Source organism: Pseudonocardia halophobica (genome assembly GCF_050948485.1).
Classification (GTDB): Bacteria; Actinomycetota; Actinomycetes; order Mycobacteriales; family Pseudonocardiaceae; genus Pseudonocardia; species Pseudonocardia halophobica.
Genome location: NZ_CP192046.1, coordinates 1,135,311 through 1,246,670, shown reverse-complemented (window position 1 = coordinate 1,246,670; position 111,360 = coordinate 1,135,311). Strand labels below are relative to the sequence as shown.

Annotated in this window: 112 protein-coding genes and 1 pseudogene (2 of these 113 running past the window's edge); 65 read left to right on the top strand and 48 right to left on the bottom strand. The window is 72.7% G+C overall.

The genetic code is table 11. From position 1 onward, the window contains the following. The 4 genes from ACQP04_RS06100 to typA form a co-directional block, all read right to left on the bottom strand. Positions 1-457, bottom strand: partial view of an ABC transporter permease gene (locus tag ACQP04_RS06100; protein WP_433506083.1) — the beginning only. Its footprint begins 524 nt before the window's first position; the window shows 457 of its 981 coding nt (coding positions 1-457); the start codon lies at positions 455-457; its stop codon lies off the left edge, out of view. A 156-nt stretch (positions 458-613) separates the two neighbouring features. Further along, entirely contained in the window at positions 614-2,350 is a 1,737-nt protein-coding gene (locus ACQP04_RS06095; RefSeq protein ID WP_037042934.1) for an ABC transporter family substrate-binding protein, read from the bottom strand. Positions 2,351-2,586: 236 nt separating this feature from the next. Next, positions 2,587-4,449, bottom strand: coding sequence for an ABC transporter family substrate-binding protein (locus ACQP04_RS06090; RefSeq protein ID WP_433506082.1), 1,863 nt, complete (start codon positions 4,447-4,449; stop codon positions 2,587-2,589). A 103-nt stretch (positions 4,450-4,552) separates the two neighbouring features. Further along, positions 4,553-6,445, bottom strand: a complete 1,893-nt coding sequence (gene typA, locus ACQP04_RS06085) for a translational GTPase TypA (RefSeq protein ID WP_433508309.1) — start codon at positions 6,443-6,445, stop codon at positions 4,553-4,555. A 126-nt stretch (positions 6,446-6,571) separates the two neighbouring features. Between typA and ACQP04_RS06080 the strand changes: the two genes are divergently transcribed. Further along, positions 6,572-6,712, top strand: a complete 141-nt coding sequence (locus ACQP04_RS06080; protein WP_232871851.1) for a hypothetical protein — start codon at positions 6,572-6,574, stop codon at positions 6,710-6,712. 195 nt (positions 6,713-6,907) lie between these two features. Here the strand turns inward: ACQP04_RS06080 and ACQP04_RS06075 are convergent, their stop codons facing one another. Beyond that, entirely contained in the window at positions 6,908-7,822 is a 915-nt protein-coding gene (locus ACQP04_RS06075) for a hypothetical protein (RefSeq protein ID WP_433506081.1), read from the bottom strand. Between the two features lie 90 nt (positions 7,823-7,912). Between ACQP04_RS06075 and ACQP04_RS06070 the strand changes: the two genes are divergently transcribed. The 3 genes and pseudogenes from ACQP04_RS06070 to ACQP04_RS06060 form a co-directional block, all read left to right on the top strand. Then, a complete protein-coding gene (locus ACQP04_RS06070; protein WP_433506080.1) occupies positions 7,913-8,515 on the top strand; it encodes a TetR/AcrR family transcriptional regulator in 603 nt (200 codons plus the stop codon). Further along, positions 8,512-9,399, top strand: a complete 888-nt coding sequence (locus ACQP04_RS06065) for a phosphotransferase family protein (protein ID WP_433506079.1) — start codon at positions 8,512-8,514, stop codon at positions 9,397-9,399. Before ACQP04_RS06070 ends, ACQP04_RS06065 begins: the two co-directional genes overlap by 4 nt. 34 nt (positions 9,400-9,433) lie before the next feature. Beyond that, positions 9,434-9,733: pseudogene (locus ACQP04_RS06060) on the top strand (nitroreductase/quinone reductase family protein); the annotation flags it as partial. 38 nt (positions 9,734-9,771) lie between these two features. On the opposite strand, the gene ACQP04_RS06055 reads toward ACQP04_RS06060, so the two are convergent. The 3 genes from ACQP04_RS06055 to ACQP04_RS06045 are packed head-to-tail and all read right to left on the bottom strand — an operon-like array spanning position 9,772 to position 12,824. After that, positions 9,772-10,752 (bottom strand): NUDIX domain-containing protein, encoded by a 981-nt coding sequence (locus ACQP04_RS06055; protein ID WP_433506078.1) that lies wholly within the window; start codon positions 10,750-10,752, stop codon positions 9,772-9,774. Positions 10,753-10,778: 26 nt separating this feature from the next. After that, entirely contained in the window at positions 10,779-12,137 is a 1,359-nt protein-coding gene (locus tag ACQP04_RS06050; RefSeq protein ID WP_433506077.1) for a sensor histidine kinase, read from the bottom strand. A gap of 3 nt (positions 12,138-12,140) precedes the next feature. Continuing rightward, positions 12,141-12,824 carry a response regulator transcription factor gene (locus ACQP04_RS06045; protein WP_037042940.1) on the bottom strand — a complete coding sequence of 228 codons (684 nt, stop codon included), beginning with the start codon at positions 12,822-12,824 and terminating at the stop codon, positions 12,141-12,143. A 136-nt stretch (positions 12,825-12,960) separates the two neighbouring features. Here ACQP04_RS06045 and ACQP04_RS06040 point away from each other — a divergent pair, with 136 nt between their 5' ends. Genes ACQP04_RS06040 through ACQP04_RS06025 form a run of 4 tightly spaced genes read left to right on the top strand, consistent with a single transcriptional unit; the run spans position 12,961 to position 16,109 of the window. Next, positions 12,961-13,989 (top strand): LolA family protein, encoded by a 1,029-nt coding sequence (locus tag ACQP04_RS06040; protein WP_433506076.1) that lies wholly within the window; start codon positions 12,961-12,963, stop codon positions 13,987-13,989. Positions 13,990-14,018: 29 nt separating this feature from the next. Then, the gene (locus ACQP04_RS06035) at positions 14,019-14,939 is read left to right on the top strand and encodes an ABC transporter ATP-binding protein (protein ID WP_433506075.1); all 921 of its coding nucleotides are present in this window, start codon (positions 14,019-14,021) and stop codon (positions 14,937-14,939) included. Beyond that, complete coding sequence (locus ACQP04_RS06030) at positions 14,936-15,784, top strand: ABC transporter permease (protein WP_433506074.1); 849 nt, start codon at positions 14,936-14,938, stop codon at positions 15,782-15,784. Before ACQP04_RS06035 ends, ACQP04_RS06030 begins: the two co-directional genes overlap by 4 nt. A 28-nt stretch (positions 15,785-15,812) precedes the next feature. Further along, entirely contained in the window at positions 15,813-16,109 is a 297-nt protein-coding gene (locus ACQP04_RS06025) for a 4a-hydroxytetrahydrobiopterin dehydratase (RefSeq protein WP_433506073.1), read from the top strand. A 3-nt stretch (positions 16,110-16,112) separates the two neighbouring features. Here ACQP04_RS06025 and ACQP04_RS06020 read toward each other — a convergent pair whose 3' ends face one another. Next, the gene (locus tag ACQP04_RS06020; RefSeq protein WP_433506072.1) at positions 16,113-16,709 is read right to left on the bottom strand and encodes a hypothetical protein; all 597 of its coding nucleotides are present in this window, start codon (positions 16,707-16,709) and stop codon (positions 16,113-16,115) included. A gap of 150 nt (positions 16,710-16,859) precedes the next feature. Here ACQP04_RS06020 and ACQP04_RS06015 point away from each other — a divergent pair, with 150 nt between their 5' ends. The 3 genes from ACQP04_RS06015 (at position 16,860) to ACQP04_RS06005 (ending at position 19,052) form a co-directional block, all read left to right on the top strand. After that, positions 16,860-17,345: a TspO/MBR family protein gene (locus ACQP04_RS06015; protein ID WP_037042950.1), complete on the top strand. Its 486-nt coding sequence runs from the start codon at positions 16,860-16,862 to the stop codon at positions 17,343-17,345. A 172-nt stretch (positions 17,346-17,517) separates the two neighbouring features. Beyond that, positions 17,518-18,585: a 3-deoxy-7-phosphoheptulonate synthase gene (locus ACQP04_RS06010; RefSeq protein WP_433506071.1), complete on the top strand. Its 1,068-nt coding sequence runs from the start codon at positions 17,518-17,520 to the stop codon at positions 18,583-18,585. Between the two features lie 38 nt (positions 18,586-18,623). Then, the gene (locus ACQP04_RS06005; RefSeq protein WP_433506070.1) at positions 18,624-19,052 is read left to right on the top strand and encodes an SRPBCC family protein; all 429 of its coding nucleotides are present in this window, start codon (positions 18,624-18,626) and stop codon (positions 19,050-19,052) included. A 5-nt stretch (positions 19,053-19,057) separates the two neighbouring features. Here the strand turns inward: ACQP04_RS06005 and ACQP04_RS06000 are convergent, their stop codons facing one another. Continuing rightward, the gene (locus ACQP04_RS06000; RefSeq protein ID WP_433506069.1) at positions 19,058-19,510 is read right to left on the bottom strand and encodes a pyridoxamine 5'-phosphate oxidase family protein; all 453 of its coding nucleotides are present in this window, start codon (positions 19,508-19,510) and stop codon (positions 19,058-19,060) included. A 343-nt stretch (positions 19,511-19,853) separates the two neighbouring features. Here ACQP04_RS06000 and ACQP04_RS05995 point away from each other — a divergent pair, with 343 nt between their 5' ends. From ACQP04_RS05995 to ACQP04_RS05985, 3 genes are all read left to right on the top strand, one after another. Then, the gene (locus ACQP04_RS05995) at positions 19,854-20,303 is read left to right on the top strand and encodes a DUF6325 family protein (RefSeq protein ID WP_433506068.1); all 450 of its coding nucleotides are present in this window, start codon (positions 19,854-19,856) and stop codon (positions 20,301-20,303) included. Positions 20,304-20,314: 11 nt separating this feature from the next. Then, on the top strand, positions 20,315-20,632 hold the full coding sequence (locus tag ACQP04_RS05990; protein ID WP_433506067.1) for an SHOCT domain-containing protein: 318 nt from the start codon (positions 20,315-20,317) through the stop codon (positions 20,630-20,632). A gap of 190 nt (positions 20,633-20,822) precedes the next feature. Further along, positions 20,823-23,048, top strand: a complete 2,226-nt coding sequence (locus ACQP04_RS05985; protein WP_433506066.1) for a UvrD-helicase domain-containing protein — start codon at positions 20,823-20,825, stop codon at positions 23,046-23,048. Positions 23,049-23,128: 80 nt separating this feature from the next. Here ACQP04_RS05985 and ACQP04_RS05980 read toward each other — a convergent pair whose 3' ends face one another. After that, positions 23,129-23,503 (bottom strand): STAS/SEC14 domain-containing protein, encoded by a 375-nt coding sequence (locus ACQP04_RS05980; protein WP_433506065.1) that lies wholly within the window; start codon positions 23,501-23,503, stop codon positions 23,129-23,131. After that, positions 23,497-25,749 (bottom strand): alkaline phosphatase family protein, encoded by a 2,253-nt coding sequence (locus tag ACQP04_RS05975; RefSeq protein ID WP_433506064.1) that lies wholly within the window; start codon positions 25,747-25,749, stop codon positions 23,497-23,499. The genes ACQP04_RS05980 and ACQP04_RS05975 overlap by 7 nt, the downstream gene beginning before the upstream one ends. Before the next feature lie 197 nt (positions 25,750-25,946). On the opposite strand from ACQP04_RS05975, the gene yhjD reads away from it, so the two are divergent. Beyond that, the gene (gene yhjD, locus ACQP04_RS05970; protein WP_433506063.1) at positions 25,947-26,984 is read left to right on the top strand and encodes an inner membrane protein YhjD; all 1,038 of its coding nucleotides are present in this window, start codon (positions 25,947-25,949) and stop codon (positions 26,982-26,984) included. 43 nt (positions 26,985-27,027) lie between these two features. Here the strand turns inward: yhjD and ACQP04_RS05965 are convergent, their stop codons facing one another. Next, positions 27,028-28,074, bottom strand: coding sequence for an LLM class flavin-dependent oxidoreductase (locus tag ACQP04_RS05965; protein ID WP_433506062.1), 1,047 nt, complete (start codon positions 28,072-28,074; stop codon positions 27,028-27,030). A gap of 163 nt (positions 28,075-28,237) precedes the next feature. Here ACQP04_RS05965 and ACQP04_RS05960 point away from each other — a divergent pair, with 163 nt between their 5' ends. The 5 genes from ACQP04_RS05960 (at position 28,238) to ACQP04_RS05940 (ending at position 31,447) form a co-directional block, all read left to right on the top strand. Further along, a complete protein-coding gene (locus ACQP04_RS05960; RefSeq protein WP_433506061.1) occupies positions 28,238-28,831 on the top strand; it encodes a dihydrofolate reductase family protein in 594 nt (197 codons plus the stop codon). 192 nt (positions 28,832-29,023) lie between these two features. Beyond that, positions 29,024-29,542, top strand: a complete 519-nt coding sequence (locus tag ACQP04_RS05955; protein WP_433506060.1) for a hypothetical protein — start codon at positions 29,024-29,026, stop codon at positions 29,540-29,542. A 74-nt stretch (positions 29,543-29,616) separates the two neighbouring features. After that, a complete protein-coding gene (locus ACQP04_RS05950) occupies positions 29,617-30,195 on the top strand; it encodes a hypothetical protein (RefSeq protein ID WP_433506059.1) in 579 nt (192 codons plus the stop codon). Between the two features lie 116 nt (positions 30,196-30,311). Next, complete coding sequence (locus ACQP04_RS05945) at positions 30,312-30,866, top strand: dihydrofolate reductase family protein (RefSeq protein WP_433506058.1); 555 nt, start codon at positions 30,312-30,314, stop codon at positions 30,864-30,866. A 296-nt stretch (positions 30,867-31,162) separates the two neighbouring features. Beyond that, a complete protein-coding gene (locus ACQP04_RS05940) occupies positions 31,163-31,447 on the top strand; it encodes a hypothetical protein (RefSeq protein ID WP_433506057.1) in 285 nt (94 codons plus the stop codon). Positions 31,448-31,587: 140 nt separating this feature from the next. On the opposite strand, the gene ACQP04_RS05935 is transcribed toward ACQP04_RS05940, so the two are convergent. Then, positions 31,588-31,872 carry a LapA family protein gene (locus ACQP04_RS05935; RefSeq protein ID WP_433506056.1) on the bottom strand — a complete coding sequence of 95 codons (285 nt, stop codon included), beginning with the start codon at positions 31,870-31,872 and terminating at the stop codon, positions 31,588-31,590. A gap of 481 nt (positions 31,873-32,353) precedes the next feature. Here ACQP04_RS05935 and ACQP04_RS05930 point away from each other — a divergent pair, with 481 nt between their 5' ends. Further along, positions 32,354-32,713: a DUF6616 family protein gene (locus ACQP04_RS05930; RefSeq protein WP_433506055.1), complete on the top strand. Its 360-nt coding sequence runs from the start codon at positions 32,354-32,356 to the stop codon at positions 32,711-32,713. A 362-nt stretch (positions 32,714-33,075) separates the two neighbouring features. Beyond that, entirely contained in the window at positions 33,076-33,618 is a 543-nt protein-coding gene (locus ACQP04_RS05925; RefSeq protein ID WP_433506054.1) for a GIY-YIG nuclease family protein, read from the top strand. 382 nt (positions 33,619-34,000) lie between these two features. Here ACQP04_RS05925 and ACQP04_RS05920 read toward each other — a convergent pair whose 3' ends face one another. Next, positions 34,001-35,659 carry a P-loop ATPase, Sll1717 family gene (locus tag ACQP04_RS05920; RefSeq protein WP_433506053.1) on the bottom strand — a complete coding sequence of 553 codons (1,659 nt, stop codon included), beginning with the start codon at positions 35,657-35,659 and terminating at the stop codon, positions 34,001-34,003. 417 nt (positions 35,660-36,076) lie between these two features. Next, a complete protein-coding gene (locus ACQP04_RS05915; protein ID WP_433506052.1) occupies positions 36,077-36,967 on the bottom strand; it encodes a hypothetical protein in 891 nt (296 codons plus the stop codon). 838 nt (positions 36,968-37,805) lie between these two features. On the opposite strand from ACQP04_RS05915, the gene ACQP04_RS05910 reads away from it, so the two are divergent. Further along, positions 37,806-39,029, top strand: a complete 1,224-nt coding sequence (locus tag ACQP04_RS05910) for a hypothetical protein (protein WP_433506051.1) — start codon at positions 37,806-37,808, stop codon at positions 39,027-39,029. A gap of 61 nt (positions 39,030-39,090) precedes the next feature. Here the strand turns inward: ACQP04_RS05910 and ACQP04_RS05905 are convergent, their stop codons facing one another. From ACQP04_RS05905 to ACQP04_RS05890, 4 genes are all read right to left on the bottom strand, one after another. Next, a complete protein-coding gene (locus ACQP04_RS05905; protein WP_433506050.1) occupies positions 39,091-41,130 on the bottom strand; it encodes a hypothetical protein in 2,040 nt (679 codons plus the stop codon). Between the two features lie 333 nt (positions 41,131-41,463). Continuing rightward, positions 41,464-42,111: a DUF732 domain-containing protein gene (locus ACQP04_RS05900; RefSeq protein ID WP_433506049.1), complete on the bottom strand. Its 648-nt coding sequence runs from the start codon at positions 42,109-42,111 to the stop codon at positions 41,464-41,466. Positions 42,112-42,561: 450 nt separating this feature from the next. After that, positions 42,562-43,236, bottom strand: a complete 675-nt coding sequence (locus tag ACQP04_RS05895) for a YdcF family protein (protein ID WP_433506048.1) — start codon at positions 43,234-43,236, stop codon at positions 42,562-42,564. Between the two features lie 3 nt (positions 43,237-43,239). After that, positions 43,240-44,004: a GntR family transcriptional regulator gene (locus ACQP04_RS05890; RefSeq protein WP_433506047.1), complete on the bottom strand. Its 765-nt coding sequence runs from the start codon at positions 44,002-44,004 to the stop codon at positions 43,240-43,242. A 192-nt stretch (positions 44,005-44,196) separates the two neighbouring features. Here ACQP04_RS05890 and ACQP04_RS05885 point away from each other — a divergent pair, with 192 nt between their 5' ends. From ACQP04_RS05885 to ACQP04_RS05845, 9 genes are all read left to right on the top strand, one after another. Continuing rightward, complete coding sequence (locus ACQP04_RS05885) at positions 44,197-44,577, top strand: hypothetical protein (protein ID WP_433506046.1); 381 nt, start codon at positions 44,197-44,199, stop codon at positions 44,575-44,577. Between the two features lie 151 nt (positions 44,578-44,728). Then, on the top strand, positions 44,729-44,926 hold the full coding sequence (locus tag ACQP04_RS05880) for a hypothetical protein (RefSeq protein WP_433506045.1): 198 nt from the start codon (positions 44,729-44,731) through the stop codon (positions 44,924-44,926). Next, a complete protein-coding gene (locus tag ACQP04_RS05875) occupies positions 44,917-45,120 on the top strand; it encodes a hypothetical protein (RefSeq protein ID WP_433506044.1) in 204 nt (67 codons plus the stop codon). Before ACQP04_RS05880 ends, ACQP04_RS05875 begins: the two co-directional genes overlap by 10 nt. Before the next feature lie 2 nt (positions 45,121-45,122). Beyond that, positions 45,123-46,550, top strand: a complete 1,428-nt coding sequence (locus ACQP04_RS05870) for an FtsK/SpoIIIE domain-containing protein (RefSeq protein ID WP_433506043.1) — start codon at positions 45,123-45,125, stop codon at positions 46,548-46,550. Beyond that, positions 46,550-46,765, top strand: a complete 216-nt coding sequence (locus ACQP04_RS05865) for a hypothetical protein (RefSeq protein ID WP_433508308.1) — start codon at positions 46,550-46,552, stop codon at positions 46,763-46,765. Before ACQP04_RS05870 ends, ACQP04_RS05865 begins: the two co-directional genes overlap by 1 nt. Beyond that, complete coding sequence (locus ACQP04_RS05860; RefSeq protein WP_433506042.1) at positions 46,762-47,340, top strand: hypothetical protein; 579 nt, start codon at positions 46,762-46,764, stop codon at positions 47,338-47,340. Before ACQP04_RS05865 ends, ACQP04_RS05860 begins: the two co-directional genes overlap by 4 nt. Continuing rightward, the gene (locus ACQP04_RS05855; protein WP_433506041.1) at positions 47,337-48,662 is read left to right on the top strand and encodes a replication initiator; all 1,326 of its coding nucleotides are present in this window, start codon (positions 47,337-47,339) and stop codon (positions 48,660-48,662) included. The genes ACQP04_RS05860 and ACQP04_RS05855 overlap by 4 nt, the downstream gene beginning before the upstream one ends. Then, on the top strand, positions 48,659-48,841 hold the full coding sequence (locus tag ACQP04_RS05850; RefSeq protein ID WP_345383418.1) for a helix-turn-helix transcriptional regulator: 183 nt from the start codon (positions 48,659-48,661) through the stop codon (positions 48,839-48,841). The genes ACQP04_RS05855 and ACQP04_RS05850 overlap by 4 nt, the downstream gene beginning before the upstream one ends. After that, positions 48,841-49,977 (top strand): tyrosine-type recombinase/integrase, encoded by a 1,137-nt coding sequence (locus ACQP04_RS05845; RefSeq protein WP_433506040.1) that lies wholly within the window; start codon positions 48,841-48,843, stop codon positions 49,975-49,977. Before ACQP04_RS05850 ends, ACQP04_RS05845 begins: the two co-directional genes overlap by 1 nt. Before the next feature lie 28 nt (positions 49,978-50,005). Here the strand turns inward: ACQP04_RS05845 and ychF are convergent, their stop codons facing one another. Beyond that, entirely contained in the window at positions 50,006-51,079 is a 1,074-nt protein-coding gene (gene ychF / locus ACQP04_RS05840; RefSeq protein WP_433506039.1) for a redox-regulated ATPase YchF, read from the bottom strand. Positions 51,080-51,146: 67 nt separating this feature from the next. Beyond that, on the bottom strand, positions 51,147-51,785 hold the full coding sequence (locus ACQP04_RS05835) for a sigma-70 family RNA polymerase sigma factor (RefSeq protein ID WP_433506038.1): 639 nt from the start codon (positions 51,783-51,785) through the stop codon (positions 51,147-51,149). Between the two features lie 222 nt (positions 51,786-52,007). Between ACQP04_RS05835 and ACQP04_RS05830 the strand changes: the two genes are divergently transcribed. From ACQP04_RS05830 to ACQP04_RS05810, 5 genes are all read left to right on the top strand, one after another. After that, positions 52,008-52,475: a hypothetical protein gene (locus ACQP04_RS05830; RefSeq protein ID WP_433506037.1), complete on the top strand. Its 468-nt coding sequence runs from the start codon at positions 52,008-52,010 to the stop codon at positions 52,473-52,475. Positions 52,476-52,636: 161 nt separating this feature from the next. Continuing rightward, positions 52,637-54,130 (top strand): AlkA N-terminal domain-containing protein, encoded by a 1,494-nt coding sequence (locus ACQP04_RS05825; RefSeq protein ID WP_433506036.1) that lies wholly within the window; start codon positions 52,637-52,639, stop codon positions 54,128-54,130. Further along, positions 54,127-54,618, top strand: coding sequence for a methylated-DNA--[protein]-cysteine S-methyltransferase (locus ACQP04_RS05820; protein ID WP_433506035.1), 492 nt, complete (start codon positions 54,127-54,129; stop codon positions 54,616-54,618). Before ACQP04_RS05825 ends, ACQP04_RS05820 begins: the two co-directional genes overlap by 4 nt. Before the next feature lie 150 nt (positions 54,619-54,768). Beyond that, entirely contained in the window at positions 54,769-56,349 is a 1,581-nt protein-coding gene (gene rmuC, locus ACQP04_RS05815) for a DNA recombination protein RmuC (RefSeq protein WP_433506034.1), read from the top strand. Beyond that, positions 56,346-56,948, top strand: a complete 603-nt coding sequence (locus ACQP04_RS05810) for a DUF6542 domain-containing protein (protein ID WP_433506033.1) — start codon at positions 56,346-56,348, stop codon at positions 56,946-56,948. Before rmuC ends, ACQP04_RS05810 begins: the two co-directional genes overlap by 4 nt. Here ACQP04_RS05810 and ACQP04_RS05805 read toward each other — a convergent pair. Next, positions 56,878-57,846 carry a 4-hydroxy-3-methylbut-2-enyl diphosphate reductase gene (locus ACQP04_RS05805; protein ID WP_433506032.1) on the bottom strand — a complete coding sequence of 323 codons (969 nt, stop codon included), beginning with the start codon at positions 57,844-57,846 and terminating at the stop codon, positions 56,878-56,880. The two genes, ACQP04_RS05810 and ACQP04_RS05805, sit on opposite strands and share 71 nt — an antisense overlap. A 102-nt stretch (positions 57,847-57,948) precedes the next feature. Here ACQP04_RS05805 and ACQP04_RS05800 point away from each other — a divergent pair, with 102 nt between their 5' ends. From ACQP04_RS05800 to ACQP04_RS05790, 3 genes are read left to right on the top strand one after another with little or no spacing between them, the layout of a single operon-like run. Continuing rightward, positions 57,949-58,608, top strand: coding sequence for a lipid droplet-associated protein (locus tag ACQP04_RS05800; protein ID WP_433506031.1), 660 nt, complete (start codon positions 57,949-57,951; stop codon positions 58,606-58,608). After that, complete coding sequence (xseA, locus tag ACQP04_RS05795; RefSeq protein ID WP_433506030.1) at positions 58,605-59,840, top strand: exodeoxyribonuclease VII large subunit; 1,236 nt, start codon at positions 58,605-58,607, stop codon at positions 59,838-59,840. Before ACQP04_RS05800 ends, xseA begins: the two co-directional genes overlap by 4 nt. Then, positions 59,833-60,051, top strand: coding sequence for an exodeoxyribonuclease VII small subunit (locus tag ACQP04_RS05790; protein WP_433506029.1), 219 nt, complete (start codon positions 59,833-59,835; stop codon positions 60,049-60,051). Before xseA ends, ACQP04_RS05790 begins: the two co-directional genes overlap by 8 nt. Before the next feature lie 11 nt (positions 60,052-60,062). Here the strand turns inward: ACQP04_RS05790 and ACQP04_RS05785 are convergent, their stop codons facing one another. After that, positions 60,063-60,692, bottom strand: a complete 630-nt coding sequence (locus ACQP04_RS05785; RefSeq protein ID WP_433506028.1) for a DUF4245 domain-containing protein — start codon at positions 60,690-60,692, stop codon at positions 60,063-60,065. Between the two features lie 195 nt (positions 60,693-60,887). Here ACQP04_RS05785 and glpX point away from each other — a divergent pair, with 195 nt between their 5' ends. Further along, complete coding sequence (gene glpX / locus ACQP04_RS05780) at positions 60,888-61,937, top strand: class II fructose-bisphosphatase (RefSeq protein WP_433506027.1); 1,050 nt, start codon at positions 60,888-60,890, stop codon at positions 61,935-61,937. A 234-nt stretch (positions 61,938-62,171) separates the two neighbouring features. On the opposite strand, the gene ACQP04_RS05775 is transcribed toward glpX, so the two are convergent. Further along, positions 62,172-62,942: a response regulator transcription factor gene (locus tag ACQP04_RS05775; protein WP_433506026.1), complete on the bottom strand. Its 771-nt coding sequence runs from the start codon at positions 62,940-62,942 to the stop codon at positions 62,172-62,174. A gap of 207 nt (positions 62,943-63,149) precedes the next feature. Here ACQP04_RS05775 and ACQP04_RS05770 point away from each other — a divergent pair, with 207 nt between their 5' ends. After that, complete coding sequence (locus ACQP04_RS05770) at positions 63,150-64,568, top strand: class II fumarate hydratase (RefSeq protein ID WP_433506025.1); 1,419 nt, start codon at positions 63,150-63,152, stop codon at positions 64,566-64,568. A 36-nt stretch (positions 64,569-64,604) separates the two neighbouring features. Here ACQP04_RS05770 and ACQP04_RS05765 read toward each other — a convergent pair whose 3' ends face one another. Then, a complete protein-coding gene (locus ACQP04_RS05765) occupies positions 64,605-65,357 on the bottom strand; it encodes a response regulator transcription factor (RefSeq protein ID WP_433506024.1) in 753 nt (250 codons plus the stop codon). Between the two features lie 311 nt (positions 65,358-65,668). On the opposite strand from ACQP04_RS05765, the gene ACQP04_RS05760 reads away from it, so the two are divergent. Genes ACQP04_RS05760 through ACQP04_RS05740 form a run of 5 tightly spaced genes read left to right on the top strand, consistent with a single transcriptional unit; the run spans position 65,669 to position 70,431 of the window. Continuing rightward, a complete protein-coding gene (locus tag ACQP04_RS05760; RefSeq protein ID WP_433506023.1) occupies positions 65,669-66,820 on the top strand; it encodes an ABC transporter substrate-binding protein in 1,152 nt (383 codons plus the stop codon). Positions 66,821-66,823: 3 nt separating this feature from the next. Next, positions 66,824-67,732, top strand: coding sequence for an ABC transporter permease (locus tag ACQP04_RS05755; protein ID WP_433506022.1), 909 nt, complete (start codon positions 66,824-66,826; stop codon positions 67,730-67,732). After that, the gene (locus ACQP04_RS05750; RefSeq protein WP_433506021.1) at positions 67,729-68,511 is read left to right on the top strand and encodes an ABC transporter permease; all 783 of its coding nucleotides are present in this window, start codon (positions 67,729-67,731) and stop codon (positions 68,509-68,511) included. The genes ACQP04_RS05755 and ACQP04_RS05750 overlap by 4 nt, the downstream gene beginning before the upstream one ends. Further along, positions 68,508-69,533 carry an ABC transporter ATP-binding protein gene (locus ACQP04_RS05745; RefSeq protein WP_433506020.1) on the top strand — a complete coding sequence of 342 codons (1,026 nt, stop codon included), beginning with the start codon at positions 68,508-68,510 and terminating at the stop codon, positions 69,531-69,533. Before ACQP04_RS05750 ends, ACQP04_RS05745 begins: the two co-directional genes overlap by 4 nt. 40 nt (positions 69,534-69,573) lie before the next feature. Then, positions 69,574-70,431 (top strand): alpha/beta fold hydrolase, encoded by an 858-nt coding sequence (locus tag ACQP04_RS05740; protein ID WP_433506019.1) that lies wholly within the window; start codon positions 69,574-69,576, stop codon positions 70,429-70,431. 21 nt (positions 70,432-70,452) lie between these two features. On the opposite strand, the gene ACQP04_RS05735 is transcribed toward ACQP04_RS05740, so the two are convergent. The 4 genes from ACQP04_RS05735 to ACQP04_RS05720 form a co-directional block, all read right to left on the bottom strand. Continuing rightward, positions 70,453-71,424, bottom strand: coding sequence for a helix-turn-helix transcriptional regulator (locus ACQP04_RS05735; protein ID WP_433506018.1), 972 nt, complete (start codon positions 71,422-71,424; stop codon positions 70,453-70,455). Between the two features lie 66 nt (positions 71,425-71,490). Then, a complete protein-coding gene (locus ACQP04_RS05730; protein ID WP_433506017.1) occupies positions 71,491-72,456 on the bottom strand; it encodes an NADPH:quinone oxidoreductase family protein in 966 nt (321 codons plus the stop codon). A 38-nt stretch (positions 72,457-72,494) separates the two neighbouring features. After that, positions 72,495-73,847 carry a phosphotransferase family protein gene (locus ACQP04_RS05725; protein ID WP_433506016.1) on the bottom strand — a complete coding sequence of 451 codons (1,353 nt, stop codon included), beginning with the start codon at positions 73,845-73,847 and terminating at the stop codon, positions 72,495-72,497. Then, entirely contained in the window at positions 73,844-74,512 is a 669-nt protein-coding gene (locus ACQP04_RS05720) for a TetR family transcriptional regulator (protein WP_433506015.1), read from the bottom strand. Before ACQP04_RS05720 ends, ACQP04_RS05725 begins: the two co-directional genes overlap by 4 nt. A gap of 129 nt (positions 74,513-74,641) precedes the next feature. Here ACQP04_RS05720 and ACQP04_RS05715 point away from each other — a divergent pair, with 129 nt between their 5' ends. From ACQP04_RS05715 to ACQP04_RS05670, 10 genes are all read left to right on the top strand, one after another. Continuing rightward, positions 74,642-75,877: a CaiB/BaiF CoA transferase family protein gene (locus tag ACQP04_RS05715; RefSeq protein WP_433506014.1), complete on the top strand. Its 1,236-nt coding sequence runs from the start codon at positions 74,642-74,644 to the stop codon at positions 75,875-75,877. Next, positions 75,874-76,683, top strand: coding sequence for an enoyl-CoA hydratase/isomerase family protein (locus ACQP04_RS05710; protein WP_433506013.1), 810 nt, complete (start codon positions 75,874-75,876; stop codon positions 76,681-76,683). The genes ACQP04_RS05715 and ACQP04_RS05710 overlap by 4 nt, the downstream gene beginning before the upstream one ends. Then, positions 76,684-77,604 (top strand): amidohydrolase family protein, encoded by a 921-nt coding sequence (locus ACQP04_RS05705; protein WP_433506012.1) that lies wholly within the window; start codon positions 76,684-76,686, stop codon positions 77,602-77,604. It begins immediately after the preceding gene. A gap of 2 nt (positions 77,605-77,606) precedes the next feature. Then, a complete protein-coding gene (locus ACQP04_RS05700) occupies positions 77,607-79,124 on the top strand; it encodes a class I adenylate-forming enzyme family protein (RefSeq protein ID WP_433506011.1) in 1,518 nt (505 codons plus the stop codon). A gap of 278 nt (positions 79,125-79,402) precedes the next feature. Beyond that, positions 79,403-79,789 (top strand): DUF485 domain-containing protein, encoded by a 387-nt coding sequence (locus tag ACQP04_RS05695; RefSeq protein WP_433506010.1) that lies wholly within the window; start codon positions 79,403-79,405, stop codon positions 79,787-79,789. 2 nt (positions 79,790-79,791) lie between these two features. Then, a complete protein-coding gene (locus tag ACQP04_RS05690; RefSeq protein WP_433506009.1) occupies positions 79,792-81,303 on the top strand; it encodes a solute symporter family protein in 1,512 nt (503 codons plus the stop codon). Positions 81,304-81,420: 117 nt separating this feature from the next. Further along, complete coding sequence (locus ACQP04_RS05685; RefSeq protein ID WP_433506008.1) at positions 81,421-81,939, top strand: DinB family protein; 519 nt, start codon at positions 81,421-81,423, stop codon at positions 81,937-81,939. 35 nt (positions 81,940-81,974) lie between these two features. Further along, complete coding sequence (locus ACQP04_RS05680) at positions 81,975-83,516, top strand: ATP-dependent DNA ligase (RefSeq protein WP_433506007.1); 1,542 nt, start codon at positions 81,975-81,977, stop codon at positions 83,514-83,516. A gap of 184 nt (positions 83,517-83,700) precedes the next feature. After that, the gene (locus ACQP04_RS05675; protein ID WP_433506006.1) at positions 83,701-85,137 is read left to right on the top strand and encodes an FAD-binding oxidoreductase; all 1,437 of its coding nucleotides are present in this window, start codon (positions 83,701-83,703) and stop codon (positions 85,135-85,137) included. 190 nt (positions 85,138-85,327) lie between these two features. Then, on the top strand, positions 85,328-86,767 hold the full coding sequence (locus tag ACQP04_RS05670; protein ID WP_433506005.1) for a GuaB1 family IMP dehydrogenase-related protein: 1,440 nt from the start codon (positions 85,328-85,330) through the stop codon (positions 86,765-86,767). Positions 86,768-86,944: 177 nt separating this feature from the next. On the opposite strand, the gene ACQP04_RS05665 is transcribed toward ACQP04_RS05670, so the two are convergent. From ACQP04_RS05665 to ACQP04_RS05655, 3 genes are all read right to left on the bottom strand, one after another. Next, positions 86,945-87,604: a hypothetical protein gene (locus ACQP04_RS05665; protein ID WP_433506004.1), complete on the bottom strand. Its 660-nt coding sequence runs from the start codon at positions 87,602-87,604 to the stop codon at positions 86,945-86,947. Positions 87,605-88,061: 457 nt separating this feature from the next. After that, complete coding sequence (locus tag ACQP04_RS05660) at positions 88,062-89,345, bottom strand: PhoH family protein (protein ID WP_433508307.1); 1,284 nt, start codon at positions 89,343-89,345, stop codon at positions 88,062-88,064. A 338-nt stretch (positions 89,346-89,683) separates the two neighbouring features. Beyond that, a complete protein-coding gene (locus ACQP04_RS05655) occupies positions 89,684-90,943 on the bottom strand; it encodes a DUF885 domain-containing protein (protein ID WP_433506003.1) in 1,260 nt (419 codons plus the stop codon). 327 nt (positions 90,944-91,270) lie between these two features. On the opposite strand from ACQP04_RS05655, the gene ACQP04_RS05650 reads away from it, so the two are divergent. The 3 genes from ACQP04_RS05650 to ACQP04_RS05640 all read left to right on the top strand — a co-directional run bounded on the left by ACQP04_RS05650 (position 91,271) and on the right by ACQP04_RS05640 (position 92,888). Continuing rightward, positions 91,271-91,660 (top strand): hypothetical protein, encoded by a 390-nt coding sequence (locus tag ACQP04_RS05650; protein ID WP_037043008.1) that lies wholly within the window; start codon positions 91,271-91,273, stop codon positions 91,658-91,660. 271 nt (positions 91,661-91,931) lie between these two features. After that, entirely contained in the window at positions 91,932-92,279 is a 348-nt protein-coding gene (locus ACQP04_RS05645) for a hypothetical protein (protein ID WP_433506002.1), read from the top strand. A 261-nt stretch (positions 92,280-92,540) separates the two neighbouring features. Next, positions 92,541-92,888 carry a hypothetical protein gene (locus ACQP04_RS05640; protein ID WP_433506001.1) on the top strand — a complete coding sequence of 116 codons (348 nt, stop codon included), beginning with the start codon at positions 92,541-92,543 and terminating at the stop codon, positions 92,886-92,888. A gap of 102 nt (positions 92,889-92,990) precedes the next feature. Here the strand turns inward: ACQP04_RS05640 and ACQP04_RS05635 are convergent, their stop codons facing one another. Then, a complete protein-coding gene (locus ACQP04_RS05635; protein ID WP_037043014.1) occupies positions 92,991-93,758 on the bottom strand; it encodes an isoprenyl transferase in 768 nt (255 codons plus the stop codon). 178 nt (positions 93,759-93,936) lie between these two features. Here ACQP04_RS05635 and trhA point away from each other — a divergent pair, with 178 nt between their 5' ends. Continuing rightward, entirely contained in the window at positions 93,937-94,566 is a 630-nt protein-coding gene (trhA, locus tag ACQP04_RS05630) for a PAQR family membrane homeostasis protein TrhA (protein WP_433508306.1), read from the top strand. A 62-nt stretch (positions 94,567-94,628) separates the two neighbouring features. Here the strand turns inward: trhA and ACQP04_RS05625 are convergent, their stop codons facing one another. The 4 genes from ACQP04_RS05625 to mca all read right to left on the bottom strand — a co-directional run bounded on the left by ACQP04_RS05625 (position 94,629) and on the right by mca (position 98,745). Next, the gene (locus tag ACQP04_RS05625) at positions 94,629-95,231 is read right to left on the bottom strand and encodes a hypothetical protein (RefSeq protein ID WP_433506000.1); all 603 of its coding nucleotides are present in this window, start codon (positions 95,229-95,231) and stop codon (positions 94,629-94,631) included. 97 nt (positions 95,232-95,328) lie between these two features. Next, positions 95,329-97,338, bottom strand: coding sequence for a thioredoxin domain-containing protein (locus ACQP04_RS05620; RefSeq protein WP_433505999.1), 2,010 nt, complete (start codon positions 97,336-97,338; stop codon positions 95,329-95,331). A gap of 88 nt (positions 97,339-97,426) precedes the next feature. Further along, entirely contained in the window at positions 97,427-97,750 is a 324-nt protein-coding gene (locus ACQP04_RS05615; protein WP_433505998.1) for a hypothetical protein, read from the bottom strand. A gap of 101 nt (positions 97,751-97,851) precedes the next feature. Next, complete coding sequence (mca, locus tag ACQP04_RS05610) at positions 97,852-98,745, bottom strand: mycothiol conjugate amidase Mca (protein ID WP_433505997.1); 894 nt, start codon at positions 98,743-98,745, stop codon at positions 97,852-97,854. A gap of 396 nt (positions 98,746-99,141) precedes the next feature. Between mca and greA the strand changes: the two genes are divergently transcribed. Then, complete coding sequence (gene greA, locus ACQP04_RS05605; protein WP_197040535.1) at positions 99,142-99,630, top strand: transcription elongation factor GreA; 489 nt, start codon at positions 99,142-99,144, stop codon at positions 99,628-99,630. 3 nt (positions 99,631-99,633) lie between these two features. On the opposite strand, the gene ilvA is transcribed toward greA, so the two are convergent. Then, entirely contained in the window at positions 99,634-100,860 is a 1,227-nt protein-coding gene (ilvA, locus tag ACQP04_RS05600; protein ID WP_433508305.1) for a threonine ammonia-lyase, read from the bottom strand. Between the two features lie 135 nt (positions 100,861-100,995). Between ilvA and ACQP04_RS05595 the strand changes: the two genes are divergently transcribed. Further along, entirely contained in the window at positions 100,996-101,256 is a 261-nt protein-coding gene (locus ACQP04_RS05595) for a hypothetical protein (RefSeq protein WP_433505996.1), read from the top strand. A 44-nt stretch (positions 101,257-101,300) separates the two neighbouring features. Here the strand turns inward: ACQP04_RS05595 and ACQP04_RS05590 are convergent, their stop codons facing one another. The 5 genes from ACQP04_RS05590 to ACQP04_RS05570 all read right to left on the bottom strand — a co-directional run bounded on the left by ACQP04_RS05590 (position 101,301) and on the right by ACQP04_RS05570 (position 107,650). Then, on the bottom strand, positions 101,301-102,179 hold the full coding sequence (locus ACQP04_RS05590; RefSeq protein ID WP_433505995.1) for an alpha/beta fold hydrolase: 879 nt from the start codon (positions 102,177-102,179) through the stop codon (positions 101,301-101,303). Positions 102,180-102,438: 259 nt separating this feature from the next. After that, positions 102,439-103,587 carry a cystathionine gamma-synthase gene (locus tag ACQP04_RS05585; protein WP_433505994.1) on the bottom strand — a complete coding sequence of 383 codons (1,149 nt, stop codon included), beginning with the start codon at positions 103,585-103,587 and terminating at the stop codon, positions 102,439-102,441. A 10-nt stretch (positions 103,588-103,597) separates the two neighbouring features. Continuing rightward, positions 103,598-104,545, bottom strand: coding sequence for an endonuclease/exonuclease/phosphatase family protein (locus tag ACQP04_RS05580; protein WP_433505993.1), 948 nt, complete (start codon positions 104,543-104,545; stop codon positions 103,598-103,600). Between the two features lie 69 nt (positions 104,546-104,614). Then, positions 104,615-105,976: a cystathionine beta-synthase gene (locus ACQP04_RS05575; protein WP_433505992.1), complete on the bottom strand. Its 1,362-nt coding sequence runs from the start codon at positions 105,974-105,976 to the stop codon at positions 104,615-104,617. A gap of 21 nt (positions 105,977-105,997) precedes the next feature. After that, entirely contained in the window at positions 105,998-107,650 is a 1,653-nt protein-coding gene (locus ACQP04_RS05570; RefSeq protein WP_433505991.1) for a hypothetical protein, read from the bottom strand. A 456-nt stretch (positions 107,651-108,106) separates the two neighbouring features. Here ACQP04_RS05570 and shbA point away from each other — a divergent pair, with 456 nt between their 5' ends. Continuing rightward, positions 108,107-108,682 (top strand): RNA polymerase sigma factor ShbA, encoded by a 576-nt coding sequence (shbA, locus tag ACQP04_RS05565; RefSeq protein WP_433508304.1) that lies wholly within the window; start codon positions 108,107-108,109, stop codon positions 108,680-108,682. A gap of 59 nt (positions 108,683-108,741) precedes the next feature. On the opposite strand, the gene ACQP04_RS05560 is transcribed toward shbA, so the two are convergent. The 3 genes from ACQP04_RS05560 to ACQP04_RS05550 all read right to left on the bottom strand — a co-directional run bounded on the left by ACQP04_RS05560 (position 108,742) and on the right by ACQP04_RS05550 (position 110,728). Beyond that, the gene (locus ACQP04_RS05560; protein ID WP_433505990.1) at positions 108,742-109,197 is read right to left on the bottom strand and encodes a pyridoxamine 5'-phosphate oxidase family protein; all 456 of its coding nucleotides are present in this window, start codon (positions 109,195-109,197) and stop codon (positions 108,742-108,744) included. Between the two features lie 152 nt (positions 109,198-109,349). Beyond that, the gene (locus ACQP04_RS05555) at positions 109,350-110,168 is read right to left on the bottom strand and encodes a Bax inhibitor-1/YccA family protein (protein WP_433505989.1); all 819 of its coding nucleotides are present in this window, start codon (positions 110,166-110,168) and stop codon (positions 109,350-109,352) included. A gap of 122 nt (positions 110,169-110,290) precedes the next feature. Next, the gene (locus tag ACQP04_RS05550) at positions 110,291-110,728 is read right to left on the bottom strand and encodes a hypothetical protein (protein ID WP_433505988.1); all 438 of its coding nucleotides are present in this window, start codon (positions 110,726-110,728) and stop codon (positions 110,291-110,293) included. An 88-nt stretch (positions 110,729-110,816) separates the two neighbouring features. On the opposite strand from ACQP04_RS05550, the gene ACQP04_RS05545 reads away from it, so the two are divergent. Beyond that, positions 110,817-111,293, top strand: a complete 477-nt coding sequence (locus tag ACQP04_RS05545) for an NUDIX hydrolase (protein WP_433505987.1) — start codon at positions 110,817-110,819, stop codon at positions 111,291-111,293. 4 nt (positions 111,294-111,297) lie between these two features. On the opposite strand, the gene tatA is transcribed toward ACQP04_RS05545, so the two are convergent. Beyond that, positions 111,298-111,360, bottom strand: the 3' end of a protein-coding gene (gene tatA, locus ACQP04_RS05540; RefSeq protein ID WP_433505986.1) for a Sec-independent protein translocase subunit TatA. The gene runs 189 nt beyond the window's last position; 63 of the gene's 252 nt are visible here — the last part of the coding sequence; its start codon lies beyond the right edge, outside the window — the gene reads right to left on this strand; it ends in the stop codon at positions 111,298-111,300.

Genomic DNA, 111,360 nt, shown 5'->3' with positions numbered 1-111,360 from the left:
TGAGCAGGATCGCGAACCAGAACGCCGGCATGGCGAGGAACAGGAAGCCGACGAACGTCGCCGCGTAGTCGAACTTCGAGTACTGCTTGACCGCCGTCAGGACGCCGATCACCACCGCCAGGATCAGCGCCAGCACCATCGCCAGCGCGATCAGCCGGATGGTGACCAGGAAGCGGTCCCCCAGGTCGTGGCCGATGTTCGCCGTGGACACGACCGACGGGCCGAAGTCCCCGGTGAAGATGCCGCCGAGCCACGAGAAGTACCGCTGCAGCAGCGGCTGGTCGAGGTGCAGGCGGACGTACTCCGCGTCGATCACGTTCTGCGGAGCGGGCGGGTTCTTCTCCCGCAGCGGCGCGAGCGGGTCCGCCGACGCGGAGCCCAGCGCGAAGATGATGAACGACGAGACGATCAGGACCGGTATCGAGTACAGGATCCTGCGCACGGCGAAGGCGAGCATGCGGATGTGCTTCTTCCGACTCGTGGTGGGAGCACGGTCCGCTCCGCTCGTGGCGGGGCGGGCCGCCGTCTGAGCAGGGTAACGCCGGGGACGGGCCCGGGCCGGGCGGCCGACACACGGTCGGCGCGCTGCCCGGGCCCGCCCCCGGTCCTCACGTCACGAGCCGGAGCGGATGCCCCACTCGGAGGTGTTGTACGTGATCCCGTCGAGCGACGCGTTGTTGCGCACGTTGCCCAGCGTGTTCTGCACCGCGGCCAGGGTCGGCTTCTGGTACAGCGGCAGCACGTAGGCGTCCTCGGCCATGATCTTGTCGGCCTCGTTCAGCTTGGCCCGGGCGTCGTTGATGTCCGTCGAGGCCGCGGCCTCGTTGATCAGCGCGTCCGTGGTCGGGTTGACGTACTTGCCGTAGTTCGACCCGGAGTTCGACAGCCACAGCTGCTGCGCGCCGCCGAACGGCGCCGGCGACATGATCCAGCCGAACACGATGACGTCGTAGTCGCCCGAGCTGGTGGTCGTGCCCAGGCTGTCCGTCGTCGAGATCTCGACGTTCACGCCGAGCTGCTTCGCGTACTGCTGGAAAAGCTCGCACTCGGTCTGCCGGACCGCGTTGCCCACGGTGTAGCGCATCCGCAGGGCCGGCACGGCCTGCCCGTTGGGCGCGACCAGCGCGGAGCCCACGCCGGTGTAGCCGGCGTCGGTGAGGACCTTCTTGGCCCGCTCGATGTCGCCGGAGCCCTGCCCGGTGGCCGTCAGGTTGTCCTGGTAGCCGTCCTGCTGCGGCACGAACATCTTGTTCTGCAGCGGCTTGATGTCCGGGTTGAACTGCCCGACCGTCTTCGCGATGACGTCCTGCGTGTTCACGGCGATGTAGAGCGCCTGGCGCAGGGCCTTGTCGGCGAGGAACGGGTTCTGCAGGTTGAAGTCGAAGTGCTCCCACGACAGCCCGGCCGCCTGCGCGTTCGAGACGTTCGGGATGTTGTTGAGCTGGTTGACGATGTCGACCTGCGGCTGCGGGAACAGCGCCTGGACCTCGTTGTTCTGCAGGGCCAGCGGCTCCTGGGTGGCATCGGTGATCACGCGGATCACCAGCCGGTCGAGCTTGGGCTTGGTCGCGCCGTACCACTGCGGGTTCGGGACCAGCGTCAGCGCGACGTTGTCCTGCCAGTTCTCGACCTGGAACGGGCCGGCCGAGTAGGTCGGCGGGGTCTTGCCGAACCAGTCGAACGCCGCGGCGAGGCCGTCGGGCGAGTTCAGGTCACCCTGCTGGGCGCCGATGTGGGCCGGGTACAGCGGCGCGGCCGAGTTGAAGAGGCTCTGCCAGTCCGTGTACGGCTTCGACAGCGTGACCGTGACCGTCTTGCCGTTGTCCGAGCCGGTGACCGCGGTGACCTGGTCGTAGCCGCCGTTGCCGGCGGTCTCGCACGCCGGGCAGTCCCGGGTGTTCTGCCACTTCCAGCTCATGACGAAGTCGTCCGCGGTGACGGGCGTGCCGTCGTTCCAGACGGCGGCCGGCTTGATCTTGTAGACGATCGTCGTCGGGTTCGTGAGGTCCGCGGAGTCCAGCAGGTCCGTGTTCAGCGTCGGCTTGAGATCGGGCGACGTGTAGAACGCGTACGTCAGCAGCGGCTTGGTCGACATGCCGGTCCAGTCGACGTTGCCCTCGGACGAGATGACGTTCCAGTTGTCGATGTTCTTCTCGGAGGCCAGCGTGACCGTCCCGCCCTGCTGCAGCTGGTCCGCCGGGACGCTGTTGCAGGTGTTGGGGTTGGTGCTGCAGTCCCCGTAGACCCCGCCCGAGCTGCCTCCGGCGCCACCACCGCCGCCGCAGGCCGCCAGGACAAGGGTCGCCGCCGTGGCGACCGCTGCGGCCGCGGCCGCCCTCGTTCTCTTCATCGACTTCCTCGATCTCTCGCCTGTCCCGGCCCGGTCGGGCCACCCGGATCGGGGCACTTCGACCCTTGCCGCGTGGCCGTCCATGTGCCGGGCGGCCCGCCCGATCCCCCGGGCAACTTAGGAACCTCACAGCTCCGCCCGCCAACGAAGTCGCCGATCGTGACCAAAGGGTGACGTGAGGTGGACAGGGCGACACTTCGTGATTACTCTGGAGTAACTTTCGCTCTGCTGAGGGCTCAGCTGACCGGGGCGCTCCATCGCTGCGCCCCCGTGAGCGGTCCCGACCCGAGCGGGCCGGCGCCGAACCCGGTCGCGGCGGAGCCGGGCGCCGTGCTCACGAGGAGCGACACCTGCTGGAAGAGCGGCAGGGCCGGGAGCTGCGCCCAGAGCACCCGCTCGGCCGTGGCGAGCTGGCCCGGGTCCGGCACTGCGGCGGCCGCGAGGGACTCCAGGACCGGCTGAAGCGCGGCCGAGCAGAAGCCGTTGGGCAGGGCGGGGGGCGCGGGCAGCGACGGCGTCGGGTCCGGGCAGCCGTGGTCCGAGGCCAGCTGCGGCCCGATCGGCCCGCCGACCGCCCGCGGCTCCACCAGGATGTCCGCGCGCACGGTGGCGTTGGGGGCGACGGTGCCGCTCGGCGGAGCCGAGGTCGTCGCCGGGGTCGTCGCCGGGGTCGTCGCCGGGGTCGTGGCGGACGCGCTCGGGCCCGCGGTCGGCGCCGCGCCCGGCGTCGGGGTGGCCGTTCCGCTCGCCGAGGACGGCGAGGTCGGCGGCGTGGTCGTGGTGGGTGGGGTGGCGACCACCGCCCGCTGGGTGAACAGGTCGGCCGCGGGCGGCGCGACGACCTGGACCTCGATCCCGGCCGCACGCAGCTGGTCGGCCACGGCCTCGGCCACGTCGACGTCCGTGCCGCGCTCGGCGCCGGCGGCCACGACGAGGCTCAGCGGGGTGTTGCCGAGGGTCCAGGCCCCGTCGGCGCCCCGGGTGTAGCCCGCCTCGGTGAGCAGCCGCTCGGCGGTGGCGGGGTCCGGGCGGGCCGGGGCGCCCGCAGGGGCGGTGGCGGCGTAGCCGGGCTGCGACGGCGCGAGCCCGAACGCGTCGGCGGGCAGCGCGTCCGGTGCCACGGCGGCCCGGATCCGCTCGCGGTCCAGCAGGGCCCCGACGGCCTGGCGCACCCGGACGTCGGACAACGGCCCGTAGTCCGACCGCAGCGCGAGATCGGTGACGGTCGCGCGCGGCGCGGGCGCGGTGGTGATCGCGTTGCCGAGCGAGGCGAGGGCCTCGGTGACCTCCGGGCCCGAGGTGGGCATCGCGACGTCGACGTCGCCGACCCGCAGGCCCTCGGCGAGGGTCTGCGGACCCAGCCGACGGAGCACGACCTGGTCGAGCGTCGCCGGGGTGGCCCAGTACAGGTCGTTGCGGACGAGCGTGACCTCGCCGCGCGCCCGGTCCACCGCTGCGACCCGGAACGGCCCGCCCGACGCCGGCAGCCCGCCCTGCAGCGCGCCGGTCCACGAGCCGGGGGCGTCCTTGAGGATCTGCGCGGGCAGCAGCCCGCTGAACAGGTACTGCCACTGCGGGTACGGCTCGTCGAACACGACGTCGACGGCCTTGCCGCCGGCCCGCGACCGGACGTCCGTGACGTGCCGGTACCCCTCGGCGTCGATCGTGCCGGGCTGGGTGCGCATCTGCTGCCAGAGGTACACGAAGTCCTCGGCGGCGATCGGCGAGTTCGACGACCACGAGGCCTGCACGTTGAGCTCGTAGCTCACCGTGAACGGGCTGGTCGAGGTGACCTCGGCGCTGGTCGCCACCGTGCGGTCGAGCTGCAGGGCGCCCTCGGCGTCGGGCCGGAACACCGACGGCAGCACCAGGGTGGCCAGCGCCTGCGTGACCGGCGAGCGGTCGGCGAGCAGGTGCGGGTTGAAGCCGGCGCCGAGGTCGTCCACGCCGACGACGACCTCGGTCGCCCGGGCGGTCACGGGCGGCGGCGCGGGCTGCGGCGGGGCGGGCTGCTCCACCGGGGCGTCCGTGCACGCCGCCAGCAGCGTGAGCAGGCAGGCGCCGACGACGAGCAGCGTCCTGCGCGCCCAGCCGGTCACGTGCCCTCCCCCGCCCGGCGGGCCGGGCGGCCCGCCTGGCCGCCATCGTCGCACCGGCGACGTGGCGGCCGGGTGTGGGGCCCGGCCCGGCCGGGGCGCGGGGTCAGCGCGAGACGCCGGCCGCGGCGGCCTTCGCCCGGGCGCGCTGGCGGCCGCGCAGGTGCGAGTCCAGCTCGACCTTGCGGATCCGGACGTTCTCCGGCGTGACCTCGACGCACTCGTCGTTGGCGCAGAACTCCAGGCTCTGCTCCAGCGTGAGGATCGTCGGCGGGGTGAGCTTCACCAGCTCGTCGCCGGTCGACTTGCGCATGTTGGTGAGCTTCTTCTCCCGCACGATGTTGACCTCGAGGTCCTCGTTGCGGGTGTACTCGCCGATGACCATGCCCTCGTAGACCTGGGTGCCCGGGCCGACGAACAGCACGCCGCGGTCGGACAGGGCGTCGACCGCGTACCCGGTGACGGGGCCCGAGCGGTCGGCGATCAGCGAGCCGCGCAGCCGGCTGGAGATCTCGCCGACCCAGGGGCCGTAGCCGTCGAACACGTGGCTGGCGATGCCCGCGCCGCGGGTGATCGTGAGGAACTCGGTGCGGAAGCCGATCAGGCCGCGCGACGGTACCCGGAAGTCCAGCCGGACCCGGTTCTCGCCGTGCACCATCTGCTCCATCTCGCCCTTGCGGGCGGCGAGCAGCTGGGTGACGGCGCCGAGCGAGTCGCTCGGGACGTCGATGGAGAGGCGCTCGAACGGCTCGTGCAGCGTGCCGTCGATCGTCTTCGTGACGACCTCGGGCTTGCCGACCGTCAGCTCGAAGCCCTCGCGGCGCATCGTCTCCACGAGGATCGCCAGCGCGAGCTCGCCGCGGCCCTGGACCTCCCAGGTGTCCGGGCGCTCGGTGGGCAGCACGCGCAGCGACACGTTGCCGACCAGCTCGGCGTCCAGCCGGCCCTTGACCTGGCGGGCCGTGAGCTTCTGGCCCGGCTTCGGGTCGCGGCCGACCAACGGGGACGTGTTGATGCCGATCGTCATCGAGATCGCCGGCTCGTCGACGTGGATGCGCTCGAGCGGCACCGGGTTCTCCGGGTCCGCGAGCGTGTCGCCGATCATGACGTTCGGGATGCCGGCGACCGCGGCGATGTCGCCGGCGACCGCCTCGTCCGCCTGCACGCGGGTCAGTCCCTCGGTGCGCAGCAGCTCGGTGATCTTCACGCGGGTGACGGTGCCGTCCGCCTGGCACCAGCCGACCTGCTGGCCGCGGCGGATCACGCCCGCGCGGACGCGGCAGAGCGCGATGCGGCCGAGGAAGGAGGTCGCGTCGAGGTTGGTGACGTGGGCCTGCAGCGGGGCGTTCGGGTCGTCCTTGGGCGCGGGGACCACGTCGAACAACACGTCGAACAGCGGCTGGAGGTCCTCGGAGTCCGGCAGCTCGCCGTCCGCGGGGCGGTTGCGGCTCGCCCGCCCGGCGCGGCCGGAGGCGTAGACGACCGGGAGGTCCAGCAGGTGGGCGGTCTGGTCCTCGTCGAGGCCCAGCTCGTCCGCCAGCTCGAGCAGCAGCTCCAGCGACTCGTCGACGACCTCCTCGATGCGGGCGTCCGCACGGTCGGTCTTGTTGACGACGAGCATGACCGGCAGGCCGGCCGAGAGGGTCTTGCGCAGCACGAAGCGGGTCTGCGGGAGCGGGCCCTCGGACGCGTCGACCAGCAGCACCACGCCGTCGACCATCGACAGGCCGCGCTCGACCTCGCCGCCGAAGTCCGCGTGGCCCGGGGTGTCGATCACGTTGATCGTGACGCCCTGCCAGGTCACGGTGGTGTTCTTGGCGAGAATGGTGATGCCCTTCTCGCGCTCCAGGTCCCCGGAGTCCATGACCCGGTCCACCGGCTCGGCCCGCTCGCCGAAGGCGCCCGAGGCGCGCAGCATCGCGTCGACCAGGGTGGTCTTGCCGTGGTCGACGTGCGCGACGATCGCCACGTTGCGCAGCGCGCGCACGCCGTCGGGCAGGCCGCGGTCGGCGGTCTGCGGGGCGTCGGCGAGAGCGGTTCCGGCTGAGGTCACGATTCACGGTATCCCGGGCGGACTCTGGACCTTGCCGAGAGGTGAGCCTAGGCTTTCCTCACGATGGCCAAGGTGAAGAAGAAGTGCTGCCGGTCGAAGCCGAAGCGGTGCAAGAGCTGCCCGGTGGTCCACCTGCGGCTGAAGAAGATCGACGCCCAGGGACTCAGTGGCAAGGAGTACACGCGCGCGGTCAAGGCGGCGCGCATCTACTGAGGTCGCGGGCCCGAACGGGCCCGTGTCCGTCCTTCGTGGACGGTGTGTGCCCCCCGCGTGGAGGCTCGGCGGGAGCTTCTGAATCGATTCCTGCTCGGCCGTCATCGCGGTGTCCGGCACCGCTTCCGCCGCCCCCGGAACCGATGACCAAGGTCACACAGTGATGCGGACCGCCGCAGGCCGCCGCGCGGCCGATCATCCGGCCCTCCGACCGGGCGCCACGGCGCGGCCGATCTCGCCCAGCACGGTCTCCGGACTCGTCGCGAGCTCGTGCCACGGGCAGATCAGCACGGTCCAACCCGCCCGGGCCAGCACCCCGCGCCGCCAGAGCGTGCGCCGCCGGGCCTCCGCCCCGAGCGGCCGCGCCCAGCCCTCGGCCTCCACCGCCACTCGTGCCTGCGGGAAGGCCACGGGGAGCACCACCCCGGCCGCCGGGTGCTCCGTGCGCCAGCCGATCACCCGGGCCTCGCGCAGCCGGGACACCAGCAGCCGGACGGCCGCGGGTCCCGCCCGCTCCGCGGTCGCGGCCAGCGCGGCGCGGGCGGCGGTCGCACCGGCCGCGCCGGGGTTCCGCGTGTAGGCCCGTGCGACCTCGGCGAACCCGACGTGCGACTGCAGCGCCCGGTCCAGGAACGGGCCGCCCGCCGCGCCCAGTTCGACCGCCGCCTCGAGCACGGTGAGCGGCAGGGCCGTGACCGGGACGCCGTACCGGCTGGTCCGGTCGTCGGCGGCGAGGTCGCGGCGGCGCACGGTGACGCCCGGCCGGTTCCGGGGCGAGCGGCGCCGCGGCACGGTCACGGCGATGTCGCCGGCGAGCGCCGGGGAGACGCCGTGCCACCAGGCGGCGGCCAGCCCGCTGAGCACCGCGTCGTCGCCGGCCCAGAGGACGGCGGCCCGGACCCGGGCCTCGTCGGTCGGCCGGTGGGTGCGGTCGAGGTAGACGCGCGGGTGCAGCGGTACCCAATGCCGGCCGGCGAGCTTCCGGTCGATCGCGTCGGGGGACAGGCCGGCGGCCCGCGCCTGCGCCCGCCCGATCACCCCCGCCTGACGGCGGAGGAGGGCGGCGAGGGCGGGAGGGGCGGCGGGGCTGGGGTGCGTGATCGGCTCCATGTCCGGTTTCGACGGACCCGCCGGCGCCCCGGTTCCCCCGCGGCAGAAAGACGTTGACGGTGATGGAGTGGTACTCTAGAGTGTCACTCCATGAAGCGGGACGGCCGGTCCGTGATCGTGGAGGCGGCGCTGGCCAGCGTGGAGGAGCGCGGCTGGGAGGCGACGTCGATGCAGGCGGTGCGCGAGCGCGCGGGGGTCAGCAACGGGTCGTTGTTCCACCACTTCCCGACCCGGGCCGATCTCGCAGCGGCGGTCGTGGCGGCCGGGCTCGCCGACCACCAGGCGGTCCTGCTGCGGGCGCTGCGCGCGGCGGGCGGCGCGGAGGACGCGGTGAGCCGGGTCGTGGTGCGGCACCTGCGGTGGATCGAGGACAACCCGCAGCTGGCCCGGCTGTTCCTCCACTCGCCGCCGGACGTGCTGCAGACGATGCTCGACGAGCCCGCGTTGGACGCCAAGCGTGGCTTCGCCGAGCAGATCGACGACTGGTTGCGCGGCCACGGGTGGTCCGGGGCACCGGAGCTGACCGTCGTCGTCGCACTGTGGATCGGGCCGGTGCACGAGTACGCCCGCGGGTGGCTCGCCTCCCCCGGGTCCTCGCCGGCGCTCGTCTCGGACGCCCTGGCCGAGGGGGCATGGCGAGCAGTGGAGCCGCTCCTGCGGTCCCCGGGACGGTCCGACGGGGACCCGTCGTGAGCGCGGCCCACGACATTCCCCGCGGGCCGGCCGAGGTCGCCGCACGGCTCGCCCGGCACATGCCGGGGCTACGGGCGAGTGCCGTGACCCCGCTCGGCTCGGGCCTCGACCACGATGCCTACGACGTCGACGGCACCCTGGTCGTCCGCTACCGCCGCGAGCCCGATCAGGCGGCGACGGCGGGCGCCGTGCGACGGGAGGCCGCGCTGTTGCGGCGGGTCGCGGAGGCCTGCCCCGTGCCCGTCCCGCCGGTGCGGCTCGTCCTACCGGAGGAGGGGTGCCTGGTCCTCGGCAGGCTGGCCGGTACCCCGTTGCTCGACCGCTCCGAGGCGGAACGCGCCGCGGTGGCGCCCGGGGTCGGGGCGACGCTGGGCGCCGTGCTCACCGCCCTGCACGCCCTCCCGCGCGACCGGCTGGGCGCGGAGGTGGCCGTCGACGACGTCGCGCCCGAGGAGTGGCACGACGAGGCCGCCGAGACCTACCCGACCGTGCGGAGCGAGATTCCCCCCGACTTCCGGCCCGGCGTGGAGCGGTTCCTGTCCGGACCCCCGGCGCCCGTCGCCCCTCGCCTCGCCTTCACCCACAACGACCTGGGCGTGGAGCACGTGCTCGTCGACGGCGGCCGGGTCACGGGGATCATCGACTGGAGCGACGCCGCGATCGCCGACCCGGCGGTCGACCTCGGCCGGATCCTGCGCGACCTCGGGCCCGCCGCGCTCGACAGCGCGCTCACCGCGTACGGCGCAGACGGTGGGGATGCGTTGCGCGCCCGGGCGCTCTTCTACGCCCGCTGCACCCTGCTCGAGGACCTCGCCCACGGCCTGCACCCGGGCCACGAGCGCTACGCGACCAAGAGCCTGGAGGCGCTGCGGTGGCTCTTCTGACCCGCACCGACCCGCGCCCGGAGGGAGCCGAGCCGTGGACGTGAGGCGGTGGCTCTACCGGGGCGGACGACCGAACCGCCTGGCGCGCGGCGCCGACCGGCTCACGGCCGCGCTGTTCGCGCGGGGCGCGGGGCCCGACCACCTCGTCGCCCTGGAGGTGCGCGGCCGCAGGTCCGGCCGCACGGTCGGCCTGCCGCTGGTCGTGGCCGAGGTGCACGGCGAGCGCTACCTGGTGTCGATGCTCGGCGAGCACGTGAACTGGGTGCGCAACGTGCGGGCGGCGGAAGGCGATGCCGTCCTCCGCCACGGCCGACGCGAGGAGGTGCACCTCGACGAGGTCGCTCCGGAGCAGCGCGCGCCCGTCCTGAAGGCCTATGTCGGACGCGCGCCGAACGCGCGGACGCACATCCCGGTCGACAAGGACGCGCCGCTGCGTGAGTTCGCGCGGGTGGCTCCGCGGTTCCCGGTTTTCCGCGTCGTCCCGAGGCACAGCGCATCGGACCGTTGGGCCTGGAGGAGGGCCTCCAGGTCCCCGACGACCGCGCGGTCCGCGTCGACCCAGGCGACGGTCGGCAGCTCCCGTTCCGTCAGCCAGCGCACGGCGAGGTGTTCGAGCGCCTTGGGCTCCGGGGAGTCCGGGCGGAGCACCGCGGCGTACATCCGCAGTGCCAGGGCCCCACCCGGGGTCGTGACGGGCAGGTCCGTGCCCACGCGCTCCCCCACCTCGACCTGGGCGGCGAGCTCCTCGGCGCACTCGCGGGCCAGAGCGTCCGGTTCCGACTCGCCCGGCTCGGCGCGGCCGCCGGGCAGCTCCCACCGGCCCCGCAGGTCGGCGGGTCGCGACCGCTGCGCGGCGAGCACCGCCCCGTCGCGCACGATCGCCGCCCCGACGACGGCGGGTGCCGCGGCCAGCTCCTCGGCGCGCCGCCGGTACACCGCCGACCGGGAGGCGAGCATGTCCCGCATCAGCCGCCGGACCAGGATCGCGTCGGCCATCCGGCCGATCGCGCCGAAGGGCGAGCGCCAGCGGATCTCGTCCCGCATGACCGTCCCGCCCGGCGCGGCGGCCAGGGTCGTGGTGTGCACCAGGCCCTTCGCCAGGCCGCCGGCCAGCTCGGACACCATCCCGCCGACACCCACGGACCGGACCCGCGAGCGGTAGGGCAGCCGGACGCCGGGGGCGAGCCGGGCCTCGAGGAGCACCTCGTCGCCGGGGACCAGCAGCCGGACGGCGGCGGAGTACCGGTGCCCGGCCTCCCGCAACGACTCGTCGGCGGCCTCGCCGTCCCGCACCACGCCGGCGACCAGCCGGCGGGGTGCCGCGATCAGGGTCGAGCAGCTCTCCACGGGCACGACCCGGGATCGTTCCAGATGCACGGTCAGGGCGCGGGCCAGCGCACCTCCAGCCGCGCCCCGCCCCACGCGGACCCGCCGGCCGACACCTCTCCGCCCCGTCCGCGCACCAGGGCCGCGACCAGCGCCAATCCGAGTCCGGCGTGCCCGCCGCCGGCCTCCTGGGACAGCCGGGTGAACCGGTCGAACACGCGCACCCGATCCGCCTCGGGGATGCCCGGGCCGTCGTCGGAGACCACGAGCCGGGTCACCCGCCCGGCCGGCAGCACCTCGATCCGGACGCGGGTCGCGGCGTAGCGGGCGGCGTTGCCGAGCAGGTTGTCGAGCACCAGCGCGACCTCGGCCTGCCCGGCCGCGGCCAGCGCGACCCCCGGTGCGAGCAGCTCCGGCGCCGGGCCCTCGGTGACCCGGTCGATCGCCCCGCGGGCCGCCTCGACGAGGTCGACGGGTTCGGGGTCGGGCCGCTGGCCGGCGTCGGCGCGGGCGAGGGCCATCAGGTCGGCGAGCAGGCCGGAGAGCCGCTGGGCCTCGACGGCGACGTCGCGCAGCGTCTCCTCGGCCAGGGCCGGGTCCGGGTGCGCCACCGCCACCTCGGCCTGCGCGCGGATCGCGGCGACCGGGGAGCGCAGCTCGTGGGCGGCGTCGCCGGTGAACCGCTCGAGCCGGGTGACGGCGTCGTCGCGGCGGGCGAGCAGGGAGTTCAGCTCCTCGGCGAGGGCACGCAGCTCGTCGTGCGCCGCGGGGACCGGCAGCCGTCGCCCGGGCGGGAGCGCGGCGGCCGCCGCCCGCATCCGGTCGACGGGCCGCAGCGCCGCCCGCGTCGCCACCCAGGCCGCCAGCGCCACGACCGCCGCGGCCAGCAACCCCGCCACCACGAACCCGACGGCGGCCCGCGCGAGCAGCGTCGCCCCGCCGACGAGGTCGCCCGAGGCGAACACCAGCCGGGTCGACCCGTCGGGCAGGATCGCCGGGTCCGCGACCCAGCGGACGGCGGTGCCGTCGAGGAACACGTTCTCGGCCCGCCCGGCGGCGAGGTCCCGGACGTCGCGCGCGGTCATCGGCAACGACCCGCGCCCGTCGACGGGCGTGCCCGCGGTGTCGGTGATCCGGATCGACGGCGGGGTGGCCCGGTCCGCGACGGCCCCGCCCTGCTCCAGGCGTGTCACGACGACCCCGGCCTGCGTGTGCAGCTCGTTGTCCGCCGCCGCGATCAGCGTGGTGTACAGCAGGTTCACCCCGAGCCTGCTCAGGGCGAGCAGTGCGACCAGCGCGACCACGCCCACCGCGGTGGTGATCCGGAAGCGCAACGTGCGGCGCCGCCACCATCCGCGGATGCGCAGGACGCGGGAGCGCGCCAGGCCGCGGGCGAACCGGCGCCGCAACACGCCTCAGCCCGATCCGACGAGGTACCCGTGCCCGCGGACGGTGCGCAGCACGTGCCCGGCGCCGACGGCGTCGAGCTTGCGGCGCAGGTACCCCACGTAGACCTCGACCACGTTGCGGCTCGCGGCCTGCTCGTCGCCCCACACCAGGCGGAGCAGCTCGTCCTTGGCCACGGCGGTGTCCGGCCGGCGGGCCAGCGCGTGCAGCAGCTCGAACTCCCGCGGCGACAGCTCGACCGGCGCGTCCTCCCAGGTCACCGACCGCGATGCGGGGTCGACGACGAGCCCGCCCAGCCGGACCCGCTGACCGGACCGGCCGAGTGCGGCGTCGCGCCGGCGCAGCATCGCCTTGAGCTGCGCCACGAGCACGACGAAGGAGAAGGGCTTGACGAGGTAGCCGTCCGCCCCGAGGTCCAGCCCGTCCGCCTGGTCGACCTCGCCGTCCTTGGCGGACACCATCAGGACGGGCGTGTCGACGCCGGCCGCGCGCATCCGCTCCAGCACCCGGTACCCGGAGAGCCCCGGCAGGATGATGTCGAGCACGACGGCGTCGAACCCCCCGGTCAGTGCGGCGCGCAGCGCGGAGTTGCCGTCGCCGACCGCGACGACCTCCATCCCCTCGGCGGTGAGCCCGCGGGCGAGCGCCGTCCGCACCCCGGGCTCGTCGTCCACCACCAGCACCCTGGCCATCGTCGACAACGTACCGCCGAACGGGCGCCCGACCTCAGCATTACCGTTCGCTTCGCACCGCTCCGCTCAGTCGTTTCTCAGCGGCGGGGTGTCCGGTTGAGGGCCCTCTCAGCCCCGATGCGTCAGGCTTACCGGCATGGCAGTGGGAACGGCAGGACGGCTCTGGGCCCGGATCGGGACGGGCGTGGCGATCGCAGGCGCGGTCGGGCTGGGACTGGTGGCGATGCCCGCCGGTGCGGGCGCGGCGCCCGAGCTGCCGCCGGTCTCGCCGGAGGATCTGGTGACCTCGGTCGCGCAGGCGAACCCCGGCCCGCTCAACGGCACGGTCGAGTTGGACAACGCCCTCGGACTGCCCGCGATCCCCGGCGCACCGGAGCTCGCGAACGGCACCAAGGAGGCCCGCGTCTGGTCGGACGGGGCGGGCAGGGGCCGCGTCGCGCTGCCGTCGGACCAGGGTGAGAAGACGCTGGTCTCCGACGGGACCACCGCCTGGTCGTACGACTCCACGGACCGCACCGCCACGAAGAAGGCCGTGACGCCGGGCGAGCACCGGCCCGACGCCGGCGCCGCGGACCCCACCCGCTCGGCGGCCGACGCGATCGAGCGGCTGCGCACGACCAGCACCGTGAGCGTCGACGGCACCGCGGAGGTGGCGGGCCGCCCGGCGTACGAGCTGGTCCTGGCACCCAGGCCCACCGAGCGGACGCTGCTGCGCGAGGTCCGGATCGCCGTCGACTCGGAGAAGCGGATCCCGTTGCGGCTCACCGTGCTGGCCACCGGCTCGGCCGACCCGGCCTTCGAGGTCGGGTTCACCGACATCACGTTCGGCCCGCAGGACCCGGCCCTGTTCACCTTCACCCCGCCGCCCGGCACCACGGTGAAGGACGCCCCGCAGGGCGGCGACCACGGCGGGAAACCGGCCGGCGCCGAACCGACCGTCGTCGGCGACGGGTGGGACACGGTCGTGATCGGGAAACGCCCCGCCCAGGACCAGGCCCCCCAGGGCGCCCCGGACCTCTCGCAGCTCGGCGCGCCGGTCAGCGGATCGTGGGGCAGCGGGCGACTGGTCACCACCGCCGTGGCGAGCGCGATCCTGACCGACGACGGCCGGGTCGCTGCGGGCGCCGTGCCCGAGCAGGTGCTCACCGAGGCCCTCTCGAAGTGACGACCTCCCCCGTGCGGGAGGCTGCGCGGGTGACCGCCGCTCCCGCCGCCCGGGCCGCCGGCCTGCGGAAGGTGTACGGCCGGACGGTCGCGGTGGCGGGCCTCGACCTCGAGGTCCCCACCGGCGCCGTGCTCGGCATGCTCGGGCCCAACGGCTCCGGCAAGACCACCCTGATCCGGATGCTGCTCGGGCTGACCCGCCCCACCGCGGGCACCGCCGAGCTGCTCGGCCGGCCGCTGTCGCACGTCGCCGCCGCACTCCCGCACGTCGGGGCGCTGGTCGAGGGGCCGGGCTTCCACCCGTTCCTGTCGGGGCGGGAGAACCTGCGCCGCATGGCCGCCGCCGAACCGCTGCTCGACGCGGCGGCGATCCCGCGGGCCGTCGGCGACGCCCTGGAACGGGTCGGGCTCACCCACGCGGCCGACCGCCGGTTCCGCGGCTACTCGCTCGGAATGAAGCAGCGGCTCGGGCTGGCCGGGGCGCTGCTCGTCCCCCGCCGGCTGGTGGTGCTCGACGAGCCGACCAACGGCCTCGACCCGGCCGGCACCCGGGACGTCCGGGCGATCATCGCCGAGCTGCACGCCGCGGGCTCCACGGTGATCGTCTCCTCGCACCTGCTGGCCGAGGTGGAGGCGACCTGCACGCACGTCGCCGTCCTGCAGTCCGGGTCGCTGGTCGCGGCCGGGGAGCTGCGGGGGCTGCTCGACTCCCGGACCGGCGGCCTCGTGATCGTGACGCCGGACGTCGAGCCCGCCCTGCGCACGCTGGCCGAGGCCGGTGCGGTCGCGGCCCGCGACACCGGCGGCGAGCCCGGCGTGGTCGTGACGGACGGGCCGGAGCCGCCCGAGATCGTCGCGCTGCTGGTGCGCGCGGGCGTCGCGGTGCACGAGGCACGCCGGCGCCGCCCGCGGCTGGAGGAGCTGTTCGCGCAGCTCACGGAGGGGTCATGACGATCACCGCGGAGACCGGGCCGGACGCCCGCGCCGCCGCTCCCCTGGGCCGGCTGCTCGCGGCCGAGGTCCGCTGGGTGTTCCGCCGACCCCGCACGCTGGTCACGCTGGGGCTGTTCGCGCTGATCCCGGTCCTCATCGCGGTCGGGGTGGTGGTCGCCGACCGCGACGGCGGGGGCGGGCTGATCGGGGCGGTCGCCGGCAACGGGCTGGTGCTCCCGATCGCGGCCCTCACCGTCGCCCTGGCGCTGCTGCTGCCGCTCGCCGTGGCGATGGCGGCGGCCGACGCGATCGCGGGCGAGGCCGCCAACGGCACCCTGCGCGGGCTGCTGCTCGCGCCCGTCAGCAGGCTGCGGCTGGTCGGGGTGAAGGCCTTCGGCGTGCTGGTCGTGGCCGCCGCCGCGGCGCTCGCGATCGCCGTCGTCGGGGTGCTGGCGGGCATGATCGTGGTGGGCAGCGCGGACGGCGGGATGGTCACCCTGTCGGGCACCACGCTCGGCCTCGGCGCCGGCCTGGCCCGGGTCGCGCTGGTCACCGTGTGGGTCGTCGGGCAGCTCGCGGCGGTGGGGGCCGTGGCGCTGGCGGTGTCGTCGCTGACCGAGCACCCGCTCGTCGTGCTGGCGAGCGTGCTGGGCGGGCTGATCGCGTTCGGTGTGCTGTCCGCGATCCCGGCGCTCGACTGGCTGCAGCCGTGGCTGCTCACCTCGGGCTGGTCGGCGGGGGCGGACGCGCTGCGGTACCCGATCACACTCGACGCCATGGGCTCGTCGACGCTGCGGGCGCTCTGCTACGCCGCGATCGGCGTCGGCTTCACCCTCTGGCGCATGCAGCGCAGGGATGCCTGAGCGGGCCGGCTGCTCCATGATGGCCGGCATGGCCGAACTGCTGGACGACGACGCCGTCACCACCGCGCTGGCCGGCCTGCCCGGCTGGGAGCGCGACGGCAACGCGATCGTGCGCACCGCCGAGCTGCCGAGCTTCCCCGACGCGATCACCGTCGTCGACCGGGTGGCCGAGGACGCCGAGGAGCGCAACCACCACCCGGACATCGACATCCGCTGGCGGAAGGTCACCTTCCGGCTGTCGACGCACACCGCCGGCGGGCTCACCGCGAAGGACACCGAGCTCGCGGCGCAGATCTCCGCCCGGATCGACGCCGCCGGCCGGTAGTCCTCAGCCCCCGGGCCGCGTGACGCGCAGGTCCGCGAGGAACGACTCGGCGAGGCTCGCCGCCGGACCCAGCGCGTACCGCTTGTGCGCCGCCTCGGGTCCCTCGAGCAGGTAGCCCGTCGACGGGGCCGCCGCGGGCCGGTCCGGCAGCGACCGCGCGATCTCCGCGCCGTACACCGCCGCCGCGACCTCGGCGGCGTGCGCGACGGCGGCCCGGTCCGGCCGGTCCGCGAGCTCGCCCGGCGCGAGGATCCCCAGGCCCGGACCGGGATCGAAGCCGACGACCTCGCTGAGCGCGGCGAGCAGGTCGTCCTCCGCGTCGGTGTGCAACGGGCGCCGCAGGCCGAGCCGGTGCACCGGGACCGACCGCAGCCCGCACCGGGCGAGCAGGCGTGTGTCCGCGTCCACCGCCACGAGGATCTCGACCTCCGCGCCACCCGTGACGAGGTGCTGGAGGAGGCCGCCGGCCTCGGCCAGCAGTTCGGTGCCGTCGACCGCCGCCGCCACCACGCGCGACGCCCGCTCCAGCGGCGTCTCGGGGAGGCGGTGGCGTCCGGTCCGCAGCGTCGCGGTCCCGGGCTCGCGCAGTTCGCTGATCATCACCTGTCCAGATGGGGAGGACTCCATCTGGAAAATCGGGGGAGGTCGTCACGGCGTTATGCGCACTCGCGGCCGCATGCGGCGAGCGGTAGATCCGTCGGCGAGCGGTTCGCCGCGCGGAAAGTCTCTCGATGGTCGAGACTGTCCGCTATGACCGTTCACGCGTCCCGGGTCCGCCCGCCCGCCCTGCTCGCGCTGCTCGGGTTCGTCGCCGCGGTGGTGGTCGTCGCCGTGGTCGGCGGGCTCGCCTCGGCGTCGGCCGCCGAGCAGTACGCCTCGTTCGCCCGGCCCTCCTGGGCACCGCCGTCGTGGCTGTTCGGGCCGGTCTGGACGGTGCTCTACGCGACGATCGCGGTGTCCGGCTGGCTCGTCTGGCGCCGGGCCGGGCTGACCGCGCCCGCCCACGTCGTCTACGCCGTGCAGCTCCTGCTGAACATGGCCTGGACCCCGCTGTTCTTCGCCGCCGGGCTCCCGGGCGTCGCGTTCGCCGAGATCGTGCTGCTGTGGCTGTCGATCGTCGCGACGATCGCGCTGTTCGCCCGGCACAGCCGCGCGGCGGCCTGGCTGCTCGTGCCCTACCTGGGCTGGGTCACCTTCGCGGCGGCCCTCAACTACGCCATCTGGACGCTCGGCTGAGCGTGGCTGCTACGGTGGTGGGCATGGCGCGCCGATACTGGTTTAGCGGGCCGGCCCGGGATGGGTCGGCACGCAGCCTGCTGCGCTGACCCATCCCCACGAGAGCCGGTAACCACCTGGGCCGGCTCGGCGGATGTGTGACCGGGGCCGGTCCGTGAAAGGACCCACCCCGATGTCCCCCCTCGATACCGCCGCCCCGGCCGCGCTCGACCAGCACCGCACTGCCCGGATCAGCCCGCTGCTCTCCCCCGCGCTGCTGCGCGACGAGCTGCCGGCCGACGACCGGGTCGCCGACGTGGTCACCCGTGGCCGGGCGGACGTCGTCGACGTCCTCGACGGCCGCGACGACCGGCTGCTGGTCGTCGTCGGCCCCTGCTCGATCCACGACCCCGACGCGGCGCTCGACTACGCGCACCGGCTCGCGGCGCAGGCGGAGCGGCTCTCCGGGGACCTGCTCGTCGTGATGCGGGCGTACTTCGAGAAGCCCCGCTCGACCGTCGGCTGGAAGGGCCTGATCAACGACCCGGGCCTCGACGGCAGCTTCGACGTCAACCGCGGCCTGCGCACCGCCCGCCGGCTGCTGCTCGACATCACCGCCCTGGGCCTGCCCGTCGGGTGCGAGTTCCTCGACCCGATCACCCCGCAGTTCATCGCCGACACCGTGACGTGGGGCTCCATCGGTGCCCGGACCGCGGCGTCCCAGGTGCACCGGCAGCTGGTCAGCGGGCTGTCGATGCCGGTCGGCATCAAGAACGGGACGGACGGCGACGTCCAGGTCGCCGTCGACGGCATCGGCGCGGCGGCGGCCCCGCACGTGTTCATGGGCATCAACCCGGACGGCCTCGCGGCGCTGGTGCGCACCACCGGCAACCCCGACGCGCACGTCATCCTGCGCGGCGGCGCGGCCGGCCCGAACTACTCCGCCGAGGACGTCGCCGACGCTCGCGCCCGGCTCGCGAAGGCCGGCCTGCCCGAGCGCGTGGTCGTCGACGCCAGCCACGGCAACTCGCGCAAGGACCACGTCCGGCAGGCCGAGGTGGTGCGGGAGATCGCGGGCCGGATCGCCGGCGGCGACACCGGCGTGACCGGGCTGATGATGGAGAGCTTCCTGGTCGAGGGGAGCCAGTCCCTGGGCGGCGCGCTCGTCTACGGGCGGTCGATCACGGACAAGTGCATGTCCTGGGACACCACCTCCACCCTGCTCGACGAGCTCGCGGCGGCGGTGCGCGCCCGGCGCTGACCGGGGTGGGCCGGCCGCCCGGTGGGTATCCGTTCGGCATGGGTGACTACGAACACTCCACCACTGTGGCGGCCGAGCCCGACACGCTGTTCCGCTACCTGTCCGACGTGCACAACCTCCCGGACTACTTCGACTCCATGCGCGAGGCCGAGCCGACCGGCAGCGCCGCCACCGGCGACGTGCCCGGCGGGGCCGAGGAGGTGCACGTCGTCGCGGACGTCGACGGCGAGCGCAAGGAGGGCGAGGCCTGGTTCGACAGCGACCCGGCCCTGCGCTCCCTGCGCTGGGGGTCCGAGGGGCTGAACGGCTACCACGGCGAGCTGTCCGTGAACGCCGCGGCCGAGGGCTCCGAGGTCACCGTCACCCTGCACACCGAGCACGTCGACGGCGAGCGCATCCGCGCCGGCCTCGAACACACCCTCGCCGAGATCAAGCAGAAGGTCGAGAGCCCGACCAATCCCTCCTAGCGGGGTCAGACGATCCTGCGGTGGTCCAGCCCGCCCGGGCCGGGCCGCCAGGAGACGATCTTCGTCACCGTGACGACGACCGGCTGGGAGAAGGTGCGGAGCCACTCGGCGAAGCTCTGCGCGCCCAGCAGGACGTGGTACTTCTCCTCGAAGGGCGCCAGGTCGTCGACGACGTCGTCGGCGCCGGCGAGGGTGGCGTCGCCCTCGCCGAGCACGATGTCCGTGCCGCCCGCGGCGCTGTCGAGCGAGAAGCCCACCGCGGGGTTCCTCCGCATCCGCCCGACCTTCGCCGTGTCCGGGCGGCTGAACACCACGATCCGCGGGTCCGCGAACAGGAACCAGACCGGCGCCGTGTGCGGCCGCGCGGTGCGGTCCACCGTGCTCAGCCACAGGATCGGCTCGTGCGCGAGCCGGGCCGCGGTGGCGGCGTCCTGCGGGCCGAGCAGCGGGTCGGTCACGCGAGTACTCCAGCAGCAGCGGCCCCCGCGGGGCAAGCGACGCGGCCACACCCTGCACCGACCCGGCGTGGTGGACCGCCGGGCGCGAGCAGCACGGCGACCTGGTGGAGCGGACTCAGAGCGCCGCGCCGGTCCGCGCGATCACGGCGGGTTCACCGAGCCCGCGGTCTCGACCACCGTGTCGTCGCCCGACGACCCACGCGCGACGACCGACGACGTGCAGTGATCGCTGCGGCCTACCGGCGCCGAAGTCGTCCGTCAGGGGTGAGCCGTCCCGTGCCGACGCTGCCTAGCGTCCGGTGCGGCCGGACCTTTCCGGGTGGGACGGGAGAGTGGTGCAGCGATGCCGGATCAGATCAGCGCGGGGCCGATCGACTTCGTGCTCCTGGAGTTCCCCGACGACGCCGACACGAAGGCCTGCGGCGATGCGCTCATGGACCTCGTCCGGCGCGACATCGTCCGTCTCTACGACCTCACGGTGATCCGCAAGGCCGCCGACGGGTCGTACTCGGGCATCGACCTCACCGACGTGACGTCCGCCGGGATCGGCGGCTTCACCGCGTTCGAGGGCGCGCAGTCGGGGCTCATCCACGACGACGACGTGCGAGCGGTCGCCGAGCTCATGCGGCCGGGCACGATGGCCGCGCTCATCCTCTACGAGAACTACTGGGCCGCACCGCTCGTGGGGGCGGTGCTCGACGCCGGCGGGGAGCTCGTCGCGAGCCAGCGGATCCCGGCGCCGGACGTGCTCGAGGCCGTGGAGCGGCTCGAGGCCGTCGTCCGGCCGAGTTGAGGGAGGACACCATGCCAGGTCTGCTCCGCGGGATCGCCCGCACCGCGATCATCGCCGGCACCGCCAGCTCGGTGGCCGGCCGGGTGCAGCGCCGCCAGGCCCGCAGATTCGCCGACCGGGACGCCGAGACCGCCGCCGAACGCGAGCGGGCCTACGAGGCGCAGATGGAGCCGCAGGGCGGCTACGCGCCCCCCGCTCCCCCGGCCGCCCCGGCGGCCGCGGCAGGGCCCGACATGATCACGCAGCTCAAGCAGCTCGCCGAGCTCCGGGACCAGGGCGTGCTCACCGACGAGGAGTTCGCCGCCCAGAAGGCACGGATCCTGGGCTGACGCAGGAGCACCGCGACGAGAGCCCCCGGGTACCGACCCGGGGGCTCCCGTCGCCTCCGCATGCTCGGAACCCGGAAACCACCCGGGAAACACAATTGCGCAGGAATGTGCGGGGAAGTTATTCTGACGGGTGCGATCAGAGGCGGAATTCGCAGCTCTGCAAGTTCAGGATAGCACGGACGGAGAGTGCGTGGAAAGAGTTTCTGTCGAGCAGGAGGTCGACGCGGAGACCGAGCGGATCCGGCGGCTGCACGCCCTGCTCGCCACCGAGCTCGCGGCGGCCGCAGCGAAGGCGCGGGGGGTGCTGGCCGCGCCGACGGGTGAGGAGCTCAGCGCCCGCTACGAGCGCGACGTGTCGGTCCACCGCTGGTCGGAGCGGGTGAGCGCGTTGTCGGCGGCCCGGTCGGGCCTGTGCTTCGGGCGGCTCGACCACACCGACGGGTCGACGAGCTACATCGGCCGCATCGGGCTCACCGATCCCGCGGACGGCGAGAACGCGCTCACCGACTGGCGGGCGCCGGCGGCACGGCCGTTCTACTGCGCGACCCTGGCCACGCCACTCGGCGTGACCCGGCGGCGGCATTTCCAGCTCGCCGGAACGGCGCCGGACGAGCGGGTCACCACATTCCACGACGACGTGCTGGACGGCGAGGCGGATTCCGGGTCCGCGTCCGATCCCGCATTGCTCGCCGCACTGAAGGCGCCGCGCGGTTCGACGATGCGCGACATCGTCACGACGATCCAGGCCGAGCAGGACGCGATCATCCGGCTGCCCCTCTCCGGCGCCGTCGTGATCGAGGGCGGCCCGGGGACCGGGAAGACCGCGGTCGCGCTGCACCGCGCCGCCTACCTGCTCTACGCCCACCGCGAGCGGCTGGCCCGCAGCGGCGTGCTGGTCGTCGGGCCCAGTGCGGGATTCGTCCGGTACGTCGGGGGCGTGCTCCCCGCGCTGGGCGAGTCTGCGGTGGTGTTCACGACGCCGGGCCGGCTGGCACAGGGTGTCGTCGCGACCGCCGTCGACGAGGACGACGTGGCCCGCACGAAGGGCGACCTGGCGATGCTGGCGGTCCTGCGCCGGGCCGTCGCCGACCGGCAGGCGCTGCCCGCCGCGCCGATCGCCCTCGACCTCGAGGACGTGACCGTCGTGATCGACCGGTCGACGGCGGCGGAGGCGCGGCGGCGCGCCCGGGCCACCGGCCTGCCGCACAACACCGCCCGGGCGACGTTCCGCGACTCGCTCGGCAGCCTGCTCGTCCAGCAGGGTCTGGAGAAGCTGGACCAGGGCCTGGCGGACCCGCCCGAGCTCGCCGAGCTCCTCCGCGGCCTCGACATCCCCGAGATCGAGCCCGCGGGCGCGGCGGAGGTCTCGGCGCAGCTGCGCGCCGAGCTGCGGGACGACCTGCGGTCCCACCTCGACTTCCACGCGGCCGTCGAGGAGCTCTGGCCGGTGCTGACGCCCGAGCAGGCCCTGGCCGAGCTGTTCGCGTCCCCGCACCGGCTGGCGTCGGCCGGCGACGGGCTCGCGGGGCTGCACCGCCCCGAGGGGTCGGCGTGGACGGTGGCGGACGCGCCGCTGCTCGACGAGCTGGCCGAGCTGCTCGGTCCCCCGCCCGCCGGGCGCGCCGCGCCGGCCGAACCCGACGGCGTGTACGCCGCGGAGGTGCTGAGCATCCTGGAGTCGGCCGACCGCCAGATCGCCGGGGAGGACCCGGACGAGCTGCGCCCGACCGACTTCGTGACCGCGGACGTGCTCGCCGCGCGGCAGGTGCCCGGGCACCTCGCGAGTGTCGCCGAGCGGGCGGCGGGCGACCGGGACTGGCGGTACGGGCACCTCGTCGTCGACGAGGCGCAGGAACTGTCCGCGATGGACTGGCACGTCCTGCTGCGGCGGTGCCCGTCCCACTCGATCACCGCGGTGGGCGACCTCGCGCAGCGCAGCGCCCCGGCGGGCGCGCAGGCGTGGGCGGACGTGCTGGGTCCCCACCTCGGCGACCGGTGGACCTACCGGACGCTCACGGTGAACTACCGGACGCCCACCGAGATCATGGCCCTCGCCGCGGAGGTGCTGGCCGAGTTCGCGCCCGACCGCCGGCCGCCGGAGTCGGTGCGGGACGCGGGCGAGGACCCGTGGCAGCGCACCGTGCCCGCGTCGGGGCTGGTCGCCGAGGCCCGCAAGGCCGTCGAGGCCGAGGCGGCGCAGCTGGAACGCGGCACGCTGGCGGTCGTCGCCGCGGACGTCGAGGGCCTCGCCGACCTCCCGGCCGAGGTGCACACGCCGGTGTCGGCGAAGGGCCTGGAGTTCGACGCCGTCGTGATCGTCGACCCCGAGCGGATCCGGGCGCACAACCCGGCCGACCTCTACGTCTCGATCACCCGTGCGACCCGGCGGCTCGGGCTGCTGCACGTGGAGCGGTGAGGCCGCGCGGGGTCCTCGCGCACCGCGAGGACCCCGCCGCGTTCACCGGGGCCCGGGCGGGGAGCTCGACGTGCGCGTGGTTACGGCCGGTCGCCGACGGCCAGCCAGTCCTTGGCCGCGGGCAGCTCCGCGACCGGGAAGGCGCGCAGCTGCCCCGGGACCAGCACGGAGAGCACGCGGAGCGCGGGCCTGAGCCACTCCTCGTCGCTCACGACGGCGACCCGCTCGTAGGACGTGGGGTGGCGCGCCGCGAACCTGACCTCCTCGGCGAGCGTGTCCCCCTCGTACTCCCGCAGGTCGGGGCCGAGCAGGTAGAGCAGCCGGATCGATCGGCCGGCCGCGATCTCCCGCCGGAGCACCGGCTCGACGGTGTCGGAGAAGTCGTCGTCGTCGACCTTCCCGACCGCCTCGAAGCCGACCGTCCCCGCGGGCATGTCCCGAATCCGCGTCAGCATCCCGCCTCCTCCGCAGCCGTCCGGTCGCGAGCCTCCCCGGTGATCCCCATCGTCCTGGCGATCCGCGCCGCCACCTCACCCGCGCCGGGTGGGCCCGGCACGGCGCAGGGCCGCCCGCCGCCGGCCGGGGCTTCCGTGGTCGGGAGGCGTCGTGCACCGCACCGTTCGAGCCACCGCACGAGCTGCCGGTGGACGGCGTCGGCCCCGTACAGCAACTCCTCGCCCTCGACCGTGCGGTCGAGGAGGTCGGCCGCCAGCGGCCAGTCCGCCGGGTGGACGAGCACGGCGTCGTTCTGCCAGCCGCCGAGGCCGCCGTGGCAGCCGACGAGCTCCTCGAAGGCGTGCACCTCGCCGGTGCGCGGGTCGACCGTGGAGTGGACGTAGAGGTCGGGGCAGGAGTCCATGACGGCGACGCGCGCCAGGTCGGCCGCGGCCCGGGGCCCGAACGCGGCAAGCGGGTCCCGGCCCTCGACGACGTCGTCGAGCAGCACCCGCACCCCGTCCGGGCCGACGGCCAGCGGGCCGCGCGCGCTGTCCACCACGACGAACGCGACCCCGGGTTCGGCGAGCAGGCCGGGGATCAGCGCCGGAAACCGACGCCCCAGCTCCTCGATCGGCACGCGGCCCGGCAGCCGGGGGAACCAGGCCAGCCCGAGATTGCCCGAGCCCACGACGACCAGCTCCGGCCGCTCGCCGTCGGACGGCCCGGCCGTCGTCGCGCCCCGCCTCCCCCGCTCCGGTCCGACGACGACTCCGGTGCCGCCGGGGCCCCGCCTCCCGTCGGACCGCGCCGGCCGGACGGCCGGCAGGACCTCGGCGAGCATCGCGTTGAGCGGGCCCCAGACCTCGACGTCGCCGGTGTCGGCCAGCGTCGCCGTCCTCGACGCGTCGGTGTGCTCGCGGACCGCCGCCTCGAGGCCGCGGCCGGTCAGCTGGCGGAACGTCGGCCCCTGGCTCTGCCCGTGGTCGGACAGCACCACGAAGCGGTACTCCCGCGGCGCGGCCGCCGCCACCCTCTCGAGGGTGCCGAGGACCTCGTCCACACCCGCCAGCGCGGCGAGCGACTCCGGCCGGGCGACCCCGGCGTGGTGGGCGATCTCGTCGTAGTCGACGAGGTCGACGAAGACCACCGGCGCCCCGGCGATCATGTGCTCGGCGACCAGCGCGACGTTGAGGTCGCGCAGCAGGACGTTCGTCAGCCCCCGCAGGGCCACGTAGGCGCCGCGCCGGCGGACCCGCGGCTCGATCCCCCGCAGGCGCTGCCGCCTGCTCTGGTGGAGCTCCTTGACCATCTCGCCGAGCGTGCGCACCAGGGCCCGGGGGAACACGAACGGGCTGGCGAAGAACCGCACGTAGCCGCGACCCGGGCCGAGGCCGCCGCGGCCGGTGATGCGGCTCATCGTCATGAAGGCGGTCGGCGCGTCCCCGCTGAAGATGTTCGAGACGCTCACGCCGCCGTCGGCCAGCAGCCCGCGCCCGTCCGACAGCCGCACCTCGAGGTCGGCCGCGTCCGCGGGGCGGTTGGCGACCAGCAACCGCCCGGTGTCCTTCTCGTACCAGCGGAAGGCCGGGATGCCGTCGTTGGTGCCGTGCAGCAGGGCCGCCTGGCTCGCCGGCGTGGTCGACGGGACCCGCGCCCACCAGCGGACGGCGTCGTGGCTGCCGCTGCGCACCCAGCGGGACAGGATCGGCAGGACCCCGGAGACGACGCCGTGCTGCAGCAGCGGGAACGGCAGGCCGTCCACCTGCACCACGACGACACCGACCGGGGAGGACCCGGGGGCCGGGCCGGCCGCCGGTGTGCGGCGACGTCGCCGCTCGCCCCGGCGGATCAGGTCCGCGACGATGTAGGAGCTGTCCGTGATCCCGAGCAGCCAGCGGGTCACGGCCGAGACGACGGCGACGATCAGCAACGTGGCCACCGCGTCGCCGGGGGAGGCGACCGAGGCCGACGGCACCGCGAGGAGCGCGAGCTCGACCACGGCGACCTGGACGAGCACGCCGAGCACGAGCGCGGTCACGGCGCCCGCACGTCCGGCGAGGGCCCGCAGCACCGGGCGCACCAGCGCGTCCACCACGCCCATCGCGGCGGCGACCACGAACGCCGTCCACCAGTGCGCGAAGGACAGCCCGTCCAGAACCCACGCCGCGATGAGCAGGGCCACCCCCGTGGCGACGAGCCCGATCAGGCCGTCCCGGACGTCGCGGCCGCTCGCCCGCAGGCTGGGGCCCGCCTGCGTGTCCACTCCGGCATCGTGCCCGGTCCCGCCCCTCGCGTCGACGAGCAGCGGGGTGCCACCCTCGGACCGGGGACCGGCGACGGGTCGCGCGGAGGGGTCGGCACGACGCCGGGCCCGTGCACGTCACCCCGCCGGGGTGAGCGGAGCCGGCGGCGCGTTCGCGACCGTGGTCGCCGCACCGGAGACCGTCGTGGGAGGCCGCGGTGACCGACCAGCCGAACGTCCTGGCCGGCTTCGACCGGCTCCGCCGGCGCCGTCCGTGGCTCGACCACGTGGTGCGCGCGGGTGTGCGGTACACCGAGCGGCACGGGAACCACTACGCGGCCGGGATCACCTACTTCAGCCTGCTGGCGCTGGTGCCCCTCACCATGGTCGCGTTCGCCGTGGTGACGCTGGTGCTGGTCTCCGAGCCGGACCCCCTCGCGCGGCTGCGGGCGCACATCGACGAGGCCCTCCCGGCCACGCTGGACGCGACGGTGAACTCGATCATCGACCAGGCCGTCGCGTCCGCCTCGACCGTCGGGGTGATCGGCATCCTCATCGCGACCTACACGGGGCTGCGGTGGATGAGCAACCTGCGCGCCGCCCTGTCCGAGCAGTGGGGGCAGCCGCCGCAGGCGCCGCCGTTCCTGCGCCGGCTGTCCGTCGACCTGCTCGCGCTGCTCGGGCTGGGGCTGGCGGCGGCGGTGTCCTTCGGCATCACCACCGCGGCCGGCTTCTTCGCCGAGCGGATCCTGGAGCTCCTCGGACTGGCCGACTTCGGATGGGCCCGCGTGTCCCTCACCGCGCTCGGCGTCGTCCTCAGCCTGCTCGCCGACTGGCTGCTGTTCCTCTGGATCTACGCGCGTCTGCCTCGCGAGCGGATGACCTGGCACAGCGCGAGACGCGCGGCGGCGTTCGCCGCGGTCGGCATGGAACTCATCAAGCAGGGGATGGTGGTGTACCTCGCGTTCGTCACTCGCAGCCCGACCGGCGCCGCGTTCGGACCGATCCTCGGCCTCATGGTCTTCATGTACACGGTGTCCCGCTTCCTGATCTTCATCGCCGCGTGGGCGGCCACCGCGCGCGAGAACCAGGTCGAGCGGCCGCCGCCGCCGCCGCAACCCGCGGTGATCCGGCCGGAGGTCCGGGTCCGCCAGGGTCTCGGGACGGCCGCGGGGGCCGGCCTGGTCGGCGCCGCGGCGGTGGCCGGCCTGATCGGTGGCCGCCTGCTGACCCGGCGCGGGCAGGAGGGGCGATGACCGGCAGGCCGAGGGGGCCGGCCGCCCCGCGGCGCTCGCGACCTCAGGACATCAGGGCCGCCAGCTCGGTCATCTCGGTCTCGGGGTCCACGACGGGCTGGATCACGATCTCGGTGATGCCGGCCTTCTCCATCGCGGCGATGCGGTCGAGCAGCTCGGCGCGGGTACCGACAAGACCCAGCTTGTCCACCAGCGAGGGCACGACCAGGTCGCGGTCCTCGGGCTCGATGCGGCCGAGGTAGTTGCGGTACAGCGTCGCGTGCCGGTTCGGGTCGGTCGCCGTGGTGCCGCGGCGCTCCAGCAGCCGCCGGACGGCGTCGGCCTCCTCGGGCTCCAGCGTCTCCGCGAACCCCGGGTTGTCCGCGGCGAACGTCAGCAGAGCCATCGCGACGTGGCCCATGCTGTCCCGGGCCAGGTCGCCGTGGCGGTCCTCGCCGTCGGCGAGCACGTGCAGCGAGGTCATGACGTAGGAGTCGGCCTCCTCCGGCCGGCCGGCCCCGCGCGCCGCCTCCCGCCGCGCCGCGTCGAACGCCGTCCACGCCTCGGGCGCGAGCAGCCCGAAGGAGATGACCCCGGCCCCGAGCCGGCCCGCGATCGCGGCGGCCTTCAGCCCGAACGCCGCCACGACGAACTCCACCGGATCCGTGGTGTTCACATAGGGCCCGACGTGCAGGAACCGGATGGTGCGCTCCCGGTCGCCCTCGCGGTACCCGGTCTCCCGGCCCGCGGTGAGGTCCTGCAGCGCGGCGGTGAACGACTCGAGCTCGGCCATCCTCGTCGGCAGCATCCCGAGCGTGCGGCGGGCGGTGTTGCCCGTGCCGACCCCGCAGATCACCCGGCCCGGAGCGATGGCGTTGAGGCTCGACACCGCGGCCGCGGCGGCCGGCGTCGAGCGCAGCGCCGGCGAGGTGACGCCGATCCCCAGCTTGATCCTGCTCGTCGCCTTCGCGCACAACGCCAGGGAGACGAACGGGTCGCCGTTGACCATCGGGGTGTCGTAGACCCAGAAGCTGCTGAACCCCAGCTCCTCGGCCCGGACGGCCAGATCCTCGACCCCTGGCCGGGCGGTCATCACGATGCCGGTACGCATGAGCTCTCCTCGCCGTTGAAGAAAGGAACCGTCGCCAACGTAGCCGGGTCACGCCGACGCGAGGGCCGAGCAGACAGGCTCCGGGTGTCCGACGGCGATGAGTCCCGCCGTGATCGCCGGTCTGTCACCCCGAACCCGAGCACCCGGAATCCGAGGAGCGACCATGACCGCGACCTACACCTTCGACGTCTTCTCCAGTCTCGACGGCTTCGGCGCCGCCACCGGCGACTGGACCGGCTACTGGGGCAAGCAGGGCCCCGAGCTGCTCGATCACCGCCTCGCCCTGTACGACGACGAGCAGCGCATGGTCTTCGGGGCCACCACGTACCGCGCGTTCGCGGAGATGCTGGCCACCAGCACCGAGGACTCCGAGGTGCGGGACCCCTGGGTCACCCGTATGAGGAGCCTGCCGGCGACGGTCGTGTCGACCACCCTGGAAGGACCTCTCGACTGGCCGGACGCCACCGTCGCGAGCGGCGACGCCGTCGACGTCGTCGCCCGGCTCAAGGAGGAGTCCGAGGTGCCGTTGCGCTCGCACGGCAGCCTGTCGATGAACCGGGCGCTGATGGCCGCCGGGCTCGTGGACCGCGTCCAGGTGACCCTCTTCCCGGTGATCACCGGGCAGACCGGGCTGGACCCGATCTTCCGGGGTGCGGCCGACTTCGACCTCGAGCTGATCGAGAGCCGGACGCTCGACGGCCACATCCAGGAGCTGATCTACCGGCCGACCCTGCACGTGCCCGGACGGTCGACGTAACACCGGAATGACGCGACGCGCTGTCCCCATGACCGTGAGTGTGACCCGGAGGGCTCCCCGTTGGCAGTGAGAATCGGCGACACAGGTGGCGGACGCGGCAAGGGCAGTGGCGGCGGACGCACGTCACTCGCCATCGCCCTCGGCATAGCCCTCCTGGCCGGGACCGGCGCGGCGACAGCGATCGGGAACGCGATGTCCTCCGGTGACGCGTCCGTCGCGGCCGACGACGGTGCGCAGGCACGGAACGGGTCGCACGTCGGCAGCAGCGACTCGAGCGCGGCACAGACGCGCCTCGTCGGGCAGGGCGTCCGCGTGATCGCCACGGTCACCGACGACTCCGCGGACTGCGCGGCCAACTCCTACGGGCAGATCCAGGACTTCTTCCGCGGCACCCCCTGCGCCGCTCTCCACCGCGCCCACTTCGAGCTGCGCGACCAGGACGGCGACGCCGCGGTCGTCGCGGTGTCCTGGGTCGAGATGCCCGACGAGTCGAGCGCCCGTGCGCTCGAGCAGCTCCTGGACACTAGCGGCACGGGCAACGTGACCGAGCTGTCCCGGGAGCGCGGCCGGTACGGCACGGTCCGCTACACCGGCGACGCCTACGCCTCCCGTCGCGACGGCCACGTCGTCGTCAACGCCCAGGCGGAGCCCGTCGCCCGCGGCTGGTCGGGGCCGAGCCTGACCAGCATCGCCACCAGCGCCGCGCAGTAGCTCCCGCGCGGGACTCCTCCTGCACTGCACCTCGACGACGAGGTGAATCGCGTGGTGATCGGTACCCTCGTCGGGTGGCGGACCCGACCTGGCTAGGGACGATCTCGGCCCTCTCGGGCACCGTGCTCGGCGGTGTGATCGCGGCCGCGGCGCAGTCGGTGCGTGACCGGCGCACGAGGCGCTACCAGTCCGAGGCCCGGTGGGAGAAGGCGTTCGTCGACGGCGTCGCCGAGTTCCTGTCCGCCTCCGACGCGGAGTTCCGCGCCCTGCGTCGCCTCCACCAGGCATCGCCCGGAGACGAGCGCTGGCACGGTCTGCGGAACGACGCCGACGACGCCGTCGAAGAGGCGGAACGGAAGTCGAACGTGGTCTCGCTCCTGTCCGGCGGGCGCACGCACCCGGTCCGCGTCGCCTCGCGGATGATGCGGGAGGCCCTGCGCGAGCTGCAGGCCGCAGCCCACGACGGCACGGTGCTGAGCGAGAACGAGGTCGACGACGTGCGTCGGCGCTGGACCGCCGCGCGCGAGGACCTCCTTCGGCTCGTGCAGGGCATCTACGCGAGCCACGGCCGCCACCCCCGGGGGCGAGCGCTCCACGAGCGCCTGAGCAGCGCCCGGGCGGCACGATCACCCGGGCCCGACCGCCGGGAGTGAAGGAAGCGGACGACCCGCTCGAGCAGCGGTCGTCGAGCAAGCGACCGGTCACGGCTGTGGCGCTGATCCGACCGCGCTGACGATGAGTTCGGATCAGCCGGGCGGTCTACGTCCGCATGGGCACTCTCAGCTACACGATGAGCATCTCCCTCGACGGCTACATCGAGGACCCGACCGGCGCCATCGCCTTCTCCGAGCCGGACGAGGAGGTGCACCGCTTCGCCAACCAGCAGACCCGCGAGACGACGGCGTTCCTGTTCGGCCGCGGCCTCTACGAGGTCATGGAGGAGTTCTGGACGGCGCCGGAGCGGGCCGACGGGTCCGAGGTGGAGGCGGAGTTCGCCCGCGAGTACACCGCGACGCCGCGGATCGTGTTCTCCGACTCGCTGGCGTCGGTCGCGCCCGGGTGCCGGCTGGTACGCCGCGTCGACGCGGTCGACGAAGTGGTCCGGCTCAAGAAGGAGACCGACGGTGACCTGGCCGTCGGCGGCGCCGGTCTGGCTGCATCGCTGCTGGACCTGATCGACGAGTTCCGCCCGAGGGTGGTGCCGGCCTTCACCGGCGGCGGGAAGCCGTACTTCCCGCTCGGCGCCGACCTGCGGCTGCGGCTGGTCGAGCAGCGCGCCTTCCGCAGCGGCACCGTGTACCTGCGCTACGAGAGGATCGGCTGAGGGCGCGACCCTGATCGAAAACGGCACCGAGATCGCGAGGAGGGGCGGCATCGGCCCTCCGACCTGGAAGATCACGGCGCGCCCCGCTCTGCAGTACGCAGTTCTACGTATTGACGAAATCGGAGTTCGGCGGGGCGCAGTAGGCTCACTGCCCCAAGTGCCACCCGGAGACCGGCACGGTCGCGGTGACTTGGGACCCATTGGTCACGCCATGGCGGTGCGACTCGCGTCGCATCCTCCGACACCAGGTAACGGTGCGAGTCGCCCCACCACCAGGACGGAGGTCCGTCATGCGCATGTTGCTCGTCGCCCAGCCCAACGTCGACAAGGGGAGTGAGGCCATCGCCAGCGGCAACATGGCCAAGACCATCCAGGCGACCATCGAGATGATCAAGCCCGAGGCGACCTACTTCGCGCCCGTGCGGGGTCAGCGGACCATGATCGCGGTGTTCGACCTCGACGACCCGGGGCAGCTTCCGAAGATCACCGAGCCGCTGTTCCAGATGGGTGCAGTGGTCGAGATCGTGCCCGCGATGAACCTGGAAGATCTCCAGCGCGGACTCGCCGCGATCGGCGGCTGACCTGATCGTTCCACCCGCGAACCCGAAAGCCTGCCGTCCGACACGACGGCAGGCTTTCTGCTGACTGCCGAAGCGGCGCCGCTCAGCGACCTACCGCGGCGTTGACCGAGGCAGTGCCGTCACATCCGACCGGCCGTACCTCACCGAGCCGCACGGCGCGCCACTCGGCGCCGATGGCGGCGCAGGACGCCCAGTCCGAACCACACCACCGCGCCCAGCAGCGCGGTGACCAGGGTGAACAACCACAGCGGCCAGGACCAGCTCCAGAAGAGGAAATGCAAGGTGATCGGCGCCGTGTTCTGGATCATGAAAACGAGGAGTAGCCCTACACCGACGAGAGTCGCGATCACCCCGCCACTCAACCGCGCCCCTCCGTGCCCGTCAGCGGCACCGGTCGTGCTGCCGGGACTCGTCTGCTCGACCATCACTCTCTCCACCTCGGGTTGTAGCCGCGCGTCCTCGCAGCAGGATCGAGCCCGGCGCCCTTGGATGTAAGGGCCATAGGTCTCCCGTGCGGCAGGGCGTGGTGTGGCGGGGTGGGGGTGGCTGACCGCTCGGCACAGGCGCGTACAGGGCGCTCTGTGGTGGCCTCTACGCCGTCGGCGCCGTCGGCGCCGTCGGCGCCGCAGCGTCGAGGTATACGGGTGTGGTGCGCCCGCCCGTCGTGGCCGTGCACTGCGAGGGCGTCGTCGAGGGTTGGCCCACACGACGGTGCTGCGGTGTGGGCCGAGTCAGCGCGCAGGACGGTGGCGCCGTCGGGGAACACCCTGACAGCCGCTCGCCGTCCGCGGCACGACGTACGCACCACTGCGTATGTCCGGCTGCCGTAGCCGGCCGCGAGACTGGACGGTCCCTCAGCCTTGGGGGCTACAGATGTCGGTCAGGCCGGGCGCCAGGAGGACACCCATGGGCAGCGAGAGCGGCTACATCCTCACCGAGATCTGGAAGGCGAGGCCGTCCTGGCTCATGCTTTCCTCAGAGGAGCGACAGCAGTTCTTCCACGAGAAGATCGGTCCGCTCATCATGAGTCAAGTCGAACAGGGTGCCCAGTTCCTCGGCTGCGCCATCAACGACAACACGGGGCCGGAGCGCATGGATTATCGGTACATGGCCGTCTGGAAGCTGACCGACAAGGCTTTCAGCGACAGGCTCGAAGCCGGCGCGAAGGAAGCAGGATTCCTTGACTATTTCGAGCAGGTCAATTTCAGTGGCAGGCTCATCACACCGGACGTGATGAACGCCGACATGATCCAGCTCGATGCGTAACGGTCGCGGGTCCCACGGAGCTCATCACCTCGGCGAACCGCCGGCGTGAGCGGAGTGTCCGGCACCGGCAAGGTCGCCCACGGCTGCCGCCGCTGATCTCATGTCCGCACTCTCCGCTCGTGGGGACAAAATGGGGACAACGGGCGCCCTGTAACGCACTGACTGGGAAACAGCCCGCTCTACACGTTGAAGCGGAACGAATCCGCAGGTCACGGCTACCTGCGGCGATTCGGCTCGGCCCCGCGCTGACCTGCGTCAATAGGTTCGGCTGACGCTCGCCGCCTGTCGCTGCTGATGGGCGTCCTGACGAACGATTGACGAACGGCTCCTCGGGTCCCGGGACCGCCGGGCAGACTGCTGATATGGCATCCGCTCCCCCGGCCCGCGACGCCGTCGTCGACGAGCTGCTGGCCCGCCCGGTCCGCACTGACGAGGTCCGCACCCAGGCGCCCGTCGCTCCGGGTCTGTACGCCTGGTGGGCGCCGTCTGCCATCCTGCCCGAGCTCGCCGGCCCCGCCCACCCCACGGAGCCGGACCTCCGCCTGCTCTACATCGGTTTAGCGACGAAGCTCCGTTCTCGGCTCGCCTCGAACCACCTCCGCCGGAGCGGGAGCTCGACACTCCGCCGTACCCTGGCCGGCCTCCTGCTCGATGAACAGGGCTACCGCACCCGCTGGACCGACCGCGTCGTCCTGGTCGACGAGGACGAGGCCCGACTCACCGAATGGATGACCACCAACCTTCGCGTCTCCTGGTGCGAGCACCCGACACCGCGGAACGTCGAAGGCGACATCATCCGAACCCTGCACCCGCCCCTCAACGTCGACCACGCCTCGGGGCCTGCCCTCCAGGTCATTAAGGCCGCCCGCCGCCGCTACTACGACAGCGCTGGGCCTCGCCCTTGAGCTGCCTCCTCCGGGCGCCATGAACCCGCGGAGTCAAGATCCACTACTTCAGCCAGGTCCCGATAGCTGCCGTTGCCCTTCGTACACTGCGGGGGCACGCGAGCGCACCTGTCGCGACTGTCTGTTTGTCGTGAGCTTCTGCCGTTGATCTCCGGGGGTACTCCGGGGGCGCTCCCGCTCCCCCTGGCCTACTGAGTGCCGTCACGTCAACCTGTCGCCAAACCGGCCGCGCGGACGCCCGTAGGCGGCCCCAACCCAACCGCACCCGACCTTGCACGCTCCGCCCACGGGTGGCCATGGGGTACGCCCTCCGACAGGTCGTCGAGATGGGACGGCGCCGCAAGAAGGCGCAAGAAGGCGCAAGAAGGCGCAAGAAGATACCTCATCTGATATCTAGCGCTCGATGGAATGCGCGGTGCACAAAATATGACCGAGTAGTCTGAATATTGCTCCTCTGGTCAATGAAGAGCGGATCGTCTGAGTAGAAGGTTGCCCGCCGAATGTCACTTCGAGAGCAACCTATCAAGCCAACAGTGAAAAGCACCTTAAGAAGCGGCTGATAGAGATCGAACCAGGATGCCTCGGTGCTTGAATTCCACATCGTGTCGGTGACATCAGTCATCCACCGAACGCCCGAGAACTTTGGCTCGGAAAGAAGAAGCATCGCCGAGTCGAGACGCTCCTGAAGATCCTGCCGAGACATCGCGACCGGACTTCCTCGAAACTTCTCGAAAACTTGATCGATATCCGGGTATGTTTGCTTCCACTCATCCCTTAAGGCCAAAAGCCTCTTCGATGAATACGCTTGCTCCGCAGATGCCAAATCCGACCAGGAAACTCGGTCGCTCCCCGCCCCTAAGGCCAAGCACTCGTTAACGAAGGAAATGGCGTCGCGCGGGCGGAGTAGCGTCCTATCTAGCATGTAGTCCAGAGGGTTTCCGCGCGCCTTGTTTGCGTTCGGGAACAAATCTGCAACCGACTCTACCTGCAGCCCCACCTTTGGAGCGGCCACTCTAACCCGCTCATCCAGCATTTCCGTCAGGTCCGCTTTGGTCCACTTCATCAGCAGCACTAGCGCACGAAACTTCTCCTCTTGCCCCCCGCCTCGACGACCGAATTGCAGCTCTTGGAAGATGTTCGTGCGCAGGGCGACAAGGACCTTTAGGTGCCGCACTCGTTTCAGATCAATCACGGTCCGAAACAAGCATCGGATTAGATCATTCGCAATCCTCTCGTCAACCCAGTCGCGGTCCAGATCATCAATGACAACGTAGGTGAAGTGCTGCGGCCTGTTAAGCACCTCGTCGTCTAAGACGTTGATCATCTTGTTGAGTCTGGCTAATTGAGTATCATTGACGATCCGCTGGAATCGATCAACGCGCTCCTCAGTGAATTCGCTGGATGTCTCGAAGCCTTCCTTGCCACCAATCTTGACGCTCGCCACGCTGCCCACCTTCGCCTCAGCAGCTGCTTCCGCGTCGATCTTCTCTGTGAACTTCTGCGTAATCTCCCTAACACGCTGGTCCGCCTCTTCCCAGAAGCGGCCCTCGTACTCGTCGAGGTACTCGAGTGCTGCCCGCTTTGCTTGATCGCGCTTGACTCGGTCACGAAGCTCACTCAGGAAGTTCTGCTTCGCAGCTGGCGAATTAACCTTATACCTGTGGCGAATTATTTCGACCAAAAGTACATGCTTCCAGAGCGTTGTCCAAAAATTGTCGAGATTGATTTCGAGTGAGTCTAAGTACCTGATTGCCTGCAAATTGGTGATATAGGGGAGCGACAGGTCTTCTGGACTGATCCGAATCACATGGTCTGGATTGAGCTCCTCAAGTCGTTGCAGTGCAGCAGACTTACCCGATCCCGTGCGGCCGACGACAAAGCAGCGCTTGTCTTCGCGCGACGCGATCACAGCGAAATCGTCCGAATCATAGAAGGCGCCGTCGAGAAGAGCGTCCGCTTCCGCCTGTTCGCCTCCCACCGTAAACGTGCTACGGAGACGTGGACGCTTTGCTCCCACCTTGTTGCTCACCTCACCGGTCACGCGCAGCTCACGACAACTTCTAACGTGACGTCGTGGTCGTGGCCTGAACTGTTACCTCTGGTGACGGATCACGTGCAACCCGTGTTCGCCACCACTGCCTATGGGAGCCATGTCCAACGACGGTCATGCACGCTGGGCTGGGGGTGGCTGATCTTGAGCCTGCTTGCAGGCGACCTCTTTGGTACGGGCGTGGACGCACGCGTCCGCGCCCGTCGGTTCGGTGCCTCAGGCATGCCGTGTGAACTTGGAGTTCGTATCGCCTCAGCCATCCGGTGTGGGCCCGCCCTACACGACACCCCGCCCGTCGCCGGGCCAGTCGCACACCACCTTCGTGGACGCCACTGGGCCGGGTTTGGTCACGGCGCGCGGGAGGTGGCCGGGTGCGCCTGGTGGCAGCGGAGGCGTTCAGCTCCTAGCCTAGGGCTCGGTCCGGATCCATCTGGCGCCGTCGGGGTAGATGGCCGTGACACCAGCCGCGGCAAGGAACGCCAGAAGATCGTCCCGAGGGCGCATCGGCACTAGCACGGCGTAGCGCTTGCTGTTGACGAACCGGCCGTAGTCGAGGAGCTGACCAACGGCCATACGAAGGGCTTCTCGAGTCACGGTGCCCTTCGCCTCGATGAGCTCGCCTGTCGTCTCGTTCCACAAGTCGCTGTAGATCGGAGCGGACTCCCCCGCGGGCACGACCCGAAGTCGGCTCACAGTCTGGCCGTCGAGATCGAGTGCGCGGCGGTAACGCTGAACGAGCTCCGCCTCACGGCGCTCAGCCTCGTACGGATCACGGGTCGGAGTCACGTGTGCACGCTCCGTGTGCCTCTCCTCGGTGGGCACTTTCGTCACGGTGTTTGTCGATGGCGGCGGAACAGGGAGGGATGGCAGATCTACAGGAACCTGCCCGCCTGGCTTGAGCCGGAACACGACGACCTGGCGTAAGACGTTGACGTCGCCAGTCTCATGAGCATCGGTGAAGTAGTAGTCGGCCAGCGAGAACTCACCCAGGTACGTAACCGAGGTGCCCTCAGCGCGAAAGCCTTCGAGCGTCCGCCCGTCCTCGACGTGGTTGAGAATCGCCCTATTGCCCTGGGTGAGCTGCTGGTCACCTCGCTGTCCCTCGCCGACATAGTGGAACGTGCCATCAGGACCCCACCCGTCGTAGTAGCCGTGCTGGCGCCCGCTCGCAGGGTCGGTGAAGAAGAGTACGACCGGCGCCTCTCGCGAGGGTCCGATCCCACCCTGGCGGCGGCCGCCATAACGCTCGTGCACCTCACGCCGCAGTAGCTGCGTGCCCGGCTCGAGGCCAGCCAGCATGTGGTCCTCCTTTTAGGACAGAATCATACCCAAGAAATCACGCCAGCATGGACAGAACTCGCACAGTTGCCCGCGCGGCAGCCAGCAGATTGGCAGGATCTTCTGGGAGACCAAGCAGGCTGCCTGATCCAGACGAGCTGAAAGCGGCGCTGACCAGCGGGGATCGCTCCTCGTGGGTCAGCATCGCTTTCGTTGTCGGGGGTGTTTCACGGCCCAGCGACGGCCCAGACGGCGCACAGACGGCGATACGATCTTGAAGGCCCTCCCCCGCGCCGCTGAGTGCCATCCCGTCGACCTGGCGCAGCCCGACCGCCCGGACGCCCGTGGGCGGCCCTCGACGCCACCGCCGGCCGACCTACGCATGCTCCGCCCACGAGTGGCCGGGTGGTAGCCCTCGGGGAGGTCGTCGGGGTGGCACGGGCCGCCATCCTGTTGATCTGCCCGCCCGGCGAGGGCTCGTCGCCAACCCTTCAAAACCTGCCCACCTGCCCTGACGGGCGCTTGAACTCTCTCAGGTCCGGACGTCGACGGACCGAACGTCGACGAGTCGTGAGCGCGCTAGGCACGCTCGAGTCGGCGACGGATCGCGTCGGACAAGCCGCCCTTGGACGCGCCGACCCTGCGTCTCAAGGAGGCTACCTCTGGCCGCTCGAGCATCGGCAAGTCGTGCTCGAGCCATGTCATGAGATACTCGAGCGTCAGCTGCAAATACTCGAGTACTTGCAGGTCCTCCTCGAGTACGACAGTCTAAGCACTCCGACGACGAGGGCAGGACGAGTTGCTGATCCCAAGAACGATCACCGGTATCCGGCGGAACGCTTACCACTTCACTACCGTGGTGCCCTTCCAGTGGGTGCTCGACAACCACATCTCGGGCCTCGTCCTCGAGGACGCCGTTCGCGATCTCGAAGAGGGAAAGACCGTAGATCCCCGTACCGCACAACTTGCCCCTATTCGCGCGAAGATGCAGCGACCATTCCAAAAAGTAGATTTCGAGCGCCGTAGCATTGGCGGAGAGTCCGTTCCCGTGCAGCGTCTCAATCCGACACCGAAGATGAAGAACACAATGGGTGATTTGCGCGACTATCTGCTAAAGCAGTTCGCGGTCAGCCCCGAAGAGGCTTTCGGCGTCCTTCCTGGCTTCGTCGCAGTGTGGCCCGAGACGATGACTGAGAGCGAGAATCCCGTCACGGTTAGCGGAATTCAGAGCCCGTGGACGACCTACGATTACAGCGAGCTCGGCCGAGGCGCGTTGGCAGATGGGGAATGCCGACACCTTGCAGGCGTCGATATCAACGCGGATCCCTCGGTATCACCCGCACTCAAAGACAAGCTGTTGAATCAGCTCGTGACAGTCGAGATCTTTCACGGCATAAGCACGGAAAATGCCGCGAAGATGTTCGTCGACCTGAACTTCGAGGGGACGCCGGTCGACAACATCACCAAGGCAAATATTGACCCTCGCAATAAGTGGATTAGCGCCACGAAGGAGATATTCTCTACCCTGCAGATCGGAGTCGCAACCACAGGGCGACAGCTGACCTCGAGCCACCAGCGCCAGGGGCAGTGGATCCTTCTCACTCATGCTGAGCAAATGGTCAAAGCGATCGTGCTAGGCCCCAACAATGCGCTGAACAAGTCGAAGAAAACCGACTCTTGGGACGGCGTGGACTTCGAAAAGCTCAACAAAGCTGCAATTCAGTGGTTTGGCGAAATTTTCGATCATTTCGGCGGCCCCGAGGTCCTTGGCGACAAGTCTCGAGTCATTCGCACCATTGCTGTTCGCGTAGCTCTCGCAAGCCTCGGCGCTGCGTTCTACCGAGAAGACTCAAAGGGAATCGCCGAGGCACGGGCGACGCTGAAGGATGTCGACTGGATCGTGTCTGAGACGTGGAACGGAATCGGCGGCAAGGTCGTAGTGAACGACGAGGGTGTAGCTACCATGTCAGCAGGTTCCGGCAAGGAGTCCATCACAAAAGCAGTTCAGGCCGTCACCAAGCCGACCACGAAGGCTGGCGAGGCTGTACGCGGCGGACACGACAAAGTAGGTGCGAGCAAGTAGGCACTTTGGCCCAGGGCGTCTCGCGGACGGCGTGCAGCAACCTCGAGACGCCCGGGCCAGCTTAGTTGATAGGCAGACCAAGCTTGTCGAAGAATGCGCGATTCCGCTGCTTGGCTGCGTTCAGCAAGCCGTCAAACCCAATTACCTCGATATACGCCTTGTAGCGCTCGTTGTACCCAAAGTAACCTGACCCATCCTGAGTAGGGCGCAAGTTGGCAACATCACAACGCTCTTTCATCGACGGAGTCAAGTCGGCAAGAATGTACACAAATCCGGGGATCTGATCGCCGCCTGGTATGAGACGCCCCTCGGCGGTCGTGACGCTTCCCTCTCGCACTCTGCGTAGATACCCAAGAGCCTGAGTGATGGGATCCTTGCCTTCACCCTCGCCTGCGTCGTTGCGCATGGGGCGCTTAATCTCGACAACGGTAATGCTTGCCAGCGGTAGCCGATCGCCGTTGGCGACAAGCGTCGGAATGTCCACCAATTTCAAGCCCAGAAGATCTGGCTCCTTCGCCGAGTCAGAAGAGGTTATAGGCATCGACTTTATCGTTTTGTCCGAGGCCAGGAAGTTATGGAAAGCGAGACGCTCGTCGATGACCCAGAGGTTGGCCGCGTCGGCGCTGGCGTCGTCTGATGTGGACCGCATCGGCATTATTAGACGGTGGATCTCGTCCTCGCGAGAGTAGCGGCCGTCCGGATTGATTTTAAGGGCCCGTTCGAGAAGTTCTAGAATTACCCATCTCCGAGAGACGTAGGCCGCGAGGTCAGACTTCTTGATATCCTCGACCTTCGCCAGGTATTGGTCAACTCGCTCCTCGTAGTCAGACGACTGGAGGGCGTCGCTCCTTAGCACCTCCTGCCCTTCCACCATGAGTTCTGTCTCGAAATCTGTCAACTGCTTGTGCAACAGGAGCTCGAGATCGCGATCGTTGATCTGAGGATCAACACTGATAGTTGCCTCGTCGAGGTGACGCAGAAGCGGGCGATACCTCGGGCCCTTCTGCTCAACAAATGTTCGAACGCGTTCCCGTCCGGCCGCCCGAGCGTCTGTCAGACTATCCCCCAGGTACTTCTCAATAGAGTCGATTACGGCCTCGCGGATATCCACCATCGCTGGCTCTGTTTCGTCAAGCGTGCCATCAGAGCTTTCCGGAATGTCGAATCCTGTGCGCTCCGATCGGACACGTTCGTCTAGGTATGGCGAAGAAACGAAGCTTGCATATGTGAACGACTTACCATCAGAGGTGAGCTTGCCATACAGCCCAGGAACTTTGCCGATCAAGTTCTCGTCGTGTACCACCCGACTCGCAGCACACCAGCTCAACGTCGGATTGCTCCGGGCAACGACACGAAGCCTCAGATGGACGACCTCGAAGTCTTGTCCTTTGACTTCTAGCTGGCTTGACTCCGAGTCAGAGAGAGCGTAGTCGTCGAACAGTTCATTGAGATCATACTTTTCAGTGTCGTCGGCGACGCTAATATTAGGCGCTCCACCGGGCCTGACAAAATACCATAGGCAATGCTCCAGGATTCCTCTGGCGATCGACTTGGTCGCCTTCGGCGCAGCCTTTCGATAGCTCTCCGCGAAGTTGAGTAGCTGAACGTTGGTCCCAGGATCCCCGTGGGCGTCTACGACGAGATCTGCCGAGACACCGTCAGGTTCAGCAAATATGAAAGACCGATTCTTCAGAGCCCCATCAGCGTCGATGAAGTTACTGGAGATCTCGACCTTGTCGAACGCTTTCAACCACAAAAGTCGCCCCACACCGCGGCAACCGTAGCGAACCTTGTAGTCCGAGTCGAGAGTTTGGAACGAGGAAAAGTTGGCGTCGTGGAATCCTTCACCGTTGTCTTGGATCTCGAAGCCGATGATGGGCGAGGGAACCTGTGGCGACGCGTCTTCGGCTGCTTCCGAAAAGAGCGCAGCCTGCGGCGATCTGTGAATCCTGACAGAGATTCTACTTTGTTCAAGATCCTTTCCTGATGCGTCGATCGACTGAATCGAGTTAACGACCGCCTCGTGAAGAGGAAAAAGAGCATGCGTCTTGGGGAGCGAAGTGTTCCGCAGACGACCGCTAAGCGACGTACTAATAGCCATACGACTCTCTCCCCAATGTCCCTTTAGATCGTATCAGGCTGCCATCGGCACGCTTGCGCGCAACGCCCCGGCGCGGCTCTTGAGTAGGCTGCCATCTTAAGGAACAACACCGTCCGACCGGTCTCCTCGAGCCACTTCCTCGAGGCGCGCCCGGCTGAGCCCTGGTCACTCTGGCCTGCCATGCCTCCGCGCCGGACGAGGACCGGCCGGAGGCCGCACGCCTCGTCCGGCGCGGCCGCGGAGCCGCCGCCTTGATCAGGTAGAGAAAGTCTGAACCCCAAGGCCGACGGGCACGCTATGTGCGAGCTGGCAGCTGGGCACGAGTGCCGCCGCTCATCCCTGCTTCATCCAGCTGCAGCCGCCGGAGAGCTGGACATACTCGCCCTTCTTGGCGGTGAAGCGGGCAGGGCCGGATCCATAGTTGTTGGCGATGATGTTGGAGCCCGCGTCGTCCTTCAGGCGAGCCCAGTAGCAGGCACTCCCACCGCTGCCGCCAGACGTCTTCCAGGTTCCCGCCGTCAGGTCCTCGCCGACGAGGTAGGTGCCGTCCGACACCGTGTTGACAGTGGAACTGCTCGCGGGTGGGACAGCTGCCGTGGCTACCGCTCCACCGGTAGTGACGGATGGGAAGGCGTACTGCGGGCAGAGGTTGCGGTGCGCGGCGTCGACGAAGACCTCCATCACCTGCGGGCCGTACTTCGACTGGCCGAGCTGGGCGATCAGGTCGGCCCGCGAGAACTGCTGATAGGCCATGACCTCACACGCACCGCGACCGATACCGATCATGTCGGACTCGGACATGGTCGACGTAAGGCCTGGTGTGTCCAAGACGTCGCCGACGAAGGCCTGCTCTGGGGTGCGCTGCAGAGCGGGTGGTGGGTTCGTCGGGGTCGGCACAGCGGCGGTGGTAGTCGGTGCTGGACTGCCCGTCACGAGGCCGACGATGACAACCAACAGAATGAGCGCGCCGATGCCGCCCACGACGAACGGCCATCTCCTGCGCTTAGACGCCATGGGAGCAGGCGCAGGGGACGGAACAGACCCTCGCTGCTGAGGCACCCGGGGGAACTGGAGCGTGGGCGGTTCAGCGCCGTCCCAGGCCGAAGGTTGGTCGGTCTCCCAAGGAGACCTTGGCGGGTTCGTCACAGGAGGCCCCCCGGGGCACTTAGGGCGGAAGCTGCCCGTTCGTCGGGGCTGTTCGGGCCACCGTTACGACCGCAACCCGCGCCTCCGCAGGAAGTCCCTGATCTTGCGGTCGCCCCGTTGAGGAAATACCCACTTTTGATGATCGTGGGCGCGCGTCGGCGGCGGACGAAGCGAGTCAGTACCGACCCGCGGCTTCCCACCTCTGTTTGTCGCATGCCTCGGCCATACATCCGCGCGGCGCCACTGGATCACGATGCCTAGGTGTGACCAGCTTCGCGATCTTGGCTAGCCGGCGAGGAGGCGGTCTGTGTAGCCGCGAGCGATGAGCAGGGACATCGCGTCTCGGGCCTCGGCGGGGATCTGCTCGGGCGCCGAAAATCCGCGCTCCGCGTAGACCTCGATGCGCTGGGTGTCGCCGACGAGCATGGAGATCACGCGGTGCTCGTCGCCGATGCTGGCGATGTAGTCGCGCAGCCCCATCGACGCGCCAGCGGTGACGACCTCGACCTCAGGCCACAGCTGGCGGCAGGTGGCACGGGCTCGACGCTGTTGGTACGGCCGGCTGATGAGGGTCGCTGTGTGCACCTGGTGCCCGGCAGCCGCGAGCAGCTCGTGGGTGCGGGTGATGTTCTCGCCCGTGTTGGTGGCCTGGTCCTCGACGAGGATCGCGTCGGCAGGGACGCCCAGTTCGATGGCGTGCTCGCGATAGTGCACGGCCTCGCCGCGCGGGAACCGGTCGAGAGTGGTGGGGGCGTTGGCGCCGGTGAAGACGATCAACGGGAAGAGGCCGCGGTGGTAGAGCTCGGCAGTGGTGCTGGCAACGGAGAGGTCATGGCTGCCGAGTCCGATGCCGACGTCGCTGCGGGTGTCGGTGCCGGTGTCGAGGCGGTGGTAGTTCCACAGGGTCTCGACGGCGTGGGCGATCTCGGGGTCGTCGAGGGCTGAGCTGGTGCGCGACATGGCTCAGTCGGGGATCTGGAAGCTGTAGGTCCAGGAGAAGCGGCTGGCGGCGTGGACTCCGCGGGCGAACTCCACACAGCGGCCGTCGGCGGTAAAGGTCTGGCGCTCCAGGATCATCACCGGCTCTCCCGCGGGCAGCTCGAGGGTCTCAATCTCGTCCTGGGTGGGCATGCGCGAGTGGATAGTCTCTGTCATCCTCTCGGGCTCCATGCCCTTCGAGGTGAGCACGCCGAAGCCACCTCCGCCGGGGACAGGCCCGGGCGTGGGGTCGACGATCGGGGTGCCCTCGACGTCCTCGGGACGGTAGTAGCTGGCGAGGGTGTGGGTCGGCTGGCCGTCGTCCTTGACCAGGCGGGCGCGCTCATAGACCTCCGCGCCAGGCTCGACGTCGAGCGCCTTCGCGATGGTGTCGTCAGCGGGAACCTTGCTGATGGTCTGAGTCTGATCGCCCGGCTTCCACGGCACACCCGAGGCCTCACGGTCGGCGGAGAAGCCGATGATCCCGGCCTTCCAGCGGCTCTTGGCGTAGCGCTCGGTCCCAAGCCGGCGCATCGGCGGCCGCGCCCGCACCACCGTGCCTCGGCGGCGGATGGGCGTCACCAGGCCTTCGGCTTCGAGCTGGGCGACGGCCTTACGCACGGTGTGGATGTTGACCTCGTGGCGCGCGGCGATCTCGTCCTGCTTAGGCAGGGTCGAGCCCGGCGGGTACTCCCCCGCCTCGATCGCCGACCGCAGAGCGTCAGCGACGTCCCGGTAGCCGCTCGCCACGTCACCTCCGTCATCAGTACCCGCTGACCAGCGGAAACCCGTAGCAAGGTCAGATCGCTCCGTACCTACCGTCAAGGCTAGCCCTATGCCATCCGAGCGATAGAGCTATCTCTGTTTGACAGCTGGCTTGCACCCGTGCTCCACTAGGCGAGCCCGATAGAGATAGCTCAATCCGAGTCGGAGGCCCACCCGATGCGAGACATCCCCGTCAACCTTGGCGGCTACAAGCTGACCGTCGTCGAGCCGCCCGCCCCGAAGATGCGCGAGGACGCCAACGGCGCTCAGGTGCCGGTGACAGACAAGGACGGCGCCACCCAGTTCACGGTGTCGTTGTTCGCGAAGCTGCGGGTCAAGCCGGGCGAGCGTGCGCCGAAGGGCGAGGAGATCAAGGTGACCCTCGGGACCGACCCCGGCCCCGACTTCGGCGAGGACGCCCGCGTCGAGCTGATCGACGCCCGTGTCACCCCGTACCAGATGGAGACCGCCGGGCGGGTCAACGCCGGGCTCGCCTGGCGGGCGATGGGCATCAAGCACGCCGCCGCCCCGACTCCGCGTCCCTCCGGGGACAAGTAGCCCCCGGCCTGACGGCCCATCCTTCAGCGGCCTGATCCGGCCGCTCCCGGGCACGGGGCAGCCGACCCCCTTCTGATCGGCGAAATCGCAGCACTTCCGCACTGGCTGCCCCCTGCCCGAAAACAGGCCACCCACCAAGGAAGGCCAGCCGATGAGCACCTGTCTCGACTGCACGGGCTCCGGCTCGTGCGACACCTGCGACGGCTACGGCACCACCGCCGAGACCCACCCCGGCGCCGGCGACGCCCGCCCCTGCCCGGCCTGCCCCGGGGACGGCGTCTGCCCCGGCTGCCACGGCACCGGGATCCCCTGCACCGCCACCGCTCCTGAGGAGTCGCTATGCCACTGACCACCGCACGCACCAGCCACGGCCGGGTCCGCCAGCCCACTCACGGCGTCGGCCGCCTGGTGCGCCGACTCGACCGCGAACGCCGTCGGTTCCTCCACGCCACTGCCCCGGAGATCCCGACTGAGCAGGCCTGGCGCGCCGGGGTCGCCGAGGGCCTGCGTCTGGCCCAGCTCGCCATCCGCAAGGGAGTCTGACCATGGCTCGCCCCGCTAACCGCCCGTCCCTGCGCCACCACCGCGCACGCCACGACGTCCGCCATTCCTCCCGCCGGGTCGGTGGCGAGTTCCGCGGCCTGGCCTGGCTGGTCCGGCATCCGCTGTTCGCCCTCGTCCCGGCCGCCCTGATCGCTGCCGCGGTTCTGGTCGGCGCCCTCCCGACCCTGATCGCGGTCGCCGCGATGGCGCTCATGGTCGTGGTCTGGGGCCGGCTGCACCCGCCCTCGTTCGACCGCCTCGCCGCCCCGACGCTGCGCGCGACCTGGCGGCGCTGGACCACCTACCGCGGCCGGCGCTGGGCCACCCTGCTCGCCGACTGCGGACTCGCCCAGACCAACCACCACACCGGACACATCGACGCCCCCCGCGTGCTGCGCGTCCGCTCCGCGACACCCTCGATCGACACCCTGCGCATCCGGCTGACCCGGGGCCAGGACCTCACGCTTTGGACCGGCCGCACCGAACCGCTCGCCGACGCCCTCGGCGCCCACCGAGTCGCTGTCGCGCGCCAGCGGCCCGGGGTGCTGAACGTCGTCGTCGAGCGGGACATGCCGTTCCGGTTCGCCATCCCGGCGCCGACCATCCCGGCCTCGGCGGAATCGGTGGATCTGACGGCGCTGCCGGTCGGCGAGGACGAATACGGCCACCCGTTCACGCTCGGGGTCCCGGGTCGACACGTGGTGGTGGCCGGCGCATCGGGGTCCGGGAAGGGCTCGCTGATCTGGTCCCCGCTGCGCGCCATGGGACCGGCCATCCGCGACGGCCTGGTCCGCGTGCACGTGATCGACCTCAAGGGCGGGGCCGAGACCCGCCGCGGCGTCCCGCTGTTCCACCGCCACGCCACCACCGCCGCCGAGGCGATCGCGCTGCTCACCGACGCCCGCGACGAGATGAAGGCCCGCCAGCAGCACATGGCCGACCACGGCCTGCGCCGCCTCGAGGTCAGCACCGAGACCCCGCTCGACCTGGTCGTGATCGACGAGATGGCGATGCTCACCGCCTACGGCGAACGCGCCGACGTCCGCGAGGCCCTGCGGCTGCTCGCCGAGATCCTCACCCAAGGCCGGGCCTGCCTCACCGCGGTGATGGGCTACGTGCAGGAACCGACCAAGGACGTCGTCGACGTCCGGGAGCTGTTCACCACCCGGATCTGCCTCGGCGTCACCGCCGCCTCGCACGTCGACATGGTCCTCGGCGACGGAGCCCGGGACCGCGGCGCGCTGGCCGACGAGATCCCCGGCGACGAGGCCCACGCCGGGATCGGCTACATGATCGACCAACGATCGCGACTCCCGATCCGCTTCCGCGCCTGCCAGGTCACCGACGACGAGATCGACGAGCTCGTCGCCCGCTGCGCCCCGCCCGCGCCGCCGGAGCTGCGCGCAATCGACAGCACGGAGGCGGCGTGATGTGGACCGTCACCGGATGGGCCGCCGCGACCTGGCTCAAGACCACCGTCACGCTCGCCGCCGTCCTCGGGGTGCTCTGGCTCGTGCTCGGCACCGGCTCCGGCTGGTTCTGGGCCGCGGTCGTCGGCGCCGTCCTGGTCGAGTGGCAGACCACCCGCGCGCTGGCCGTTGAGTGGGGCAGCGAAGCCCGCTACGCCTGGTGGTGGACCCGATGAGCCCGTTCCCCCGCTCGCGCCGGGAGATCGCCGGTCAAGACCTGCTCTTCGACGACGACCTGACCGATCGGGTCCTGCGCGACGCTGCCGACCCCGGGTTCGTCCTGGTCGGCATCAGCGACAGCGTGCACACCCGTCACGTCGGCACCCGGGCCACCGAGCACGCCATCCCCACCCGCCCGGACGTGGCGGCCACCGTGCACCAGTTGCTTGCCGCCGGTCGCCTCGTCCCCGGCTCCCGGGTCAGCGTGACCGTCGACGGGCGCCCGGAGCCCGAGGCCGCGACCGCGGTCGACGTCCCGGCCACCGCCGCGAGCGGGCCGGCGCCCGGGGATCGGGTGCTCGTCCACGTCGACGTCGTCCGGCCGGGCCTGAGGCTGGTCACCTGCGGACCGGCGGGCTTCTCCGGCTCGATCGTCCGCGAGGACGGCGCCTACCTCGTCGAGACCGAGGCCGGCGACGTCGTCGGGCGCGCCCGCTCCTACCGCGCCGGGGCCGAACGCCTGGCCCGTCACCACGGCTTCGTCGCGGACCCGGTCGAGATCGAACACGAGCACGAGGTGTACGCCCGATGACAGACCTGGATCTGAGCAACCGTCTGCGCTCCTTCGACTACCCGGCCTGGCGCGCCCGCATGGAAGCCACCGGCGGCTGCGCCCACCCGGTCCGCCTGCGCGGCTCGTCCACCATCACCACCACCGACGGCCGCGTCCTGGCCCAGCGCACCGGCGAGGTCTGGGCGCCCTGCGGGAACCGACGCGACACCGTCTGCCCGTCCTGCTCGGACCGCTACGCCGCCGACGCCTTCCACCTCATCCGCGCCGGACTCGCCGGAGCCGAGCGCGGCGTCCCGGCCTCGGTCACCGACCGGCCGCGGGTGTTCCTGACGCTGACCGCGCCCTCGTTCGGGCCGGTCCACACCCGACGGCTCACCGCCCGCGGCCGCGTTATCTCGTGCTCCTGCGGGACCCACCACCAGGCCAACGACCCGAACGTCGGCGGGCCCGTCGACCACGACAGCTACGACTACGAAGCCGCGGTGCTCTGGCAGGCCCACGCCGGGAAGCTCTGGCACCGCTTCACCATCGCGCTGCGCCGGGCCCTCGCCGCCCGGCTCGGCGTTTCCGGGCGCCGCTTCGGACAGCTCGCCCGCCTCTCCTACGCCAAGGTCGCCGAGTACCAACGCCGCGGCCTTGTCCACTTCCACGCGGCCATCCGCCTCGACGGCCCCGACGGGCCCTCTGATCCCCCACCGGCCGGCATCGACGGCGAGAGCCTCCGCGACGCAATCCAAGAAGCCGCCACCGCGACCGCCCTCGACTTCGAACGGCCCGACGGGACAACGTTGCGCCTGAGGTGGGGCGCCCAGCTCGACCTGCGTGAGATCACCCCCACCGCGCACGAGGCCGTCACCGACGACGACGGCGAGATCACCGACACCCGCCTCGCCGGCTACATCGCCAAGTACGCCACCAAGGGCACCGGCAAGACCGACGGCCACCCGGACCGGCCCATCCGTTCGCTGGCCCACCTCGAGCGCATGGCCCTCGCCACGCACCACCGGCGCCTCATCGAGACCGCCTGGCACCTCGGCGGACTCACCCAGTACGCGGAACTCAACCTCCGCAAATGGGCCCACATGCTTGGCTTCCGCGGCCACTTCCTCACCAAGAGCCGCGCCTACTCCACCACCTTCCGCACCATCCGCCACGAGCGCCGCGCCTGGCGCCTGACCGAACAGCTCGATCAGCTCGGCCACCCCGCCGACGAACCCGTGATCGTCGTCAACGACTGGCACCTCGTCGGCATCGGCCACCACACCGACGCCGACCGCGAACTCGCCCTCGCCCACGCCGAACGCATCCGAGAACTGCGCACGACCAGGAGGACGTCATGACCGAGCAGCTTTGGGGCATCAAGGACGTCGCCGAGTTCCTCCGTGTACCCGTCCAGACGCTCTACCAGTGGCGTAGCCGCAACTACGGACCTCGTGGCATCAGGGTCGGCCGCCACGTTCGCTACCGCCCCCAGGACGTCCGTGCGTGGGTCGATTCACTTGTCCATGAGGCCGTGTAGTGGCCAGCATCCGGAAGCTGCCCGACGGACGATGGCAGGCGCAGTACCGGCCGGTCCCGGGCGGCAAGCAGATCACCCGCACGACCAAGCGGAAGACCGACGCGCAACGGTGGCTCGACGAACAAACCACCGCGCTCGTCAGCGGCAACTATGTGGACCCGAACGCCGGCCGGGTCACCTTCGGCGAGTACTTCGAGCGCTGGGCCGCACGGCAGCTCTGGGCGCCTGGCACCGAACGCGCGATGAGTCTCGCCGCGCGCTCGGTGACCTTCTGGGACGTCCCGATGCGGTCCCTGCTGCGCTCCCATGTCGAGGCCTGGGTCAAGCACATGCAGACGATGGACCGAGGCCCTGGACAGCCGCCGGGCCTGGCTCCCGGCACGATCCGGACCCGCTTCAACAACGTGCGGGCCACACTGCGCGGAGCAGTCAAGGACCGGGTGATCGCTGCCGATCCCGGCGAGGGCGTCCGGCTGCCGCGAGCACGACGCGCGGACGCCGCCATGCAGCTCCCCACCGCCGCCCAGGTCCGCACGCTGCTCGACTCGGCCGGCAGGGATTTCCGTACGTTCGTGGCTCTGGCCGCCTTCGCGGGGCTCCGGCTCGGCGAGGCTGCCGCGCTCAAGGTCGGAGACTTCGACCTCGACGACCGCCGGCTCGTCGTGCACCGCCAGGTCCAGCGCGAGCGCGGCGGCGGGGTCGAGATCCGCGCTCCCAAGTACGGCAGCGAACGGACGATCTACCTCGCCGATGGCCTGGTCACGATCGTCCGGGGGCACGTTGCCCGGCTACGCGGCCTGGGCACCGACCGGTGGCTGTTCCACGGGGAGAACGGCAACCCGCCGCACCAGAACACCGTGGGCTACTGGTGGCGGAAGACGCGCACCATTGCGGGCTGCCCGACGACCAAGCTGCACGACCTCCGGCATTTCTACGCGTCCGGTCTGATCGCCGCGGGCTGCGACGTCGTGACGGTCCAGCGCTCCCTCGGGCACTCCAGCGCGACCGTCACCCTGAACACCTACGCGCACCTGTGGCCGACCGCCGAGGACCGCACGCGCGCCGCCGCAGCGGCCATACTCGGCGAGGTCTTCGCGCCTATTGACGAACAGCTGACGAACGACGGAGCCGCATAGCGAACTGACCAGGCGAAACAGCCCGAGGTCAGACGTTGAAGCGGAACTCCACCACGTCCCCGTCCTGCATGACGTAGTCCTTGCCCTCCATCCGCACCTTGCCCGCGGACTTGGCGGCGTGCATCGAGCCGGCGTCGACGAGGTCGGAGTAGGAGACGATCTCGGCCTTGATGAAGCCCTTCTCGAAGTCCGAGTGGATCACGCCGGCGGCCTGGGGGGCGGTGTCGCCCTGGTGGATCGTCCAGGCGCGCGCCTCCTTGGGCCCGGCGGTGAGGTAGGTCTGGAGGCCCAGGGTGCGGAAGCCGGCGCGGGCGAGCGAGTACAGGCCGGGCTCGGGCTGGCCGATCGACTCGAGCAGCTCGCGGGCCGACTCCTCGTCGAGCTCCAGCAGCTCGGACTCGACCTTGGCGTCGAGGAACACGGCCTCGGCGGGCGCGACGAGGTCGGTGAGCTCCTTCTTGCGGGTCTCGTCCGTGAGGACGCCCTCGTCGGCGTTGAACACGTAGAGGAACGGCTTGGTGGTCAGCAGGGTCAGCTCGCGCAGCGGGGCGGGGTCCACGCCGGCCTGGAACAGCGTGCGGCCCGAGTTGAGGACCTCCGCGGCGGCCTCGGCCGCGGCCAGGACCTCCCGGCGGTCCTTCTGCATCCGGGCCTCCTTGGTCAGCCGCGGGATCGCCTTCTCCAGCGTCTGCAGGTCGGCCAGGATCAGCTCGGTCGAGATCGTCTCGATGTCCGCGGCGGGGTCGACCTTGCCGTCGACGTGGACCACGTCGTCGTCGGCGAACACCCGCACGACCTGGCAGATCGCGTCGGACTCGCGGATGTTGGCGAGGAACTTGTTGCCCAGCCCGGCGCCCTCGGAGGCGCCCTTCACGATCCCGGCGATGTCGACGAACGAGACCGTGGCCGGCACGACCTTGGCCGAGGCGAACATCTCGGCCAGCTTGTCCAGCCGGGAGTCCGGCAGCGGCACCACCCCGACGTTGGGCTCGATCGTGGCGAACGGGTAGTTCGCCGCGAGCACGTCGTTGCGCGTCAGGGCGTTGAACAGGGTCGACTTGCCGACGTTGGGCAGCCCGACGATGCCGAGGGTGAGGGACACGAGCGTCCAGGGTAGTCGTCCCGCCCCGCCGGCTCCGGACCCCTCGTACCGGACCCGGCGGGGCGAGTCACACGGCGGCGAGCTCCGGGGCCTGCCGCGGGACCGCGGGCGTGCTCTGCCGCTCCGCCAGGTAGCGGCGCAGGCTGGTCAGGGCGCGGTGCTGGGTGACGCGGACGGAGCCGGGTGTCGAGCCGAGCACGGCCGCGGTCTCGGCCGCCGACAGGCCCTCGATCAGCCGCAGCCTCAGCACGTCGCGGTGCCGCTCGGGCAGCCGGCCGAGCAGCCGCTGCACCATCCGCGCCTGCTCGGCGCGCAGGCTCAGCTCGTCCGGGGCGTCGGCGGTCGAGACGCTGTCCGGCACCTGGTCGGTGAGGTCGATGCGGGAGATGCCGCGCCGCCGCACGGTGTCGACGATCTTGTTGCGGGCGATCGTGAACGCCAGCGCCAGGAAGGGGCCCGAGTCCAGGTCCGCCTTCGGCAGCGCCTTGAACAGGGCGATCATCGTGTCCTGCGCCATGTCCTCGGCCGAGGTCGCGTCGCCGGCGCCCTGGGCGAGCCGCACGCGGCAGTAGCGCAGCACCGGCGGGTGCACCGCGGCCATCAGGTCCTCGCAGGCGCGGCGGTCGCCGGTCGCGGCGGCACGGGCGAGCCGGTCGATCCGGGCGGAGGGCTCCTCGGTCGCGGGTGCCTGGTCGGCGGGGCGCATGACGTCCTTCCCGACGACCGGGGCGTCCGGCCGTCACTGGAGAGACTTCTCCGACCCGCCGCCCGGATACATCCGGCGAGCCTGCCGAGCGGGAGCGGTGCTGCCCGCGGGTCGAGGGTGGTGCTGGCACCACCACCCGATCGGGTTTCGCTGCTCCGTCCGGGCTAACGCCCGCCGGCGGCAGTCGATAGCCCGGGTACCGGACGACGGAAGGGGCGGGACGTGGCGGCGGGTGCGGTAGGACGGACGGCGATCGCGGGGACGGTGCTGGCGGCGCTGTCCGGCAGCACGATGACGGCGGTCTCGCTGTCCACGACGAGCGCGCCCGTGCCGCTCCCGACCTTCGCCGCGGCCACGGTCCCCGAGGTCCCCGAGGTCCCGGCCGCGCCCGTCGCGGCCCCCGAACCCGCGGGGGCCGGTGTCGTCGACGGCGGCACGCTCGCCGCGATCGCGCTCACTCCCGCGATCGCGGCGGCGACGCAGCCCGTCGCGGCGCCGGTCCCCGCCGTCACCGAGCCCGTCGCCGTGGCCCGGCGGCAGAGCGCCGTGGCGGACCGCCGCCCGGGCGAGGGCCGGCGCGAGCGGGTGCGGCAGGCCGTCGCCGAACGCCTGTCCCCCGACACCCGCGCGAACATCCGCCGCGCCTGCGCGATGGGCATGCTCGACGGGGACCTCTGCCGTCTGGGCTAAGCCCCGCGCAACGGCTTCGGCGACCAGCAGCGGGAGACGGTGCACGCCGACGACCCTGGTGGCGCCGGGTGACCGGGCGATGAGAGCCAGATGACAACCCTCCCACGCATGTGTCCGATTCCCGCGAGAACGGGGTGGCGCGGGGTGGCAGAGTCGTCCCCGTGCTGGACATCGAACGCTGCTACCGGGCCGTCGCCGCGCGCGACCCGCGGTTCGACGGCGTCTTCATCACGGCGGTGCGCACGACCGGCATCTACTGCCGGCCCTCGTGCCCCGCGACCACACCCAAGCGCCGCAACGTCGAGTTCTTCCCGACCGCGGCCGCCGCGCAGCAGCAGGGCTACCGGGCCTGCCGACGCTGCCTGCCCGACGCCGTCCCGGGCTCGCCGGACTGGAACAGCCGGTCCGACCTCGCCGCTCGGGCCATGCGGCTCATCGCCGACGGCCTCGTCGAACGCTCCGGGGTCGCCGGCCTGGCCACCGCGCTGGGCTACTCGGAGCGCCACCTGACCCGGATCGTCACCGCCGAGCTCGGGGCGGGGCCGCTGGCCCTGGCCCGGGCGCACCGCGCCCACACCGCCCGCCTGCTCATCGAGACGACGCCGATGTCGATGGCGGACATCGCGTTCGCCGCCGGCTTCGCGAGCGTCCGCCAGTTCAACGACACCGTGCGCGAGGTCTACGCCGTCACGCCGAGCGTGCTGCGGCGGGAGTCCTCCGGACGCGACCCGGCGCCGGTCGCCGGGACGCTGAGCCTGCGGCTCCCGCACCGCGAGCCGTTCGACGCCGACGGGCTCCTCGCCCACTTCACCGGCCGCGCGCTGGCCGGGTCGGAGTCCGTGGCGGACGGGGTCTACCGGCGGACGCTCCGGCTGCCGCACGGCCCGGCCGTCGTCGCGCTGCGGCTCGGCGACCACACGCCGGGGCACGTGCGGGCGGAGCTGCGGCTCACCGAACCCCGCGACCTCGGTCCGGCGGTGGCGCGGCTGCGCCGGCTGCTGGACCTCGACGCGGACCCCGTCGCCGTCGACGAGCTGCTGGCCGCGGACCCGGCGCTGGCGCCCTCCGTGACGTCGACGCCCGGGATCCGGCTGCCGGGGGCGGCCGACGGGCTCGAGATCGCCGTCAAGGCCCTGCTCGGCCAACAGGTCTCGGTGTCCGCAGCGCGCACGACGGGCGCCCGGCTCGTCGCCGCACTCGGCGACCCGCTGCCCGCGGAGCTCGCCGGCGACGGCCCCGACCGCCTCTTCCCGTCGGCCGACCGGCTCGCCGAGCAGGTGGCCGAGACGGTGGGCGGCCCCGCCCGCCGGGCCGCCGCCCTCGCCGCGCTCGCGGCGGCCGTCGCGGACGGCACGCTCGTGCTCGACGCCGGGCGGGACCCCGCCGGCCTGCGGGCGGACCTGCAGGCCCTGCCCGGTGTGGGCCCCTGGACCGCCGGCTACGTCGCGATGCGGCTGCTCGGCGACCCCGACGAACCCCTGGTGTCCGATCTCGCCGTCCGCCGCGGTGCCGCGGCGCTGGGCCTGCCGTCCGACGTGGACGGCCTGACCCGGCACGCCGCCCGCTGGCGGCCCTGGCGGTCGTACGCCGCGACCCACCTCTGGCGCGCCGCCGCACGGCCGGCCGCCGACCCGACCGTCTGGAGGACGGCATGAGCACCTGCACGACCCTCGACACCCCCGACGGCCCGTTCACCGTGGTCGTCTCCGACGACGGGGCGGTCCTCGCCTCGGGCTGGACCGCCGACCTCGACGACCTGATCCCGCTCGTGCACCCCGCGATCCGGCCGTCCACCGTGGAGCCCGGCGCAGGCGGCGCGGCCGCCGACGCCGTGCGCGCCTACTACGCCGGCGAGCTGTCCGCCGTGGACGGTGTGCCGGTGCGGCAGCGGTCCGGCGCGTTCCTGGAGCACGCCTGGGACGTGCTGCGGCAGGTCCCGGCCGGTGGTCCGGTGACCTACACCGAGTTCGCCGCGAAGGCCGGGCGCCCGGCCGCGGTGCGCGCCGCCGCCTCGGCCTGCGCCCGCAACGCCGCCGCGCTCTTCGTGCCCTGCCACCGGATCCTGCGCACCGACGGGTCGCTCGGTGGCTTCCGCTGGGGCCTGCCGGTGAAGCGGTCCCTGCTCGACCGCGAATCCCGCTAACGCGAATCCCACCTGAGCGCGAATCCCACCTGAGCGAACGGCGCTCTCGCTGACACCTACTGAGCGAGAGCGCCGCTCGCTCCTGGTGGGACGGCGGCCGGTGCGCGCCGGTCCCGGGAATTGTCGGGGGTCGGGTGCACCCTGCTGATCGTGGATCTCTCGAACGCGCTGCCGCTCCTGCTCGCCGGGCTCCTCCTGGGCCTGGCGATCGGGGGCGGGCTGGCGTGGCTGCTGGCCGGGGCGCGGCACCGGGTCGCCACGGCGGAGGCCGCCCGCGCCACCGCCACCGCGTCGGCCGGCGCCCGGGCGGAGGCCGCGGCGTTCAAGGCCGAGCGGACCGGGCTGCTGGAGCGCATCGAGGAGCTGCACGAGGAGGTGCGCACCGCCACCGAGCGGCTGCGGCGCGCGGAGTCGGACGTGTCGGCCACCCGGGCCGCGCTGAGCAGCGAGCGCGAGGCGGCGCTGGAGCGCGAGCGGCTGCTCACCGCGCGGGACGCGGAGCTGCGCGAGACGTTCCAGGCGCTCTCGGCGGAGGCGTTGTCCCGCAACAACGAGCAGTTCGTGAGCCTCGCCGAGGGCCGCATCCGGGAGGCGGCCGCGGCGCTGCACGCCAAGGCGGAGCAGGACGAGGCGGCCCGCTCCACCGCGATCGGCAAGCTGCTGGACCCGATGGCGGCGGCCCTGCAGCGCGTCGAGGGCCAGCTGCGCACCGTGGAGCGCGAGCGGGAGGCGGCGTACGCGGGGCTCGTCGAGCAGGTCAAGGCCATGGCGCAGAACTCGGAGAAGCTGCGCGGCGAGACCCGGCAGCTGGTCACGGCGCTGCGCGCGCCGCAGGTCCGCGGGCGCTGGGGCGAGCTGCAGCTGGAGCGGATCGTGCAGCTCGCGGGCATGGTCGAGCACTGCGACTTCGCCACCCAGGTCTCCGGCGAGGGCGCGGCCGAGGGCCAGGGCGGGGTGCGGCCGGACATGCTCGTGCACCTCGCCGGCGGCAAGCAGATCGTGGTCGACGCCAAGGTGCCGTTCGCGGCGTACCTGGAGGCCGTGGAGACCGAGGACCCGGCGGTGCACCGCGAGAAGCTGCAGTCGCACGCGCGGCAGCTGCGGGCGCACGTGGACCAGCTGTCCGCCAAGGCCTACTGGGCGGCGTTCGAGCCGACGCCGGAGTTCGTGGTGCTGTTCGTGCCGGGCGACCCGTTCCTGGAGGCGGCGCTGCGGGCCGACCCCGCGCTGCTGGAGCACGCCTTCGGGCGCAACGTCGTCATCGCCACCCCCACCACGTTGATCGCGCTGCTGCGCACCGTCGCGTACGGGTGGCGGCAGGAGGCGTTGGCGCGCAACGCCGCACAGGTGCACCAGCTGGGCCGGGAGCTGCACGGCCGGCTCGCCACGATGGGCACGCACGTCGCGAAGCTCGGGCGCAGCCTCGACGGCGCGGTCGAGAGCTACAACCGCACCGTCTCCTCGCTGGAGGCGCGCGTGCTCGTCACGGCCCGGCGGCTCACCGAGCTCAGGGTGTCCGAAGGCGACCTCGAGGCCCCGGCGCCGGTCGAGCGGGTGCCGCGGGCGGTGTCGGCGCCCGAGCTGGTCGCCTCCGCGGGCGAGTCGCTGATCGCGCTGCACGAACTGGTGCCCGAGCCAGGAGCGCGGGAGACCACCCGGGAGGGTGACGGCGGTGGATGGCAGACGCGCGAGCAAGGCCCGGAGGGGCCACGGGCTACCGTGACCGGGTGACGTCGCGCGACCCCTCCCCGCGGTCCTCCGGCGGTTGGCCGGTCACCGAACGGTCCGCGTTGGCCACGGTCCTCGGCATCCCGCCCCTGGCGGCGATCGCGCTCGCCGTGGTGCTCACCGCGTTGGGCGTGTTCGTCGACGTGCTGCGGATCGGCACCCTCGGCGTGATCTTCGGGATCGCCTACGTGGTGGGCTGCGTCCTCGCCGTCGGCTGGGTGCGCCGCCGCAACCTCTTCGGCCCGGTGGTGCAGCCGCCGCTACTGGTGGCGGTGCTGGTGCCGGTGATCGTGCTGCTGGTCGGCCAGACCGGCCCCGGGCTCACCGAGACCGTGCTCATGGTCGGGGCGCCGCTGGTCAACGGCTTCCCGATCATGGCGGTGGCCACCGGGCTCACGCTGCTGATCGGCCTGCTGCGGCTGATCGTGCAGCGCACCGGCCCGGACGACGCCGTCAGCCGGCTCGGCCGCCTCGGGGTGCGCGGCCGGGACCGGGGCCCCACGGACCACGAGGAGGAGGACGAGCCGCGCGTCAGCGGCCGGCGCGGCTCGGCCGGAGCTCGCGGGGCAGGGCGAAGGTCAGGGTCTCCTCGGCGGTCGTGACCTCCTCGACCGACTCCCAGCCGCGCTCGGCGAGGAAGTCGAGGACCCCGCGCACCAGCACCTCCGGTACCGAGGCACCGCTCGTCACGCCGACGGTCCGCACGCCCTCGAGCCAGGACTCGTCGATCTCGCGGGCGTAGTCAATCAGGTGCGAGGCGCCGGCCCCGGCCTGCAGGGCGACCTCGACCAGCCGCACCGAGTTCGACGAGTTCGGCGAGCCGACGACCAGCACGAGGTCGCACTGCGGGGCCATGGCCTTCACCGCGACCTGACGGTTCTGGGTGGCGTAGCAGATGTCGTCGCTCGGCGGGTTCTGCAGCGTCGGGTAGCGCTCGCGCAGGGCTCGGACGGTGTCCATGGTCTCGTCGACCGACAGCGTGGTCTGCGAGAGCCAGACGACCTTCTCCGGGTCCCGCACGGTGACCTTCTCCGCGTCGGCGGCGCTCTCCACCAGCTGAATGTGGGTGGGGGCCTCGCCGGAGGTGCCCTCGACCTCCTCGTGGCCCGCGTGCCCGACCAGCAGGATGTCGTAGTCCTCGCGGGCGTACCGCTTGGCCTCCTGGTGCACCTTCGTGACCAGCGGGCAGGTGGCGTCGATGGTCTGCAGCGAGCGCGCCTTGGCCTCGTTGCGCACATCGGGTGACACCCCGTGCGCGGAGAAGACGACGATCGCGCCCTCCGGCACCTCGCTCGTCTCGTCGACGAACACGGCGCCGCGCTCGCTCAGCGTCTCCACGACGTGCTTGTTGTGCACGATCTGCTTGCGCACGTACACGGGCGCGCCGTGCTGCTCGAGCGCCTGCTCGACCGCCTCCACCGCGCGGTCCACGCCCGCGCAGTACCCGCGGGGCTTCGCGACGAGGACGCGCTTGCCGTCCGATCCGGCGGTACCACTCATGTCGACCAGGGTACGGGCGCCCGATCCCGGGCGCCGTGGGATGTGGGTTAGGTGACCCGCCCCGTGCTGCGGGGGGCGCCGATCACGGGGGACAATGCGCCCATGAGCCCGCTCCCGATGCCGGTGCGGATCGCCGCCGGCCTGGCCGCCACCGCCGTCGAGCAGGTCCGCGAGCTGCCGCGGCTGGTCGTCGAGTTCCCCGTGACCGCGGTCAGCCAGGCCCTCCAGGCGTCCATGCGCGTGCAGCAGAAGGTCACCGAGCTGGCGATCAAGGGCGACAAGGCCCTCGGTGCGTTCGGCCAGGCCCCGGAGGCCCCGGCCTGGGCGACCTTCGACGACGAGGTGGACGACACCGCGACCAACGGCCACGCCCCCGCGTCCCCGATCACGCCCAGCACCGATCTCGTGCCCGCGCCCTCGGCGGACGTCGAGCCCGCCGTCGAGCCCGAGCGCGCCGACGAGCCGGCCGCGGGGCGGCTCGAGGACCGCGTCGAGGGCGACCACCTCGCGCAGCCCGGCGACACCGTGGCCGGCGCGGCGATCGAGAGCATCGCCGAGCAGACGCTGGGCGACGAGGCCGACACCCCGCCCGCGGTCCTGCCCGAGTACCCCGGCATGAACCTGCACCAGCTGCGCGGCAAGCTGCGCAAGCTCGACCTGGCCGGCCTGCAGGCGCTGCTGATCTGGGAGACCTCGCACGAGAACCGGCCGCCCTTCGTCACGATGCTGTCGAACCGGATCACCACGGTCCGGGAGGGATGAGCGCCGGCCCGTCGACCGAGGAGTCGCCCTGGCCGGTCCGGACGGTCGCGCGGAAGATCTCCGAGTGGATCGACCGGCTGGGCGCGGTCTGGGTCGAGGGCCAGCTCGCACAGGTCACCGCACGCGCCGGCACGGGGACCGCGTTCCTGACCCTGCGCGACCCGGTGGCGAACGTGTCGCTGCAGCTCACGGCTCCGATGGCGCTCGTCGCCGAGCAGCGCGAGGTGGTCGCCGAGGGCAACCGGGTGATCGTCCACGGCAAGCCCTCCTTCTTCCCGGGCCGCGGCACGCTGAGCCTGCGCGTGGACCGGATCCGGGCGGTCGGGCTCGGTGAGCTGCTGGCCCGCATCGAGCGGCTGCGCCGGCTGCTGGCCGCGGAGGGCCTGTTCGATCCCGCCCGCAAGCGCCGGCTGCCCTTCCTGCCGCAGCGGATCGGGCTGATCACCGGCCGGGCGTCGGCGGCGGAGCACGACGTCGTCAGCAACGCCCGGGCCCGCTGGCCGGCGGTGGAGTTCCGGATCGAGAACACCGCCACCCAGGGCGGGCTGGCGGTCGGGCAGATCGTCGAGGCGCTCGAGATCCTGGACCGGGACCCGACGGTCGACGTCATCGTGCTCGCCCGCGGCGGCGGCAGCGTCGAGGACCTGCTGCCCTTCTCGGACGAGACGCTGTGCCGCGCCGTCGCCGGCTGCCGCACGCCGGTGGTGTCGGCGATCGGGCACGAGCCGGACACCCCGCTCGTCGACCACGTCGCCGACCTGCGGTGCTCCACCCCCACCGAGGCGGGCCGCCGGCTCGTGCCGGACCTCGCCGAGGAGATCGCCCGGATCACCGGGCTGCGCGACCGCGGCCGCCGTGCGCTGCACGGCTGGGTCGACCGCGAACAGCGGATGCTCGACGCGCTGCGGGCCCGGCCCGTGCTCGCCGACCCGTTGCGCGACATGGCCCGCCGGCACGAGGAGCTGGAGCGGCTGCGGGCGGCGACCCGCGCCGCCGTCGCGCGGCGGGTGGAGCGGGACTGCAGCGAGATCGCGCACCTGCAGGCCCGGCTCACCGCGCTCGGTCCGGGCGCGACGCTCGCCCGCGGCTACGCGATCGTCCAGCGGGTCACCGGCGACGAGATCCTGCCGGTGCTGCGCTCGACCGCCGAGGTCGCGCCGGCCGACCGGCTGCGCATCAGGGTCGGCGACGGGACCGTCCGGGCGGCCGTGGAGGATGGCCGCGATGAGTGAGCGTCCCCCGGTGGCCGGGCTCGGCTACGAGCAGGCCCGCGACGAGCTGGTCGAGGTCGTGCGCGCCCTGGAGACGGGCGGGCTGGGGCTCGACGAGACCGTCGCGCTCTGGGAGCGCGGCGAGGCGCTGGCCAAGCGGTGCGAGGAGTGCCTGGCCGGCGCGCGGGAGCGGGTGGAGAAGGCCCTCGCCGACGTCGAGGCCGAGGACTGACCGCTCGGTTCTCAGTTCTGCTCGTCGCCGGCGGGGAGGACCTGCCCGGTCACGGTCGCCTGGGCGAGGGCGGTGAAGTCGGCGTCGGAGCCGCTGCCGGTGACCAGCCAGCGGACCTGCGGGTCGTCCGGCGCGGTCGTGACGCGGAAGGGCTCGCCGCCCTCCTTCTGGTAGGTCACCCAGCGCAGCCCGGCGGCGTCGGTCACCCCGGTCCCGGCCAGCGGCCCACCGGCCTCGGTCGCGACGAGGGCCTCCTCGGCGCCGTCGCTCTGCACGAGCCGCAGGTACCTGCCGTCCGGCGTGAGGTACCCGACCCGGACGGCGGTGCCGCCGCCCTCGACGGGGCTGCGGTCGGTCGAGTTGCTCCGCCAGCCCTGCGGGACGCTGGGCACGCGCAGCGGGAACTCCGACGCCCGCGCGAACTCGGCGAGCCGGGCCGGGGCGTCGACGGTCGGCGCGGCGTTCGGGTCGATCGTCGGACCGCCGGGCGAGAACGAGCAGGACCGCACGCCGCCGCCGACCGCCACGACCACGAGCAGGACCGCGAGGCACATCAGCATGTCCCGGGCGCGCAGCGACCCGCGGGACGGCTTGCCCGGGGGCGGCGGGCCCTGCGGGGCGGGGGACGGATCGGCGCTCACACCTCCATGGTCCCCCACCGCGCCGGGCGATGTGCATGGCGTCCGTCGCTCTGCACCCCGTACGGCGGCCGGTTCTGCGAGGATCGGACCCGGATCCCCCGCCGCCGCCGAGCCCGCCGCGCGTGACGGGGCCGGGGGTCGGCCGCGCCGCCGACCTCCGCGATGCGACCGGTGAACCCGAGCCAAGGAGGCCCGATGACTGGACCCAAGCCCGAACGACGCCGCGAGGCCCCGGACCGCAACCTGGCCATGGAGCTGGTGCGCGTCACCGAGGCCGCCGCGATGGCGGCGGGGCGCTGGGTCGGCCGCGGCGACAAGAACGGCGGCGACGGGGCGGCCGTCGACGCCATGCGCCACCTGATCGGGACCGTGTCGATGCGCGGGGTCGTGGTGATCGGCGAGGGCGAGAAGGACGAGGCGCCCATGCTCTACAACGGCGAGCAGGTCGGCAACGGCGAGGGCCCCTGGTGCGACGTCGCCGTCGACCCCATCGACGGCACCACCCTGATGGCCAAGGGCATGCCCAACGCCTTGGCGGTGCTCGCCGTCGCCGAGCGGGACGCGATGTTCGACCCCTCGGCCGTGTTCTACATGGAGAAGCTCGCCGTGGGGCCGGACGCCGCGGGGCACATCGACATCACCAAGCCGGTGGGCGACAACATCCGCGCGGTGGCCAAGGCCAAGGAGATCGACGTCCGGGACGTCACGGTCACCATCCTGGACCGCCCGCGGCACGAGCAGCTGGTCTCCGACGTGCGCGACACCGGCGCGCGGATCCGCTTCATCTCCGACGGCGACGTGGCCGGCGCGATCGCCGCGGCCCGCCCGAGCACCGGCGTGGACATGCTCGTGGGCATCGGCGGCACCCCGGAGGGGATCATCGCCGCGGCCGCGCTCAAGTGCATGGGCGGGGAGATCCAGGGCCGGCTCTGGCCGAAGGACGACGAGGAGCGCTCCAAGGCGATCGCCGCCGGGCACGACCTCGACCGCGTGCTGACCACCAACGAGCTCGTGACCGGCGAGAACGTGTTCTTCTGCGCCACCGGCGTCACCGACGGGGACCTGCTGCGCGGCGTGCACTACCGCGCCGGCGGCTGCACCACGCAGTCCATCGTCATGCGGTCCAAGTCCGGCACGGTCCGGCTGATCGACGGCTACCACCGGCTCACGAAGCTGCGCGAGTACGCGTCGATCGACTTCGACAGCCCCACCCACGAGGACGTCGAGGCCCCGCCGCTGCCGTGACAACGCGGGGCGCAGGGCGTCGTCTCGGGGTGTCCGGTGCGGGGCCGTGCCCTGCCCCGCACCGGATCGGACACCCGTCGGGTGCCACCCCTGGGCCGCCGCCCCTCCGGCGGCTCGACCTCATCGTGCTCCTACCCCCCGTCGGGGGCATCGACAACTTTGCGTATCCGGCCGTTCGGCCGAACGAGGGAGACTGATCGCCTTTGGGGTCACGTACGGGCGGGTCCGCTCGGCTCAGGCAACGACCAACCCCAGCCGTTGTGCGGCCAGCACAGCGGTGAGCCGGTCCGCCACCCCGAGCTTGGAGTAGCAGCGCTCGAGGTGCTTGTGCACGGTGCGCTCGGCGATGTCGAGCCGCCGCGCGATCGCCCCCGCGGTCAGTCCCTCGGCCAGCAGTCCCAGCACCGAGCGCTCACGCGGGGTGAGACGGATGGCGCTGGCGACGTCCCGGCCCGACGCCGAGGCGTTGCGCAACGCCGCCGAGTACGCGCGGGCCTGCCGGTCGAGCCCGACGACGAGGCGCCAGATGCGGTCCGCGAGCCGCAGCTCGGACGGGGAGAAGGCCTCGGGCCTGCCGACCACCAGCAGGCGCGGGTGATCGGCCCCGCCGGTGGGCAGGCACAGCTGCTCCGCCACGCCGCAGGCCTGTGCCAGCGCCGCCCCCTCGCCGTACACGCGCCGGTCCGTGAAGCGTCCGGGGACGTCGGCGAGCTGGACCGGGCGGACGTCCGCGGTCGCGAGGAAGTACCGGGCGATCGGGTTCTCCACGGCGTGCGAGGCGCTCCATGTGAGCATGTCCTCGCGGTGCCCCTCGAGGGGGGCGTCGAGCGGGTAGATCTCCCCGTCCGCCGTGCCGTCCGCGGCGAGCTCGGCGGTCCCCACGGCCGGTGCCTCGAACGTCTCCTGCAGCATTCTCGTGACGCGATCCAGCGGCAGCTCCGTCAGCGGCTCCCGCAACAGCTCGGCGGTGAACTCAAGCCAGTCCCCGTCGTCCCGACCCGTCATGGCGTTCTCGACCCCCTCCGATCGACACCGCCTGCGTAATGGCTCCGATACGGAGAGCTGATCGTTACCGCTGCACATACCCCGTCGGCCGATTCCGCCCGGCCGGTCCAAGACCCTGCGCCGGGCGCGCGGCGGGAATACCACGGACGATGTAATCCCGGTCATCGGACCGAGCGGTAAGGACACCCTCAGGCGGAGGATGAGGCCATGAGCGACGACGCGGCCGGCGGCACCGGCGACTTCCGCATCGAGCACGACACCATGGGCGAGGTCCGGGTTCCCGCGACCGCCCTCTACCGTGCGCAGACCCAGCGCGCCGTCGAGAACTTCCCGATCTCGGGGCGCGGCCTGGAGCGCGCGCAGATCCGGGCGCTCGGCCTGGTCAAGGGGGCGGCGGCGCGGGTGAACGGGCGGATCGGCGTGCTCGACGAGGAGCTGGCCGGCGCGATCGCCGCCGCCGCCGACGAGGTCGCCGCGGGCGAGCACGACGGGCACTTCCCGGTCGACGTCTTCCAGACCGGCTCCGGCACCTCGTCGAACATGAACGCCAACGAGGTGATCGCGACGCTGGCCACCCGGGAGTCCGGGCAGGACGTGCACCCGAACGACCACGTCAACGCCTCGCAGTCGTCGAACGACGTCTTCCCGACCACCATCCACCTGGCCGCCACCGAGGCGCTGGCCACGGACGTGGTGCCGGCGCTGGAGCACCTGGCCGCGACCCTGCGGACCCGCGCCGAGGACTGGGCCGAGGTCGTGAAGGCCGGCCGCACGCACCTCATGGACGCCGTGCCGGTCACGCTCGGCCAGGAGGCCGGCGGCTGGGCCACCCAGGCCGAGTACGGCGCCGCCCGGGTCCGGGACGTCCTGCCCCGGCTCGGCCACCTGCCGATCGGCGGCACCGCGGTCGGCACCGGGCTGAACGCGCCGGAGGGCTTCGGCGCCGCCGTCGTCGAGGAGCTGCGGTCCGCGACCGGCCTCGACGCGCTGTCCGAGGCACCCGACCACATCGAGGCGCAGGGCTCGCGCGACGGGCTGGTGGAGGCCTCCGGCGCGCTGCGCACCGTGGCCGTGTCGCTCTACAAGATCGCCAACGACCTGCGGTGGCTCTCCTCGGGCCCGCGCACCGGGCTCGCCGAGGTGCGCCTGCCGGACCTGCAGCCCGGCTCGTCGATCATGCCCGGCAAGGTCAACCCGGTGATCTGCGAGGCCACGATGATGGTCGCGGCGCAGGTCATCGGCAACGACGCGACCGTCGCCTTCTCCGGCAGCCAGGGCAACCTCGAGCTCAACGTGATGATGCCGGTCATGGCGCGCAACGTCCTCGAGTCCGCCCGGCTGCTGTCGAACGTCGCGCGCCTGCTCGCCGACAAGGTCGTCGCCGGCGCCGAGGCCGACCTCGACCGCACCCGCGAGTACGCCGAGTCCTCGCCGTCGATCGTCACGCCGCTGAACAAGTACATCGGGTACGAGGAGGCGGCGTCGATCGCCAAGCAGTCGCTCAAGGAGCGCCGCACGATCCGCGAGGTCGTGCTGGAGCGCGGGCACGTGGAGAACGGGAAGCTCACCGAGGAGCAGCTCGACAGCGCGCTCGACGTGCTGCGGATGGCGCGCGGAGGGCGGTAGCCCGACCATCGGCGCGGAGGGCGGTAGGAGCGGCCGCTAGACCACGTGCAGCGCCTGGGCGCGCAGCACGGCGGAGAGGCGGTCGGTCACGCCGAGCTTCACGTAGCAGCGCTCCAGGTGCTTCTGGACGGTGCGCGGCGAGATGTCGAGCCGCCGCGCGATCGTGCCCGCGGTGAGGCCCTGTGCGAGCAGCCCGAGCACGGCCCGCTCGCGCGGGGTCAGCGGGATCTCCGCCGTGCCCAGGCCCTTGCCGGCGGTCACCACGGCCAACGCCGTGATCTGCCGTTCCAGCCCGGTGAGCAGCCGCCACAGCCGTCCGACGAAGGCCTCCTCGGCCGGGGACCAGGGCTCGGACCGCCCGAGCACGAACGACCGCGCGAGCCGCGGCGTCGCGCGCAGCGGCAGCGAGAGCTGGTTCGGTGCGGCGCAGGACTCGGCCAGGTCGCGGCCGCCGTCGCTGTTCCACCGGTCCGTGTACTCGGCCGGGACGGCCAGGGTCTGGCGCGGCACCCAGAGCCCGGAGGCGAGGTGGAAGCGCAGCAACGGGTGCTCGGCGGGCGCCCGGTACGCGCTCCACTCGGCCAGCTCGGCGAAGTGCTCGCCGAGCCCGCCGTCGAGCCAGACGTGGCGCAGCGGCTCGTCGGGCACGACCTCGCTGTAGGTGACCCCGGCGGTCTCGAAGGTGCGGGCGAGCGCCTCGGCCAGCCGGTTCACCGGCATCTCGACCAGCGGCTCCGTCATCAGGGCTGCGACGAGCTCCATCCACTCCCGCTCGGCCCGCGTGCCCATCACCCCTCCTGCCCCGCCCCCGAGGGAAGAGCGCGCGGCGCCGTCCGGTGATGCGCCGCGGAGGGCTGTTCGGCCGCCGGGCCCGCGGGGTTAACCGCGGGCCGGGTCGACCTTCCCGTCACACCTCGGTAACGGCCCTCCCGGGAAGACGCCCGGAGGTATAGGAGTCTTCTGCGCGCAAGATCGGCCGTCCCCCGGCCGGACGACGCCGCGCCACCCGATCGACGGCCGCCGGTCACCCCTCGGCCGCCCGGACGGGTGAGGCTTCGCCGGGCGGCGCGGGCCGCCGGGAGTGTTCGGTGAGGAGAGCGATGAACGTGCGGAAGAGGTGGGGCCGGGCCGGCGCGCTGGCGGCGTGCGCGGCGGCGGTGGCCCTAGCGGCCACGGCGTGCGTGAGCTCGGGCGGCGGCGGGGGCGGCGGCTCCTCGGAGTCCGGCGGCTGGGCCACGGCCACCTCGGCGCAGGCGGGCGGCGGCATGGACGCGCTCGTGCAGGCGGCGAAGCAGGAGGGCCGGCTCAACGTCATCGCGCTGCCGCCGGACTGGGCGAACTACGGCGCGATCATCAAGGCCTTCGGCGACAAGTACGGGATCACCGTGAACTCGGCGAACCCGGAGGGCTCGAGCCAGGACGAGATCAACGCCGTCAACCAGCTCGGGACCCAGGACCGGGCGCCCGACGTGCTGGACCTCGGCCAGGCCTTCGCCACCGGCAACACCCAGCTCTTCGCCCCGTACCAGGTCGCCACCTGGAACGACATCCCCGCGGCCAACAAGGACGCGAACGGCGCCTGGGTCAACGACTACGGCGGCTACATCTCGATCGGCTGCAACGCCAAGCTGGTCGCGAACTGCCCCACCACGATCGCCGACCTCGCGAAGCCCGAGTACAAGGGCCAGGTCGCGATCAACGGCGACCCGACGCAGGCCGCGGCCGGGTTCGCCTCCGTGTGGGCCGGCGCACTGGCCAACGGCGGGTCGCTCGACGACATCACGCCCGGTGTGAACTTCTTCGGCCAGCTCGCCAAGAACGGCAACCTGCTGAAGGTCGACCCGAACGCGGCGACGATCGAGAGCGGGCAGACCCCGATCGTCCTGGACTGGGACTACACGAACGTCGCGCAGGCCGAGAAGGTCGAGGCCAGCTTCGAGTGGAAGGTCGCGGTGCCCTCCGACGGGCTGTTCGCGGAGTTCTACTCGCAGGCGGTGAACAAGAACGCGCCGCACCCGGCCGCGGCCCGGCTCTGGCAGGAGTTCCTGTACTCGGACGAGGGCCAGAACCTGTGGCTGGCCGGCAAGGCCCGCCCGGTCCGGCTGCCGCAGATGCAGCAGGCCGGGACGGCCACACCGGAGCTGGTCGCCGCGCTGCCGCCGGTCCAGGGCACCGCGCAGTACCCGACGCAGGCGCAGACCGACCAGGCCAAGCAGGTGGTCGCCCAGCAGTGGGCCACCGCCACGGCCTGATCCGTGTCCTCCCTCCTCGATACGCCCACCGCCGCTCCCGACGCGCCCGCCGCGCGCCCGGAGCGGCGGTGGCGCGCCGCGCTGGGGCTGCTGCCCTTCGCGCTCTACTTCCTGGTCTTCCTCGGCGGCCCGCTGTACTTCGTGATCAGCGGCGCCTTCACCGACGCCGACGGCCGCCCCACCCTGGGCAACCTGGTCGCGTCCCTGACCTCCCCGCAGTACCTGCTGGCCTTCCGGCAGAGCCTGCTGCTGTCCGCGGTCACGGCCGTGATCGGCGCGGTGTTCGGCACCTTCCTGGCCCAGGCGGTGCTCACGGCGGGGCCACGCTCACCCTTGCGCCGCACCGTCTCCACCGCCTCGGGCGTGCTCGCCTACTTCGGCGGCGTGCCGCTGGCGTTCGCCTTCATCGCCGCACTGGGGCAGACCGGGCTGGCGACGGCCTGGCTGCGGTCGGCGGGGATCGACCTGTACGCGTCCGGCTTCCGGATCGACTCGCTGACCGGCCTCGCCCTGACCTACGTCTACTTCCAGATCCCGCTCATGGTCATCCTGATCACCCCGGCGCTGGAGGGGCTTCTGCCGCAGTGGCGGGAGGCGGCCGAGAACCTGGGCGCGTCGGCCTGGTCGTACTGGCGGCTGGTGGCGCTGCCGGTGCTGGCGCCCGCCTTCGCCGGCGCCACGCTCGTCCTGTTCGGCAACGCCTTCGCCGCCTACGCCACCGCCCTGGCCCTGACCAGCGGCTCCATCCCGCTCGTGCCGACGGCGATCGCGTCGGCGCTGTCCGGCAACGTGCTCGTCGGGCAGGCCAACGTCGGTCTCGCGCTCGGCCTCGACATGGTGGTGGTGATCGCGATCGTGATGGTCGCGTACCTGTGGCTGCAGCGGCGCGCCGCGCGCTGGAGCCGGCGGTGACGCGGGGGCGGCGCTGGCGGGTCGTCGTGCTCGCCCTGGCCGCGCTCTACTTCCTGGTCCCGCTGGTCGCGTCCGCGGAGTTCAGCCTCCGCGCGCCCGGCGGCGGGTACGGCGTCGCGAACTACACCCGCATCGCCGAGGACCCGGTCCTGCTGTCCGCGCTGCTCACCTCGTTGCGGATCGCCGTGCTGACGGCCGTGGTCGTGCTGCTGCTGGTGGTCCCGACGGCGGTGTGGGTCCGGCTGCGGTTCCCGTCGCTGGCCGCCGTGCTGGAGAGCGCGACGATCCTCCCGATCGTCATCCCTCCCGTGGTGATGGCGGCCGGCATCGCGTTCGTGCAGGCCAACCTGGGCGGGCCGGTGTTCCGGGCGCTGTTCGACTCCTCGACCAGCGCGCTCACGCCCTTCTACGTGATCCTCGCGCTGCCCTTCGCCTACCGCGCCGTGGACAACGGGCTGGCCGCGATCCCGCTGCGGACCCTCGTCGAGGCCGCCCGCAATCTCGGCGCCGGGATGACGACGGCGCTGGTCCGGGTGGTCCTGCCGGCGGTCCGCAGCGCGGTGCTCGGCGCCGCCTTCCTCACCCTGGCGTTGGTGCTGGGCGAGATCGTGATCGCGCGGATCCTGCTCTACACCGACACCTTCCCGATCGCCGTCGTGGAGACCGGCCGCAGCGCCGCTGGCGTGTCGGTGGCCCTGTCCCTGGCCAGCCTGCTGCTCACCTGGGTGCTGCTGCTGGCCGTGTCGTTCGTCGGCAGTCGCCGGAGGCGGAACTCGTGAAGCCGACCATCGGTGCGGAGGAGATCGTGACCGCTGTGCAGAAGTCCCCCGCGGAGACGGCGACGGACGCCGCCGTCGAGTTCCGCGGGGTCAGCCGGGTGTTCGGCGAGACCCGTGCGCTCGACGGGCTCGACCTGGTCCTGCGCCGCGGCGAGCTGCTCGCCCTGCTCGGCCCGTCCGGCTGCGGCAAGACGACGGCGCTGCGCCTGCTCGCCGGGTTCGACCGGCCGACGAGCGGGGAGATCCGCATCGACGGGCGGGACGTCACCGGCGTCCCGGCGAGCAAGCGCGACACCGGAATGGTGTTCCAGGCCTACAGCCTGTTCCCGACGATGACGGCGGCGGAGAACGTCGCCTTCGGCCTGCGGATGCGCAAGGTCGGCGGGGCCGAGCGCGGGCGGCGGGCGGCCGAGCTGCTGGAGCTGGTCGGGCTCGGCGACCGCGGCGGCTCCTACCCGCACGAGCTCTCCGGCGGCCAGCAGCAGCGGGTGGCGCTGGCGCGGGCGCTCGCCGTGCGGCCGAGCGTGCTGCTGCTCGACGAGCCGCTCTCCGCGCTCGACGCCCGGGTGCGCGTGCAGCTGCGGGACGAGATCCGCCGGCTGCAGCTCGCGGAGGGCATCACCACGCTGTTCGTCACCCACGACCAGTCGGAGGCGCTCGCCGTCGCCGACCGGGTCGCGGTGCTCAACGCGGGGCGGATGGAGCAGGTCGACGTGCCGCAGGAGGTCTACGCGCGGCCGGCGACCCCGTTCGTCGCCGAGTTCGTGGGCGTGATGAACACGGTCCCCGTGTCGGGCGGCCGGATCACCCCGGGCGCGGCGGAGACCACCCAGGTCCGTCCGGAGGCGCTGCTCGTCGGGGCGCCGGACGGCCTCGCCGGCACCGTGCTGACCAGCACCTTCCTCGGCCCGGTGACCCGCCTGGTGATTCGCACCGAGGTCGGCGAGCTGACCGCCGACGCCGTCACCCGCCCCGGCCTCCCCGCCATCGGCGAGCACACCACGGTCCGGATCAGCGGCTGACGCCGTGCGCCGCCGGGCGCGCGGGCCGATGATCGGCGGCGTGTTCCCGGGCTTCGACGACGAGCGGGTCGACGTGGGCGAGGTGGTGCTGCGGGTGCGGCACGGCGGCAGCGGGCCCGCGGTGCTGCTCCTGCACGGCCACCCGCGCACGTCGGCGACCTGGCACCGGGTCGCCCCGGTCCTGTGCGACGCCGGGTTCACGGTGGTGTGCCCGGACCTGCGGGGCTACGGGGCCTCCACGGCTCCCCCGTCGGCCCCCGACCACGCGCAGGCGTCGAAACGGGCGATGGCCGCCGACCTCGCCGCGCTCATGCGCCGGCTCGGCCACGAGCGGTTCACGGTCGCCGGGCACGACCGCGGCAGCTACGTGGCGCTGCGCCTGGCGCTCGACCACCCCGGCGCCGTGGAGCGGCTCGCGGTGCTCGACAGCGTCCCGATCAGCGAGGCCCTGGCGCGCTGCACCGACCGCTTCGCCACGGCGTGGTGGCACTGGTTCTTCTTCGCGCAGCCCGAGAAGCCCGAGCGGGCGATCACCGCCGACCCGGACGCCTGGTACGGCGGCGACCCGGCCGTGCTGGGCGAGGAGGCGTACGCCGAGTACCGGGCCGCGATCCACGACCCGGGCACCGTGCACGCGATGCTCGAGGACTACCGCGCCGGGCTCGGGGTCGACCGGGCCCACGAGGAGGCCGACCGGGCCGCGGGCCGCCGCCTGCGCTGCCCGGTCCTGGTCCTCTGGTCGACCCGGGACGACATGGAGTACCTCTACGGGGACCCGTTGACCGTCTGGCGGGAGTGGGCCGCCGACGTGCGCGGACACGGGATCGAGTCCGGTCACCACATGGCCGAGGAGGCCCCGGACGAGCTCGCCCGCGCCCTGCTCGCGTTCTGCGGCTGACGCCGCCCGTGCGGGTCGGCACTACCACGCACGGGTGCCGGAGGCGCGGAGGAAGCGCTCCCCCCACTCCCGCACCCGCGCCGTGAGCTCCGGGGGCGAGCGGACCTCGAACTCCGCGCCGCAGCTGCCGAGGGCGAGCAGGGGCCAGTCGAGGTCGTCGGTCGCCATCCGGAGCAGGCAGCGGTCGGGACCGAGCGGCTCGATCGTGGCCCAGCGAGCCAGGTGGGCGAGTTGCTCGGCGGGGGCCTCGACCAGCGCCTCGACGGTGTAGGTGGAGGGGCGGTTGCGGATGCCGGCCTGGACGAAGTCGGCGGCGTCGGCGGTCGGCAGCGCGCGCGGGCGGAACCGGGCGCCGGTGCGGCGGGGCTCGGCGAGCCGGTCGAGCCGGAAGCTGCGCCAGTCGTGCCGGTCCAGGTCGTAGGCCACCAGGTACCAGCGCCGGCCGAGCGGGACGAGCCGGTGCGGCTCGACCTGCCGGGTCGCGCGATCGGCGCCGCGGGCGGTGTAGCCGAACTCGATCCGCTCGGAGTCCCGGCAGGCCTGGGCGACCACGATCAACGCCTCGGGATCGAGGGCGTCGGTCCGCGGGGCGCCGCCCCAGGTGCTCGGCACGGTGACCCCGCGCAGCGCGTCGACCCGGCGCCGCAGCCGCGGCGGCATGACCTGCACGACCTTCGTCAGCGCCCGCAGCGCGGGCTCCTCGATCCCGGCCACGGCGCCCTGCGTCGCCGCCTGCATGCCGACGGCCAGCGCCACCGCCTCCTCGTCGTCGACGACGAGCGGCGGCAGCGCGGCGCCCGCGGCGAGCTGATAGCCGCCGTCGACACCCCGGGTCGCCATGACCGGGTACCCGAGCTCGCGGAGCCGGTCGACGTCCCGGCGCAGGGTCCGCACGGACACCTCCAGCCGGGACGCCAGCTCCGGCCCCGGCCAGTACCGGTGGGTCTGCAGGAGCGAGAGCAGCCGCAGCGTCCGCGAGCTCGGTGAGGTCACCCGGTCAGTATCCGACGCATTGCGGCCGGATACTGACCGGTTCCAGCGACCGGATCGAGCCCGGGATCAGGGCTCGACGACCGCCTTGCCCAGCACGCCCCGCTCGCCCAGCAGCGCGACGGCCTCGCCCGCCTTCTCCAGCGGGTAGGTCCCGGCGATGGGCGGGTCGACGATGCCGGACTCCAGGTACGGGATCAGCTTGTCCCACTCCGCGCGGGTGTAGCCCTCGCGCGGCATGGCGTACGCACCCCAGCCGACGCCGCGGACGTCGATGTTGTTGAGCAGCAGCCGGTTCACCTTGACCGTGGGGATCTCGCCCGCGGTGAACCCGATGACCAGCAGCCTGCCGAGCGGGGCGAGGGAGCGCAGCGAGTCGGTGAAGCGGTCGCCGCCGACCGGGTCGACGACCATGTCGACGCCGGTGCCGTCGGTCAGCTCCTTGACGGCGTCCTTGAACCCGTCCGTCAGCACCGCCTCGTCCGAGCCGACGGACTTCACGAAGTCCGCCTTCTCCTGCGTGGAGACGACCGAGATCACGCGGGCGCCCAGGGCCTTCGCCAGCTGGATGGTCGCGGTGCCGATGCCGCCGGCGGCGCCGTGCACCAGCACGGTCTCGCCCTTCTGCAGCTGACCGCGGGTGATCAGCGCGAAGGTCATCGTCAGGTAGTTCATCGGCAGGCAGGCGCCCGCGGCGAAGCCCACGTTGTCCGGCAGCGGGAACACGCTCTGCACCGGGGCGGTGGCCAGCTCCGCGAAGGCGCCGATCGAGGTGCTCGCGGCGACCCGGTCGCCCGGCGAGAACTCCGAGCCCTCCGGTGCCTCCCGGACCACGCCCGCCAGCTCGCCGCCCAGGGTGAAGGGCACCTCCGGCTTGTACTGGTACTTGTCCTGCGTGAGCAGCAGGTCCGGGAAGTTGACCCCGGCCGCCTTGACCTCGATCAGCACCTCGCCCGGCCCGGCCACCGGGTCCGGCACCTCACCGATCTCCAGCGCCTGCGGCCCGTTCGTGCGGGTCACCCGTGCTGCGCGCATGCCTGTCTCTCCTGTCGTCGCGTTCGTCGTCGAACATGTCAGGTCCGGTGCGGGGGCGCCAGGTACCGCGGATTGGCCACCGCGACCTGCGCGGTGACCGAGGCGCGGACCGCGGCGACGACGTCGGGGCCGTCCGCGGGCAGGGCGCCGTCGCGGATCCGGGTGGCCAGCTCGCCGTCGTCGGCGCAGCCCAGGGCGTGCAGCCGGGCGCGGTGCTCGGTCCGCTGCGCCGGCCCGAGCCGCAGCTCGCGGCGGGCGATCGTGAGGGCGTTGGCCGCCACCTTGGCCAGGTAGGCGGTGCGCGGGTCGGGCGGGGCCAGCTCCTCGCGGAGGAACCCGGTCACGGCCTCGAGCAGCTCGTCGACGGACGGCCGGTCGTGCACCACGGGTTCCTCGGCCGGGGCGGGACCGCGCACCGCGTCGGCGACGACGGCGGGCTCGGTGAGGCCGAGGGCGAGCAGGGCGTCGTGCTCGGCCTCCGCGATCCGCCTGCCCAGCACCGCCATCTCGACCGACCGCTCGCTGCCGCCGAGATGCCGTTCGGCCTGGATCCGGCAGATCACCGCCCACCGGGCGCAGGCGAACACCTCCCACCAGCGCACCGCCTCCGGATCGGGGCGCACGCCGGTCGCGGCCTCGTACCCCGCGAGCAGCTCCTCGCGGGAGCCGTAGCCGCCGACCTCGGGGGCCGCGCCGAACCGCCAGGCCCGGGCGCACACCCAGCCGAGGTCCTCGCGCGGGTCGCCGACGTGCGCGAGCTCCCAGTCGAGCACCGCCCGCACGCCGGAGTCGTCGACGAGCAGGTTGCCGTTGCGGAAGTCGCCGTGCACCAGGGCGGGCGGCACCGGGTCGGGCCGGGTCTCGGCGAGCCGGCGGAACACCAGCTCCATCGCGGGCCGGGGCTCGCCGAAGGCGGCGTGGCTCTCGCGCAGCAGGGTGAGCGCGTCGGCGTGGTGCTCCAGCCGCGGCACGTCCGCGGGGTCGATCGCGTGGATGCGGCCGAGGATCTCGCCGAACTGCCGCGCCAGCCGCGGCCGGACCGCGGCCCACCGGTCGGAGCGCAGCAGCCGTGGCGGCAGGGTCTCCCCCGCCAGCCGCTCCATCAGCAGGTACGGGCTGCCGACGCCGTCCGCCCCGTCCCCCGCGGCCAGCAGCTCCGGGATCGGGACGCCCGCCCGCGCGGCGGCGCGGAAGCACTCGGCCTCGCGCGCCATCCCCTCCGGCTCCGGGACCTCCGGCGGGTCGCGGCGCAGGATCAGGCCGCGCCCATCGGCGTCGAACGCCCAGGTCTCGCGGCTCGCCCCGGCCGACAACCGGTGCAGGTCCCTGACCGGGGCGCCGACGACGCGGGCGAGCGCGTCGGCCAGGGAGTCCGGGACGACGGCCGTCATCGCCCGTACCTCACGGCGTCGAGCGCGATCTCCTCGTAGCGCGCCACGATCTCGTCGGGCCCGAGCCGCCCACCCGGCCGGTACCAGGCGGCCACGGCCGTGCAGGCGGTGCTCACGAACCGCGCCGCGTCGTCGGGCTGGTCCGCGCCGAACACCCCGCGCCGCACCCCGTCGCGCACCACCCGGTCGAAGATCCGCTGCTGGACGTCGCGCTTCGCCACGACCAGCGCCCGCGCCCCGGGTTCGAGGGAGCGCAGCTCGCTGTTGCCGAGCAGGCTCTCCCGCTGCGACTCCAGGTGCACCCGCACGTGCGCGCCGACGACGGCCCGCAGCCGGTCGGCCGGGTCCTCGCCGGCGAGGTCGAGCGCCTCCTCGGTCGCGGCGATCAGCACGTCCAGCCCGCGGTCGAGCATCGTCGCCAGCAGGCCCTGCTTCGAGGTGAAATGGTGGTAGAGGATCGCCGGGCTGGTCCCGGCGGCCGCGGCGATGTCGCGCACCGAGGTCCCGTGGTAGCCGTGGACGGCCATGACCTCGACCGCCGCGGCGATCAGCGCGGCGGCCGTGGGTTCGTCCCCCGGCAGCACGAGCGTGGTGGGCGGCAGCCCCTCCCCGGGGCTCCCGCGGCGCGCCCCGGGGGACGCTGCCGGCTTCTCGGCGCTGACCATGCCGCCACCTTAACCGTTCTGAACGATCGTTCAAAGCCCTGTTGACGCAGCAGGTGAGTCGTCCTACGGTGCGTTGAACGAGCGTTCGGCGACAGGCCGGACCCGGGCACCGACGGAGGTGCGATCCCCATGGCCGGTCCCTACGCGGGGTTGAAGGTCTTCGACCTCAGCCACGTGATCGCCGGGCCGTTCTGCACGCGGATGCTCGCGGACATGGGCGCCGACGTGATCCGCGTCGAGCAGCCCACCGGCGACCTGATGCGGGCGCTGCCCGTGGCCGTCGGCGACCCCGAGGACCACGTCTCCAGCGCGTATGCGCAGTACAACACGGGCAAGCGGTCGGTCGGGCTGAACCTCAAGGACCCGCGCGGGCTCGACCTGGCGCTGCGGCTCGCGGACTGGGCCGACGTCGTGGTCGAGAACTTCGCGCCCGGGGTGCTGGGCCGGCTCGGCCTCGGCTGGGAGGTGCTGCACGCCCGCGACCCGCGCACGATCGTCTGCTCGCTGTCCACCTTCGGCGCCGTGGGCCCCTACTCGCACCTGTCCGGCTTCGGGCTGGTCGCCGAGGCCTGGTCCGGGCTGATGTCGCTGACCGGCGAGGAGGGCGGGCCGCCGATGCACTTCGGCACCGCGCTCGCCGACGTCAACTCCGCGGTGCACGCGCTCGCCGGCATCGGTGCGGCGCTGCACCAGCGGCAGCGCACCGGCGAGGGCACGCACGTCGACATCTCCGCCTTCGACGCCCTGTTCGCCATGATCGACCAGCAGCCGGCCGCGGGCGCCTTCACGCAGGGCGAGGCGGTGCGTGGCAAGTACGGCAACCGGCACACCACGAGCGTGCCGTCGGGTGTCGCGACCTGCGCGGACGGGACGCACCTCGCCTACGGGATGAGCGGCGACGTCTTCTTCGCGCGGCTGGTGAAGGCCATGGACGCGCCGGAGCTGCAGGAGGACTACGGCACCGTCGCCCAGCGCGTCGGGAACCCGGGGCCGCTCTACGACCGCATCGAGGCCTGGGCGGCCACCTGGCCGACGGCCGACGCGCTGGTCGAGCACCTCGTCGCGCACGGGCTCTCCGCGGCCCGGGTCCGCTCCGTGCGGGAGAACCTCGCCGACCCGCACCTCGTCGCCCGCGGCACGCTCAGCCCGGTCCGGCAGCCGGGGCACGGCGAGGTCCTCCTGCAGACCGCGCCGTACCGCTTCTCCGGGTCCGAGGTCCGCCCGGGGCGACCCGCCGGACCGATCGCCGCCGACACCGCCGAGGTCCTCTCCGACGTGCTCGGCCTCGACGACGCGGCGGTCGCGGCCCTCTTCGACGACGGGGCCGTCCACGGTCCCCACGACACAGGGAAAGGAGCCCGATGACCGTCACGCTCGACCGGAACGCCGACGGCACGATCGCGACCCTCAGGTTCGCGAGCGACCACCCGATGAACGTCTTCACCGTCGACACGCTGGAGGCGCTGCGGGAGAAGGTGGCCGAGGTCGCGGCGGACCGCGCCGTCCGCGTCCTGGTGCTCACCGGCAAGGACACCGTCTTCTCCGGCGGCGCCGACCTGGGCTACCTCGGCTCGCTCGACGACGACGCCTACAAGCACTACATCGCCACCGAGTACACGCTGTTCGCCGAGGTGGAGGACCTGCCGCTGATCACCGTCGCGGCGCTCGCGGGGCCCTGCGTCGGGAACGCGACCGAGCTGGCACTGGCCTGCGACTTCCGGATCTGCACGCCGGACGTCAGGATCGGGCTGCCGGAGATGAAGGTCGGCTTCGTCTCCCCCGCCCAGCGGCTCACCGCCTACGTCGGCATCGGCAAGGCCAAGGAGCTGATCTACGGCGGCCGGCTGGTGCCTGCCGCGGAGGCGCTCGAGCTGGGCCTGGTCACCACCGTGGCGGACGACCTCGCCGCCGAGGTCGAGAAGGCGACGCAGCGGTACGCCGCGTACTCCGCCTACGCCCTGCCGCTCACCAAGCTGGGCATCCACCGCTGCTACGGCCTGGCGGGCGACGGACCCAGCCGGGCCTACGACGCCGAGGAGCAGGCCGCGGCGTTCGCCACCTTCCGCGGACCGGACTACGCCGAGGGCGCGGCGGCGGCGCTCGAGGGCCGCCGGCCCCGGTTCACCGCGCAGCGTCCCGCGTCGACCGACGAGATCCTGAAGGGCGAGTAGATGATCGTCGACTTCCTGGCGGGCGCCGTGCCCGACGAGGACGCGTTCACCCTCTCCGAGGCCGTCACGAACGGCCGGCTGCGCGGCTACGCCGAGCACTTCGGCGGCACCCTGAAGCCCGCCCGCACCCACGCCGAGGTCACCGAGCGCTGGCAGGCCGCGCGGGAGGCCGCCCGGGAGCGGGTGCCCTCCGAGGAGGACTTCCTCCGGATGCTCGCCGACGGCGGCATCGGGCTCGCCGGCGTCTACACCGAGTCCTTCGGCTCCCGGCTGGGCGTGCCCACCGCGAACAACGGCGTGGTCGCGGACTTCGTCAAGCGGCACTCGGACAAGGTCGTCGGGTTCGGCGGGGTGGACCCGTGGGAGATCGACGCGGCCCGCACCGTCGACGAGGCCGTCGAGCTGGGGCTCTCCGGCGTCGTGCTGTCCCCGTTCAAGCAGCAGCTGCTGCCGGACGACCCGCGGATGGCGCGGGTCTACGGCCGCTGCGAGGCCCTCGGCGTCCCGGTCCTGCTGCACACCGGGATCAACTGGTCGCTCGACGCCGCCTACGACGTGGGCCACCCGCGGTACATCGACGCCGTCGCCACGGCCTTCCCCGACCTCAGGCTCGTCGCGCTGCACGCGGCGTGGCCGTGGGTCGAGGACATGATGATGGTGACGTGGCGGCACGAGAACGTGTACGTCGACCTGTCGGCGCACCGTCCGCGCACCTTCACGCGGCCGAACTCGGGCTGGGAGTCGTTGCTGCAGTTCGGGAACCGGCAGCTCGCCGACAAGGTCCTCTTCGCCTCGACCTGGACGCTGCTCGGCGTCCCGCCCGCCGACCTGGTCGCCGAGGTCCGCGCGCTCCCGCTCAAGGACGAGGTCATGGACAAGTGGCTGGGCGGCAACGCCCTGCGCCTCCTCGGGAGGGAGTAGCCGTGCTGGTCTCGGACATCATCCGGAACAACGCCCGGGCCCGCGGCGGCTCGGTGGCCCTCGTCGTCGACGGGCGCGAGATCACCTACGCCGCCCTCCAGGAGCTCGTCGAGGAGACCGCCGGGGCGCTCACGGCCCGCGGGATCGGCTACGGCGACCGGGTCGCGGTGCTGGCGAAGAACAGCCTGGAGTACGTCCAGCTCTACTTCGCGACGGCCGCGCTCGGGGCGATCCTCGTGCCGCTCAACTTCTGGCACCGCGGCGCCGAGCACGCGTACACGATCGGCGACTCCGAGCCCGCGCTCTGGTTCGTCGAGGCGCAGTACGACGAGGTGTCGCAGGAGGCCCGCGCCGCGCACCCGGACCTGCCGGTGCTGCGGATCCCGGGCCCGGAGGGCGACCGCGCCGACTGGGAGGCGTTCAGCGCCGCCGCCGTCGACGTGCCGCCCGTGACGGTCGACGAGCGCGACCCGCACATGATCCTCTACACCTCGGGGACCACCGGGAAGCCCAAGGGCGCCATGCTCTCCCACCGGCGGACCGTCGACGACGGACTGGCGATGGCGTCGACGCTGCGGGCGAACGACCGCGACGTCTTCATGAACTACTTCCCGCCCTTCCACGTGGGCAACTGGGACCACATGAAGCCGTTCCTGCTCGTGGGCGCGACGGTGATCCTGCTGCGGGAGTTCGATCCCGACGTGGTGCTGGACCTGCTCCCGCGGCACCGGGTCTCGGTGATCCTCGGCGTGCCGACGATGCTGCACGCGCTGATCACCCACCCGCGCTTCCCGGACACCGACACCTCGTCGGTCCGGCTGCTCTACTACGGCGCCTACGACCCCAGCGGGATCATGGACCGCACGGCCGACGCGTTCGGCGCCCGCGAGGGCAGGGTGCAGTTCGCGCACACCTACGGCCTCACGGAGGGCGGCCCGTTCGTCACCTGGTGCCCGCCGGAGGACGTCTTCGACCGCTGGGGCTCCATCGGCCGCGCCATGCCCGGCGTCGACGTCGCCCTGCTCGACGACGACGGCAACGAGGTCCCGCCCGGCGAGCCCGGCGAGATCTGCGTCCGGGGCCCGCGGATGAGCGGGTACTGGCGCAACGAGGAGGCGTCGAAGGCGGCGCTCGCCGGCGACCGGCTGCACACCGGCGACATCGCCGTCGCCGACGCCGACGGGTTCCTCACCATCGTCGACCGCAAGAAGGACATGATCCGCTCGGGCGGCCAGAACGTGTGGTCGAAGGAGGTCGAGGACTGCCTGGCCAAGCACGCCGGCGTCGCCGACGCCGCGGTGATCGGCCTGCCGGACCCGGTGTACGAGGAGCAGGTCGTCGCGGTCGTGGTGCCGACGGGTGAGCCCTCGGAGGCGCTGGCCGCGGAGCTCACCGCGTTCGTGAAGGCGCACCTGGCGGGTTACAACACACCCAAGCAGGTCCACTTCGTCGACGAGTTCCCCCGCACCGCGGTCGGCAAGATCCAGAAACACGTGCTCCGGGAGCGGTTCGGGAACTGACCTACCCGCGAGTCGGGAGCTCCGGCACCGCGAGTCGGGAGCTCCGGCACCGCGAGTCGACAGCTCCGGCACCGCGAGTCGGGAGCTCCCGCCTCGCGAGCGTGCCGCGGCGGCGATCCGCGCCGCCGTCACGACACGTCCATCGCGATCACCTGCCCGGTCCCGGGCGGGTCCGCACCGTGCCCTCCCCACCGGTCGCCGGTGTGGTGCAGCGGCACCGCTCGACGTTCGGCACGACCGTTCCGCACGACCCCAGCGACGAACCAGGAGAGGCACCCATGACCGACCCCGCCGAGCCGGCACCCCCGGCTCCCGACACCCCGGGCTCCGCGCCGTCCCGCGCCGCCGCCGTCACCGCGACGCCGGCGTTCGCCCAGCTCGTCCGCAGCCGGAACCGCTTCGCCGTCCCCGCGGCCGCGCTCGGTTTCGGCGCCTACCTGCTCGTCATCGTGCTGTCCGGTTTCACCCCCGTGCTCAACGGCAAGGCGGCGGGGCAGCTGAGCTGGACGTTCGTACTCACGGCGCTGATCTTCCCGCTGGTCTGGCTGCTCTGCGGGCTCTACACCCGGCGGGCCGCGCGGTGGGACGAGCTGGCGGACCGGGCGATCGCGGAGTCCGGCGTCGAGGCCCGCGCCACCGCCCCGACGGCCGAGAAGGGGCTGTAGCGATGAGTGCCGACCCGATCACGATCGCGATCTTCGTCGCGGTCATCCTGCTGACGCTGGCCATCACGGCGTGGGCCGGCCGCCGCAACCGCGACGCGGGCTCGCACTACGTCGCGGGCGGGCAGATCACCGGCTGGCAGAACGGCCTCGCGATCTGCGGCGACCTGCTCTCCGCCTCGACCTTCCTCGGCGTCGCCGGCATCCTCGCGCTGCAGGGTGTCTACGGCTTCTACCTGGTCGCGGGCGGGCTCGTCGCCTTCCTGCTGGTCCTGCTGCTCGTGGCCGAGCCGCTGCGCAACCTGGGCCGCTACACGATCGCCGACGTCCTCTCGAGCCGCTTCCGGTCGAAGGGCGTGCGCGCGGTGATGGCGGTGAACACCCTGGTGGTCACGGTCTTCTACATGATCGCGCAGCTGGTCGGCGCCGGCGTGCTGATCAGCCTGCTGATCGACGTGCCGTACTGGGTGGCGGTGATCGTCGTCGGCGTGCTGATGGCCGTCTACATCACCATCGGCGGCATGCTCGCCACGACGTGGATCCAGATCGTCAAGGCCGTCATGCTGCTCGCCGCGCTGGCGGTGCTGGTGGTGCTGGTCCTCGCGCGGTTCGGCTGGAACCCGATGGCGCTGTTCCAGGCGGTCTCCGAGGCGTCACCGACCGACCTGTTCTCCCGCGCGACCGGGTTCGTCCCCGGGCTGGACCTGCTGTCCGTGGCGATCGCCCAGGTGCTCGGCACCGCGGCCCTGCCGCACATCCTGATCCGGTTCTTCACCGTGCCCGACGCGAAGGTGGCCCGGAAGTCGATGAGCGTCGCCCTGTGGATCCTCGGGCTGGCGTTCCTCGCGATGCCGTTCATCGGCTACGGCGCGGCGGCGATCGTCGGGCAGGCGCAGGTGGCCGCGGCGAACAAGGCCGGGAACCTGGCCGCCCCGCAGCTGGCCGAGATGCTCGGCGGCCCGGTGCTGTTCGCGCTGATCTCCGCCGTGGCGTTCGCGACGATCCTCGCGGTCGTCGCCGGCCTGGTCATCGCGGGCTCGGGCGCGGTGGCGCACGACATCTACAGCTCGCTGATCCGCAAGGGCAAGGCGTCGGACGCCGAGCAGGTCAAGGCCGGCCGCATCGCCGCCGTCGCCATCGCCGCGGTGTCGATCGTGCTGGCGCTCGGCGCGCAGAACACCAACATCGCGCTGCTCGCGCTGATGGCGGTGGTGGTCGCGGCCAGCGCCAACGTCCCGGTGCTCGTGCTGCTGCTGTTCTGGCGGCGGCTGAACACCACCGGCGTGATCGTCGGCGTGGTGGCCGGGCTGGTCAGCTCGGTCGTCCTGGTGCTCGTCGGGCCGGGCGTGATGGGCACCGCGGCGCTGTACCCGCTGTCCTACCCGACGCTCGTGTCGGTGCCGATCGGCTTCCTCGGGTGCTGGCTCGGCACCGTCCTCAGCAGCCCCCGGCCGGGGGCCGAGGCGCCGTACGACGAGATGCACGTGCAGGCGATGACCGGGCGCTCGGTCGTCTGAGCAGGCGATTCGGCCCGCCCGGGAAATCTCGGGCGGGCTCCGAATTGAGGACAGGATCTGACCGGATGGGTCCGTAGCGTCGTACCCGTCAGCAGGAACCAGCGAGAGGCGGACGCCATGACCAGCACCGAGATCCCCACTCTGACCGGCGAGAAGGCGGACCTGCTCGGGACGCTCGCCCAGCACCGGTTCCTGTTCCGGCACACCGTCCAGGGGCTCACGAACGAGCAGGCTGCGCTGACCCCGACCGCGAGCGAGCTGTGCCTCGGCGGGCTGATCAAGCACGTCGCGTACGGCGAGCGGAACTGGATCACGTTCGTGCTGGAGGGGACCTCCGCCATGGAGTTCACCGAGGAGTCGTTCGCCGAGCACGCGAACAGCTTCCGGATGCTCCCCGGCGAGACCCTGGATGGCCTGCTCGCCGAGTACGAGCGGATCGCGGAGCGGACCGAGGCCGTGGTCGCCGCACTGCCCTCGCTCGACCTCTCCCACCCGCTGCCCGAGGCGCCCTGGTTCACCGAGGAGGCCTGGTCGGCGCGCCGCGTCCTCACCCACATCATCGCCGAGACGGCCCAGCACGCCGGCCACGCGGACATCCTGCGCGAGACGATCGACGGCCAGAAGACGATGGGCTGACGATCGCCGCGCGACTGTCGGTGGGCACTGCTTCAATGCGGACCGTGCTGCTCCACCACGTCGTCCGGACCTCGGCCGCGGTCGGCGCCACCCGCTCCCGCAAGGAGAAGTCGGCGGCGCTGGCCGCGCTGCTGACCCTGGCCGGGCCGGAGGAGGTCGCGCCGGCCACGGCCTGGCTCGCGGGCGAGCCGCGCCAGGGGCGGATCGGCACCGGCTGGCGCACCCTCTCGGGCCTGGCCGGTGTCCCCGCTGCGGAACCCACGCTCGCCGTCGCACAGGTCGACTCGCTCCTCACCGAGCTGGCCGGCACCTCCGGGGCGGGGTCGGCGCGGCGCCGTCGCGAGCTGCTGGAGTCGCTGTTCGGCGCGGCGACCGAGGAGGAACAGGCCTTCCTCGTCCGGCTGCTCACGGGGGAGCTGCGGCAGGGGGCGCTGGAGGGCGTGATGCTCGACGCGATCGCCGCGGCCGCCGAGGTCCCCGCGGCGGTGGTGCGGCGCGCGTTCATGCTCTCCGGCCGGCTCCCGGAGACCGCCGCGCTGGCCCTGTCCGAGGGCGCCACCGGGCTCGAGGCGGTGCGGCTGGAGGTCGGGCGGCCGGTGCGGCCCATGCTCGCCAGCCCTGGGTCGTCGCTCGACGTGGCGCTCGAGTCGCTGGGCGAGGAGGTCACCGTCGAGTACAAGCTCGACGGCGCGCGCATCCAGGTGCACCGCTCCGGCGACGAGGTGCGGGTGTGGACGCGGACGCTGCGCGAGGTCACCGAGGGCGTGCCGGAGCTGGTCGCGCGGGTGCGGGAGCTGCCGTGCACCACCGCGGTGCTCGACGGCGAGACCCTCGCGCTCGACGACGACGGCCGGCCCCGCAAGTTCCAGGACACCATGTCCCGCTTCGGTTCCGACGGCGCCGGCGACGAGGGGGCCGAGGTGCTGCTCACCCCCTTCTTCTTCGACCTCCTGCACCTCGACGGCCGGGACCTGCTCGACGAGCCCCTGGCCACCCGGCTCGAGGCGCTCGCCGGCCTCCTCGCCGACCCGGCGCAGGCCCCGCTGCGCATGCCGGGCGTCCGCCGGCCCACCCCGGACGAGGCCGCGGACGTGCTCGACGGGGCGCTGTCGGCCGGGCACGAGGGCGTCGTCGTCAAGGCGCTGGATGCCCCGTACGCGGCCGGGCGGCGCGGGAAGAGCTGGCAGAAGGTCAAGCCGGTGCACACGCTCGACCTCGTGGTGCTCGGCGCCGAGTGGGGCTACGGCCGCCGCACCGGCACGCTGTCCAACATCCACCTCGGCGCCCGGGACCCGGACGGCGGCCCGCCGGTCATGGTCGGCAAGACCTTCAAGGGCATGACGGACGAGCTGCTCGCCTGGCAGACGAAGGAGTTCCCCGGCCACGCGGTGCACGACGACGGGCACGTGGTCGAGATGCGTCCCGAGCTCGTCGTCGAGATCGCCCTCGACGGCGCCCAGCGCAGCGTCCGCTACCCTGGCGGCGTCGCCCTCCGCTTCGCCCGGGTCCTCCGCTACCGCCCCGACAAGACCCCCGCCGAGGCCGACACGATCGACGCGATCCGCGCCCTCCTCTAGCCCGCCCGGACGCGACTTCCCCAGAGGAGCACGCCCTTCCGCAACCGGGCCGATCGACCGCTTTGTCCGGGGCGCCGGGGTCGTAGCCTGGCCGGCCCACGGCCGTGCCTGCTCACGCCCGATCGTGTCCGCGATCGGCACGTCAGACGGCCGCCCACGAGGCGGCCGGGTTGAGAGGTGCGCCATGACCGTCACGTTGACGCGGGCCGACGGTTCCCGCGAGCAACTGCCCGACGACGTCCTCGACGAACTGGACGCGGCCCTGCGCGGGCCCCTGGTGCCCGGCGGCGACGGAGCGCCCGAGCCGCGCCCGGAGTGGAACGCGATCTACGGCGGCCCGGCGGGGTTGACGGTGCGGTGCACCGGGACAGCGGACGTCGTCGAGGCGGTGCGCTTCGCCCGCTCGCGCGGGCTGTTGCTCGGGGTCCGCGGCGGCGGCCACTCCGTCGCGGGTCTGTCGAGCAACCCCGACGGCCTGCTGATCGACCTGTCGGGGATGCGGGGCGTGCTCGTCGACCCGGAGCGCAGGCTCGCCCGGGTACAGGGGGGCGCCGTGCTCGGCGACGTCGACCGGGAGACCCAGGCGTTCGGCCTGGCGACCCCGCTGGGGCGCGTGTCGGAGACCGGAGTAGCCGGGCTGACGCTGGGCGGCGGCGTCGGGAACCTGGAGTCGAAGTACGGGCTGGCCTGCGACAACCTCGTCGAGGCGCAGGTGGTGTGCGCCGACGGCAACGTCAGGACCGCCTCCGAGGCCGAGAACCCGGACCTCTTCTGGGCGCTCCGGGGCGGCGGCGGCAACTTCGGCGTCGTCACCTCGTTCGCCTTCCGGCTGCACCCGGTCGGCCCGATCGTCGGGTTCGCCGGCGTGATGTATCCACTGGAGGACGTCGCCGCCGTCGAGCGCCGGTGGCGGCAGTACGCCGAGGTGGCGCCGTCCGAGGTCACCACGGCGGTCTACGGGTTCACGTTCCCGGCGGCGCCCGGCATGCCCGAGGTCATCCACGACCGGCCGGTCGTGGTCGTCGCCGCGGTGCACTGCGGACCCGACCCGGACACGGGGATGCGGGTGCTCCAGCCGCTGCGCGAGGTGGGCACCCCTCTGCTCGACCTCTCGCAACCGATGCCGTACACGGCCGTCCAGTCCGCGTTCGACGCGCTCTTCCCCCGCGGCGTGCACCGGTCCTACTGGAAGTCCCAGTACCTCGACGAGCTGACCGACGACGCGATCGACGCCCTCGCGCGGCGGGCGGAGGATCGGCCGTCCCCCTTCACGATGCTGAACATCTTCCGCGTGGGCGACGCGGTGCGCGCCGTGGACCCGGAAGCGACCGCGTTCGCCGAGCGGACCTCGCCCTACATGGTCTCGATCGACACCAATTGGACGGATCAGGACCAGGACGAGGCAGCGATCGCCTGGAGTCGTGCGACCTTCGAGGAGCTGACGAAGTACGGCAACGGCCGGGTGTTCCTGAACTTCACCGGTCGCCAGGACGAGCCCCTCCAGGCCGGCACCGACACCGCCTTCGGCCGCAACCTGCAACGCCTCGGCCGCATCAAGGCCGCCCTGGACCCGGACAACTTCTTCCAGCTCAACAACAACATCGTCCCCACCCCGGGCTGACGATTCGGCGTACCCTGCAACCCGCGAGTCGGCACTCTCAGGCGACCGAGTTGCACATCCGGGGAGCACCCGACATGTGGAGTTCGGTGCCCCGGAAGTGCCGACTCGCGGGACCGGTCTGCGATCTGCCGCATATATCTCACCCGCTCCGGCGGCGCGCGGCCGATCTCGCCGCTACCCTTGGCTCTCCGTGCGCTTCATCGACGGGCACCGGCCCACCTCTGACCTCACCTACGACGACGTCTTCCTCGTCCCCGGGCGGTCCTCCGTCGCGTCCCGCTTCGACGTCGACCTGACCACCGCGGACGGCACGGGCGCCACGGTGCCGGTCGTCGCGGCCAACATGACCGCGGTCGCGGGCCGCCGGATGGCCGAGACGCTGGCCCGGCGCGGCGCGCTGACCGTCCTGCCGCAGGACGTCGCTCCCGAGGCGGTCGCCGAGATCGTCGCCTGGATCAAGTCGCGGCACCCCGTGTGGGACACCCCGCTCGTGCTGCGCACCGGCGACGCGGTGGCCGACGCGCTCAATCTGCTCCCGAAGCGCGCGCACGGCACCGTCGTCGTGGTCGACGCCGGCGGACGGCCGGTCGGCACGGTCGACGAGGCCGCGTGCTCGGGCGTCGACCGCTTCACCCGGCTCGCCGACGTCCTCGACGGCTCGCCGGTCATGCTCCCGCTCGGCACCGCGCCCCGCGAGATCTTCGAGACGCTCGGCGGGCGGGGCGTCGCCCTCGGCCTCGACGACGACGGCCGCCTCGCCGGCCTGCTCACCGCGCTCGGCGCGATCCGGGCCGGGATCTACACGCCCACCCTCGACAGCCACGGCCGGCTGCGCACGGCGGCGGCGGTCGGCATCAACGGCGACGTCCCGACCAAGGCCAAGGCGCTGCTCGAGGCCGGGGTGGACGTCCTCGTCGTCGACACCGCGCACGGGCACCAGGACAAGATGATCGAGGCGCTGAAGGCGGTCCGGGCCGTGGTCCGCGACTCCGGGCTGTCGGTCCCGATCGCGGCGGGCAACGTCGTCACGGCCGAGGGGGTGCGCGACCTCGCCGAGGCCGGCGCCGACGTGATCAAGGTCGGGGTCGGGCCGGGCGCCATGTGCACCACGCGGATGATGACCGGCGTCGGGCGCCCGCAGTTCTCCTCGGTGCTGGAGTGCGCCGCCGCCGGCCGCGACCACGGCGTGGCGATATGGGCCGACGGCGGTGTGCGCTTCCCGCGGGACGTCGCCCTGGCCCTCGCCGCCGGCGCCGCCTCGGTGATGATCGGCTCCTGGCTCGCCGGGACGTACGAGTCCCCCGGCGACCTGCTGCGCGACGAGTCCGGCCGCGCGTACAAGGAGTCCTTCGGCATGGCGTCGAAGCGGGCGGTGAGCGCGCGGACCCGCGGCGACGGCGACTTCGACCGGGCGCGCAAGAGCCTCTTCGAGGAGGGCATCTCCAGCTCGAAGCAGCTCCTCGACCCCGGTCGCCCCGGCGTCGAGGACGTGCTCGACGGCATCTGCTCCGGCGTCCGCTCCGCCTGCACCTACGCCGGCGCCCGCTCCCTCGCCGAGCTCCACGAGCGCGCGGTGGTGGGCATCCAGACCGCCGCAGGCTTCACCGAAGGCACCCCCCACGGCCTGTGAGTGGCGCCGGCACTCGGGTCGCTCTTCTTCGCACGAACGGCACTTCTGTGCGGTAGGTCTGCGCCAACGGCACTCTTGTGCAGCTCGATGAGGTGCAGCGACGCGGGGCGAGGCCGCGACGCTCGCACAGAAGTGCCGTTCGTGCGGTAGGTCTGCACCAACGGCACCTTTGTGCAGTCACGAAGCAGGTGTCGCGTGGATATCAGGCCGCGGGCGAAGGCTCGCGTGGGCGTGAGCACGCCGTAGTTGGTCGACGATCTGCGCGCGCCTCGTCCGCAGCATTCTCGGCACGGTGTGGACGACGACGATGCCGTGTGCGGTCATCAGCGAGTGACGGCTGACCGTGCGCTCGTAATCCGCAGCATCGAAGTGGAATTCGACGGAGTCGATCTCCCACGCCAGCGCGACGTCGTCGAACCAGGCGTCGGGGCGCGGAAGCAGCTCACCGCCCACCGCACGGAGGACCGGGTTCCACATCGGCTCTGGCAGGCCCGACGCGACGATCACCTCGCGCGCCTGTGCCTCGGCCACCGACCTCACCCCGCCGGCGATCTCCGCCAGGACCGACCTCGGTAGAGCCGTCCCGCGATTGCTGCCGGCGTCCAGCTCCGCCCGTAGTTCGGCGGGTGAACAGCTGCCCCGCTGGACGGCTTCGGCGAGGGCCGAACGGATCTGATCGCGGTCCCGGCTCCGGCGGCAGAAGTCGAGCACGGCCCTCGACAGCGGCGCGACCGGCCAGCGGCCGGAACGCGAGACCACCGGCAGTCGGTCGGTCCGCTCGACGAGCACCTTCCCCGCGCCGAGCCTCCGACGGTCGGCCGGGATCAGGACGTGCACCGGCCCGCTCGGCGCCGGGACCCTCCTCATGCCGAGGATCGCCAGGGCGTCGAGGCCGGTGATCACGGCGTCTGCACCCGCATAGGCCAGCGCGGCGCGGCGACGGTCGTCCCGCGTGGGGGGGCCGTTGGTCAACGCGACGATGCCCGGGAGCAGGGACCGCCAGGGTCCTCCTGGGCGACATCGGTCGTAGACCGTGCGCCGCGGCACACCGAGACCCTCGAGGAGCTTCACCGGCACGATCGTCGAGTCGCACAAGGCGGCGACCTGATCGGGTGCGAGGAGCGATGATCTGCGCGGCATCGCCTGATCGTGACGGCCTCGCGCGATCCACACATCGCTCCGTCCACAGTGCCGTGACCCTGTGGACAACCTCCCGAGTCCGAATGCACGAACGGCACTCTTGTGCGGTAGGTCCGCACGAAAGTGCCGTTCGTGCAGTCAGGCGGTCACGAGGTCAGTTGCCGGGGCCCTCCAGCATCTCCGTCACGAGGGCGGCGATGGGACTGCGCTCGGAGCGGGTGAGGGTGACGTGGGCGAAGAGGGGGTGGCCCTTCAGCTTCTCGATCACCGCGGCGATGCCGTCGTGGCGGCCCACCCGGAGGTTGTCGCGCTGGGCGACGTCGTGGGTGAGGACCACCCGCGAGGCGGTGCCGAGCCGGGAGAGCACGGTCAGGAGCACGTTGCGCTCCAACGACTGCGCCTCGTCGACGATCACGAAGGTGTCGTGCAGGGACCGGCCGCGGATGTGCGTGAGCGGCAGGACCTCCAGCATCCCGCGGGCGATCACCTCGTCGAGCACGTTCTGGCTGACCAGCGCGCCGAGGGTGTCGAACACGGCCTGGGCCCAGGGGCCCATCTTCTCCGCCTCGCTGCCGGGCAGGTACCCGAGCTCCTGCCCGCCGACGGCGTAGAGCGGCCGGAACACCACGATCTTGCGGTGCTGCTGGCGCTCCATGACGGCCTCGAGGCCGGCGAGCAGCGCGAGCGCCGACTTGCCCGTGCCGGCCCGGCCGCCGAGGGAGACGATGCCGACCTCCGGGTCGAGCAGGAGGTCGAGCGCGACCCGCTGCTCCGCGGAGCGCCCGTGCAGCCCGAAGGCCTCGCGGTCGCCGCGGACGAGCTTGATCTGCTTGTCGGCCGTGACCCGGCCCAGCGCCGACGACGTGCCGCCGAGCAGCCGGATGCCGGTGTGGCAGGGCAGCTCGCCCGCCTCGGCGTGGTCCAGCACGCCGTCCCGGAACAGGGTGTCGATCTCCTCCGGGGCGACCTCGACGTCCGCCATCCCGGTCCAGCCGGAGGGGACGACGTCCTGGCCGTGGTACTCGTCGGCGGGGAGTCCGACGGCCGCGGCCTTGACCCGCAGCGGCATGTCCTTGGTGACCAGCACGACCTGCCGCCCGGCCCCGTACTCCGCCTGCAGGTTGAGCGCGCAGGCGAGGATGCGGCTGTCGTTGCTGTCCGTGCGGAAGCCGCTCGGCAGCACCGACTGGTCGCTGTGGTTCAGCTCGACGTGGAGCGTGCCGCCGGCGTCCCCGATCGGGACGGGCGCGTCGAGCCGGCCGTGCTTGATCCGCATGTCGTCGAGCTGCCGCAAGGCCGCCCGCGCGAACCACCCGAGTTCCGGGTGGTGCCGCTTGCCCTCGAGTTCGGAGATGACCACGAGCGGGAGGACGACCTGGTGCTCGTCGAACCGGGTCAGCGACCACGGGTCGGAGAGGAGAACCGAGGTGTCGAGCACGTAGCAGCGGGGCGTGACGTCCGCGGGGACGTCGGAGCCGCTCTCCTGAACCGGGGCCGTACGACGTTCGGTCACGGGTGCTCCCTCGCGGGCGCGGCACCACGCCCACAGTTCCGGTGGGCCGGCCGACCCCGGTGCGGTTGCACGAACCACGTCTGCGACGCCGCCCGCACGCCCGCAAGGGCCGGGTGCCGGCCCTCTCGGGTGCTTCGCAACACCACGTCCAGGGCCTCCCCGGACGGTGCGATCGGTACGCACCGCCACCGCTGACGCTACTAGCGGTCACCCTCATGCGGTCAAGGGTGAGATCGTGTCGCGTCCGTGACCGATCCCGAGAATTAACAGAACGGCCGACCGCTCATCGCATGATCGACACCGTCCGTCGTCGGCACGCCCCGGTCGGCCGCCGACCGTCCGGACGAGTCCCGAGGGCCCCGTGAGGCCACTACCCCCGGGGTGACGGGCCGGTCGAGCGCCCGGCGGAACCGCGCGACGTCCTCCGCCCACCAGGCACGCACCAGTGGGTATCCGATCACGTAGGTGACCGTGTACGCCCGCCAACGCGGGTCGGTGAGGAAGCGGAGCGCACGGTCCGCGCGGGCGTCGTCGAGCAGGAGCCACCGGCGCAGGTGGTCACGGGCCGCCGTCGCCCCGACCCGGTCGACGAGGAGCGCCGCGTCGAGCCGGACGTGCTGCAGCGGCAGCATCGCCTCCTCCAGCGCCTCGGCCAGCTCACCGTCCGTGACCACACCCACGTCGGCCAGCACGTCGGCCGCCCACGGCCCCCACCCCGGCCCGACGACGGCGTCGAGCCCGAGGTCCGCCACCCCCTCGACGACGAGGGCGCGCGGGCTGCGGGTGAGGCTCAGCGCACGCTCGGGTTCGGACCGGGCCGCGGCGACCCGCCGCAGGTGCTCGACGTGGTGCCCCGGGTAGGTCTCGTGCGCGACGAGCCGGGCGAGCTGCCCCGCACGCTGCGGCGCGTCGGCGCTGAACCGGGCGAGCGAGCGGCCGCCGCCGAGGTACCGGGTGAAGCCGCTCCAGGGCCGGCCCTCGACGAGCTCGATCTCGACGTCCTCACCCGCCGGCAGGTCGAGGACCGCGGCGGCCCGCTCGCGCAACGCCGCGACGAGGGCCCGGATCGCCGGGGCTCGACGGTCGCGCGGGAGCTCGTCCCGCACGCGGTGCGCGGCCAGCCGGTCGGCGAGCGGCCCCGGCCCGGGCAGCAGCGCGTCGACGGCCCGGTGCGCCGCCCGGTACCGGTCCGGGTCGCCGGGGGCGACGTCGACGCCGTAGGTCTCCCGGATCTCGGTGCGCAGCGGCACCTGCTCGCCCGCGAGGGTCCGCGCACTGCGCTCGAGGGCGCCCAGCTCGCCGTCGAGGAACGCCTCCCGCACCGCCGGGAGGCCGACGTACGGGACCGCCCGCCGCAGCCGCGCGGCCTCGCGCACGAGATCCGACGGCGCGGGAGCGGGCTCGGCGCGGACGTGCCGGCGCAGCGCGGGGTCGCCGTCGAAGGCCTCCACGGTGCCGGGCGCGAGGCGGTCCAGCCGCAGCGCCAGCAGCGCGACCTGGCGCGCGATCGCGTCCGCTCTCACGGCACTCTCCGCATCACCCGGACGCTACCCGCCGGACGCCCCTCCGGCGCCCCGTACACGATCGGGAAGGCCACTCTCCCGAACGAGTGGATCAGCTACCCACGGTTCGCGAAAACGGCCGGAAAGACGATTCGGGGCGGCGCCGGATTCCACCTATCCGGGGAGTAACCAAACGCACCGTTCGTAGCTCACACGATGGTGGTACGGGATTTGTTGTATACGCGCGACTGCGGATAGCTTTCGGAGCAGTCAGCGCGGGCTCCCCGGTCGGACGCTGACCTGAAAGGTGCCGGCTCGCCGGTTCCGCAGACCTACAGGAGAGAAACTGTGCTGAAGAAGGCTGGAATCGTCGCGACCGGCGTCGCCGCCTCTCTCGTCGCGGTCAGCCCGCTCGCCTTCGCCGGTGACAAGGGCCACGACCACCACGACAAGGGCGACAAGGGCCACCACGGCTCGTCGGTCACCGGCATCGACAAGTCGGGCAAGGGCCTGCTGAACGTGTCGGGCAACAACGTGAACGTCCCGATCCAGGTCTGCAACAACGACGTGCCGGTCAACGTCGGCGCGCTCGCCCTCCAGGGCAACGCCAAGGACATCACCGGTGCGCTGACCGGCGCCCTGGGCCTGTTCGGCGACGCGAAGGCCGACAGCAAGGTCAAGACCGACAACGACGACGTGTGCGGCCTCGGCTCCTCCGCGGGCGACTCGGTCGCCTGACGTCCCGTCAGTGCAGCACCGCCGATGCCGGTCCGGGTTCCCCGGGCCGGCGTCGCGCTTTTCCGGACACCTCGCACAGGTGTTCCACAACTCATCCGATCGAGCGAAGTAACTTTCTGCGGAAACACCTTCCGACACGATCGTGGTAGGCGTTTCGCAATTCGTGAATCTCTCGGATAGCGTCCTCGGTAGTCGATGCGGGCTCCCCGGTCGAGCATCGACTCGTCAGTCCGGGCCCTCCCCGGGCCCGAACCCATACAGGAGAAGAAGAATGCTGAAGAAGGTCGCCCTGGTCGCCGCCGCCTCGGCCGCGTCCGTCGTCGCCGTCAGCCCGCTCGCGTTCGCGAGCGACTCGCACGAGACCGGCATCGACAAGTCGGGCAAGGGCCTGATCAACGTCTCCGGCAACAACGCCAACGTTCCGGTCCAGGCCTGCAACAACGACGTCCCGGTGAACGTCGGCCTGCTCGCCGGTGTCCAGGGCAACGCCAAGGACATCGTCGGCACCGCCACCGGCGCCCTCGGCATCCTGGGCAAGGCCGACGCCGACAGCAAGGTGAAGACCGACAACGACCGCGTGTGCGGGCTCGAGGCCGCCGCCGGCGACTCGGTGAGCTGACGCTTTCCCAGCGCTTCATCCGGAAGCCCGGCCCGTTCACGGGCCGGGCTTCCGCCATTCCGGACAACGTCGTCCGGAGAAGATCATCCGATCGAGGGAATAACCGCCGGAAGAAACGCGATCAGACACGATCGTGGTATGGGTTTCACAATTCCCGGCCTTCTCGGATAGCGTCTTCCGCAGTCGGTGCGGGCTCCCCGGTCGGACACCGACTCGTCAGTCCGGGCCTTCCCCGGGCCCGTACACACACAGGAGAGAACAATGCTGAAGAAGGTCGCCCTGGTCGCCGCCGCCTCGGCCGCGTCCGTCGTCGCCATCAGCCCGCTCGCGTTCGCCCACGAGTCGCACGAGACCGGCATCGACAAGTCGGGCAAGGGCCTGATCAACGTCTCCGGCAACAACGCCAACGTGCCGATCCAGGCCTGCAACAACGACGTTCCCGTGAACGTCGGCCTCATCGCCGGCCAGGCCAACCTCAAGGACATCACCGGCACCGCGACCGGCGCCCTGGGCATCCTGGGCAAGGCCTCCGCCGACAGCAAGGTGAAGACCGACAACGACCGCGTCTGCGGGCTCGAGTCGGCCGCGGGCGACTCCGTCGACGACTGAGACACACCTTCGCCGAGCGGCGTCGATCCTCCGGGATCGGCGCCGTTCCGCGTTCTCAGGTCTTTTCCCGGGCTCTCTTTCCGGTTCTGGTGGAGCCGGACGTCAGCCGCCGAACCGGCGGTGCCGCGCCGCGTAGTCACGCAGCGCCCGGAGGAAGTCGACGCGACGGAACTCGGGCCAGTAGGCCTCGCAGAAATGAAATTCCGAATGCGCGCTCTGCCACAGCAGGAAACCGGAGAGCCGCTGCTCCCCCGACGTGCGAATCACGAGGTCGGGATCGGGCTGACCGGACGTGTAGAGGTGCGCGGCGATGTGGTCGACGTCGAGCACCTCGGCCAGCTCCTCGATCGACGAGCCGGCCTCGGCGTGCTGCAGCAGCAGCTTGCGCACGGCGTCGGCGATCTCCTGCCGGCCCCCGTAGCCGACGGCCACGTTGAGCTCCAGGCCCGGGCGGTCGGTGGTGCGGGCGGCGGCCGCCGTCAGCCGCTGCGCGATCCACTGCGGGAGCAGCTCCAGCGCGCCGACGACCCGGAGGCGCCACGGCGCGCTGGGGCCGCTGAGCTCGTCGACGACGTCGGCGATGATCTCCAGCAGCGGCTCGAGCTCGTCGGCCGGGCGGGAGAGGTTGTCCGTGGACAGCAGGAACAGCGTGACGACCTCGACGCCGGCGTCGCCGCACCAGCCGAGCAGGTCGGAGATCTTGGCCGCGCCGACCCGGTGGCCGTCGTTGACGTCCTCGAGCCCGGCGTCGCGCGCCCATCGCCGGTTGCCGTCGAGGATCAGCGCGACGTGCCGGGGGCGCTCCGCACCGACCAGCCGCCGGGCGAGCCTCGCCTCGTAGGTCGAATAGAGGAGGTCACGGACACCCACGGGGCGGAGCCTACGCCGCGGCCCGGGACCACCTGCGCCCGAAGGCCGTCGCCCGGGGGAGCTTCACCGACGCGCCACCGGTCGGCAACCTGCACGCGCGTGGAGATCCCGTACCCTCGGGCGGGTGACCGCCGGGACCCTCCAGCCGCCGTCGGACCTCCCCTTCGTCAAGCCGCGGATGCGCGGCTGGCTGCACCTCTGGTCGTTCGTCACCTCGGTCGCGGCGTGCGCCACGCTGATCGCCGTCGCCGCGTCGCTCGTGGGCGGGGCCGCCGCGCTGGCGACCTCGGTCTACAGCGTGACGATCCTCGGCCTGTTCGGCGTGAGCGCGCTCTACCACCGCCGCACCTGGACCACGCCGCGCAGCCGGTTGATCATGCGCCGGCTCGACCACTCGATGATCTTCGTGTTCATCGCGGGCACGTACACGCCGGTCGCGATGCTGGCGATGGCCCCGGCGACCGGCCGGATCGTGCTGGGCGTGGTGTGGGGCGGCGCGCTGGCCGGCGTGGTCCTCAAGACGTGTTGGCCGCACGCGCCCAAATGGCTCGCGGTGCCCATCTACATCGCACTCGGCTGGGTCGCGGTGTTCGTGCTGCCCGACCTGCTGCACAACGCCGGCGTGGCCGCCCTGGTCCTGCTGCTGGTCGGCGGCGCGCTCTACACCGCCGGCGCGGTGTTCTACGCCGTGCACTGGCCCAACCCGTGGCCGAAGACCTTCGGCTACCACGAGTTCTTCCACGCGGCCACGGTGCTGGCCGCGATCTGCCACCAGATCGCGATCTGGTTCGCGCTCTTCCCGTCCTGACCCCATGAGCGAGCGGCGCTCCCGTTCAGTAGGTGTGAACGAGAGCGCCGTTCACCGGGTCGTCACTCGGGGCCGCGGGTGCGCAGCTCGTCGACCTTCGCCATCGCCTCGCGCAGGTCGGCGAGCCAGGTGTCGGCGTTGCGGCCCACCAGGCGCACGGCCCAGGCCAGGGCGTCGGAGCGGGAGCGCGCCACGCCGGAGTCGACCAGCGTGTCCAGCACCATCCGCTCGGGCTGGCGCAGCCGCGTCATCACCGGGACCGACGCGGTGGTGAACAGCTCCTCGACGTCGCCGATCCGCGCGCCCCACGCGACCTTCCGCTGGTAGCGGTGCTCGGCCTGACGGGCGATGTCGATCCGCTCGTCCCGCGTCTCCTCGCGGAACCGCGAGATGCGCCCCGCCGCCGCGGCCGCCTTCTCGGCCCGCCCGGCGTCCGTGTCCGGGAAGTCGCCCTGCACCGCCGGCAGCTCGCCGACGATCACGATCTCCTCCCGGTCGATCGTCACCTCGGGCGCGCCGACGAACCAGTCGTCGGGGAGCCGGCCGCGCAACCACGCGGCCGCATCGCCCGTGTCCGGCAGGTCCGCCTGCTGCCACCCGCCGCGGGGCCCGCGCCCCTGCCCGCGCCCGCCGCCGTGCCAGCCCTTGTGCATCCGTCCCGTCATCCCGCACCTCCTGCTGCGATGCTTACGAGATTACACAGCAACACAAGGCGCGTCAGAACGTTCTCCGAGGGCGGACGGAAGACGGAGGAGACGGGAGTCAGAGCAGGGCGGCGAGCTCCTCCGGCGTGGTCACCGGCCGGTCGCACACGAACCCGCGGCAGACGTACGCGGCGGGCCGGTCCGCGACGAGCGGACGGGAGGCCAGCAACGGCACCCCCGGTGCGTCCGGGTCGCCCGGCACGACCACGCCACCGCCCGGCACCAGCGCGCGGGCCCGGGCCAGCAGCTCCTCCCGGTCCGGGTCGCCGACGGGTCCGACCAGCGCGACCTGCGGCGGGCCGGACGTCAGCGCCTCGGCGGCGGTGAGCCAGTGCCCGGCGAAGCGGGCGTGCCGACCGAACAGCCCGCCGACGGCGTGCACGGACTCCTCGGCCAGCTCCCGGTACCGGCCGGAGCGCTCCTCGTCGACCAGGACGGATGCAGTGAGCAGCGCGTTCGCCATCGCGGAGCCCCCGGAGGGGGTGGCGTTGTCGGTGATCTCGCGCGGCCGGTGCAGGAGCTCCTCGGCGTCGTCGGCGGTGTCGAACCAGCTGCCGGGGCCGTCCCCGCGGAACCGGGCGACCGCCAGGTCCAGGATCTCGACGGCCGCGGCGAGCCGGCCCGGGTCGCCGGTCGCCTGGTGCAGCGCGAGCAGGCCCTCGACGAGGGCGGCGTGGTCGTCGAGCACACCCATCGCCGAGCCCACGGCGCCGTCGCGCGAGGAGCGGCGGAGCCGCCCGTCGACGACGTGCAGGCGCAGGAGCAGGTCGGCCGTCTCCTCCGCGGCGGCGACCCAGTCCAGCCGGCCGAGCGCGGCACCCCCCTCGGCGAGCGCCTGCACGGCCAGGCCGTTCCACGCGGTGACGACCTTGTCGTCCCGCGCGGGCTGCGGGCGGGTGGAGCGGGCCGCGTACAGCACGGTGCGCACGCGCTCCCAGCGCTCGGGGTCGTCCGGGTCGCGCAGCAGCTGCAGCGTCGAGGCGCCGTGCTCGAAGGTGCCCGCCTCGGTCACCTCGAGGAGCTGGGCGGCCCAGGTGGCGTCCTCCGGGGAGAGCACCTCGGCGAGCTGCCGCGGCGTCCACGAGTAGGTCAGGCCCTCGACGCCGTCGGTGTCGGCGTCGAGCGCGGAGGCGAAGCCGCCCTCGGGGGTCCGCAGGTCGCCGAGCAGGAACCCGGCCGTCTCCGCGGCCACCCGGGTCGCCAGCGGGGAACCCGTACGGCGAGCCCAATGCGCGTAGACGCGCAGGAGCAGGGCGTTGTCGTAGAGCATCTTCTCGAAGTGCGGCACCACCCAGGCCGCGTCGACGCTGTACCGGGCGAACCCACCGGCGAGCTGGTCGTACATGCCGCCGCGGGCCATGGCGTCGCAGGTCCGCTCGACCATCCGCAGGGCGTCGGCCGACCCGGTCCGCTCGTGGTGGCGCAGCAGGAACTCGAGCACCATCGACGGCGGGAACTTGGGGGCGCCGCCGAACCCGCCGCGCTCGGCGTCGAAGTCCGCGGCGAGGCCGGCCATCGCGGCGTCGAGCACGTCCGGGCCCACCGCGAAAGGCGTGGGCTCGGCCCGGGCGGCGTCGGCCAGCCTGGCCGCGATCTCGCCGGCGGCCCCGCGGATCCGGGCGCCGTCCTCGGTCCAGGCCTGGGTGACGGCGTCGAGCAGCTGTCGGAAGCCGGGCATGCCGTGGCGCGGCGTGGGCGGGTAGTAGGTGCCGCAGTGGAAGGGCTCGCCGACCGGGGTGAGGAAGCAGGTCATCGGCCAGCCGCCCTGCCCGGTCATGGCCTGGGTCGCCGCCATGTAGACGGCGTCGATGTCCGGGCGCTCCTCGCGGTCGACCTTGATCGCCACGAAGTCCCGGTTGACCTGCGCGGCCGTCTCGGCGTCGGAGAACGACTCGTGCGCCATGACGTGACACCAGTGGCAGGCGGCGTACCCGACGGAGAGCAACACCGGGACGTCCCGGCGCTGCGCCTCCGCGAACGCCTCGTCGGACCACTCCCACCAGTCGATGGGGTTGTCCGCGTGCTGGAGCAGGTACGGGCTGGTCGCCTCCGCGAGCCGGTTGGGCATGCGCCCACCCTGTCACCGGCGGGCGCCGCCCGCCGCCCGGACACCCCGCCAGCGCCTCGGCGGGGATCAGGGCGGGATCAGCGCCGGATCACCGCTGCTCGGGACGCTCCCCGGCGGGCGTGCCGCTGTCGTCCCGGTTCGCCTCGGCGAGGTCATCGCCGGACGCGGAGTCCGGCCCCACACCGGACTCCCTGTCGGGCTCCTCGTCGAAGGACTGCGGCAGCCGCCGGATCCGCCGGCTCATCGACACGATCAGCGCGATCGTGGCCACGGCCAGGCAGAGGATGACGACGAGCGCGACCGGCGAGGCCTTGCCGAACTCCTCGCCCCTGTCGGGCGGGGGCTCCGGGTTCTGCGCCAGGACCGTCGCGACCGTCACCCCGATGGGCACGGCGCCCAGCTCGACCAGCACGTTCCGTCACTCCTCCGCAGGTCACGTCCTCGGAGCTCCAGGCTACGCGGGGCCGCACGGCGCGCGTGCAGCCCCGGTCGGAGGCGCCGGTGGGCGGCCGCTCAGCCCGCCCGCAGCGCCGGCTCGCGCAGGCCCGCAAACAGGTCGTCCTCCGGGGTGGGGCTGGGCACCAGCGAGCGGACCAGCTCGTACTCCTCCCACGGCCAGATCTCGCGCTGCAGGTCCAGCGGTGTGAAGAACCAGCGGCTGGTCGGGTCGATCTGGGTGGCGTGGGCGCGCAGCGCGTCGTCCCGGCGGTCGAACCAGTCCGCGCACTCCACCCGGGTGGTGACGCGTTCGCCCGGGTCCGGCCGGTCCTTCCAGTTGGCGATCCACTCGGCGTAGGGGGACTCGAGGCCGCGGGCCTTCAGCCCCTCGTCGAACGCGAGGATCCGCTTCTTGGAGAAGCCGTGCGAGTAGTAGAGCTTCAGCGCCTGCCACGGCGCGCCGGCCCCCGGGAAGCGGTCCGGGTCCGCTGCCGCGTCGAACGCCGCCATCGACACCTCGTGGGTGCGGATGTGGTCCGGGTGCGGGTAACCGCCGTTCTCGTCGTAGGTCACGAGGACGTGCGGGCGGAACTCGCGGATCACGCGGACCAGCGCCTCGGTGGACTCCTCCAACGGGACCAGCGCGAAGCAGCCCTCCGGCAGCGGCGGCTTGGGGTCGCCCTCGGGCAGGCCCGAGTCGACGAAGCCGAGCCAGCGGTGCTGCACCCCGAGGATCTGCGCCGCCCGGGCCATCTCCTGCTCCCGGATGGCAGTCATGTTCTCGAGGACGTCCGGCCGGTCCATGGCCGGGTTGAGGATGCTGCCCGCCTCGCCGCCGGTGCAGGTGACGACCATGACCTCGTGGCCCTCGTCGACGTACCGGGCCGTGGTCGCCGCGCCCTTGCTCGACTCGTCGTCCGGGTGGGCGTGGACGGTCATCAGCCGCAACGGCTCGCGTTCGGACGTCATGGGTGACCGGGGTCCTTCCGTGTCCTCGCGCCCGCGGGGGCGGGCGGTGTGTCGCAGGGCCGGGGCGCCGCCTCGGCCGATCGAGGCCGATCCTGGCATGCACCACCGACGTTCTTCCCGCGGGAGGTCAACGCCGAACCCCCCGCGACTCTTCCCGGAACCCCCCGACCAGCGCAAACACCGCCGCCGGGAACTTCGTCGGACTCCCGACCGTTCGCCGAAGGACCGCGCCGAGCGGTCGGCCCCGTGCTAGGGTTGCTCGCACACGGCCCGCAGGCGGGTCGTGTTTTTCCTTACTCGGGGCCTGTAGGTGGACGGCCCCGATCGTGCCCGTGCGACGTGCCGGGCGCCCGGCCCGCGCGGTGCGGTGCCCGGTTCGCTGGAGGAGTGATGACCGTGACGGAGACTCAGGTGACCTGGCTCACCCAGGATGCCTTCGACCGGCTCAAGACGGAGCTCGACGAGCTGATCGCGAACCGTCCCGTCATCGCCGCCGAGATCAACGCCCGCCGCGAGGAGGGCGACCTCAAGGAGAACGGCGGCTACCACGCCGCCCGCGAGGAGCAGGGCCAGCAGGAGGCCCGCATCCGCCAGCTGCAGGAGCTGCTGCGCACCGCCCAGGTCGGCACCTCGCCGACCAGCGCCGAGCAGGCGGCCCCCGGCACCGTCCTCACCATCAAGTACGAGGACGACGACGACACCGAGAAGGTGCTGCTCGGCTCCCGCGAGGAGGGCAGCCACGGCGACCTGCAGGTGATCTCCCCGAACTCGCCGCTCGGCGCCGCGCTGCTGGGCGCGAAGAAGGGCGAGGACCGCGAGTACGCGCTGCCCGACGGCGGCAGCATGCGCGTCACGCTCGTCGACATCCAGCCCTTCACCGGCTGACCCTCACGCCCCGAGCCGCGGATCGCCTTCCGGCACGCCGGTCACCGTCACGCGGTGGCCGGCGTCCCGCAGTGCGGTGACCAGCTCGCGGCAGTGCTCCGGGCCGCGCATCTCCAGGCTCACGGCCACGTCGACCTCCCCCATCGGGACGGTCGCGCTGATCCGGGTGTGCTCGACGTCGATCACGTTGGCGCCGAGCTCGCCCACCCGGGTCAGCAGCGTGGCCAGGGCGCCGGGTCGGTCCCCGATGCGCACCACCAGGGACAGGTAGCGCGCGGTCGCGGCCATGCCGTTCTGGATCACGTGCAGCAGGACCAGCGGGTCCACGTTGCCGCCGGACAGCACCGCGACCACGGGCGGGGTGAACCGCGCCGGGTCGTCGAGCAGGGCGGCCACCGGGGCGGCGCCGGCCGGTTCGACCAGCATCTTCGCCCGCTCCAGGCTGAACAGCAGGGCGCGGGAGAGCGCGTCCTCGCCGACCACGGTGAACTCGTCGACGAGGGCCTCGACCTGCCGGAAGGTGACGTCGCCGGGCCGCCCGACCGCGATGCCGTCGGCGATGGTCCGCATGCCGCCCAGTGGCACGGGTTCGCCGGCGGCGAGCGACGCCGGCCAGGCCGCGGCGCCCGCCGCCTGCACGCCGACCACCCGCACCTCGGGTCGCTGCGCCTTGACGGCCGCGGCGATCCCGCCGAGGAGCCCGCCGCCGCCGGTCGCGACCAGGACGGTGGCGACGTCCGGCACCTGCTCGAGGATCTCCAGGCCGACCGTGCCCTGCCCGGCGATCACGTCCGGGTGGTCGAACGGGTGGATGAGCACCGCCCCGGTCCGTCCGGCGTGCTCGAGCGCGCCGGCCAGGGCCTCGTCGACCGTGGCCCCGCCGAGCCGGACGTGCGCACCGTAGCCCCGGGTCGCCTCGACCTTGGGCAGCGCGGCGCCCGCCGGCATGAACACGGTCGCGCCGATGCCGAGCAGCTTCGCGGCCAGCGCCACGCCCTGCGCGTGGTTGCCGGCGCTGGCGGCGACCACGCCGCGGGCCCGCTCCTCGTCGGACAGCCGGGCCAGCCGGGTGAACGCGCCGCGGATCTTGAACGACCCGGTGCGCTGCAGGTTCTCGCACTTGAACCACACCGGCCCGCCCACGGCCTCGCCGAGCGCGCGGGACCGTGCGACGGGCGTGGTCCGGGTGACACCGGCGAGCAGCTCGCGGGCCCCCCGGACGTCCTCGATCCCGACCGGGGCCGCCGTCGGGGGATCACGGTCGACCGTTCGCAGGCCGGCCGTCCCGTTGTCGGCGTTCACTCCCGCATCGTGCCACCGGGCCCGGTAGCCTCGCGAACGGGCGGTTGTCGCGGGGGAGGCACGATGCGGGGCGGGGTGGGTCACCGGCCGACGGGCGGGCCGAAGGGCGCCCGCGCGGCGGTTCCGCTGCTCGCCGCCGCGGTGCTCGGCACCCTCGCGATCGTCACCGTGGAGCAGGCGGGCTGCGCCGACCCGGGTCACTACGTCGCCGTCCCCGGCGGGTACGAGCTCGTCGGCGGCTGCCTCTCCCCCGACGACCTCGTGGTCCCCGCCGCGCCGGCGGCCCCGGCCCTTCCCGCGGCCCCGGTGCCCCCACGCTCCTGAGGCTCAGACGCAGCCCCCAGGGGACGTCTGGGCCGGCGAGCCGCTCAGGCCCAGCGCTTGACGAACTCGGCCGTCGCGGCGTTCACGGCGGGGGCGTCGGAGGCACTCAGGAAGTGCTGGCCGCCGTCGACGACCTGCAGCCGCGCGTCCCGGGAGCGGACGAACATCCGGATCTCCTCCTCGGCGTTGGGAACCGAGTACACCGCGTCCGCGGTGCCGTGCATCCAGAGGACCGGGCAGCGGACCTCGTCGAGCCTGCCGTGCAGCCCGTCCCGGTCCCGCAGGTTGATCGTGCTGACCCGCAGCCGGTGCCGGCCGTCGTCGCCGGTGTAGTTGCGGCGGTACTCGGCGATCCAGAAGGCCCGCTCGTCGGCGGACACGTCCGGGCCCAGCCCCGCCTCGAGGACGCCGTCGACGAACTCGTCCGGGACGACCCAGTCGTCGCCGACGGACTCGGCGAGGCCGTCGACGGAGGGCGTGCAGAAGGCGATCCCGTCCCAGCAGCCCAGGTCGCGGCTGCGCGCGCTCTCGTAGTCCATCGAGGTGCCGAGCGGGACGATGCCCCGTACGACGTCGGGGGCGAGCAGTGCCATGCGGACCGCGACCCACCCGCCCTGCGAGGTGCCCAGGACGAAGGCTTCGCGGATCCCGAGCTGCTCGAGGACCTGGAGGTTCGCGATCGCGCTGTCCCAGTAGGTGAAGTGCGAGTACGTCGACCGGGTCCGGCCGTGCCCGTACAGCTCGATCGCGAGCAGGTTGGCCGTCGAGGTCAGGGCGGGGTCGGCGAACTGGGGGCGGTACAGCTCTGCGGAGGTGGTGAACGAGTTGACCAGGACGAGCGTCGGGAGGGCGGGGTCGTAGGGCTGGGCGAACGAGTAACCGACGGTCGAGCCACCGAGGTGCGAGACGGTCACGGTGCTCATGGGATGTCCTTCCGCGGGGCGTCGAGGAGGTCGTGGACCAGGCCTCCGGCCGAGCAGGCGAAGGTGACGTCGCCGTGGAGGACCGGGAACGTCGTCACGCGTCCTCCTCGTCGAGCACACACTGCCGGGCTGCGGCGGAGCGACCTCATCAGACCGGGTCGGGCCCTCGGAGTTCAAGACCGGCGCCCCGCGCCATCGCGTTCACCCCGATCTCCGGGCAGCCCCGTGGCGCTCGAACGAGCGCCACGGGGGGCCGGGGTCAGGACACGGCCGCGTCGAGGGCGGTGCGCAGGTCCTCGACCAGGTCGTCGGCGTCCTCGATGCCCACGGAGAGGCGGACCAGGGAGTCCGGCACCTCCAGCGCCGAGCCCGCCACCGAGGCGTGGGTCATCTGGCCGGGGTGCTCGATCAGCGACTCGACGCCGCCGAGGGACTCGGCGAGCGTGAACAGCTGCGTGGAGGCGCAGAGCTTGAGCGCGGCCTCCTTGCCGCCCGCGACCAGGAAGGACACCATCCCGCCGAAGCGGCGCATCTGCTTCGCGGCGACCTCGTGGCCCGGGTGGCCGGCCAGGCCCGGGTAGAGGACCTGCGCGACGGCGGGGTGCGCGGCCAGGGCGTCGGCGATCCGCTCGGCGTTGTCGCTGTGCCGCTCCATGCGCACCGCGAGGGTCTTGGCGCCGCGCAGGGTCAGCCAGGCGTCGAACGGACCGGGGACCGAGCCCACGGAGTTCTGGGTGAACCGGAGCTGCTCGGCGAGCTCGTCGTCGTCGAGCACCAGGGCGCCGCCGACGACGTCCGAGTGGCCGCCGACGTACTTGGTCGTGGAGTGCAGTACCACGTCCGCGCCAAGGACCAGCGGCTGCTGCAGGTAGGGCGAGGCGAAGGTGTTGTCGACGACGAGCCGTGCGCCCGCCCCGCGGGTGACCTCGGCCAGGGCCGCGATGTCCGCGATCCCGAGCAGCGGGTTGGTCGGGGTCTCGCACCACACGACCTTGGTGGTCGGGCGCAGCGCGGCCCGCAGCGCGTCGACGTCGGCCAGGTCGACGGTCGAGTACTCCACGCCCCACTGCGTGAGGACCTTGTCGACCAGCCGGAACGTGCCGCCGTAAGCGTCGTGCGGGATGACGAGGTGGTCGCCCGGCCTGACCAGCACGCGCAGCAGGACGTCCGCCGCGCCCATGCCCGAACCGAACGCGAAGCCGTGCCGCCCGCCCTCCAGCGCCGCCAGACACTCCTGCAGCGCGGTGCGGGTGGGGTTGGCGGAGCGGGAGTACTCGTACCCGCCGCGCAGCCCGCCGACGCCGTCCTGGGCGAAGGTCGAGCTGGCGTGGATCGGGACGATCACCGCGCCCGTGGTCGGGTCGGGGTCCTGGCCGGCGTGGATGGCCCGGGTGGAGAAGCCGCGCATGGCCGCGAGGCTACGCGGGTCCCGGCACCTCCATGCCCACCAGGACCGCTCGGTGGTCCGTGCCCGGGAGGTCGACGATCTCGTACCGGGTCGTGGTTGCCTCGCGCGGCACGAGCACGTGGTCGATCCGGATGCCGGCCCACCTGGGCAGCCCGGCGTGGTACGTGCCGGTCAGGCCTCTGCCGGTGCCCTCGGCAGCGTCGCGCACGCCGGTCAGCGCGCGGCGCAGCGGACCGTGGTCGAGGGTGGCGTTGAAGTCCCCGGCGACGATCGGCGCGGGCAGCGCGGCACACCATCGGGCGATGCTGTCCATGTCCCGGGACCACACGCGGACCTGCCAACGGGCCATCGGCGCCTGCGGGTGCACGGCGTGGAACCGGCGGTTGCCGAGCATCCCGCCGCGCGCCCAGAGGTGCTGGCGGCGCAGCTCCGGCCCGGAGCCGACCTCCACGTCGCCCAGCCGCTCGGCGACGAGCAGGGTGACCGACCAGCCGTCGGGCTTGCCGGGTTCGGTGGAGACCCAGGAGCGGTAGCCGAGGTCGTCGAGCAGCGGCATGAGCTTGTCGCGGTACTCGAGCCCGGACTCCGGCAGCGACACGAGGTCGGGGCGCTCGCGCGCGATCAGCGTGGCGAGGGCGCCGGCGTCGGCCTTGCCGTCCCACACGTTCGCGGCCAACACGGTCAGGTTCGCGGTGCCCGTGGGCCGGCGGCGGGGCACGACCCGTCCGACCAGCCCGGCCGCTCCCGCGGCCGCGACCGCGCCGACCGCGAGCGCGGCCGGCCGGGTGGGCCGGGCCAGGGCCAGGACACCCGCGGCGACGGCCGCCGCGGCCGTGGTGTGCGGGCGCAGGGCCCCGAACGCGGTGAAGGGGTGCCGCCGGTCGAGCGCGAGCCGGTCCGGCAGCACGACGGCGGCGGCGCCCGCGCCGAGCACGGTCGCGAGCAGGGATCTCCGCATGGCCCCGACGGTAGCCGCGCCGGCTGAGGGGCCCCTGTGAGCGGCGATCGGCCTCGCCGCCCGCCGGGGTCAGCCCAGGAAGGACAGCACGTCCGAGCGGGTGACGACGCCGGCGGGCTTGCCGTCGACCAGCACCAGCGCGGCGTCGGCGGTGGCGAAGGCCCCCATCGCCGTCTCCAGCGGTTCCCCCGCGCCGATCGTGGGCAGCGGCGGGGACATGTGCTGGTCGAGCCGGTCGGAGAGTTTGGCGCGGTTGGTGAACAGCAGGTCGAGGATGTCCCGCTCCACCACCGACCCGACGACCTCGGCCGCCATCACCGGCGGCTCGGCCCGGACCACCGGCATCTGCGAGACGTGGAACTCCCGCAGGTAGTGCACGGCGTCGGCGACCGTCTCGTTGGGGTGCGCGTGCACCAGGTCGGGCAGCGTGCCGTCCTTGCGCCGCAGCACGTCCCCGACCGTGGCGCCCGCGCTGGGCGGCAGGAAGCCGTAGCTGGCCATCCACGAGTCGTTGAAGACCTTGCCGAGGTAGCCGCGGCCGCCGTCGGGCAGCAGGACGACGATCACCGAGTCCGGCGGGGCGGTCTCCGCCACCCGCAGCGCCGCGACCACGGCCATCCCGCACGACCCGCCGACCAGCAGCGCCTCCTCGCGGGCGAGCCGCCGGGTCAGGTGGAAGGAGTCCGCGTCGGAGACGGCGACGATCTCGTCGCACACCTCCTTGTCGTAGGTCGTCGGCCAGAAGTCCTCGCCGACGCCCTCGACCAGGTACGGCCGCCCGGTCCCGCCCGAGTACACCGAGCCCTCCGGGTCGGCGCCGATCACCCGCACCCGGCCCCCGGAGATCTCCTTGAGGTAGCGCCCCGTACCGGAGATCGTGCCGCCGGTGCCGATGCCGGCCACGAAGTGCGTGATCCGGCCCTCCGTCTGCTCCCAGATCTCCGGCCCGGTCGCCTCGTAGTGCGACGCCGGGTTGTTCTTGTTGGCGTACTGGTTCGGCTTCCAGGCGCCCTCGATCTCGCGGACCAGCCGGTCCGACGTCGAGTAGTACGAGTCGGGGTGGTCGGGGTCGACCGCCGTGGGGCACACGACGACCTCGGCGCCGTAGGCCTTGAGCACGTTGCGCTTGTCCTCGCCGACCTTGTCCGGGCAGACGAACACGCACCTGTAGCCGCGGCGCTGGGCGATCATGGCCAGGCCGATGCCGGTGTTTCCCGACGTCGGCTCGACGATCGTGCCGCCGGGCCGCAGCTCGCCGGACGCCTCGGCCTCGTCGACCATCTTCAGCGCGATGCGGTCCTTCACGCTGCCGCCGGGGTTCATGTACTCGACCTTCGCCAGCACCAGCGGGGACAGCCCCTCGGCGATGCCGCCCAGCTTCACCAGCGGGGTGTTCCCGACGAGGTCGGAGATGTGCTCGGCGTAGCGCATGCCGCCATCGTGCCCGATGGCTCAGGGCGACGGAGCGCGCGGTTCCACCCGGGCGGCCACCACGACGCCCGCGTCACGCGGCGGGGTGCCGCCGTGCCCGCTCCGGTCGGCCGGGAGCCGGGTCAGGGCGTAGGCCGTGGCCGCCATCGCGACCACCAGCAGCACGGCGAGCACCGCGACGGCCACCTGCAGCCGCCGGGTCCGCCGCGACCCGCCCGCCTCCTCGCGCTCCCGGCTCGCGGCGAGGAACTCGTGCTCGAGCGGGTAGAGCTCGGCGGGTTCCGCCGCCGCCAACGCCGACGCCCCGGCGAGCGCGCGGCCGCCGAGGAGCGTGCCCTCGTCCCGCCCGCTGTCGTGCCAGATCCGCGTGCCGTCGGTGACGGTCCCGCGCGCCGGCCGCCGCTCGCGGTCCTCCCGCAACCAGCCTGCCAGCCGCGGCCACGCCCGCAGCACGACCTCGTGCGCGAGCTCGAGCGTGCCCTCGCCGGCGACCAGGATCCGGGCGGCGACCAGCGCCTCGACGGTCGCGTCGGTCTCGGCTGCCGCCCCGGCGTCGAGCCCGTGGGTGAGCCCGAAGCGGCGGATGCGCCGGCGCACGGGGTCGGCGACGCCCGCCGTCCCCGGTACCCGGACGAGCCGCAGCAGCAGGGGCCGGACCAGCGCCTGCCGCTCCGGCGGGAGCGCCGCGTACGCCGCCTCGGCGGTGCGCTCGACCGCGCCGTGCACCCCGCCCGCCTCGCGGTGGTGCGCGATCGTGATCTCCGGCCCGCCCGCCGCGATGGTCCGCTCCCAGGCGGCGGCGAGGGCCAGGGCCAGCAGGGGCAGCGCCCCCGGCGGCGACGACGGCGCGCCGGGCGCCACCTCGAGCTCCCCCAGCGCGAGCTCGGCCAGCCCGTCGGCGGCCGGGAACCCGGCCGCACGGGCGGGCCCGGTGACGACCTCGTGCAGCTGCGCCGCGGACATCCCGGGCACGCGCACCGGATCGTGCCCGGGCTCGCCCAGCGCGGCCAGGGCGTCCTCGCGGATCCCGAGCAGCACGACCCGCCCGGCCGGCACCGCGCCGAGCACCTCCCGCCGCGCCGCCGCCTCCGTGGCGCTGTGGACGTCGTCGACCAGCACGGTCCGCGCCTCACCGAGCAGGGCCTCGAGATCGGCGTCCGGGGCCGCCGCGACGACGTCCTCGAGTGCCGGCAGCACCCCGGCCCGCAGCAGCGAGCTCCTCCCCGCCCCGGACGGCCCGGTCACCACGACGACCCCGCCCGACGCCCGCGCCTCCCGGACCCGTCCGACGACCTCGGCCACCAGGGCACTCCGCCCGAACAACGGCCCCTCGACCGGTGCGGCGCCGGGATACGGGCGCAGCCCGGGCGGCGGCTTCGACGGCGCCGCGGCCGCGCGCCGCAGCGCGGCCCGCCACCGCTCGCGCACGGGGTCGTCGGCGGCCACGCCGAACGCCGTGAGGAGGGCGTCGAGCCGGACGGGCGAGGGCAGCGACCGGCCCTGCACGTAGTCGCGGAAGGTGGTGAACGGCAGCAGCGGCACGCCGGACTCCTGCGTGCGCTTGGCGAGCGCGCGGAAGCTCAGCCCGGTCGCGTCCTTCATCCGGCCCAGCTGCTCGGCCAGCCCCGCCCGGTCGGCGACGGCGTCCGGATCGCCGGACGGCTGCGGCGGCATACCCCGGCTCCCCCTCGGCGCCCGCGCCCGGGGCCGTCCCCCGGTGCCGGGGCAGGATAGGGCCGCACGGCGGTCGCGTGCGTCGTCCGGCACCTGTGCCGGATGGCGACGCCAGAGGCCGGACCGGCTGTACGAAGTTGTACGAGTCCCCGTTCAGGCGTCCCTCCGGAGCACGTCGCCCGTCCGTTCGGACTAGATTCCGGGATTCCGGCGCGGGCGGCGGCCGGAGGGGCACGCCGTCGTCGCCCACGTCGCCGCGCTCCCCGTCGGGCCGCCAGGCCCGGCCTCGAGCACCCGCGGCGCCCACCACCGCCGGGCGCCGCGGGCCCCCGTTCCCGTCCCGTGCCCCGCGGCAAGGACCGAGGAGGCAGACGTCGGGTGCACGCGGGCGAGGAGGGGTCCCGCGGGGAGGACGGGACGGGGTCGTGGGCCCCGGGCCGGCGCCCCGCCCGTCGGATCCCCGACCGCACCGCCGAGCTCGACGCCCGCCTCACGGATCTCGCCCGGGTCGCCGCCGACGGCGACCGGCGCGCGCTGGACGCGCTGCTGCGCGCCGCGAACCCCCTGCTGGTCCGCTACTGCCGGGGCCGGCTCGGACACCGGGCGCCGGGGCTCGCGACCCCCGAGGACGTCGCCCAGGAGGTGGTGATGGCGGTCTGCACGGCCCTGCCGCGCTACCGGGACCTGGAGACGCCGTTCATGGCCTTCGCCTACGGGATCGCGCGCAACAAGATCGCCGACGCGTACCGCTCGGCGGCCCGGGACCGCTCCGACCCGTCCGACGACCTGCCGGAGGCCACGGACGTGCGGGCCGGGCCCGAGGCCGCGGCGGTCGGCGCCGCGCAGATGACGGAGCTGATGGCGCTGATCGACCGGTTGCCCGCCCAGCAGCGGGAGATCGTGGTGCTCCGCGTGCTCGGCGAGCTGACCGCGGAGGAGACGGCCACGGCCGTCGGCTCGACGCCCGGCGCGGTGCGGGTGGCGCAGCACCGCGCGCTCGCCAAACTCAGGACCTGGCTGAACGAGGGGTGAGCGCGGTGCCGTGCTGCAGCCCGTCGCACGGCACCGCGCTCGGGAACGTCACGGGAGCCTCACTCGCGCTCGACGCGCCGGACCCCCGAGCCCTCCCGCCAGAACTCGACGACGAGCCGGTCCGCCGCCTCGTTCAGGCACGTCACCACGACCTCGGTGACGTCGGCGCGGAACGCGTCGCCGGAGACCTCCCCGTCCAGCGGGCCGGTCGCCACCGCCCGGCCGGCGATCTTGGCGTCGCCCTCCCACTCCGCCGGGGCGCCCTCCGGCGGGTCGACGGACGTGCTGTGCAGCGCGAACCGCGGGTCGCGGCGCAGGTCCGCGCCCTTGCGCGAGTCCGGCATCGACCCGAAGGTCAGCTCGCCCGCGTCGAACTGCGCCTCGATGCCCGAGATGCGCGGCGCGCCGTCCGCCCGCAGCGTGGCGATGGTCTTGTGCATGTGCGCGTCGAAGAGCCGGCGGGCGCGCGCCGCCAGCTCCGGAGCCTGCTCCTCGACGTCCTTCCAGGAGGCCATGGGAGTGAGCGTCCCGCGGATCCCTGACAACCGTCGTCAGGGAGCGCGGACACCGGAACGCCGCGGACCGGCCCGAAGGCCCGTCCGCGGCGCCCTCCGGCCGGGTGGAGGGGGAACCCGGCCGGGTCCCGGGGTTCCCCGGGAGTCGACCCCTACTCCTGCCGCAGGTAGCTGAGCAGCCGGAGGATCTCGATGTACAGCCAGACCAACGTGGTCATCAGGCCGAAGGCGATGTACCAGGCGAACTTCGCCGGCGCGCCCTCCTTGACGGCCCGGTCGGCCATGTCGAAGTCGAGCATCAGGCTGAACGCGGCCACGCCGATGCAGACGATGCTGAACAGGTAGGCCAGCGGCGATCCGTCCCGCAGGCCGAGGCCGCCGATCGTGAAGAAGCTCATGACCATGTTCGCGAGCATCAGCAGCACGACGCCGATGGACGCGCCGATCAGCCACTTCGTGAACCGCGGCGTGACCCGGACGGCGCCGGTCTTGTAGACGATCAGCATGCCGACGAACACGCCGGCGGTGCCGACGATCGCCTGGAAGCCGATGCCCTGGAAGTTCGTGCCGGAGAACTCGAGCGCCCCGGTGAGCGCGCCGAGCGCGACACCCATCGACGCCGAGTACAGCAGCGCCAGGAACGGGTTGGTGCTCTGCTTGAAGATCACGATCAGCGACACGACGAAGCCGACGATGATCGCGGGGAGGGCCAGGCCGAACAGGCCGGACCAGGCCGTCAGGATCCCTGCGACCAGCGCCACGCCGCCGGTGATCGCAGTCTTGATCACCACGTCGTCGACGGTCAGGGGCCGCTCGCTCGCGCCCGCCCGGCCGAACTCGGCGCGCGAGGCCTGGGAGTCGGCATAGGCGGCGCCGCCGCCCATCATGCCGCCGCCCTGGCGGTCGAAGGTGGCGTAGCCGCCCTGCCCCGATGGCAGGTTGCGGAACGCCGGGTTGCTGGTGGTGCGCACCGGTTCCTCCTCGTCGCGTGTCTCGCCGCGCTACGTGGTCAACGCCGGCGGGACCCGATCGGTTCCCACTCGGTAAAGCCGACTTTACCCAGACTGGCGGGGCGGGCGTCGGCACGCGGCGGTCATGCGGCCGCGGAGCCCCGATCGGGCGGGTCCAGCACCACGCCGGCCTCCTCGATCGCCGCCTCGGTCTGCAGCCGGGCGAAGGGCCGCTCGCGCTCGGCGACCTCGCACAGCGGCGGGCGCGCGATGCCGACGGCCCGGCAGAGATCGTGGAGGACGTCGTCGTAGGCCGCCATCAGGGCGACCCGGCGGACGTGGGTGGTGGGCTGCCGGCCGCGCACCTCGCGGCGCAACCGGTGCAGGTCGGCGACCAACGACTCGAAGGACTGCCCGGTGACCGGGGGCGGGCCCCCGCGGCGGCACAGCCGGCGCAGCAGGTCGGGCAGCCCGAGCAGCACCGGGAAGAACCGCGCCACCCCCCAGATGAGGAGCGTCGGCGCAGCGGCGACCACGACGTACACCAGCACGCCGAGGACGAGCGGGCGGTCTGCCGACACCCGAGATACGGTACCGAGAATTCGCAGGTCAGAGGGATCTTGAAGGCGTCGGGAGGGTCACCCGTCGGCCGCGCGCTAGGTTCGGCCGGTGCCGCACCCCGAACCCGTACCCCGCCGGCTCGTCCGGCCCGCCGCCTACGCGGTCTGCGTCGAGGACGGACAGGTCCTGCTCGCCCGCTGGACCGGGCCCCGCGGGCCCGAGTGGACGCTGCCCGGCGGCGGGCTGCACCACGGCGAGGACCCGCGCGCCGGCGCGGTGCGGGAGGTCGAGGAGGAGACCGGCTTCACGGTCGCGCTCGACCGGCTGCTCACCGTCGACTCGGTGCACTTCCCGGACGCGGTGAGCCACGCGGGCGAGCCGCTGGACATGTTCGGCATCCGGATCGTCTACTCCGCGCACGTCGTCGGCGGTGAACTTCGTCACGAGGTCGGCGGCACCACCGACAGGGCCGCCTGGGTCCCGCTCGACGAGGTGGCGGGGCTGGTCCGGGTCCCCCTCGTCGAGACCGGGCTGGCGGCCTGGGGCTCGGAGGACCCGGCGCGCAGCGCCGTGCTCGGTTCCTGAGCCGCTACGCGACCTGGTCCTCGGCCTTGTCGGCGGCCGCCTCCGCGGCGACGACGGGCAGCGCGGC

Excerpts from the sequence above, each read along its gene's own strand:
- ACQP04_RS05945 (WP_433506058.1), top strand. The coding sequence starts at position 30,312 with ATGGGCACTCTCAGCTACACGATGAGCATCTCCCTCGACGGCTACATC.
- ACQP04_RS05685 (WP_433506008.1), top strand. The coding sequence starts at position 81,421 with ATGACCAGCACCGAGATCCCCACTCTGACCGGCGAGAAGGCGGACCTG.
- ACQP04_RS05930 (WP_433506055.1), top strand. The coding sequence starts at position 32,354 with ATGGGCAGCGAGAGCGGCTACATCCTCACCGAGATCTGGAAGGCGAGG.
- ACQP04_RS05570 (WP_433505991.1), bottom strand. The coding sequence starts at position 107,650 with ATGCCGCCGCAGCCGTCCGGCGATCCGGACGCCGTCGCCGACCGGGCG.
- ACQP04_RS06040 (WP_433506076.1), top strand. The coding sequence starts at position 12,961 with ATGGCAGTGGGAACGGCAGGACGGCTCTGGGCCCGGATCGGGACGGGC.
- ACQP04_RS05995 (WP_433506068.1), top strand. The coding sequence starts at position 19,854 with ATGCCGGATCAGATCAGCGCGGGGCCGATCGACTTCGTGCTCCTGGAG.
- ACQP04_RS05560 (WP_433505990.1), bottom strand. The coding sequence starts at position 109,197 with ATGGCCTCCTGGAAGGACGTCGAGGAGCAGGCTCCGGAGCTGGCGGCG.
- ACQP04_RS05940 (WP_433506057.1), top strand. The coding sequence starts at position 31,163 with ATGTTGCTCGTCGCCCAGCCCAACGTCGACAAGGGGAGTGAGGCCATC.
- ACQP04_RS05580 (WP_433505993.1), bottom strand. The coding sequence starts at position 104,545 with ATGCGGAGATCCCTGCTCGCGACCGTGCTCGGCGCGGGCGCCGCCGCC.
- glpX (WP_433506027.1), top strand. The coding sequence starts at position 60,888 with ATGACTGGACCCAAGCCCGAACGACGCCGCGAGGCCCCGGACCGCAAC.
- ACQP04_RS05850 (WP_345383418.1), top strand. The coding sequence starts at position 48,659 with ATGACCGAGCAGCTTTGGGGCATCAAGGACGTCGCCGAGTTCCTCCGT.
- ACQP04_RS05915 (WP_433506052.1), bottom strand. The coding sequence starts at position 36,967 with ATGCTGGCTGGCCTCGAGCCGGGCACGCAGCTACTGCGGCGTGAGGTG.
- ACQP04_RS05720 (WP_433506015.1), bottom strand. The coding sequence starts at position 74,512 with ATGGTCAGCGCCGAGAAGCCGGCAGCGTCCCCCGGGGCGCGCCGCGGG.
- ACQP04_RS06045 (WP_037042940.1), bottom strand. The coding sequence starts at position 12,824 with ATGGCCAGGGTGCTGGTGGTGGACGACGAGCCCGGGGTGCGGACGGCG.
- ACQP04_RS05820 (WP_433506035.1), top strand. The coding sequence starts at position 54,127 with ATGAGCACCTGCACGACCCTCGACACCCCCGACGGCCCGTTCACCGTG.
- ACQP04_RS05590 (WP_433505995.1), bottom strand. The coding sequence starts at position 102,179 with ATGAGCACCGTGACCGTCTCGCACCTCGGTGGCTCGACCGTCGGTTAC.
- ACQP04_RS06095 (WP_037042934.1), bottom strand. The coding sequence starts at position 2,350 with ATGAAGAGAACGAGGGCGGCCGCGGCCGCAGCGGTCGCCACGGCGGCG.
- ACQP04_RS05690 (WP_433506009.1), top strand. The coding sequence starts at position 79,792 with ATGAGTGCCGACCCGATCACGATCGCGATCTTCGTCGCGGTCATCCTG.
- ACQP04_RS05895 (WP_433506048.1), bottom strand. The coding sequence starts at position 43,236 with ATGTCGCGCACCAGCTCAGCCCTCGACGACCCCGAGATCGCCCACGCC.
- ACQP04_RS05730 (WP_433506017.1), bottom strand. The coding sequence starts at position 72,456 with ATGCGCGCAGCACGGGTGACCCGCACGAACGGGCCGCAGGCGCTGGAG.
- ACQP04_RS05905 (WP_433506050.1), bottom strand. The coding sequence starts at position 41,130 with ATGGCTATTAGTACGTCGCTTAGCGGTCGTCTGCGGAACACTTCGCTC.
- ACQP04_RS05980 (WP_433506065.1), bottom strand. The coding sequence starts at position 23,503 with ATGCTGACGCGGATTCGGGACATGCCCGCGGGGACGGTCGGCTTCGAG.
- ACQP04_RS05800 (WP_433506031.1), top strand. The coding sequence starts at position 57,949 with ATGAGCCCGCTCCCGATGCCGGTGCGGATCGCCGCCGGCCTGGCCGCC.
- ACQP04_RS05960 (WP_433506061.1), top strand. The coding sequence starts at position 28,238 with ATGACCGCGACCTACACCTTCGACGTCTTCTCCAGTCTCGACGGCTTC.
- ACQP04_RS06020 (WP_433506072.1), bottom strand. The coding sequence starts at position 16,709 with ATGATCAGCGAACTGCGCGAGCCCGGGACCGCGACGCTGCGGACCGGA.
- ACQP04_RS06015 (WP_037042950.1), top strand. The coding sequence starts at position 16,860 with ATGACCGTTCACGCGTCCCGGGTCCGCCCGCCCGCCCTGCTCGCGCTG.
- ACQP04_RS05885 (WP_433506046.1), top strand. The coding sequence starts at position 44,197 with ATGCGAGACATCCCCGTCAACCTTGGCGGCTACAAGCTGACCGTCGTC.
- ACQP04_RS05965 (WP_433506062.1), bottom strand. The coding sequence starts at position 28,074 with ATGCGTACCGGCATCGTGATGACCGCCCGGCCAGGGGTCGAGGATCTG.
- ACQP04_RS05645 (WP_433506002.1), top strand. The coding sequence starts at position 91,932 with ATGCTGAAGAAGGTCGCCCTGGTCGCCGCCGCCTCGGCCGCGTCCGTC.
- ACQP04_RS05925 (WP_433506054.1), top strand. The coding sequence starts at position 33,076 with ATGGCATCCGCTCCCCCGGCCCGCGACGCCGTCGTCGACGAGCTGCTG.
- trhA (WP_433508306.1), top strand. The coding sequence starts at position 93,937 with ATGCGCGGCTGGCTGCACCTCTGGTCGTTCGTCACCTCGGTCGCGGCG.
- ACQP04_RS05880 (WP_433506045.1), top strand. The coding sequence starts at position 44,729 with ATGAGCACCTGTCTCGACTGCACGGGCTCCGGCTCGTGCGACACCTGC.
- ACQP04_RS05675 (WP_433506006.1), top strand. The coding sequence starts at position 83,701 with ATGACCGTCACGTTGACGCGGGCCGACGGTTCCCGCGAGCAACTGCCC.
- ACQP04_RS05775 (WP_433506026.1), bottom strand. The coding sequence starts at position 62,942 with ATGACGGGTCGGGACGACGGGGACTGGCTTGAGTTCACCGCCGAGCTG.
- ACQP04_RS05710 (WP_433506013.1), top strand. The coding sequence starts at position 75,874 with ATGACCGTCACGCTCGACCGGAACGCCGACGGCACGATCGCGACCCTC.
- ACQP04_RS05585 (WP_433505994.1), bottom strand. The coding sequence starts at position 103,587 with ATGCGCGGCTTCTCCACCCGGGCCATCCACGCCGGCCAGGACCCCGAC.
- ACQP04_RS05855 (WP_433506041.1), top strand. The coding sequence starts at position 47,337 with ATGACAGACCTGGATCTGAGCAACCGTCTGCGCTCCTTCGACTACCCG.
- ACQP04_RS05715 (WP_433506014.1), top strand. The coding sequence starts at position 74,642 with ATGGCCGGTCCCTACGCGGGGTTGAAGGTCTTCGACCTCAGCCACGTG.
- ACQP04_RS05835 (WP_433506038.1), bottom strand. The coding sequence starts at position 51,785 with ATGCGCCCCGCCGACCAGGCACCCGCGACCGAGGAGCCCTCCGCCCGG.
- ACQP04_RS05770 (WP_433506025.1), top strand. The coding sequence starts at position 63,150 with ATGAGCGACGACGCGGCCGGCGGCACCGGCGACTTCCGCATCGAGCAC.
- ACQP04_RS05760 (WP_433506023.1), top strand. The coding sequence starts at position 65,669 with ATGAACGTGCGGAAGAGGTGGGGCCGGGCCGGCGCGCTGGCGGCGTGC.
- ACQP04_RS05860 (WP_433506042.1), top strand. The coding sequence starts at position 46,762 with ATGAGCCCGTTCCCCCGCTCGCGCCGGGAGATCGCCGGTCAAGACCTG.
- ACQP04_RS05990 (WP_433506067.1), top strand. The coding sequence starts at position 20,315 with ATGCCAGGTCTGCTCCGCGGGATCGCCCGCACCGCGATCATCGCCGGC.
- ACQP04_RS06005 (WP_433506070.1), top strand. The coding sequence starts at position 18,624 with ATGGGTGACTACGAACACTCCACCACTGTGGCGGCCGAGCCCGACACG.
- mca (WP_433505997.1), bottom strand. The coding sequence starts at position 98,745 with ATGACGTCCGAACGCGAGCCGTTGCGGCTGATGACCGTCCACGCCCAC.
- ACQP04_RS05640 (WP_433506001.1), top strand. The coding sequence starts at position 92,541 with ATGCTGAAGAAGGTCGCCCTGGTCGCCGCCGCCTCGGCCGCGTCCGTC.
- xseA (WP_433506030.1), top strand. The coding sequence starts at position 58,605 with ATGAGCGCCGGCCCGTCGACCGAGGAGTCGCCCTGGCCGGTCCGGACG.
- ACQP04_RS05765 (WP_433506024.1), bottom strand. The coding sequence starts at position 65,357 with ATGGGCACGCGGGCCGAGCGGGAGTGGATGGAGCTCGTCGCAGCCCTG.
- ACQP04_RS05705 (WP_433506012.1), top strand. The coding sequence starts at position 76,684 with ATGATCGTCGACTTCCTGGCGGGCGCCGTGCCCGACGAGGACGCGTTC.
- ACQP04_RS05625 (WP_433506000.1), bottom strand. The coding sequence starts at position 95,231 with ATGACGGGACGGATGCACAAGGGCTGGCACGGCGGCGGGCGCGGGCAG.
- ACQP04_RS05870 (WP_433506043.1), top strand. The coding sequence starts at position 45,123 with ATGGCTCGCCCCGCTAACCGCCCGTCCCTGCGCCACCACCGCGCACGC.
- ACQP04_RS05575 (WP_433505992.1), bottom strand. The coding sequence starts at position 105,976 with ATGCGCTACGCCGAGCACATCTCCGACCTCGTCGGGAACACCCCGCTG.
- ACQP04_RS05865 (WP_433508308.1), top strand. The coding sequence starts at position 46,550 with ATGTGGACCGTCACCGGATGGGCCGCCGCGACCTGGCTCAAGACCACC.
- ACQP04_RS05695 (WP_433506010.1), top strand. The coding sequence starts at position 79,403 with ATGACCGACCCCGCCGAGCCGGCACCCCCGGCTCCCGACACCCCGGGC.
- ACQP04_RS05955 (WP_433506060.1), top strand. The coding sequence starts at position 29,024 with ATGTCCTCCGGTGACGCGTCCGTCGCGGCCGACGACGGTGCGCAGGCA.
- ACQP04_RS05595 (WP_433505996.1), top strand. The coding sequence starts at position 100,996 with ATGCGGGGCGGGGTGGGTCACCGGCCGACGGGCGGGCCGAAGGGCGCC.
- ACQP04_RS05875 (WP_433506044.1), top strand. The coding sequence starts at position 44,917 with ATGCCACTGACCACCGCACGCACCAGCCACGGCCGGGTCCGCCAGCCC.
- ACQP04_RS06075 (WP_433506081.1), bottom strand. The coding sequence starts at position 7,822 with ATGGAGCCGATCACGCACCCCAGCCCCGCCGCCCCTCCCGCCCTCGCC.
- ACQP04_RS06010 (WP_433506071.1), top strand. The coding sequence starts at position 17,518 with ATGTCCCCCCTCGATACCGCCGCCCCGGCCGCGCTCGACCAGCACCGC.
- ACQP04_RS05725 (WP_433506016.1), bottom strand. The coding sequence starts at position 73,847 with ATGACGGCCGTCGTCCCGGACTCCCTGGCCGACGCGCTCGCCCGCGTC.
- ACQP04_RS05680 (WP_433506007.1), top strand. The coding sequence starts at position 81,975 with ATGCGGACCGTGCTGCTCCACCACGTCGTCCGGACCTCGGCCGCGGTC.
- ACQP04_RS05620 (WP_433505999.1), bottom strand. The coding sequence starts at position 97,338 with ATGCCCAACCGGCTCGCGGAGGCGACCAGCCCGTACCTGCTCCAGCAC.
- ACQP04_RS06070 (WP_433506080.1), top strand. The coding sequence starts at position 7,913 with ATGAAGCGGGACGGCCGGTCCGTGATCGTGGAGGCGGCGCTGGCCAGC.
- ACQP04_RS05790 (WP_433506029.1), top strand. The coding sequence starts at position 59,833 with ATGAGTGAGCGTCCCCCGGTGGCCGGGCTCGGCTACGAGCAGGCCCGC.
- ACQP04_RS05805 (WP_433506032.1), bottom strand. The coding sequence starts at position 57,846 with ATGAGTGGTACCGCCGGATCGGACGGCAAGCGCGTCCTCGTCGCGAAG.
- ACQP04_RS06030 (WP_433506074.1), top strand. The coding sequence starts at position 14,936 with ATGACGATCACCGCGGAGACCGGGCCGGACGCCCGCGCCGCCGCTCCC.
- ACQP04_RS06025 (WP_433506073.1), top strand. The coding sequence starts at position 15,813 with ATGGCCGAACTGCTGGACGACGACGCCGTCACCACCGCGCTGGCCGGC.
- ACQP04_RS05935 (WP_433506056.1), bottom strand. The coding sequence starts at position 31,872 with ATGGTCGAGCAGACGAGTCCCGGCAGCACGACCGGTGCCGCTGACGGG.